This window comes from Salinispira sp. (assembly GCF_059431795.1).
This window is the reverse complement of the sequence record NZ_JBXWXS010000003.1, coordinates 173,015-259,166: the sequence shown is the minus strand read 5'-3', so window position 1 is coordinate 259,166 and position 86,152 is coordinate 173,015. Positions and strand designations below refer to the sequence as shown.

The following is an 86,152-nucleotide window of genomic DNA, read 5'->3' as shown; positions in this document are numbered from 1 at the left end:
GGCTGAATTCTGCCAGCAGTTTAGTGATGTATGGTTGTAGTGTGTTCATAAATCATATACCGGAAAAGAATTACTGCTGCTTGAACTTGCGAATTTTTTTACAAGCTTTGGTGCACTCTAAATTCATTACATCAGTGCATGGCTTTTCCTGAGATTCTCAGATATACTGGAGTGAAGAACTATGGCTGATCAACACTCTGACACAGAAAACATTTTTGCAGGATTGGTGGAGAGCGAGGAAGCAACTATCACCTTCGGTGATGATGAAGATTCTCATCTTCTAGCTAAAACATCTTCCCCGGAGTCCGGGACAAAAAGCAACGGTTCCGACGCTCCCCCCGATTTTTCCGATCTCTTCGATGAGGAACGTCCGGTTGAAATGGGTACAGTACCCGACTTCAGTTCCGCTCTGGACCAGGTTGAAGATCCCAAGTTTTCCAGGTTTGAGAAACTTCTCACCGATAAGCCCCAACCCATTTTCAAGAATAAAAATTATTATAAAATACTGCTTAACGGGGAGGGCGAAAGTGCCAAACATGTACATAACATGCTGGGAAATTTTCTCCAAGCCAAGGATCCCCAGGACAGAACCATGCATAGAGGTCGTTTAGCCCCTGCATACTGGGATTTCGCCGCTTCAGTAGCATCTAAAATTACCCGCAAACTGCCTGCACCTAAAATTCTGCTTTTACGATTCGGGATTCTTCTTCCCACCGCAATTTCTTCGGAACAGCGAATACTTGTGAGCCGAATTCCCTATACCACCAGCTGCGATGAGCCGGTGTATTACGCAGATGAGTGGCTGAAAGCGGTGGCATTTGGAAGGGTAAGCGCATCTGCCACCGACGAAACTAAAATGCCGTCTAAAAACAAGGGGGCAAAAGTCAGCGCCATGCTGGATAAGACCCGGGGCCGCTACGATGCGCAGATTCAGGTAGTAAAAAACTATGTAAGCGAAATGCAGACCCAGGAACGGATCATGAAGGAACAGCTTGAACTCCTGCTCCGTCACCAGCCTATGAGCCGGTATGACAATCTTCCGGCACCATACGACGATGCCCAGAAAAACGGGCTCAGCGAACTAAATTCAATTATCCGGCGCCTGAATAACCTGAACCGTCAACTCAGCACCGCATACAAAGAACTGGACAGCGTGAGCGACCAGCTGGAAAAATTGCGGCAGGAGGAAAATGAGTATGGCGATGAAGATGCCGCTGATTCTCAATCTGTAGGGGAAGAGATGAACACCGTCCGGCAGATGGCAAAACTCTGTGTAGGCCGGCAGGGCAATCATTTTCCTATGCTCTTAAAGCAGTACTTCATTCCAAACATCCGGGATATCGGCACCAAAGAGAATGTGGTTAACACTCTTGCAGAGGTGGAAGCTCTGGATCCTGATGTGTTTAAGCGGACCTTCAAGCAGCAAACCAACAGAATTGTTCCCAATGTAATTCTGATTCCCTGTTACGGAGATACGGGGATCTGCTGGGAGCCTTTCGAACGGCACAATCGGGCCACCAGCCGCGGCAGACTGGCAATCCCCGTGTTCCCAAAGGACCTACGGGTCGCGGTGATCTCCGCACTGGGAGACCTGCGCTGGCAGGTTGCAAAGGAAAAAGCCCAGCATTACTGGATGGAAGAAGGTCTCACAGGATGGTATTATCAGGATTTTTCCGATAAAAAACGCAAAGGGGATGTGAAAGACGCCTTCATTCAGGACTACATTCTCTGGATTACCAAGGAATCCGAGGGTACGCAAAAAATGGAACGGGATGTCCGCTCAATATTCTGGCGCTATGTTCCCTTCCCCCAGAATGTGAAGGATAAGCTGAAGAATAGGGGCTTCGTTTACAACGAGCTGTATAAGAAGGACCAGAACAGGGCCATATCCGACGGGTACTGATCCTTCAAAACATTTTCCGTCTCTTTCAGGCCCTATCAATACATGCAAGAGCCTGAGATACCAGGCTTTTTTACTCTCTTTCTCTGCTGAGTTTCAGCACCACCCCCGTGTAGCCGGGAAGTTCCATCCGCAGGCGGCCCCGTCGGATACGGACTTTTTCCAGATCCGGAACGCCGGGAGCCAGCGCTTCGCCGTTGGAATCCAGCACCATGCTGTGGGCCCATCGGAAATCTCGTCGCAGCTCTTCCGGCAGCTCGATGGTAAACCGCTCTTCAGCGCCGTTATTCAGAATCGTGAGAAACACATCATCGTCATCATGCCGGGCATACACAAAACGGCTCATACTCCGGTCCACAATGCTGAATTCGCCCCTGCTGAGGGCAGGATGGCGGCTGCGGAGTTCATTCAGAGAGGTCACCAGATCTTTATAGAGGGCGGGCTCCTCCCAGGCCATGAGACTCCGGCCCGAGTGCTCGGATCCGCCGTCCATGGGAACTTCCGTGCCATAATACATTATTGGTATGCCCGTATAGCTGAACAGGAACATGAGTGACTGGGCCAGCTTCTGCTCCTGGTTCCGGTACACCTGGTTCACAAAGCGCCGAACATCATGGTTGTCGATAAATGTGCCCATAAGATCTTCATGGGGATAATTTCGTTTGGAATTGATGATGCTCTGAGCAAAGCGGGTGGCCGGTTCGCCGTTTCTCACCATATCCTGAATGGCAAAATAGGCAGGAAAATCCAGCAATCCGTCTATTCCGGCATTCTGATATTTTCCCAGATTGGCAGGATTACCGTCAAACACCTCTCCTATGAGGTAAAAGTCCGGAAAACGCTTTTTGATAGCGGCGGAATACTCCTTCCAGAATTCCGCGGGCACATGTCTCAGGGCATCCAGACGGTAGCCGTCAATACCGGTCTGTTCGATCCACCAGATAGACATATCGATCAGATACTCGCGCACCTCGGGATTTTCATGATTTAAATCCGGAAGATTCTGAAGCCAGTGGTTCTCCACCTGATACTGATCCGAATAATCGTCAATATCCCGCCGGGGATGGAACCAGTCGTCGTATTCCGGCTCCCCGAAGAAATCGTGCTGAATCCCGGTATGATTTATGGCCAGATCTAGTATTACCTTGATACCCAGCTCATGAGCCCGGTCAACCATGGTTTTCAGACTCTCCATGTCACCGAAATGCTCTTCCACCGCATAATAATCCTGGGCCCAATAGCCGTGGTAGCCGCCGGCCTGATTATCCACAACCGAGGAGATCCAGATTGCACTGAACCCCATGTCGGCTATATACGGAAGCTTCTCCGTCAATCCGGCAAAATCTCCACCATGGTAACCCTTCAGGTTCCTGATGTTTACCGTATAATTATTGCTTCCATCTCCGTCATAAAAGCGGTCGGTAAAGAGGAAATACACGGAATCCTCAGGTCCGAATTCTGCACTTACACGAAAAAGCGCGGCAGATACAAGGAATAGAACAACCATTCCTCTGCGTACGCTGCTCCAGGATATGGGAAAAATCATCGCTTGCGGGCTCCTATTCTGAAAATGGGATCAAAGTATTTATCCATGTCCACTCTCTTTGACAACCATTTGATAAACAGATGGTAGAACAGATAGGACGATGCAACAGAAAGAAAGAATATGATAATCAGAGCCACCTGTGCTCCGCCCTGGCCGAAGACACCAGAGAGAAATCGGGCATACAGGGTTGCAAGCAGCAGGAGCATGGCAATCATGATGCCCACGTTCACCACAGTTGCGCCCAGAATAAACAGCACCGAATTGAGTTTCTTGTTCATTTTTTTTCCCGATTGTTCCCGGGCACCCTGGATGGATCCGTTTTCCGCGGTTCCGTCTCCGTTTCCATCATGTTCATTATCTGTCATGTTCAACCTCCCGGTTTTCTGTATTCCTTCTGCCGGCATTCTGCATACCGGTATCCGAGTCGCTGCTTTGTTCTCCGGTAAAAATCAGCGTGATCATCAATAGTATGCCGCTGATCACCGTGGACATATCCGCAACATTGAAGGTGGGCCATCGATCCAGTCCAAACAATCCGTAGAATTTAAAATCCAGAAAATCTACGACGCCGAGGGGGCGGAATATCCGGTCAAAGAACACATTGCCTATGCCGCCCCCGGCTATCCCCGCCAGAAGCCAACGCTGAAATTTGCTGATCTCGTCGGATTTTATCAGAAAAATAAGAACACCGATGATCACAATGGATGGAATGATGATCATCAGAATTATCCGCACTACAGGAGCGGCGGAATCTCCGAGACTGAATGCAGCACCAAGATTCCGTACATGGATAATCCGGAAGAATCCATCCAGATGAGATGAACCGATGGTATTCAACGGAATGGTCCGTACGATAATCAATTTGGTTATTTGATCCAGGAATACGATAACTGCTGTAAGGATCAGCGGCTTAAGATGATATGTTTGTTCTTTCATGTGTTATCCCGTTTACAGACCCGTAGGTACATCTATGAATTCCGCTTCAATTCCCGCTTCTTTGCCGGGTCCTTTCAGCAGGTGCTCCATGAGCAGCTTCACACCCCAGACCTCTGTTAAATAGTGTCCGGCGAATATAACATTAATTCCCGCTTCCAGACAACGATGATAAATCGTATGGGAGGCATCGCCGGTGATAAACAAATCGTACCCCTTTTCTATTGCCTCATCCACATCGAAGGCCGCTCCCCCGGAAACAATGGCCACCGAACGGATTTCATCGGGCCCGAACGGCAGGGTTGCAATAACATTACCATCGAAGCCGAATAGCTTCTCCTGAATTGCAAAAAGCTCCAGGGGCTTCTCAAGGGTTCCTGCCATGCCGATGGGTACTCCCTTGTGAAGACCAAAGGGGTGTATATCCTTGAGCCCCAGACTGGAGGCAATTCCCGCATTATTTCCAAGTTCGGGATGGGCGTCCAAGGGAAGATGAATGGCATAGAGGGCAATATCGTGTTCCATGAGAAAACGGATCCGCTCGTAATGATACCCGGTGAGCAGTTCTTCCCGCCCCCAGAATAACCCATGATGAACCATCAAAATATCCGCCCCGATATCCGCACAGCGCCGGAATGTCTCCAGGCTTGCATCCACGGCGAAGGCAACCCTGGATATCTGGTTATTCCTGCGGCCTACCTGGAGGCCGTTTTTGCTATTATCGATTCGGGAGAACTGATCCAGTTTCAGTTCTGCCTGCAGCCAGCTGTCTAGTTGGGAAATATTCATAGTATACTTCTCCTCATATTAGTAGGTTATCATGTAGCCTCCAGAGTTGGACAGAGAATTGTCCCGCCTCTATACTGATTATACAACCGGCAGTTTTCAAGCTGCCATTGGACGGATACGTACATGAATACTTCCCATGCATCCCAACGATGCCGCCTTGAAGCCTCGAGGGTGCTCTTTTCAATTCCCGAAGAAGAATTGAATGTGGAACCCAGGGATCAGGCAAGCTTTGGCATAATCGGACAGGAACGGGCCATCCAGGCTCTTCAAATGGCAATTTCCATTTCCTCAAAGGGATACAATATATTCGCCAGCGGAGCTGCGGGTACCGGAAAACGGACGGCGGTAAACCACATCCTTGCCGCTCAAAAGCTCAAACCGGAACTGCTTCGGGATATTCTGTATGTTCATAATATGATTCAGCAGGACAGTCCCAGGGTGCTTTATCTGCCCGCCGGACAGGGCAAGCGTTTCAAGAAGCTTCTGCGCCGATTTGTCCTCTCGATCAGGGAGCTGGCACTGACCATCAAGAGCCGCAGCGGATTCAAGGAAGCCAGAGATCAGATCATGCTCAGGACCGAATCCGAGGAGAATCAGATGCTCTTCGATTTTGAAGACCGTGTAGAACAGGAGGGCTTCAAAATTGTCCAGATTGAGGAGGATGACCAGGAGCGGGCGGATCTTGCCCCCATGATTGATGACGAACCCTCCGACTTTGATGAACTGCAAAAAAGAGTGAGCAGAGGCGTTCTCAGCAGAAAAGATTATAAAGAATTACGGGAAAAGTACTTTCAGTACATGGATGAACTCAAACAGGTTTTGAGCCGGATCCGGAATTCCCGGGTGAAGATCACCAGCGAAATGGATGCCCTTCACATGGAAACCATGTCTCCCGATGTAAAAGAGGGGGTGAAGCAACTGAAAACGGAATTTTGCTCTCCGGGCGCGCCTCTCACCCCTGAGGAGCGGAAACGAATTGCCGACTATTTAGAAAGCATGGGCAGCGACTTGTTACAGAGAATTTCCGTGCTAATTCATGAGAGCAATGATGAAGCCTTCGAGGGCGAACCTGAACTCTCCACCCAGCCCCTTCCCGAGCCCCTGACCCGCTACGACGCCAACATTCTCATTGATCACAGTAATACCGATGCACCTCCGGTGATCGAGGAGACCGCACCGGACTACGCCCGACTGTTTGGCAGCATCGACATTCCCTCGGATTCGGGGAGCGGAGGTGAACCAACCTACGGTTTTCTTCACCTGCGGCCCGGCTCAATTCTCAGGGCCAGCGGCGGATACCTGGTACTGAAAGCCGAGGACATTCTCATTGAGGATGAGGCGTATCTGCACCTCAAACGAGTTCTGCAGAACGGATCAACGGAGATCCGTAATCCAAGCACTCCGGGAACCTCATCCCACGGCTATATCAAGCCCGACCCGGTGAAGGTGAACCTGAAGGTGGTAGTGATGGGCAAGGAAAGCCTCTACGACGCCCTCTATCTTCAGGATGAAGACTTTCAGAAACTGTTCAAGGTTCCTGCGGAATTTGATTACGTGATGCCCAGGAACCACCGGACCACCGGTGAGTATATCAATTTTATCAGGCTCATAACCCGGGATGAAAATCTCCGTAATGCGTCCAGAAGTGGCATTGCAGCGGTTCTTGAGTACGGGGTCCGGCTTGCGGAATTCAGGGATCAGCTTTCAACCCAATTCAGTCTTGTGGCAGATATTCTCAGAGAGGCGGATTACTGGGCGGGAGTGGAAGGCAAGCAGGAAATTGACCGGGAGGCTATTGAGCGGGCGCTGAAGGAGCGGGCTTTTCTGCTTAATCTTCCAGAAGAAAAGATCGACGAGCAAATCCGCAGCGGCGAACTGCTCATCCGGATTCAGGGAAGTGAAGTAGGCCGGGTGAACGGACTTGCGGTGCTGGACCGGGGATATTACAGCTTCGGCAGGCCTACGGTGATCAGTGCCCAGGCGGTTCCGGGGAATGACGGTCTGATAAATGTTGAACGGGAAGCCGGGCTTAGCGGAGAGATCCACGACAAGGGTTCATATATTGTGGAATCCTATGTACACGCCCGCTACGCAAGGAACTTTCCTCTCTCCATAACCGCACGGATTGCCTTCGAGCAGAGCTACGTAGAGGTTGAGGGAGACAGTGCGAGCTCCAGCGAGATATTCGCCCTTCTATCCGCTATAGGAGATATTCCCCTTCGCCAAGATGTTGCTGTCACCGGATCAGTAAATCAGATGGGTGAGATTCAGCCCGTAGGAGGTGTTATTGAGAAAATCGAAGGTTTCTTCGAAGTATGCCGGCAAATTGGACTCAGCGGTAAACAAGGGGTAATTATCCCAATACAGAACACTGAGAGTCTGGTCCTCAACCGGGATGTGAGCCGGGCAATAGAACAGGGAATGTTTCATATCTGGGCCACAAGCACCATAGATGAGGGAATGGAAATTCTCAGCGGGATGACAGCCGGGGAACGCGCAGAAAACGGCAGGTTTCCGGAAAGCAGCCTCAACTTCCGGGTTGAGCAACGGCTCAAGGAAATGGCGGAGATTATGAAGGACCATGGGGAAAACTCCGACGATACTGATGACGAGGAACGGGAAAAACCGCGCAATGGGTAATCTACAGCCTCCGGATATACTGTTGACCCCGGGTATACTGAAGAAATCAGCAAGATTCCCCCCTTTGTGTATAAATTATAAATATTGAATATAAATAGAGAATTGCATATGATAAGATAGGAATTATAATAGTAGATATACACCTGCCCTTACATGAGGGTTTGGTAAGTTTCATGAAGCCGTATCCTGGATTATCATCACGGATACGATACATAAAAGTTTGAATTACGGGACATATACTATGAAGATCGATGCTGAAAAAGTCCGGAAAGCGGCCCGCAGCTCCGTACCCCTTACCGTTAAGACGTTTACCCTTCCCAACGAAACCGAGCTGCAGCTTGAGGAAATTCTTGAAGTATTTCTTTTGGAAATGGGACAGGAGTCACTGAAGGACTCCCTGTTCTATTGTCTGCGGGAACTGGCGGTGAATGCCAAAAAGGCCAATACCAAACGGGTCTATTTTCAGGAACTCGAACTTGATATTAGCAGCGAAGATGACTATGTGAGCGGGATGGAGAACTTCAAACAAACCACCCTGGACAATATTCAGCATTACTTAAAGCTTCAGAAAGACCGGGGTTTGTATGTCAAGATTATTTTCCATTCGAAAGCAGACAAGCTCCACATTTATGTGATCAACAATACCGAAATGACCCGGAAAGAACAAATGCGTGTATACGACAGAATTGCCCGAAGCCGGGCGTTCAACAGTATGGAAGAAGCCCTTGCCACAGTGCTGGATGACAGCGAGGGAGCGGGATTGGGAATTGTCATTCTGGTGCTCATGCTGAAAAAGCTGGGTCTGGATGAGGATGCATTTGACATCGATACAGAAGACGGGGAGACCATCGCCCGGATCACCATTCCAATGAGCGAGCTGAGACTTGAACAGATCAGCGAGGTATCTGCAAAGCTGATTGAGCATATCGACAGCCTGCCCAAGTTCCCCGAGAACATCGCAGCCCTTCAGGCGGAAATTAATGACCCCGACGTGGAGCTCAGCGATATTGCCAGGAAAATCGCCACCGACCCTTCACTTACCGCAGACCTTCTCAAACTGGTGAACTCCGCCGCTTTCATGCTGCCCAAGCGGGTGGACAACATCAGCGAAGCGGTTAAGCTTGTGGGGCTTCGCCGGCTCCGGAATCTCCTGTACTCATACGGTGCCCAGAAAACCCTGGGAGAGGGAAATGAGGAAACCAAGGGTCTCTGGATGCATTCATACAGAACTGCCTTTTATGCCTATACCATCGCCAGAAGTATATTAAAAAAGAAGGAAATCCTTGATGACGTATACGTCGGGGGTATTCTTCACGATATGGGAAAAATTGTTTTCAGTTCGGTACATCCAGATCTGATTTCAAACATTGCCAACTTCACCAAGCAAAAAGGAATTCCCGCCCATCTCTTTGAAGATTTCTCAGCCGGACTGAATCATGCTGAAATAGGTGCAATGATTGCCGAAAAGTGGAACTTCCCGGAAATTCTTGTAGACGCCATCCGCTTTCATCACGACCCGCACAGTGCGGACAAGAATTACCGGATGATTGTTGATACCGTGTACCTGGCCAATTCACTTGCGAATATCGATGAAAAAACCAACGGGTACGAACAAATAGATCCGACAGTGATCGGTCGGTTCAACATTCCTACAATGGACCATCTCATGCGCATCCATGCAAAGCTCTCCCAGAAATTTGAGGAAGAACGAAGCATGTAAGCTCCTGCCGCCGTTCGGGCGAGTCTGCAGGTGATGCAGGTTCCCGAATATGCAGGAAAACATTTGACAGAGCACCACTCAATATATTATTTTCCTTATATTCAAACATAAGCATTTAGATATAAGGAGTATATGATGGCAGTTTCCATTTACACAACTCCCAGTTGCAGTTTCTGCGTAAAAGCCAAACAGTGGATGCGGGAGAACAGAATTACCTTCAAAGAATTTGATGTATCCAGGGATCAACGAAAAGCCGATGAAATGGTACGGAAATCCGGACAGATGGGAGTACCGGTTGTAGACGTTCACGGAAAGGTGATTGTGGGATTTGACCGGGATAAAATTGAACGGGCGCTGAAACGCTGATCAGCTCCCAACAGACTTTGCAGCAGCAGGAACCTGCTTTCGCAGGATAGGCAGCGTTAGCCCAAAAATAGGAGGAAACAGTATGGCAAAGAGCACGGCAAGCTGGAAAGGCGGCATGGCATTTGACCTGGATCTTCAAGGGAGAACCATTCCCGTGGATGCAGTTGAAAAAGTGGGGGGAAAGGACTACGGACCTCAGCCCAAGGGTCTCATGCTTTCAGCCCTGGCGGGATGCACCGGCATGGATGTGACCTCCATTCTGGGCAAGATGAAGGTTCCGTTCGAGAAATTCAATATAGCTATTGATGGGGAGACATCCGACTCCCACCCCAAAGTTTTCACCAATATCCACATCACCTATGCATTTACTGGTGATAAAAATTCCCTGGATCAGAAGAAAATCCTCCGGGCAATAGATCTGTCGCTGAATGACTACTGTGGTGTTTCAGCAACGTTGAAACATACGGCGGATATCAGTTTTGAGCTCCAGTTAAACGGAAGCAAGACGGCTGAGGGTAAGCAGGGAGAAGAGATGTAATTCTCTTATCTGTGCGGCTGCGGCCAATAATGTTGGAAATTGAAGCTGTTGGCAGGAGGTTATCCCTCCGGGTTGCACCAGAACGCGGCGGCAATGCCGAAGGCCACCGATACATTCAACGACGCCTTTTTTCCAGAGCCGGGTATGCTGATCACCCGGCTTTGGGGTATTTCCTTCGGGCTGTCGCTCCCCGAGCCCCGGGAAAGCTCTCTGCTCATTTCAAGAAGGTCAGGATGCAATCCCAGCTCCTCATTTCCGAGAATAAGCCAACTTCCGGACTGCATATTAGCAGCACCAATGGGTTCTCCTCCGGTCTCCAGAAGATACAGGAAAGGAGAGACAGCTGCTCCCGCCCCCCCTACGACGGAGGCTGGAAAGGATGTAATGAAATCTTCCCGAGGCAGTACCCCCCACTGGGTCTGAAACGACATTCCCATGGAAGTCTTATCCAGCCTGGGAGTACCGGGTTTGGGGGTATCCGGAGATAAAATAACGGGTGAAATACCGAAAAACGCTGCGCTGCGGAATACAGCACCCACATTGAATGGTGAGCGCAGGTCATCCAAATAAATCCCCCTTCCACCCGGCGGCAAGGGCGGAAGGCAGGGAGGATCACCCAGATCGAGTCTCATCTCTTCCGGATCCCGGTATTCCGTTCCCGGCGCGAACCTTTTCCCGGAACGCAAATACTGATCCCCGGGGCCCGCAGCGGGTGAAAGGCTGGAGTATTCATCCCAGTCCGCAGCCACCGCGCCGATCTCATCCATCAGCAGATGACGCAGGCGGTTGGCCGCAAAACCGGCGTGAATGCTGCCGGCAGCCCTGACGAATTTATGCCATTCCACCGGATCCACCAGGCCCGGGGGCAGTTCCCGCTCAAGATCCTCGAAAAACCGGATAAACGACGTCCTATTTCCCTGGAGTTTCCCCGCAAGAAACTGCTCATAGTCTCCGATTATCCTCACCAGCTTTCGTTTCTGCGTACCGGGTTTGAGTTGGAGAAATTTTCTCAGCGTAATCATAGGCTCAAAATGCCCGCTTAATCAGACTGCACACTTCCTGGGAACTGAGCTCAAGTCCGCATACTTCATTCAAATAAAATCCTGCGGATGCTTCGCAGACAGTATAGAGTTCATCAAGGCTGAGATTGAAATCGCGCAACCGGGTGGGCAGTTCCAGGCGGGCGAGAAAGCGCCGCGCTGCGGCCGCAGCCATTGGGGCAGCCTTTTCACTGGGGAGATCGCTTACGTCCTCCCCTAACGCATCGGCAATTCTGGCAAGCCGTTCAGGTTGCCGCTCCACGTACATGTCCAGGATATGGGGAAGCATAACCATGGCAATCCAGCTCTTGGGGACCTTGAAAGCCGCATTGATCATGTATGCCAGAGTACCTCCGATTCCCTGGCTGGATGTGGCCAGCCCCATACCGGAGAGTAGTCCGCCCTGACTTGCCAAAACCCGCACCTGAATATCATCAGGACGGCGCATGGTCTGGAAAAGGGAACGGTGGAGCCGCTGCATGGCTTCCAGAAGCTGAATATCAGATAAAAAGTTCCGTCTTTTTGAGAGATACCCTTCGATGGAGGCCAGCAATGTATCCAAAATGGCCACAAGCTGATATTTCATGCTGAGCCCCAGAGTCAACTGAGGGTCGATAATCAACGCCTTTGTAAGACCCGCAGGCAAACGGATCCGCCTTGCCCGTTCGCTCACAGAATCGCTAACCACCACATCGGATTTCATCATGAAGTGATTCCGGCATGAATTGGGAATTTCCACATAGCTGCAGCGAACGGAGTCAGGATAATGGTCCCGAAGCATATCATTCAGGCTCATATCGCTGCCGATGAGCACCGTGGCCGCCCGGGCCAGAGAGAGAACCCTCATACCACCGAAACCGATAACCACCTGGACCTGTCCGGCAGCACCGATATCTGCAATGGTCTGGATTACCGAGGTTTTAATACCCGGCCGGATATCATCAAATACCACCGGATCAATGCCGCCGGCCCGCAAAAAACCCTGAAGTCGGTTCACATTATCCTGATCCCCGCCGCTTCGCTCGGTTACAAGAAGAACACGATTTCCCAGGGGTTTGACCGTATCGATAATGTGCTGTATGGAATCCACACCGAAACGCAGGTGTTCTATTCCATGGAGTTCTAATTCACCCATTGCAATCCTGGAATCAACAACATGTTGTCGAACTGTGTACTCATTTTCTTCTAAAAGCATAGAGGATGGCGACTGAATATTCAACTTGATATCTCCATGGGAAAATTCTCGTTCGTACGGGTCTTTCAAACAGAAATCTTGAAATTGCCTACCATTTCAGTAACCCCTGGTTCAGGCATGGGGTTACAAAAAAACCGGAATCGCTGTGGAACAGCAACTCCGGTTTGGCCGGGGTGAACCGGCAGATCAGACCCGGGGGTCTGGATATATTAGAGGCCGAATAAATCCATGAGCTTATCGGCTACATTATTAAGTACCGCATCGTTTATATAGGAAGGATCTTTCAGTTTCTCTCTCACTTCGGCAATACGCTCTTCCCGCACATCCGAAGAAGATTGAACTTCTTCATTGAGTTTCAGCATTTCCGCTTTGGTCTTCGCTTCATTCGATACTGAGATGGAATCCCGAGCGGGCTTGGACTCGACCTTATTAGCTTTCTGATTTTTATTATAGGTCGATATAGGATCTAATGGACCAAGTCGTTCGATACTCATAATAATCCTTCCTTTCATTAACAGTATCGGTCATTTTACCTTAAATGTTAAGGCCTTTTTGCCTTTGCAGCCACAAGTACTGCGAATTCCCCCTTGACAGAAGGCCGGTTTTCCAGGTCGAAGCGGATTTCCCCCGGTTTTCCTTCCAAAATCTCCTCGTGAGCCTTGGTCAATTCCCTGCCGCAGAGTATGGGGCGGTCATCTTCCATTTCAGTGCAAAGATCTTCCAGATCCTGCAGCATCTTCACAATTCGAAAGGGTGATTCGTAGATAATAAAAGCATCGCCGGTTTCCATTAAATTCTTAAGCTGATTTTTTCTTCTTCCACCCTTTGGACTGAGAAACCCCTCAAAAATCACCCGTTTGCCCGGAAACGCCGCAACGCTCATAATGGCCGTCATGGCAGAAGCGCCGGGAATGGGTACAGTCGCATGCCCGGCATCCCGTACCGCCCTTACCAGTTGGGAACCCGGATCGCTGATTCCCGGCGTACCGGCGTCGCTGATGTAGGCCACATCCTTTCCATCGTTCAGGAGCGCCACTATGCCCGGGGCGGATTTGGCTTCGTTGCGGGCATGGCAGGGGATAAGACGCTTGCGGATGCCGTGGGCGTTTAAAAGCCGCATGCTATGACGGGTATCTTCACAGGCTATCACCTCAACTTCATTCAAAGTTTCCAGAGCCCTAAGGGTAATATCCTTCAAATTTCCTATTGGCGTACCCACAACATATAACACCGCCATTCGTTCCTCCCGGGCGAAGCGGCAGTCTCTGCTGCATTCGCGTTCTGTTTTGCTTGGAATTCTTCCCGTTGCTGCCGACCATTGTATCAGACCCAATCATGATCTGTGGAGAGTAGCGTGCTGAGTTCCTATCTGGTGATGTCCATTCTGGGCATAATTATCATCCTGCTGATTATCAGCCTCATAAAATTAAGCAAAGGGGATTTTCAGCAGCTGGCCCTGAAAATGGCCGGTGAAGACCGCAATCGTCTTGAGGTATTGAAACCCTGTCCGGTATGCGGAAGCATGCTGAAAAAGGGCCAAACCGTCCACAGCGTGTACTACCGGAGCGCCGGCAGGCATGAGAACCTGAAGGTGGAGGAAATTTTCACCAATATTTACGGCTGCCCCCACTGCTGGCCGGATAACTCCCAGCATCCCAGAACATGCCCGGTATGCGGCAAAACCCTGAGCAAAGACGGCTATCTTGTTGCCAGAACATACAGAAAGGCAGGCAGAAAAGATCACGTCCATGTGGTGGGCTGCACCGAATGTAAACGGGTACGTTAAAGAAGAGCCCCGAGCCGAGCGGACACACTAAACGGCCAACCCGAGCAGTCTGTCAGCCTATCCACCCGTGGCCGTAAACCGGCAAATTTGCCGGAACTGCCGAATAATACTACACTTGAGGTATGAGCGAATATGTTCTTATTCCAATCGTGCTGCTGATCGTTGCATCCGCCGGCGATATTCTTCTTATTAGCAGCGACCGGAGCAGATTCAGAGTATTCACCAAACCCGTTCTCATGCCCCTGTTGGTGTTTATCTATTTATCCCTTGCCATTACACCCAGGTGGTTCATTTTAGGCGGGCTCATCGCCGGCTGGGCCGGGGATGTGATTCTTCTCAGCAGAAAGAAATCCGCCTTTTTTCTGGGCCTTAGCAGTTTTCTCATCGGACATATTTTTTACATTCTCACATTTATTCTGGATATCTCCCAGCCGGCAATGACTCCCCTGGTGCTCACCGCCATCCTGGGTTTCGCCGCACTGGCCTGGTTCATTCTCAGCACCATTTGGCCTGCGGAGCGGGACTATCAGTTTGGGCTAGTTCTGTATTCCTCCGCTTTGGCCGCTTTGGGCATCGCCGCCTTTGCAAGACTTGAGTTTGTGGGAGGAATAAGCGGAATTCTGGTTGCAGCGGGATCTCTTCTGTTTATCTTCAGCGATACCATGCTGGGTTACAGCTACTTCAAAAAGCGCTTCAGGGGAGATCAACTGCTAATTATGATCAGTTATATCCTTGCCCAGGCGGGAATCGTAAGCGGAATTATCTTGAACGCATAATCGGTATAATGCTACTCTCTTGTTCATGGAACAATACAAAAGAAGTCACAGCTGCGGAGAGCTCACCGCCGCTCAGGCAGGCGAACGTGTAACCCTCAATGGATGGGTTCATAGAAACCGTAATCACGGCGGTGTTCATTTTATTAATCTTCGGGACCGCTACGGTATCACCCAGGTTGTGATAGATGAAGATGCATCTGACGATCTCCGGAATACTGCAGAATCTCTGAAATACGAATACTGTATAGCGGTGGAGGGAATCGTTCGTCGAAGACCTGACTCCATGGTAAATAGCGATATGACCACCGGTGAGGTGGAAATTCAGGCCGACACCATTGTGGTTCTCACCAGATGTGAGACCCTTCCATTCATGATCGATGAGCGCAGTGATACCAATGAGGACCTCAGACTCAAATACCGCTATCTTGACCTTCGTTCGTTTTCCATGCAGCGAAAGATCAAACTCAGAGCCGATGTCAGCTACAGGGTACGGGAATATCTGGGCAGAGAGGGCTTTCTGGAAATAGAAACTCCCACAATGATGCGGTCCACCCCCGAAGGCGCCCGGGTCTTCCTTATTCCGTGCCGTCTGAACCCCGGCAGCTTCTATGCCATGCCCCAGAGCCCCCAGCTTTTTAAGCAGATTCTCATGGTTTCCGGGTTTGATAAATACTTTCAGCTTGCCCACTGTTTCCGTGACGAAGACCTGCGGGGCGACCGCCAACCTGAGCACACCCAGGTGGATATTGAAATGAGTTTTGTGGACCAGGATGATATCTTCCGGCTCATTGAAGGAATGATGACGCATATCTTCAAGAGCACTCTGAATATTAATCTTCAAACGCCCTTTCCCCGCATCAGTTACGATGAGGCCATGAACCTCTACGGGTCGGATAAACCGGATCTCCGCTTCGACATGCAAATGCAGGATTTCAATTCACATGTGCCCGGCAGCGGTTTCGGTGTATTCGAATCTGTTGTTGAAAACGGCGGCACGGTGAAAGTTCTGGTTGTCCCCGGTGCCGCAGGCTACAGCAGGAAACAGATCACCGATCTTGAAGACACGGCAAAAACCTACGGTGCCAAAGGCCTTGCCTGGACCAAGGTAACTGAAGAAGGACAGCTTGAAGGGGGTATCGGGAAGTTTTTTGCCGATTCCAGTGACAGCATTCTCAAGCAGCTCTCCGCATCAGCAGGGGACCTTCTGTTATTTGTGGCCGATAGCTGGAAGGTAAGCTGTACCGCCCTGGGTGCGGTGCGCAAACGTCTGGGCAGCGACCTTGAATTGGTAGAGAAGGGCGGCACTACACCTTCAAACTTTGCATTTGCGTGGGTGGTGGACTTCCCCCTCTTTGAGTACGACGAGGAAGGTAAAAAATGGGAGGCTGCCCACCACATGTTCACCATGCCCCAGGCGAAGTACCTGGACTCCATGGAGAACGATCCCGGTGCGGTAAAAGGCGCCCTGTACGACTTGGTATGCAACGGCATCGAGCTGGCCTCGGGCTCCATCCGTATTCACGATCCCGAACTGCAACAGCGGATATTCGACATAGTGGGTTTTGACAAAGATGAAGCGGAACAGAGATTCGGATTTCTTATGAACGCATTCCGCTACGGAGCCCCCCCCCACGGAGGTATCGCTCCTGGACTGGACAGACTAATAATGCTCATGTCCGGAGAATCCACAATCCGCGAAGTTATAGCGTTCCCCAAAAACACCCAGGGGATCAACCCCATGGACGACTCTCCTTCGCCGGTAGATCCGGATCAGTTGAAGGAACTTGGACTTGAACTCAAACTCCCTGATCGGGAATAAACTCCCGGGAAGGATCTGTCGCTGCGTGCCAGGTTAAATCCAACCCCTCAATCCGGCAACCATTATCTCCCGCGATAATCGGCAGACATAGGAGGCAACATGTTCACCATACAGACGCTCAACAAGATATCGGAAACGGGTCTTGGTCTTCTCGACCCCGAACGATTCACCGTCAAGGATGATGCGGCTCAGCCCGAAGGCATCATTCTCCGGTCTCACAAGATGCATGACATGACTCTCCCGGAGAGTCTGCTTGCGGTTGCACGGGCAGGAGCCGGGGTCAACAACATCCCCTTAGAATCCTGCACAGACAAGGGAATCGTGGTCTTCAATACCCCCGGTGCCAACGCCAACTCGGTGAAGGAACTGGTAATCAGCGGTATGCTCCTTTCCAGCAGAAAAATCGTGGAAGGCGTAAGCTGGGCACGGGAACTGAAAGGCGAGTCGGATGTTGAAAAGACCGTGGAAAAAGGCAAGAAAGACTATGCCGGACCGGAAATAATGGGCAAAACCCTGGGGGTTATCGGCCTTGGTGCCATTGGAGTAATGGTAGCCAACGCCGCCGCCGACCTGGGAATGAATGTTCTGGGCTTTGACCCCTACATTTCCGTGGACAGTGCCTGGGGCCTCAGCGCCGGAGTGCGAAGAGCGAAAAGCCTGGAAGCGGCAGTGGCGGAGTGCGATTTTATTTCCATTCACGTACCCCTTCTGGAAAGCACCACAGGGATGGTGGACAGCAAACTGATTTCCCGGATGAAAGACGGGGTACGCATTCTGAATTTCGCCCGGGGACCCCTGGTAAACGATGGGGATATCATTGCTGCGCTGGAAAGCGGCAAGGTTGCAAAGTATATTACAGACTTCCCCAACGCTGAACTTCTCAACCAGGAAAATGTCCTGCCAATTCCCCACCTGGGTGCCTCCACACCTGAGGCTGAAGAAAATTGTGCGGTAATGGCCAGCCGACAGCTCGCAGACTATCTCAGTTCGGGCAACATCAAAAACTCCGTGAACTTCCCCTCGGTTGAGATGGAGTTTTCCACCGATATCCGTCTGGTCATTCTCAACCGTAACGTACCCTCCATGGTGGGACAGATCACCAGCGTGCTGGCGGATGAAAAAATCAATATTTCAGACATGATTAATAAACATCGGGATGAAGTGGCGGTAACCATCATCGATGTGGACGGCGACATCTCGGACAATGGCGTAAAACGCCTGGAATCAATCGAAGGGGTGATTAAGGCACGGGTGATCCGGAAATAACCGGTTCGCCCAGGGTCAAGCGATTACGGGAAGGAGCATTCGTCTCCTTCCCTTTTTTTCATGCGGGGAATATGGTAGAATTGCACCCGCTTACAAGGAGCAGGAATATCTATGCAAAAATATACAGCCACGGTCATTTCGGCGATGATCTTGCTTTTCGCCGCCCCTGGCAGCGTATCTGCACAGTCATCAGAATCAGGAGTATTCAATATGGACAATCATTCTGACGGGCTTTACGCCCAAATGGACACATCGAAGGGTTCAATTCTTCTTGAACTTGAATATAAGAAAGTACCTTTGACAGTGATCAATTTCGTCGGCCTTGCTGAGGGAACCATCAAACATTCCGAGGGAGAGGGAGAGCGGTTTTACGACGGACTGATCTTTCACCGGGTAATTGACGATTTTATGGTTCAGGGAGGCGATCCTGAGGGTAAGGGTACCGGGGGTCCGGGCTACCGTTTTCCCGATGAGTTCCACATGGATCTGGTACATGATGAACCGGGGGTTCTCTCCATGGCAAATGCCGGCCCCAACACCAACGGAAGCCAGTTTTTCATAACCCACAAGGAAACCCCATGGCTTGATTACAAACATGCGGTGTTCGGCAGAGTTGTTGAAGGAATGGATGTGGTGAACAGCATCGAACAGGGCGACAGCATAGAAAAGCTGAGTATCATCCGTAAAGGCAGCGATGCAGAAAATTTTTCTGCCGATCAGGATGCATTCGACGCCGCCCTGGAGGGAATCGAAGAGCATCAGGAACAGTTCGAAAAGAACAAACAGCAGGCTGACGAGCAGCGGGCTGAATCCATTATCCCCGATGCGGAAAAAACCGACAGCGGTATTTTTTACAAGATTACCCAGCAGGGTACGGGAAAAAGTCCTGAAGCAGGAGATACCGTGGTAATAAACTACACCGGTGCCTTTCTTAACGGACAGGTCTTCGACAGCTCTCAGGGCCGGGGCCCGCTGGAAGTGGAAATCGGTGTGGGCCGCCTCATTCCCGGCTGGGATGAAATTGTCCTCCTTATGAAGGAAGGGGAACAGCGGAGCGTGGTTCTTCCACCGAATTTGGCCTACGGCGAACAGGGTGCCGGCGGAGGGGTTATTCCACCCAATGCATACCTTTACTTTGAAATTGAGCTGATTGAAGTGAAATAACAAAACGCGGACCGCAAAGGCTGAAATCCTTCGCGGTCCCTTACGTATATGCTGCAGCGCCTTGTGGGGCGCTGCTTTTTTTTGGTCCCGCCTGCCCTCGGACACCTGCACTCAGACGCCTGCCCCGGACGCCAACATTCGACACATAGGAATCTCGGTAAAAACAAATGTTTTTCAAAATACACTTGATTTTTCCAAATTTTACGATAAATTACGGTATTATTGGAAGGAGGAATGGATGTTGCGTATAAATTCGGTTTTTGTACGATTGATATTAATTTTTACAGCCGTTTGGTTACCCATCGCAGTATTAGAAGCTCAAAACCTACACCAGGGTTTACAACTGGGCTATTACGGCGATGCGGGGATGAATATGACCCTGGACTTTGAAAATCTAAATCCCCAATTGGGAGTGAGCTTTGGCTTTCATGGGGGCTATAGTTACCAGTTTGATTCGGGAAACGCCGAGGACGCCCGGCGAATCTTCATCAATGACGCCACCGGAGGAACTATTGAAAAGCACGGGCAGGCCGTTCGTATCGGTGCCGACATCAGAATACAGCTATTGCAGCAGAATGATATTGAACTACGACTCTACGGAGGCCCCCGGGGCAGTTTCTACAAGGGGCATTATGCGTTTATCGGCGATAATGAAGAATTCGATATCAGTTCCAATCAGGCCGGTCTGGAGCTGGGTTTTCAGGGTGTCCTCCCGGTACACGAAAGACTGGATTTGACTTTATCTGCAGGGCTCAGTTACTTCTTTCCTGCAACACTGCAGGGTCACGGAAAATACCTGTACTCTCCTGACGGTGTTGATGACAACCCGAGAAACGACTTTGCCTGGGAAGATGCCGACGGGGCAGTTGATCAACCAAGCTTAGAAATCCCAGTTCTTCTGGGCATCCGCTGGAAGCTTCGCTGATTACCGTATAAGGGAATATCCATTCTGCTTATGAAGGGCGCTACAGCTCTCTGGGGTTAATCTCCGCAACCGAGGGAAAAATATGGTCCGGCCTATAGGGAAAGGCATCAACATCCGCTTCTGCGGTAACCCCTGAGAGCACCAGACAGGTGGTCATCCCCGCCTCCAGGCCGCCCACGATGTCTGTGTCCATCCTGTCGCCGATTACCGCAGTGTCATCGGGGTGAACCCCCAGCTTCCTGGTGGCGATGGTCATCATGAGGCTGTTGGGCTTACCGATAATATAGGGTTTCTTCCCACTGGCCGCCTCAATGGAAGCCAGTATGCTGCCGCAGGCCGGCTCAAAGCCCTCTTCTGTGGGATCGATAATATCCGGATTGGTGCCGATGAAGCGTGCGCCGTTTCGGATGAAGCGTGCGGCTTTGCGCATCTGGTCAAAGCTGAAATCGGCGGTTTTTCCCACCACCACATAGTCCGGACGGTTTTCGCTGATTACAAAGCCCGCATCATAGAGTTCCCGGGTCAGACCGCTGCCGCCGATGGCGTACACCCGGGCCTGTGGACGCTGGCTTTTTAGGAAGAGGGCGGTTGCCATGGCGGCAGTAATGAAATCCTCTTCATTCAGCCCGTGAACACCTTTCTGCTCCAACTTATCTTTCAGGTCACCGGGCGCATCCCCTGAATTATTAGTGAGAAATAGAAACTGAATGCCCTCGCTTCGAAGGCGCTGAATAAACTCATTGGCTCCGGGAATGAGGGATTTTCCCCGGTATATCACCCCGTCCATGTCGGAAATTATACTTTTCATATATCAGGATTATAGTAAGACTCAGCTTTTTGTTACAGAGACAGCCCCGGCAAAGAGCGTAACCTTTTTTCACAGCAAGGTGCAGATGTAACATATTGTAACAGCTTCAACCATTGCAGTTTGTTTCACTGGAGCCCCTGTAGACATGACCTGGGAAACACAGCCGCCTATATCCTCCCGAGATCCTTTTATTCAATATTTGTGGGTAGAAACAGGTTTCTTGGCACAGAAACTGCTCTCTTTTCCATATGAAATGGAAACATGGAAAAACCACTTGTATGGAATATCTTCGGAACAGAAAGATTGCAGTGACAGGGTTTCTGTCGATGCTATTCCTATTCTCCGCCCCAATACATTCTGAAAGCGTGTATCAGGAATATTTGGAAGCCTGGCTTCAACAGGATACCGAATTGTCGCTATCCCGGCAGGCCTATGAGCTTGAAATTCTGAAAGAACAATTCCACAACCAGGAGATCGATTCAGTTTTCCGCACAGGTTTAGGCCAGGGGGCCGGATCTTCAGGCTTCAGTATCATGCTGGGAGAAAACGGCGAACCTTCACAGGTGAGCTTTACGCCGTATATGGGCTACAGTTTCGGTGAAAATAACTCATCTACTATCCAGCTTGACCTTCAGGGAACACTGGTAAATGGTGACAGTGCAGATAACTCGGATGAAACGGTTAATGTGGACGGAAGACAGGAGGAGACAGGCTCAAGCATCGCAGCCTCCCTCTCGTTCCAACACCTCCTTGAGGACATTCTCTCCCATGATACCACGGACCCCGAATCTTTTCGGATAGCTATATCTCTTGAACAGGCATTAAAGAATTTCCAGGACGAAATTTTGAACTCCGAGATACGCTTTCTGGATGAGATTGATGGAATATACAGCCTCTACAGCCAAATGGATGATCTGCTCCATACGATGGAAAACAGGGAAGAGTCCAGAAGAAACCTAATCCAGGTCCAGGGCTACCGGGAAGATAGTTCTGAGGTGGCAAAAATCGACCTGAATATAGAGCAAATTCAGGGCGAAATTTCCGCCGTTCAAGGAAAACTCGAACATGCAGCACAATTCCTGGAAGACATCCTGAAAAAAACGATAGACAGAACAGTTCTCAATGCAATTTTTCAGGAGTTCGGACAAATCGATTCATCAATAATTACCCTGCCTGAACTGGAGGATCTTGCTGCAATCCGTTTCCAGTCATTGAACGAACGTGCTGCACAACTTGAGCTTCAAAACAGCCGTGAAAAAGATCCGGCAAACATCAATCTCAGCGCAGCAGTATCACCAAGGATCAATACGCAGGATGGTTCGGTTTCCACCGGAGCCAGTGCGGGAGTTCAGATGGATATTTCCGGGGAACTAAGCAGCGGTCTGGATTTCACCTATGATGGTCAAAACAATTCAAGCACCCTATCTTTCAGCCTCTCCTACAGTTCTGATCCTCAAAGAACCCGAAATCAATTAGAGGTTCAACAACTTGAAAACCAGCTGCGCCGTGAAGAGCTAATTAGTCAAAGAACAATTGTTCAGCAAAGGCAGAATCTACACGGTCTGGAAGCGGAAATTCTCCAACTTAAAAATGAATTACAAAACGGGATCCGGGAACTCAGTGTAAAGAATCAGGAGATCCGGGAGAGCGAACAGGGTGTTGAGAAAGGAATTAACGATTCAGATGAGCTGCAAGACCTCAAACACCAGGCCATACAACTTGAGTCATCGATTCTATCCACACGAATATCAATTTACCAAAAAGCTCTGGAAATCAGAGCCATGAAATCGGGAGCAGCACAATGAATAAAAAGAGACTCATTACGGGAAGTATCCTTACTGGAGCCCTTATAATTGGAGGGGTGGCAATGCTGTTGCTATTCACACAGCAGGGAGAAGCGGGAGATGGCGGCATATCCGGCGAACAATTTGAAGTAAGCTATGCGTCGAAAGCGGAAAGCATAGAAACCAGCGGAAACATTTCTGCAGTAGAGGCCCAGGACGCCACGTTTCCGGTGAGCGGCAGGATTCGGGAAATTCATGTATCAAGGGGTGAATCGGTGGTTGAAAACCAGCTCCTTGCCGAACTTGACACCGACTCTCTTGAATACGACCTGGCGAAGTTGGAGTATGAAATTGATCAGGAACAGAACAACGGCAGTCAGAGAACGTTGGAACTATTGAGAATACAGAAAGATCTCCTGGAGGCAGATCTGCGGGATACTCAGCTTCGAGCCGGAATAGACGGCAGGGTAAGTGCCGTTCATCTGGATGAGGGTGATTCCGCAGGCCCGGAACAAAGCGTTTTACGGATTATCGATACCAGGAACATGAAGGCAAGCATTCCCATAGACGAAATTGATGTCCCCAAACTCAGAGAAGGCCAAAGCGTGGAATTCTATTTTGATGCCTATCCGGATGAGATCTATACAGGCCTGGTTTCATCCATTCCCATGGAGGGGAGAATTAATAACAACGGCATTGCAGTCCTGGATGTGGAGGTAATCCTTACTGATCCAGATGAAAAAATTAAGCCTTCCTTTACATTTACCGCCAGGATAATAGTAAGTGAGGTCCGGGATATTTTAATCCTGCCTAAGGAAGCGGTGCTCAGTCAAAATGAGGGTAACGGAATGGGGCTGCGGATCACAGCTGACAATGAGGATCCACAGCCTGTACGCCTTGGGATCCAGGAATTCGATGAGAACAATTACCGAATTCTTTCCGGGGCGGAAGCGGGAGATAAATTCGTATCTCCTTCACAGCTTATGGGCAGCAATGAGGGTACTTCAGGCGGTGCCATGATCAGAGTTCCCGGAGCAGGGGGGCGACCTGCCGGACCGGGACGCGGGGGGTCATGATGGCTGTTATCCGGACAGTTGAGCTCCATCGTCACTATTCGATGGGTGACAATACCGTAAGGGCGCTCGACGGTGTGAATATAGAAATTCTCAAAGCTGAAATGGTTGCGGTAATGGGTCCCTCGGGGTCGGGAAAAACCACTCTCATGCATCTGGTGGGATGTTTGGATAGTCCCAGCTCAGGGAATGTGTACATAGACGAGGAAGATATCAGCAATATGACGCAAAACCAGCTTGCGGATATCCGAAACAAAAAAATCGGATTTGTCTTCCAGCAATTCAACTTGCTGGCCAGGACAAGCATCCTGGATAATGTAGCCACACCTTTAATGTACGCAAAGGTTTCTGCATCGGAGCGTCACGCCTATGCTGCACACGCCCTGGAGCGGGTCGGACTCAAAGAGAGGATGTATCATAAACCCAATGAGCTTTCCGGAGGTCAACGTCAGCGGGCCGCCATTGCCAGGGCTCTTGTAACAGAACCCAGCCTCATCCTTGCAGACGAACCCACGGGAGCACTGGACAGTAAAACCGGAAATCAAATCATCGATCTTTTCCACAGGCTGCATGATGAGGGAAATACGTTCATGGTGGTGACCCACGATCCTGAAGTAAGCGCTGAATGTGCCAGAAGCATTCGCCTTCGGGACGGCAGAATCGAGGAGAAAGACTAGTGTTTTTTGAGAATCTCAGGCTTGCATTTCAAAGCTTTTCCACCAACAAAATGCGTACCCTGCTTTCCATGCTGGGTATCGTTATCGGCGTGGCATCGGTAATCGCCATTACCACCCTGGGCAACTCCGCCAGCGAGAGTATACGGAGAGACATCGCTGCAACGGGCTTGGAATCCATTACCGTGCGCAGCAGAGGCAGCAGTAGGGAAATTGCCAATAACTTCACCACTGGTCTGGCTGAGGTAATCGCGGAGAAAATTCCCGGAATAGAATTCGCCCTTCCGGTTAATACATCCCAGGCATGGATGCGCTCTGGATCAAATGAGTACACTGCCACCATTACCGCCACCCCTCCGGAATACGCGGAGGTGTTCGACTATGAAGCCGCGGAGGGGGAATACCTGAATAGCGAACAGAACGCGAACAGCGAAATGGTAATGGTGCTGGGGCAGGATGCTGCAGAAGAGCTGTTTCCCGACGGAGGGGCGCTCGGCAGCTATGTACGGGTATTCATTGGCAGCAGCAGCCGAAGCTTTCGAATTACCGGAGTTATGACCAGCCGATCAGACAGTTTCGGACAAAGCTTCGATACTTCTGTCTACATTCCGTTTAACACCTACGTTCAGCGTTTTAGCTCCAGCGAGGTGGTGGACTCCTATGCCATAGCAACCCGGGAGGGTGAGGATGTTCTTGAAATTGCCGAACGACTTGAAAACTTTCTGAACCTGCGGCTGGGAGAGGGAAATTTCTTCATTATGAGTCCTGCAACCATTGCTGAAGCCGCAAGTTCGATTACAGCTACACTGAATGTGGTGCTTTCCGGAATAGCGGCCATATCGTTATTGGTGGGGGGTATCGGAATCATGAATATCATGCTTGTGGCTGTTGCAGAACGAACCCGTGAAATCGGCGTACGCAAAGCCCTGGGTGCCCGTCCCGCGTACATCCGCAGTCAGTTTCTGGTTGAATCTTCGGCTCTGACAATGGTAGGAGGGATAATCGGTTTACTACTTGGGCTGGGAATATCCCTGTTTGCTGTCCGTATTTTCGACTGGCAGTTTATACCCAGTGTGGGATCGGTTATCACCGCCATACTGTTTTCCGTAGGAATTGGAGTGTTCTTCGGGTACTACCCCGCACACAGAGCCAGTACACTGGATCCGATAGTTGCGTTAAACTATGAATAATATGGCAAGAATCCGTCGGAAGATACAGGAAAACGGAGAGAAACTCCGGTCAGGGGAAATCGCTCAGTCAATCTGGTTGGCAGCGGTATTCGTACTGGGAACAGTTCTGCTCTTTCTATTGTTCACGGGAATAGTCCAGCGAAACACTCTATTAAATCAATTGGAACTGGAAAAAGAATTTGCGGAACTTATGGCATTCTCCCGAATGGCACCCATCTTCTCCGATGATTTTGATTTAACAGATCTGGCGAAGGAGGATTCACTGGCAATCACCGGTATCGAGATTTTCAGTGACTCCGGTACCGCATTAATCTCCAAAGGAGATGTTCCCCATCAACTGATTCTCAGCCAGGTGTTTCCAGATACTCATCCGCCGGACAATGATGTTATCAGCATGGAAGCGGGAGGGGACCGCATTATATACATACGGTCCATAAAGCCGCCTATGAGACTCCGTAACATCCCTCCTCCACCGGGTTCTGGGGAGAGCACTGGTGCTTTTCCTGCGACAGAACCGGATGAACCTGAAAGAGCTTCGGGTTTTTCGGGGAATCCAGCTCTTCTCTACATTTCTGCCCGGCTTACAGAGCGTTGGATCCAAGCAACGGATATCTGGTTGATCTATGCAGGGATCGAACTTGGCTTTGCAGCCCTCCTCATGATAACTGCCCGAAGTTTACGGAAAAGCCGAAATTACCGTGAACAACTAGAGAGCCAAGAACGTCTGGTGACCCTGGGCAACGCCGCACGTACCCTCACCCATGAAATACGCAATCCCCTGAGCGCAATCGCTCTGCGTCTGAGCATCCTGGAGAAAACTTCGGGAGAAGTATCTGGAGAAGATATCAATGTAATCAAGGATGAAGTCAAACGCTTGAAAGAACTCAGTAACCGGGTCCGTGTTTTTCTGCAAAATCCCCGGGGAGTGGAAATGGTAATTGATGCCGAAGAGTTTATCGACTCACTCATCTCCAGGCTGCCCCAAAACGTGAAATTTCATCCGCCCGAATCAGAGGGTGCTCCTACGCTGCGCATTTGGATGGATCCAGAACACTTGCGGTCGGTACTGGAGAATCTTATCGTGAACGCCCATCAGGCAAGTGACGGTCAGCAGATCGATGTGGTATTGAGCCGGGAAAAAACCCAGTGTCGTATAGAAGTGAAAGACAGAGGCACGGGCATACCCGATAAAATCAGAACAAAGGTGTATGATCCTTTCTTCACCACCAAGACCCAGGGTACGGGTATAGGATTGAGCATTGCCCAGAACTTTATCCGTGCCGCCGGAGGAACACTGGAATATGGCTATTCTCAGAGCCGGGGATCGATTTTCACCATATCGCTCCCCCTCATCTCTCAGTCCGAAGAGGAGCAGATATGAGTTTGCTGATAGTTGACGATGAAATGAACATCCGTGGTTCCCTTAAACGGCTGCTTGAACTTGAAAACTATGGTGCCGAATGCGCAGGAGATGCCAGGGAAGCTATTGAGCTTCTGATGGTGAATGAATATGAACTGCTGATTATTGACGTAAAAATGCCGGGAATGGACGGTCTTCAACTTCTGCAGTGGATCAAGGAACGGGGGATCAGGACGCCGGCAATAATGATCTCCGCTCACGGGGAAATTGAGGATGCCGTGGAAGCCCTTAAGCAAGGCGCGGTAGATTATCTTACAAAACCCTTTAACAACGATGAACTTTTACTGCGCATAGGCAGAGTCATTGCATCCTACACCACCCAGCGGCACATGGAGTCCGGGATGCTTAAGCTGCAGAACAGTGACGATATGTACATTTCCGGCCATGGCAGTTTTCGCCCTGCACTGGAACTGATGAGAAAAGCAGCGCCCACCCAGTCGACGGTATTGATAACCGGTGAAAGCGGAACCGGGAAAGAGGTTGCAGCACGCTTTATCCACAACCTGTCTCCCCGAAGGGATATGCCCTTCGTACCGGTGAATGTGGCAGGTATTTCCCACCATCTGCTGGAAAGCGAACTTTTCGGTTATGAAAAAGGGGCTTTCACCGGTGCAGACGAAAGAACACCGGGCATTTTTGAGGCGGCATCCGGAGGAACCGTGTTTCTGGATGAAATCGGCGAACTGAGCCCGACGTTACAAGCCAAGCTTCTGCGGGTTGTACAGGAAAAGAAAATTCGCCGGGTGGGAAGTCCCCATGAGCTGCCGGTAAACATCCGAATTCTTGCAGCCACCAACCGAAACCTTGAAACGATGGTTGCCCAGGGAGGTTTTCGGGAAGATCTGTTTTTCCGCCTGAATGTGCTGCCCGTCCATCTTCCGCCTCTGAGGCAGCGGAAAGAGGATATTCCTGAGTTGACCGGTTTCCTGCTTCGAAAAGTATGCCGACGGCTTGGAAGCGAGCAGATAGGCATCTCTCCCGAAGCGCTGGATACCCTTAACACATATAGTTTCCCGGGTAATATCCGGGAACTGGAAAACATTCTTGAACGGGCGGTAATTTTATCTGAACAGGATCAGATTCAGAAAGCACAGCTCCCTGATCTAAAAACGAAGCCCCGACACCCGGATAATGCAGCACCAAACGCCCCGGTAAGCCCGGCGGGAACCAGAAGCGAACGGTCACCATGGACTCTAAAAGATGCGGAAAAATGGGCGATTCAACGCTCCCTGGAGCAGACTGGCGGGAACAGAACCCGCTCTGCCGATCAGCTGGGAATCAGCAGGAAGACATTGATTCAAAAAATCAGGGACTACGGACTGAATAATCTATAACAGCTCCCGCACCCCGGCTTCAATTTTCTGCACGGTCTGATCATAACTGAGACCGGTTACAGAATGAATAATACCCTGTACCGAGCCGCTTTTATTCAGATAGACCTCTTCCTGTTCCCCGAAGGCATCCTGAATCCGTCTAAGGTATTCTTCCGCTTCGCTCCGGCTGGAGCCGGGCAGAACACAGAGGAAGCATGAAAAATTGATCCGTCCGATAAAATCGTACATTCGGCTGTTGCTTCTGATAATATGGGAGGAACGTTTGAGAAAAACTTCAGTGGAATGGTGCCCCAGGTCTTTACTGATTCGCGGCAAGCCGCCTATACCCAGCACCACAATTGACAGGGCCCTGTTTTCCCTGGAGCTGCGCAGTAATTCAGTTTTCAGAATTTCCAACGTCCGCTTACGGTTCAATAAGCCGGTGAGCTCATCCAAAGTCTTTGTCAGCTCCAGTTCATGGGAAAGACGTTCAATTCTCTGATACAGATAGCGAAGGAACACGCTGACAATAATACCCGCAAATACAAGATTAAAGACCAGATCGAAGCGCCGCTCATATACACTGCTGTACTCGCGTCCAATAGAAGCTCCCCCGGGCTCCATGAGCATGAGAGCCATGGTTACCCCGGTAAAACTTAACACTGACAGCACCATCAAATCTGTTCTCCGTATCAACAGGACGGATATCACCAGGAAAACGAGAAAATACATGGGCAGCGGTCCGTAAATACCATGACCGGCAAACCAAAGCGCAGGGAAAAGCAAAAAATTATAGAGAACAACCGTAAGGGCGCGTATCCAGTTTTCATTACGGATATGCCGGTGAATAAAGAGGAAAATGACCGAAAGAACCGCCCAGATGAGCGGTATGATCACCATTATAATGATATCTCCCTGCAGCAATTTCAGAAGCGCGATAACCACCCCTCCGAAGGCTCCGAAGGCGAGTACCAGTTGCAATATAAACGTTTTATTTTTTGGTTCCATGATGGGATTCCCGGAAGTTGCCATGCTCATAGCATACAACAGAGATAAAAAAAAACCATGCTCCGGAGGGCCCGGAGCATGGTCATTGAAGTCTTTTTTCGAATCAGTTCATCATCGAGGAATGAATTATTCGACTACAATCAACGCGGGAGTCAGTGCGTCCAGTGTAACGCTGTCGCCGTTAATCTCAACTCCCTGAACATTGCTGATTCCTTCACTTTGAGCAGCAACCCGGTCCACGAGAACCTGTCCACCGCTGATATCCCCATCAAGAACGAACTCCTGTGCCTGCTCTGCGGCATTAACCAGAAGATAGTAGTCACGGGTTCCATCGCTGAGCTTGTAGGCCAGCTTGAATTCTCCCGACTGGGGAAGGAACTGTGCTGCTTCGTTCACCTGCTCCATGGTTTCCAGACGGAACACAGGGTTTGCCCGGCGGATATCCACCAGACCGAAGGTGAACTGACGCAGTTCTTCGTACTCGGCGGGAAGTTCCCAGACAAACTGGTTAATGTTGTCCGCTGAATCATAGCTGTTCCGTACAAACCGGCCGATGGTCTCACTCCGTGAGTTATTCACATTGGGTTTAGTTCGTCCGCTCTCCTGTCCAGCATGGATAAAGGGGATTCCCTGACCGGTGAGAATCATGAAGTTTCCAAGCTTGGCCCGCTGGGCGATCTCTGCGCGGCCTTCTGCACTTCTGTTACTCAGACCCACATTGTGGGCGATGCTGTCCGCAAGGGTCAGTCCGTCGTGGGCGGCAATGTAGAGCATGCTGTCACCGGGGTCGTCCGCAGTATAATTGCCCTGGGGCTGACCGATCAGGTTCCTGAAAATGGGTTCTGCGGCCTTATTACCTGTGGTAATAAATGCCTGAGCCTCTTCGTTAAAGCCTCCGCCCTTCAGCATGTCCCGGATCTCGTCGTTGAATACGCTGATATTATCGGTGCTGGTCATGTAGTCCTGATCGGTACCTATGGTACCCCCGGGTCCGTTGTACATCTTCCAGCCTTCACCTTCGAACAGGACATCCGTCTTGATTTCTGCCGCTTCGGCATATGCCTGCTCCATTGTTTCGGTGTCGGTGAGACCCATAAGGTCGAAACGGAAACCGTCAATCTTGTATTCATCCACAAGATAGCGTACTGAGTCCACAATGAGCTTCCGGGCCATTTTCCGGGTTGAGGCAAAGTCATTGCCCACACCGGATGAAGAAGTGAATCCACCGTTGGCATTCATGCGGAAAAAGTAACCGGGAAGGATGTGCTCCAGAAAGTTGGTGCTGCCCATATGGTTGTACACAACGTCCAGAAGGACCCGAAGACCATTCTCGTGGGCTGCCTTAACCAGATTTTTCAGCTCTACCATTCGTGCGTACGGATCCGCAGGATCCGATGAATGCCATCCTTCCGGAGTGAAATAGCTGTGGGGATCGTAGCCCCAGTTATAGTTGCTGTTGGTGGTGCTGCCCGAACCGTCGTAGGACTTGTCTGTCTCGTCTGTGTAGTAGAAGTTCAGCGTAGGCATAAGCTGAATATGAGTTACCCCCATATCCACAAGATAGGGAATCTTCTCAATAAACGCTTCGTAGGTTCCGGGTTCGGCATTCACGTTCGCATCGGGGCTGATGGTAAAGTCCCGAACACTCACTTCATAAATCACCGCATCTTCACGGCTCTGGTAATAGCCGCCGTCCTGGGCGGATTCCAGGCCTTCCCAACCGCCGTCGGGTCCTGCTTGAGCAAGGTCAACGATTGCTGCCCGACCGTTTCCGCCTTCATTCATGTATGCATCCATGCTCTTGGCATAGGGATCCAGCACATCACGTACCAGACCGTTGCCATGTTCCACACGGTACACATAGAAAAATCCGTCAGGGTCCTGTTCATCATATACGGCAGTCCACACGCCGGTGTCAGCATTTTGGGTCATGGGAAGTTCAGCAACAGGTGCTGCCGAAGCATCTTCCGCAATGCTTACATTGTAGAGCAGCGCAGTTACATTCTTCGCCAGAGGAGCCCACAGACGGAATTCCACACTTGAAGCCGCTGCGTTGTAGAGAGCTCCCAATTCATAGTCTTCTGCGGGTGTGTTTTCATCAATTTTCGCCAGAACCATTTCGGAAATATCAACGGGTTCAGGAGCGATGTATTCGGGATGCTCTATGGTGTATGACGTATCCGGAGTCAGCTCTTCGCCGAGGCGGATGTAAATACTTGATGTGTAGTTTTTGCTGCGGTCATTGATTGCACGCATGTTCACCACATCGGTGATAGGAACCACATTGCCCTCATTATCTTTGACCACAAAACCATTGTCCGATGGTTCGGGAGTGAGAGCATGCCTTCCTGAAAGGGCTGCTTTCAGCAGGTCAGCCTCTTCTGCAACCACGACTTTAAACTCGGGAACGTAATCGCCGAGAGTTGTGGGTTCAAGCGTATCTTCAAAAAGCACCACCTCGTTGCCCTTGGTATCTACCGGCCAGACAAAGTCACGGGTTTGTCCGTCCCAGCCCGAATCGGGGCGGCGGATAAAACCGAGCTCTCCCAATGCATTCACCGGAGACTGGCCGATATCAGAACCGTCGGCTTTGAATTTAAGATACCCCACACCGTTGGTTACCTGAATATTCTGTGTATAATCGAAATTTACACTTCCGTCACCGTCACCGGGAGCCCAGACCCAAAAGGCCCATGGTTCGTAGTTTTCATCTGCCCGGTAATAGTAGATTACGATTTCATCATCTGCGGGATCGACTTCATCAGCCGCCGCAGCCACTTTGGGCATTGCGGGATGCCCTTTTACTTCAATTGTTCCTGGCTCAGCCTGCAGTCCCCCGGAAACGTTTCCAGTGGCACAGGATGCAAGTACCAGCAACAGGCTCATGAGTCCGCTAAGGACGATAGCCCATTTACGCATATATTACCCCCATAATATAATTTCAGTTTGTTATCATAGAACCATTATTTTCAGAGGTCAAATGGAAAATACAGAATTCAAGGAAATCGGAACGGAAAACCGCGCATCCCTGCTCCGGGGGCTGGCCTGGGCAGCGGACTGGAGGTCTTCAAATCCCATTGAGGAACCGCCTGGGGATCTGCTTTACATCGTAGACGACTGGATGGACCGGGCGGGAGACTATGGAATGATGGCCGTGAACAGAGCGGAAGGTACGCTCATGGGGCTTTTCTGGCTTCGCTACTGGCGGGAAGAGTTTCATTCTTACGGGTATATTTCACCGTATATCCCGGAACTGGGCATAGCCGTGGCACCGGGTTACCGGGGTCTGGGGCTGGGGCGCATGCTCTTAAGGATGGCGCAGCAGCATATGATTGAACTTGCCCTGGCGGGGAACCTGGTATCCTCAGAGGAGGCAGCAGAAGGCGGGAGCGGGAGCAGGAAAGATTTCGGACCTGCTGCGTCAATCAGCCTGAGCGTTGAAGCGGAAAATCATGTTGCCCGTTCGCTGTATGAATCTGCAGGGTTCCGGATTCATGAAAAGCGCAGTGGCGATCTGATTATGCAGTGGAAGCCGGACTGGAGCCTCCACACCATGAAGCCCGCGGATATTCCCGAAGTAGTTCGCCTGTGGAAACGCTGTGAAGGGATCGTTCTCTATGAAGATGGAGAGGACAGCCGTGAAGAACTGACCTATTTTCTGGAGCGTAATCCGGGGTTGTGTCTCACGGCCCGCCTCGACGGGGCTGCGGATGCAGGCGAAGATGCCGTGATTGCAGCGGCAATCACCGGATGGGACGGACGGCGCTTCTACGTGCATCATCTGGGGGTTCACCCGGGATTCAGGAGATTGGGAACAGCCAGGGCAATTCTTCAGCGCATTCTCCGGCTTGGTGCCGAACGGTCGGTACGCAAGACCCATCTTTTTGTTTTGGACAGCAACATTGACGCCCGGAATTTTTACCGCCACATCGGCTGGCAGCAGCGTGATGATGTACTGCTGTTTTCAGCCGAATGCGGCGATCCGCCGGTATGAGCCGGGACTAGACCCCCGCCTTTTTCCGCAGAGCCCTGGCGACTGCCATCAGCATGACAATGCACACAAGGGTGGGAATAAACGCCAGTGACATACGGTAATCGCCGATAAAACCCATCACCGGGAGAATTCCGGTGGTGATCAGACTGGTGGCCGCATAGGATATACCGTTGAACAGGCCCTTCTGCCGGGCCGGAAGATGATTGTTCACGTACTTCTGAATGATGGGAAATACCGGACCATAGAGAGCACCCAGCAGGATGAAAATATAGGGCGAGGCACCCAGCACCCATGCCAGAACCACCAGTCCGGCCAGGGCGGTGAGGGCCGAGACCACATGAATTGGACCGAATTTTCTGGCAGCCCGGTCGGCAAAAAGCCGAACCAGTGTGAACATCAGCCAGAATCCGCTGAGAATGAAGCTTGCATCCGCCGGGTCCAGTCCGTATCCGTCTATGGACATATTGCTGCTCCAGGTTGTGCTGCCGATTTCAACCGCAGCATACAGCCCCAGGGCGGAAGCTCCCAGAAGCACCACAGGAGTCCGGAACACCTGCCCCACATCCGCCAGCTTAAAATCTCGAAACTTGGTATTCTGCATGCTTTTCGAGAGTAGACTCATGAAAAGCAGAAGAGCATAGAGGCCGGCATAGAATACAAACAGGAACTCATACGACCATTCCAGCCGTATCCAGGTTCCCAGGAGTAGGGGGGCAACCATTCCCCCCAGCCCGAAAAACGCATGGTACAGGCCGAAATTCTGCATCTTTTCCGGAAGCCCTGCGTACATGGTGGTAAGGCTGGTAAATGCCGAACCGGTGGCCAGACCTATCATGGCAAAAGCAAGAATAATCAAAGGAAAACTGGATGCTGTAGAAACAAGGAGTGCTCCAGCGATGCCCAGGGCAACCGCCGTAACAAACACCGTTTTTTGCCCCAGGCGCGCGATTAACACCCCGACAATAAGGTTTGCCACCAATACCATCATGGTGATGGTGGCGGGAATAAAGCTGCTTTGTCCTATACTGATGCCCAGATTTCGCTGGAGCACTGGAAGCATTGGCTGATGGGTATTCACAACAAGAGCAAAAAGAAAATGCCCGAAGAGAATCCGGAATTTGAGAATTGCATGAGACATGGGGACTCCTACTAATAGGATGAAATTGTGAGCGGAAATATTCTGACCCTGAGGCATGCAGAGCACTGAAAGGGTCAAAAGAACGAAGATCAACTATAGCTCAAAAACCCGGCTTCGCATATAGTTTCCATATGTGGAATCGAAATGTTGTGCTTCTCTGGCAGGGACAGCTGGTCTCGGCAGTTGGAGATATGGTGTATCAGGTGGCTCTGGGATTCTGGGTTCTGGGCTACACCGGATCCACCGCAGTAATGGGAATTGTAATGGCTGCGGGTTTTATTCCCCGGAGTCTCATTTCTCCCTTTGCCGGTGTCCTTGTGGATCGTATGAACCGAAAATGGCTGCTGGTAATGATGGATTTTATCCGGGGAATTGCCGTGGTGGTGGTAACCGTAGCCGCGTTCGGAGGCTGGCTGACCATACCGGTGATTATTACCGCTGCAATTGTAATTGGCCTATGTGCGGCCTTTTTTCACCCCACGGTCAGCAGCACCATCCCCAGCATCAGCTCCAAAGAACATCTGGTGCAGGTGAACTCCCTGTTCGCCGTGAATCAGACAGGAGCGGGCATAGTGGGGAATGCCTTGGGGGGAGTTCTTTTCGCAGCCCTGGGCGCACCTCTTCTTTTCCTGTTCAATGGCGTCAGTTATCTGATATCAGCCTTCAGCGAACTCTTTATATCTGTTCCCCCGGTAGAGCAGGAGCCCGGCGAATTTCACTTCTTCACCGATATGAAGGAGGGTTTTACTTTCATCCGGGACCACCGGGGGATGGTGGTTTTGCTCATCTCGGTGTTCAGTCTCAACTTCCTCCTCTCTCTCAGCGGAGTGCTATTCCTGCCGTATTTTGAGCAGAGAACCGACCTGGGACCTGAGACCTTCGGTCTGGCCATGTCCATTTTATCGGCTTCTTCGCTGATCGGGTTTCTTCTTCTGATGAGCTGGAAACTTCCCAAAGGGATGCATTTCGCATGGTTTGCAGTTCATACCCTGCTGTTCGTAATCGGCCGGACATCTTTATTCAGTTTCGATTCTCTGTTGATTATCTGTGTTCAGTTTGCAGTGTTCGGGTTTGCGGTGAGTCAGTTGAACAGCCTGATCGCCGCAGCCGGTCAACTGATGGTGCCGAATCATCTCAGAGGCAAGGTGTTCGGATTTCTGGGAGCCATGTCCGGAGGCCTCACTCCCTTGGGAATGGCACTGGGTGGAATTCTTGCAGAGTACATTTCCATTCCCGTCATTCAACTGGTAAGCGGGCTGCTGGTGGGGCTGGGTTTTATTCCCGCACTTCTGGATCCGGAATTCCGGAGAATGATCAATCAGGAATATTCTCTCAAGGAGTAATTCTGCCATACCGTCCCATATCCACACTGATCTCTTCACCGTTTCGCGATACCTTCAGCTCAATACCTTCCCCGGACAGCAGGGCGGCCTGATCCTCCAGACCGCCTCCCGGGGGAAGGCGAATTTTCCCGTCCTTGCCAAGTATCCGGTGCCAGGGCAGATTGCGGGATGCCGAATAGCTGTGCAGCACCCGGACAACTTGCCGTGCCCCCCGGGGACTGCCGGCCCGCCTGGCTATTTCCCCGTAGGAGGCAACCCTTCCCGGGGGAACCGCCCGTATTTCTTCAATAATCCGTCCTGTCAGTTCAGTCATGGTTCTCGTTCTCCCATACAGTCCGGCCCGTTAAACTCCAGCCCCTTTTCAGCCTGATGCCATATCAGCCTGATCCAGTCTCAGTCCGGCGCAATATGGTTCCTGCCAGTCGCATTGCAGTCGCAATTATCGGCGCATCACAGTCTGGCGCCCACCTTTTATCAGCGCATTACAGTCTGGCACCCACTTTATTTCCCGATTCATATTTCCGGACTCCCAGATGAAACACCGCCGCAGCGGTAGCAATGAACAATCCGTCACCAGCAAGCAGAGGCGGAATCAAATCCCAGTTCAACCCTTCCCCGTTCCCAAGTCCCGATGCCAGCTCTGCCGGAATCCATGCCGCCCAGGCCACAGGCAGGAAACTGTGGAGGATCCAGCGCAGGGGTCCCTTGAAGATGGATCCCGGATATATGCTGAAACTCAAAAAACCCTCAAACGCCAGTCCTGCACTCTCCTGACCGTTCCCGATGAAAAACGTCAGAGAATGATACAGAACGCTCACAGCTGTAAACATCAGCATGCTGAGAACCGCTGAAACTGCAAATAGCGCCCAATCGGCCAATCCTGCGGATTGGGTAAAGGCGAACAACAGGATTCCGTAGATCACATCTCCGATACCCGAAACATTCATCCTGCTTGCAAGAATATTGGGCAGCAGGGGAGCCGGCTGGAGAAGGTACACATCTAGCTCGCCATTGGCAATCAGCTGACTCAAGCGGGAAGCATTTCCGAAAAATGTAACCGATAAACCAAAGCCAAGGGAGGTGAGAGACCACAAATACATGACATCTCTGAATGCATAGCCGTTCAGGTCACCTCCAATACGCTGGAGAAGGAAATACCAGAAAAAAATAAAAGCGGAATTGTTCAGAACCATTCCGAATACCTGGACCAGAAATGCGCTTCGATATTCCATGGCAGCCCGCATGTTGGTTTTTATGTACTCGAATATCAGCATATCAACCTCCGTTGGATTCCAGCCTCTTCATCCCGCTGCGGAAGAGAAAAGAAGCAGCGGCAAAAAACAACAGCCCGTACATCAGCTGCCCTCCCAAAACTTTGAACCAGATCTGAAAATCAAAATCAACTATCACCCGGGCCGGCCAGTAGGTGATATACGCAAAGGGCAACGCTTTGCTGATCCCAGCCAGCCAGGGAGGAAAAAAATCGATGGGGAAAAACAGCCCCCCAAGAATGAACACCGCCTTCTGAATAATCCAGTACACAGGGGTGGACTCCTCCATCCAGAACGCTAAAAGCCCGATAATGATCTGAAGGAGCAAATTCAGCATCAGCCCTCCTGCAATCAACACTAACCCGGGCAGTATTGCGCTGAAGTACCCGGGGAGCAGACCCACCATAAGGGTGGAAACACCAAACCCGATTATCAGCATGGGAAGAGCATTGACCAGGCTCTCCCCCAGCCCCCTGGATAGATAAAAAAGCACATAGTTATAGGGCCTTATCAATGTATAGGCTATGCTGCCGCTTTTAATCTCTTCCTGAATCGGGGTCATCATTCTACTTTTCCCCATTTCCGGGATTTCGGTGAAACTCAGATACCAGAGAGTCTGCACCATGGTAAATCCCGCAATTATCGCCTGGTTTGCAAACACAACCCGCCATATGGATGCGAAAATAAACAGCACTATCACCAGAAAAATATTCTTAAAGATGATATTTCCCATGTACTGAAACTGATGGCGGACGGCAATCCCTCCCACCAAGGCATAGCTCATGGCACGCATGTTCCCTCCTGTGTCATTCTTCCGGCATAAATCTCCGCTATTACCTCTTCCATAGGAATGGAACTCACCCCCACATCTTGAACTTCTGTGCGCTCCATCACGTATAAAAGTACATCCTTGACAGCTATTGTCCCCAACTGAACTTCAAGTTTCAGGGCACCGTTACGCCGTTTCAGCACCTGGACGCCGGGCAGATCAATATCCACATCTTCCCCGCATTTCAGGCTCATCACCCTTTTATCCATGAGCTTGTACTTCAAATCTGTGGTTTTCCCGTCCCAGACCAGGGTTCCCTCATTAATGATGACCACCCGTCGGCATATTTTTTCAATATCACCCACATCATGGCTGGTGAGAAAGATGGTCACATTCTGCTCCCTGTTGATTTTCCTGATAAACTGCCGCAGCCGCTGCTTGGCCACCAGATCCAGGCCGATGCTGGGCTCATCCAGAAAGAGGATTTCCGGGGAATGAATTAGACTCCCGGCAATTTCACAGCGGATCCTTTGCCCCAGACTCAGCTTTCGCACCGGCTGTTGGAGAAATTCACCAATATCCAGAACCTGACTCAGCTCCTCGATCCGATCATCAACCACCTGACGCTTCATCCCGTAAATGGCCCCCAATAGCCGAAGACTGTCCAGGGGCGGCAGATGATACCAGAGCTGGCTTTTCTGTCCGAACACAGTGCCAATCCGGCCAGCCAGATCCCTGCGCTGCCGGTGGGGATCCATTCCAAGCACCGATATATCTCCCCTGTCGGGGTACAGAATACCGGTGATCAGTTTGATGGTTGTGGACTTTCCTGCTCCGTTGGGCCCGATAAATGCGAGAAGCTCCCCGTCGTCAATGTTCAGACTGAGATTCCGTACCGCCCGCAGCTCCTGGGTTCCGGGAGAGAAGTACCCTCTCACCCCCCGCCCGCGCCGACGCATTCTGAATGTCTTCTCAAGATTTCGCACTTCCACTGCCATGTAAGCCTCCCTGGCACCCTCTTTTCCACACCATTCCCGATGCATACCGGATGCATAGATATAAAAAAAGCCCGCAGCATAGAAGCCGCGGGCTTTCGTAGACATGGTAAAGCTATGCTACAGTCCACCCCCGACAATGGTGACAGCGACGTTCACCGGCTGAGAGGAGATATACTGGATGTAGCTGTTTGCATGTGTATTCATACTATTAGAGATATAATTGTCAATTCACAAAAAGTTTGCAATACCTTCTCCGGAAGATTTTAAAGAATTTCTGCCGGTTCGCCGGGAGGCTATTCAATAAGTGTCCGATATTCAGAAAGCACCGCTTCCACCTCAGCCACTATCTGTTCCTGTCCAGGAGCATCTGCAGCCTGTGCATTTGACAGCACATGCTTTTCAGACCGCGCTCCGGCTATCACCGACCCCACCGCATCAACATTCAGAGTCCATACCAGAGCAAGCTGTGCCAGGCTCAGATTGTGATCTCCGGCCACTGGCTTCAGTTTGTCCAGAATTTCCAGATACTTACCCCGGTTTTCCGCTGAAAGCTTTCCATTGTGAGCCCGCACATCGCCTTTGGCAAACGATGTATCCCGGCTGATACCGCCAGCCAGCATTCCCTGCATTAGCGGGCTGTAGGGAAGCAGAGCCATCCCTTCTCTCCGAAGAATTGGAAGGATTTCTTTTTTTACCCGGTAGTCAAGATCTATGCCGTGATATTTTTCCCCATTCTGCTCAAACATATTGAAGAGCCCCTGGTACGAGTCTATGCCCACCATCTTGTGTGCCCGTTCCAAATCGGCGGCGGAAAAATTGCTCAACCCCAGAAAACGAACCTTGCCACTGTCCCTGATTTCAGCCAACGTTTTAAAAGCTGCATCATGGTCGGAATTTTCATCGGGCCAGTGTATTTGCCAGAGATCAAGATGATCGGTTCTCAGTCTTTGCAGTGATTCATCTATCTCTCTTCTTAGACTGGCAGGAGTTAGATCTTTTCGAACCCTCTTTTTCTTGTTCCACACCAGACCGCATTTACTGGCGATGAATAGCTTATCCCGCCGTCCCTCTATGGCCTTACCGAGAATTTCCTCCGAGACGCCCATTCCGTAAATGGGAGCGGTATCGAAAAAAGTAATTCCATTATCCACGGCGGCATGTACGGTGCGGATGTACGCTTGCTCATCCATTTCCCCCCAGGCACCGCTGATCCCCCATGAACCGAAACCAATTGCGCTGACTTCCTCATCGAAACGTCCGGGTTTCTTCATTTTCATATCTGCCTCCTTAATTTTCCAGCTCTATAATTCACAGGGAATACAAACCCCATCTATTGAATAGTAGTACATAATGTACTACTATTCAATGACAGCGAGGAACCATGACCCAGCTCTATGAACAGCTTGAAATACTCGGGTTGAGCCGGCCCGAGGCGCAGGTGTATCTCAGTCTGCTCAGAGGCGGCCAGATGACCGGCTACCAGATCGCCAAGGATCTGGGAATCAGCCGCTCGGGCGTCTATAATGTCCTGCAGTCACTGTATAAACAGGGTGCGGTATACCTGATCCCCGGTGATAGCCGGGAGTACACGGCAAAAAGCCCCAAGGAGTTCATCGGCGAACTGAAAGACCGGTACACCGGAACCGCTGACAGACTGAGCAGGGAACTTGAATCTCTCACCGGAGATGCAGACAGGGAACAATTCTTCAATATCCGGGGAACCCGGCAGGTGCTCAGCAAGGCACGCTCCATCATTTCCCGAACCAGGAAAGAAATTCTCATTAATACGGATATTCCTGTAGCGGAGTTCAATCCTGAACTGAGGGATGCCTGCGGCAGAGGCGTGCAGGTCACCATGTTCTCCTTTTTTCCTCAGAACCCGGGAGACCTTCCCATCCGCTTCTTCAACGCAGCACGGAATCCCGAGCCCGGTCACAGCTACTGTGAGGGAAGCTCCCGTCTTATGCTCACATCAGATATGGTGCACTGCCTTCTGGGAGGACGATCCCAGGGGGAATTTACTGCAACCTTCAGTGAGAACCCCCTGCTCACCTCTGTAATCGCCGAACACATCCACCTGGATATTTACCTGTTGGGTCTTCGGCAATCCCACGGGCTGGACAGTATACCTGAAAAATTACTGGTGAACTCCATAATGGAGTCACAATCCGAAAACACAAATCAAAATATCAGGAGCTACTCAGATGAGCACTGAACATGTTTCACCCAAAGTCATTTTCGATACCCACCGGGGTTTCGTATCGCCATTGTATCCGGCCAGACATGAGGAGTTTGAAATCACCGCCTTTGCCGCAGAGGGTGTGAGTGAGTTCAAACTTCAGATGATGATCCAGGGCAGTATGCGAAATATTGATATGATTCCCCGGGGGAATCCATCCCGGGGCTGGCAGCGCTACAGTTGCAGCATCAACTATCCCGAGCTGCATATGCGATTCCACTTTGCCTTCCGGCTGGGAGACCAAGACCTGTATTTTGCGGCGGACGGGCAACGCCTCTCTCCACCGGACGACCGCAAAAGCTTCCAGCTCTTCATGGATTACCAACCCGCAGAATGGGTGGGGGAATCGGTATTTTATCAGATATTCCCTGACAGATTTAAAAACGGCAATCCTGATGTGGGTGTCCGGAACGGGGAGTACAGTTTTGACGGCGGAACCAGTCAGGAAGTTGCCTGGGATTCGGTTCCCCTTGAATGGGATGAAGGCCGCTGCGTGGACTTTTATAACGGCGATCTGGAAGGGATCAGACAGTCCATTCCCTATTTTCAGGAACTGGGGATAACGGCGCTTTATCTGAACCCCATATTTCACTCCCGCACCCATCACAAGTATGATGCAGTTGACTTCTTCCATGTGGACCCACATTTGGGAGGAGACAAGGCTCTGGAGGATCTGAGCAGGGACCTTCATGAAGCTGGGATCCGGCTGGTCCTCGATATCTCCATCAATCACACCGGCAGCGGTCATCCTTGGTTCACCGAGGCACAAAAAGCGTTGGAATCAGGTGTATCCGGAGAAGAACTCCCCGAATCGGCCGAATACTACTATTTTAATGATGACGGTTCCTACCTTGCATGGTATGACGTTCCCACACTTCCCCAGCTGAATTATTCAAGCGAAAAACTCCGAAATCAGATCTGGGCAGGGAAAGACTCGGTTCTGAGAAAATTTCTCCGCCCCCCATACTCCATCGATGGTTGGCGCTTCGATGTGGCGGCCCAGACAGGCAAAAACCGCTATCACGATTTTGCCGATGAAATCTGGCGGGAAACCCGCAAGGCCATCAAAGAGGAAAATCCCCAGGCGTATATTCTGGCGGAGCACTGGGATGATCCGTCCCCATGGCTGCAGGGAGATCAGTGGGACGGCAGCATGAACTACTTCGGCGTATCCCGGCCGGTGAGAGCATGGCTTGGCGAACGGGACCGGTATTTGAGCAAAGAGGAATATCCCCCCGAACGCAGCACACCCACGGACAACCGCCAGCTTGCCCGCATCCTCAGCGAAGCACATAGAGCGGTACCCGGTCAGTTCCGTGAAAGCCAGTTCAACCTCTTGGACAGTCACGATATCAGCCGGCTGCACACCAATGAAAACCATAACAGCCAGGCGAATATCCGTGCCGCAGTAACCATCCAATTCATGCTCCCCGGCGCACCGGTAGTCTACTACGGCGATGAAATCGGGCTGCCGGGTCATGTGAACTCCCATGAAGGGGCAAGGTATCCCATGAACTGGGACCGTGAAAGCTGGGATTCACAAACCCTCTCTTTTTACCGCAAACTGATTCAGCTGCGCCGTTCCAATGATGCTCTGAAGCATGGAATTTTCAAAATTCTCCACTCAGATATACACATCCTGGTTATTGCGCGTTATACTGTGGACACGTGTGCGCTGGGGCTTATTAATAGAAGCTCTGAAAAGCAGGATATATCCATCCCCATAGATTCCCTGCCCCCAGGGGTACGGGAGTCGGATATGTTTACCACTTCGCTTGAGGGGCTGGAAAGCCGGATAATCCCCAATTTGAAGGCTTGATTGGTATGCTGCACGACCGTTGGTCTGCACCCGGTGTGCACACCCCTTGATGTTGGCAGTTCGTTTCATGCATCCCCAAAATGCATGGTTCGGGCTGCCTTTTTTTGTTTTTTTGGATTGTGCACATTGTTCGCATATGGATGCTGCCTTGCCGTTGCCGGGCTAACTGCCTTGCCATTGGCGGGCAAACTGCACCCCCGGATGGGCAATCCGAAGGTACAGGCCGGGGGCAGCCAAGGCAGTTTCCACACTCTTTGGGGCATTATCTAACACGTTCAATTTACCGGATTTTCCAGCAGGAAGGCGATTCCGCCGGTGTATATTGTATGGATGCCGGGCTGGAATTTTCTATTCTCATTCTTCTCCTCGTTGTATGCGCTGCCGGGGATGTTAAACGGCGTATGATCTCGGACGCATGTACGCTCCTGTTCATTTTTCCCGGATTAATGTATGCTTTTCAGCGTACACCCATGGATATGCTCACAGGGATTATCCTGGCTGCAGGAATTCTATGGTTCACATATGCCTGTGCGCGTATCTGTCCCGGTAGATTCGGCTGGGGTGACGGGAAACTGCTGGCGGTACTGGCTCTCTGCGTGCCAGCTCTTATGTGGTATTGCAGCCTGTTGGGATGCACGGGGGTGTTTATTATCCATGCATCCGTTCAATATGCAGGTCAGGTGCGACGCAACAAAGCCGATGGGTTCAGAGAGTTTGCAGCGCCTCTGGGGCCGTATCTTCTCGCCGGATTTCTGATTCTTCCCCTCTGGAGCGGAAACCTCCCGGTGATTTATGGTATTGTTTTTCGGAATATTGTGTAATATAATGGTGGAAACGTTTCCACCCTGAGGAAAAACATGAGCACAATGAAGGACATTGCCAAACACGCAGGAGTCGGTCTGGGTACCGTATCCAGGGTGGTCAACGGTACCGGACCGGTGAGCGACGAAACCAGGGACCGGGTGCACGCGGCAATTAAGGAACTGGATTACCGACCAAACAGAATTGCCCGAAAGCTGGTTTCAGGAAGCAGAGGCGCCGGATTCTTCGGTGTACTGATGCCGCTTTTTATCCATCCATTTTATTTTTACATTCTCCGGGGGATTTACCGCTTTGTGGAAGAGATGGATATGAACCTCATCCTCTTCAACCGCGGCAAACATCCCGAGCAGGCAATGAGTCATATTCTTCAGGAAGATATTATCGGTCTTTTCGTGATGAGCCACGATCTCAGCAGGGATGAGGAGCAGATGCTCAACCACGAAAAACTCCGCTACTGCTTTCTCGATTACCATAAACCTCACAGACCATCGGTGTATGTTGATAATCGTTACGGCGGAATGCTGGCCGCAGACCATATTATATCCCGGGGTTTGAAATATCCCGCCTTTGTGGGGGATGTGGGCAACCCCCAGCAGCAAATTGACCGCTTCAACGGGTTTCAACACCGCCTTCGTAATGCGGATATTTCCGTCATCGGAAAAAAGCTGGTTCCCAACCAGTTTGAGAGTGATACCGCGGTGGAAGAATTGCTGAAAGAGCATCCTGAAATCGACAGCCTGTTCTTTTTTTCAGACAGCCATGCACTGGAATCCCTCCCTGCAGTTGCCAAATGGGAGAAACAACTTGAGATTATCGGTTACGACGATCTGGATTTTACCGGCTTTCTGGGTCTCACAACCATTCACCAGCCCAAAGATGAAATCGGATATGAAGGCGCCCGGCTGCTTCACAGTATTATTAAGGGGTCCGAACGTCAGGGCGACCAGGAAATTATTCTGAAACCGGGGATTTCCGTACGGGGGCCCCTCGCTCTGGAACATTTAAAAAACCGAAACATCCCATGATTACTGTAATTACCACCGCAATTACGCATACACCCGCATACCGCGGAATATAATCAAGGAGATTGCAATGCAACGCACTGCCAACATCAGGATTTGGGGAATAGTATTACTGGCTGCGGTTTTCGTGACCGCTTGTTCAAGCCCGCCTCCGCCGCCTCCGGCGCCCCGGGTTGAACGTTTTGAACGGGAGTATCCGGTGGACGAAGAGTTCCAGATTTATACAGACAAGGTTGTTCAGGGTGATAAGACTGCCAGGGTTATCAGCACCGAAAAAATCGAATCCACCTACGGGACCCGGACGAAAACATGGCTGCTGCAGGAAGACATTTCCCGATTACCGGTGTTCAGCAGTCCCCAGGCTCCCATATATGAAGCACTCTACAATATGGCTCTGGAGGAAAGTCTCCAGGATATCCGTTCCGACGGAAGCTTCATGGCGGGAAAAAAATGGAACGGTGTATGGACACGGGATATTTCATATGCGATCCAGCTTTCCCTTGCTTACCTGCTTCCTGAAAACAGCAAAAGCAGTCTGATGGACAAGGTGAATGAATGGGGTGAGATTATCCAGGATACCGGTACCGGCGGATCATGGCCGATATCCACCGATAGAATCGTCTGGGCGATTGCAGCATGGGAGCTGTACCTTGCTACAGGAGACTCCGAATGGAGAGGTACAGCTCGGAACATTCTCGAGCGCAGCATCCAGCGGGATATGCTTAACGCCCTGGACAGTGAAACAGGGCTGCTGTTCGGAGAAACATCCTTTTTAGACTGGCGGGAACAGACTTACCCCGAATGGATGGAACCCAAGGATATTTATGAAAGCAAGGCCATGAGCACCAATCTGCTCTTTGCCAGGGCTCTGGAGATTCTGTCGTATATGTACGGGGAATCAGGGGAAGCATCCAGAAGCGCCGAATATCTCCAGATGGCCGAGAAACAATACGATCTGATTGAGCAGGCATTCGGGCTGGAAAACGGGCTGTACAGCCTCTATCTCTACCCCCCGGTGCAGGGGAGCCGGCCTGTGGATAAAACCGGCACCCTGAGCAATTCCCTTGCAGCAATTCTCAGTACGGAAGAATCATCTCCTGCGGCGGTGCTGGCCGGCGCTACGCCCCTCACTTCGGCCATTCCGGCGGTCCATTTCGGTATTCCCACCATAGAGCCCCAGCAGCCGGGAATCCCCCCGTATCACAACAAAGGCATCTGGCCCTTTGTGGAAGCGTACTACGGTATTGCAGGGGTTCGGGAAGGCAACATGGAGGCGTTTGAACACAGCCTTGAGGCAATGACCCGTTCCGCAGCCCTCTTTCTCAGTCACATGGAGAATATGGTGTACGACAATGGTCATTACAGCGGAACCCAGATTAATTCCGAGCGGCAGCTTTGGTCGGTTGCGGGATATTTGGGCATGGTCTACAGAGGGTTGTTCGGCATTCATGTACAGCAGAAGGGTGTAACATTCTCACCAATGCTCCCGGAAATTTTCGCCGGCGGACCGGTGCGCCTTGATGGCTTTTCTCTCAGGGGAATGGAACTGAACATGACTGTGAGCGGAACCGGGTCCCGGATACAATCGATTCTTATCGACGGCACATCTGTCGAGCCGGAAGTTCTTCTGGAATGGAGAGAGGGTCCCGTCCAGGTGGATATTATTCTGGAACCCTCTGAGAACCCCGGAAGCATCAACCTCATACCCAGTGATATCGAAGCCCCCAAAGATCCGATCATCCAGGGCTCCGGCAAAGATTTCAGCTACCGCAGCCTTCAATCAGATGCCGAAACTTTCCTGTGGGACGGGAATGAACGTATCTCCACAGATGAAACCGGCCCCGGAGCTCAAGGGAGAGGGGATATCTGGAGTGTACTTTCCACCAGAGAAGGGGAAGGCCGCACCCTTACCTCCAATCTGAGCCGCTGGACATATGACCCCGAATCTGCTGTGAAAATTTCTGCAGGCAACCAGGCCGTTGAAGTCCTTCCGGATACCGATCAGATCCTGGAATTTGATGCCGATGTTGAGGAAGGCGGTCGCTACTACATTGTGTTTGAGTACGCAAACGGCTCAGGCCCAATTAACACCAATAATAAAACCGCAATCCGCACGCTGTTTGCCGACGATGAGCGCCAGGGAGCGATCGTCCTCCCCCAGCGAGGTGAACGAAACTGGGATGAGTTCGGCCTGTCATCCGGGCTCTTCATGAATCTTGGCAGCGGCAATCATCGCTTCCAGCTCCGGTATCTGCCGGAAAACCGGAACATGGACGGCCAGGTTAACCGCGCCCTCATCCGTTCGCTGGTCCTTATTCCCGTGAACTGATTCATCACCACGGCGAATCCCCGGGGGATGGCAGCCTTCATGCTGCCATCCCCCGTTTGGTTTAAACACCCTCCCCACCGGCAGTTGGCCTGGTAAACATTCGAATGCGGGGATACATTTATACACATCTATACAGATAGCGGATTAATATCCGTGGGAGGAAACCGATGAAACCATCCTGTGCAAAGATTTTACTGTTCCTGGGAAGCTTTATATTATTGCATTCTCAACAGGCATTTGCTGAAGAAACATCTATTGAAGAAGAGCAGCAAAGGGTAATTGCAGAGATTTTCGATGAAGCTCTTGGTTTTTCTGCAGGCCCCATGACAGGTACAGGCTTAACATATCATCGAACCGTCGGAAACAGAGGCTGGCAGATTGTGGCAGGGGCCCTGTACGCACCGGAGCTGCAGTTTTATGGAAACCTTTTGGATTACAGCATAGGGTTTTCCCACAACTGGCGGGTCTTCAGCAGTCAGTGGAGGGATATCCTGGGGGGAAATCTGTATATTTTCACCTCTGCCATGCACCGGGGTTATATTCCCTGGGTGGATGACTCCTATTATGATGAGGAAAGCGAAACTTATGTTGAAGTGACTCCCTATGCGGGATCCTACACCCCCGGGTTCACAATAGGCTTCGGAATCGGTATGGAACTGATAGGGTTCAGCCATTTATCCATACCCATTGAGGTAGGATACGGTTTGACCTGGTCGCCCACCCCCCCCAGTGTGGTGAATCAAATTGCCGTGGATCTGTATCCGCAGATAAGTTTCAGATACCGCTACTGATCCTGGTACTGCCCCGGTTCTCCCGCTAGCGCACTCCCGCTAACCCACAAAAAAAAGGCTGTCCGATTCAAGAACCGGACAGCCTTTGATATTGAATTATTGCTTCAGCAGAGTTATTCCGCTTCCACGGGAAAGGTCAATTCAATGGTATTTGTTTTCTCATCATAGAACTGACTGCTGTCTCCGATCCGAACCGCGGGATCTGAGCTCACATCACCGTAGGGATCAGCGGCCGCCCATTCCTGCTTGAGAATAAATGCCATGTCACTTTCGAAGGCAGACAAATTCCGGGTTTCGTCATCGCCGTCTTCGAATGCGAAGAGCATTACACCGGGTTTAAAACTGTCCTGGTTTTCCGGTGTGAAAACAGTTTCGGAAATCCAGGTATTTGTTTCAGGCATATTCCACATGATAGTTTTGGAGCCTGTGTCCCATCCTGCGCTTTTGGCGCCAAAGCTTTCACCGGATTTCACCCACTGACCTTTCAGGTAGAGGGGCTCCATCCACTCGGGTGCAAAATCAAGTCCGAAGTCCCCATAATTTGCATCGGCAAATTCCTGTACCGCAGCTGCGTCCACAGTCCATCGGACAGTAAGGCTTCCCTCGGGTGCAAGATACAGAAAATCTTCTGCGATTGATGTTCCCACCTGAACCTCTATCTGATCTGCAGGCTCTTCGGGAACCCTGAACCAGATGGTGCTGTCATCCCAACCGAAGAATTCATTCACCGGCTGACCATTCAGATAAATGAGACCGGGCACATCACCGAAACCCTCACCCTTAATGGAAACCATAGTTCCGGGGAGAACATTCAAGGGATACATTCCGTATACTTCTGCGGCGGAAAGGTCCGCTTCGGGAGTTCCCTTAATAACATACTTGCTCATACCGCTGCAGCCGCTGAAAAGCAGAACCATGAGAATGAGCCCAAGACCAAGAAAACGAAGAACGTTTTTATTCATACTACCTCCATATGTACGATCTGGAAACGTTTCCAGATAATTCACCTGATTATAAAACTTGAATTTTCAGCTGTCAAATAGATACGGCCCATTACTCGGGAATTACCCGGAAGATATAGCTGGCCCGGGGTTCCAGACTTCCGATAACGCGAAAATCTTCAAAGCCGCCCTGTTCATCCACCTCCGGCTGGGAGATTTTTTCCGCCAAATAATCACGGGCATCCTCCCCGGTGTAGATATTTTCCGCCAATCCGGCATAGACGGGTTCAAGAGTGAAGCCTTCCGTCCATGGAGATTGCTCCAGGAACAGCCCGTAATCCTCCTGGAGAGTCCCGAGGTTATTCACCACCAGCAGACTCTCTTCCGGAGTATAGCGGAAATATGCGTATACCCGGCGGGTTGAACTGGGCACATGCTCCAGAGTCCCACGCCGGATAGCCGGTGAATCATTTCTCAGTTGAAGGAGACTTCGGTACCGGTTGAGCAGAGAGCCGGGGTCGTTTTCCATAGATTCCACATTCCGAGTCTCCAGCTTGGCGGCGTAGTCCTGCCAGGGATCCCCGTCTGTAAATCCGCCCCTGGGCGTCCAATGCATGGGCCGGCGCAGGTGCTCGTCGGGCTTGCTTCCTTCAACCCCCACTTCCTCTCCATAGTAGATGAAGGGTATTCCCGGGCCTGTAAGAAGAAGGGAAGCGGCAATCTTCTGTTTCTCAAGATCTCCCGAGAGAACCGTCGCACTGCGGGTCTGGTCATGGTTTGCAAGAAAACGTCCGTACTGACCTTCAGGGTACATATCATTTACTTTTTCCTGTTGTCCAGTAATATCCGCATTCTGACCGCCCCGTACGGAATTGAGCATGGCGGTTGCCAGATCAAATTCAAACGCGGTATCGACTTCATCTCCGATATACTTTACGACCTCTTCAGTGTTGGTCCAGACCTCACCTATTGTAAACGCGTCGGGATTAATTCCTTTATAAAAGTCGTGAAATTGCTGAAACCATTCGTGGTTGCTGAACGTGTTCATGAGAAGGTTACCCTCCTCTTTCAAATACATAATTGCATCCAGTCTGAATCCGTGCACCCCGATATCTTCCAACCAGAACCGGATAATTTCATTAATCTCACGGTTCACGTCCTGATTGTAAAAATTAAGATCAGGCATACCGCCCCAGAACACGCCGTAGTAATATTCACCGTTTCCACCGTTATGCCACACCTGCTGGCCCCATGGACCTTCAATTCCCGGATCAATGTCGGACCAGACATAGTAATCTTTATACTGTGGATCCCCCCGCTTGCTCGCAATAAACCAGGGGTGCTGACTGCTTGAATGGTTGAGGACCAGGTCCATAATAATTTTGATACCCCGGGCTTCAGCTTCTTCCAGAAGGAGTTCAAAATCCTCCAGGGTTCCATAATCCGATTCTATGGAATAATAATCCACAACATCGTAGCCATGGTAGCTGGGACTTTCATTAATGGGCATGAGCCAAATTCCGGTTATTCCCAGATCGTCGTCGGTTTCAGGATCTCCATCGTTCAGATAGTCAAGTTTGTCAATAATTCCCTGAATGTCACCGATACCATCTCCGTCGGAATCGTTAAAGGAACGTACAAATATCTGGTAATAACTTCGATCGTTCCAGTCCTGAAATATTTCAGCATCGTATTCCCCGGTGAACGAAGCCACTTCATCCATGGGCGGAGTTCTGTCCACCTGAGGCGGGGGAGGCAGAGCTTCCTGGCTTGCACAGGCTGCCATCATCATAATTACAAAGATCCCCATTAACGCGGGACCCCAGATCCGTCGTATTCGCTTTCCCCAATTTTGCATACAAACCCCTTTGAATCGGCGGGATAAATCCGTTACAACAGCACGGAACCTCACCCCCCGATGTATTTTACCTTTGCAAACAGTATAGCCCCAAATGTTATTGGAGGTAAGGGGAGATTAAAAACATAGAGAAAAGTCTCGAAAAGTGGAAACGTTCCCAGTATAATGATCCAACCATAAAGGAGAGCATAATGTTACATCAAACCGGATCCATTCAGGTTCCACCGATTTTTTCCAGGCTGATATTGTTCATGATCCCGATTCTGCTGATCGCAGCCGCGGCTTCATGTACCACCACCGCGAAAGAGGAGCCGGAACCGGTGAGAATTGCCTCTCTCACATTTCAAAAAGGAGACAGAATAATGGATTACCCTTCTGTCAATTTTCCATCAAGCGATATTCCCCACACCGGTCTTCCCGCCGGGGCAACCATGGAGGATGTTGAACACTTCCTTCGGAGGGCAGCCATTGATATTCCCGCGGGAGAACGGAGACAGTTTGTATTCGGAGATAATATATCCGGGTACCTGGAGCTGTTTACCCATTCATACCGACGGGGCAACGGGTATCAGATCGCAGAGAGCACCGTTATCGCCGATGTGGCAGCCGCATGGAACGGTACGCTGCTGAACCGCCGCATAGACGCAGACAAGGCCGTACTCTATCCGGGATTTATCCGCCATGAATATGAGCAGGCCCATGAAACGCTCTCGCTGTTCGCAAATAGCCACAGCATGGCTCTGAACCTGACATCACCGAAGGGCGAAGCGGCAATTATCAGCTTTTTCCCGGCTTTCAAGACCAGCCTGAGCCGTTATGATGTTGAAGTGGTGGATGATGTGTTTTTGCTGGTTCCCCACCGTCTGAGCAGCGACCACCCATCGGTAATCGCAATTTCATCGGATGTAGCCGTGACAGCAGGGGAAAATTTCCGGGCATCTCTGGGAAGGGAACCGGAGGAAACCGCCGTGTACATCCAGGGCAGCGATCCGGCGAATAGTTCCGGGTCAATTCCGGTGCGGCTCCAGCAGCTGGGATCTGAACAAATCGGACAAAGCGACAGGGATGTGAGAAATGCTCTGAAGGTTTCCGATCACTCTCCTCTTCTGAGCTTCTCCACCGTTGAAAAGGTCGAATCCGCCGGTTTGTACATCAGCTTCGGAATGGACAGGAGCAGCGCACTTGAAGCGGCCCGCCATGCCCGGTCCCGGGGGATTGAGGATCATTTTACGGAAGTGTTGGATATTACCCTCTCCTCCAATATCCGTTCCTCAAATTCCCTGCTGGATGCCTCCCTCTATTGGAGTCTTTATTCCGGTTACAGCATGGTAACCCGACAGTACGGCACGGGAATCTGGGCCGGCCTTCCATGGTTCCGCCAGAACTGGGGCCGGGATACATTTATCGCCCTACCGGGTATTTTGCTTGTAAACGGCAGGTTTGAGGATGCCAAGGCGGTGTTACATAATTTTACCCGCTTTCAAAACCTGGATGAAGAGGATGTGAATTACGGTCGGGTTCCCAACAGGGTAAATAACCCCGATGATATTATTTATAACACCACAGACGGTACGCCCTGGCTTCTGAGGGAAGCGTTGGAGTACATTCAATACAGCGGGGATACTGATTTTGCTCCGGAAATTCTGGAAACCGCCCGTCACTACATTCGGGGCGCCAGAGCAAACTATCTGGGCGAGGACGGACTGCTTCATCATGATGATGCGGACACCTGGATGGATGCCCGCATAGCCGGCAACCAGCCCTGGTCAGCCAGGGGCAGCAAGGCGGTGGAAATTCAGGCCCTTTGGTACACCGCCCTGAAATCTTCGGCGGAAATTGCCCGTCTCAGCGGTGAATTGGAATTGGCAAACGAATGGGGGGCCATGGCCGCCCGTGCTCAACAGTCGTTCATAGATCAGTTTTGGGACGGCGATTCCCTGGCGGACAGAATCCGACCCGATGGAACTGCCGATACCAAGCTAAGACCCAACCAACTCATGGCAATTTCAGTACCCTTTTTAGGAGAAATGAACGATCAGTCATTTCTGTCGCCGGCACAGGAAGCGGCGGTGGTACAAAACGCGGTAAACGGACTTCTCTACCCCTATGGGATCGCAAGCCTTGATCCGGCACATCCCTATTTTCACCCCCATCACGATCAGACAGGCAAATTCCATAAGGACGCGGCGTATCATAACGGTACGGTATGGGGCTGGAACGCAGGACCGGCTCTCACCGCACTGTTGAAAATCGGGGATGGAGAGATCAGTTCCCGGCTGATTCTGAACCTGGCGGATCAGATTATTACCATGGGAACCGCGGGCAGTATGAGCGAACTTCTGGATGCCCTCCCCGATGAAGACGGCCATCCCATCCCGTCGGGTACATTTTCCCAGGCCTGGAGCGTCAGCGAGTACTCCCGGGTTCTCCTACAGGACCTTCTGGGGTTCCGGCCACGACTGCTGGAAAACACTCTCCACCTGGCTCCCCGAATCGGCGAAGATATTCTTCCCCCGGGGGAAGAGCTTTCTGCCCGTCTGGCCTTCGGACGGGAAGAATATCTCAATCTCCGTGTACGAAGAGAAGGTAACGGGGAAACCGTCTACACCATTCAAAACGGATCGGACAGGGATTATACCCTGGAGATGAGCATCTATAGCGGAGAGCGGGGCTGGCTGGGAAAGTCCCAGATAATCGCCGGCGGAAGCCAAATCTCTATTCGGGAAAACGATACGGCGAATTGGAATGTGGTATACCCTGCATTTCCCTCGGTTCTGGAATCTCTCCAGTTCAGGGATCCTGAGGAGGACCGCAAGCAGGAATTTCCGGCCATGAAGGAGCAGAACTATCTTCAGAAGATAATTCAGGCTGGAGAGTTTCGCTGAGGGTTTGATTTTTCCCTGAAGATGGGGCCATACTGGGAGCATGGATGAAGGCACTGGATTTTTAACCCTGGCCCGGGAAAGCTTCGAGAGCATGCAAATGTTCTTCACCCACCACATGCTGATGAGCGTAGGTCTGCTGTTGCTCAGCGGATATTTCCTGGCCCGGCTCGCCTCCAGAGTAAAACTCCCGGAGGTGACCGGGTTTATTATTGCCGGGCTGATCATGGGCGAAAGCATTCTTGGGTTTGTGCCCCATCATGTCAGTTCGGACATGTCTTTGGTAACCGAGGTCGCCCTGGGGCTTATCGCCCTCACCATCGGCGGAGAATTTTACTGGGTCAAGCTGAAAAGCATGGGCCCCGGTGTAGTAATCATCACCCTCATTCAAATATTTGCCGCATTCATCAGTACCACAGTGGGACTCTACATTTTCAACATGGAGCTCCCGTACGCCATGATTTTAGGAGCCATCTCCACCGCCACCGCACCTGCCGCGACGGTAGCCATCGTTCAAAGCTTGAATGCAACGGGAAAATTTGTGGACTACCTCTACGGGGTTGTGGCCCTGGATGATGCGGGAGCGGTAATTGTGTTTGCCGTGGTCTTTGCCTTGGTTGGAGGAATTATCGATCCCGAGACCGCTCAGGCGGCACAGGGAGCGGCTCAGTCCGCAGCGAATGCCTCCCATGGCGGAGGAGCGGGGTCGGTGGTTTTCCATGCCCTGCTTGAGGTGGTGCTCAGCATTGCCGCCGGCGCTCTCTCCGGATACATTCTCCATCTGCTTGTCAGGAAGAAACGGAAGCCTAATGAAATAATGATCATTGCCCTGGGAGTGGTATTTTTCACAATTGGACTTGCTGTGGCGTTTAATTTATCCCCTCTGCTCACAAATATGGCTGCAGGAGCGGTAATCATCAACCTGGGGGCCAGGAATCACCGGATATTTCATATTCTTGAACCGCTGACCCCTCCGATCTACGCACTGTTTTTCGTACTGGCGGGGATCGAACTGGACCTTTCCATTCTCGGCGACCCCAGGGTGGTTGTTTTGGGAGCTGCATATATACTCTTCCGGGCAATGGGCAAATACGGAGGAGTTTGGCTGGGTGCAAAAATCGCCCGGTCGCCCCGGGGAATCAGCAGTTATCTGGGACTCTGTATGCTTCCCCAGGCAGGTGTGGCAATCGGTCTCACCCTCATGGTTCAAGCTTCGCCTCTGGGACAACATCTAATGACAGAAAACCCTGCCATACTCAGCGATATGATCAATATTGTTCTCATCTCCGTTTTTATAAACGAATTGTTCGGCCCGCCGCTGTCAAAATTCGCCCTGGAACGGGGACTGGAACTGGAGGGATAAGATATGGAACTCTACTCTTTTCTGGAAAAACAATGCTGTAGAATCGGACTCCGGGGAAAGAACAAACAGGAAATTATTCAGGAACTTGCAACCCTCGCCTGCAGAAGCAGGCATTTGGATGAAAACAAAATAGAAGAGATCGCCGCAGCCATTGAAAAACGTGAGTCCCAGGGATCCACCGGTTTCGGCGGCGGCATTGCCATCCCCCACGCCCGTTTCGAACATATGGATGACTTTGTTCTTGCAATCGGTGTTCATCCGGAGGGTGTGGATTTTGATGCCCTGGACCGTAAGCGTGTACGCCTCTTTTTTATTATTCTCGGCCCGGAAGAACGGGTAAACGATCACCTGAAACTACTTGCAGCTGTATCCCGGGCGCTGACCCGTACAAACGCGAAAAAGGAAATACTGGCCGCCCAGGGAAACGAGGCGGTATACGAAGCCTTCCTTCGAAATGCAGAAGGTCTGGTTGAGGGGAAAAAGGAAAAACCGAAAAGCAGATTGCTTGTGCTGATTCTGTTTCTGGAAGAATACGTGTACGATATCCTTGAACTCTATCTACAGCGGGGCATTGAGGGTGCGACGGTTATCGACAGTATGGGAATGGGAGAATACATCAGCAATGTACCCATTTTTGCCACGTTCATCGGTTTCATGCAGGAAAAAAAGAACCATTCCAAAACTATCCTGGCCATGGTACCCGAAGATATGGAGGCTGAACTGATTCAAAGCATTGAAGACCTTCTGGGGGATCTGGATAAAACCCAGGGAGCAATGCTATTTTCCCTGGATGTCCCCATGTACAAGGGCAGCATGAAAATGCTTTGAACGGGATAGTCCGCAACCCTGTTAATTCCGCCCTTTTCCCACCACTTTCAAGCAGCAGGAAAATTTCTCCGGTATAGCTTACGGAGATTTCTATGGATGCAAAAACTGATTTTTTCCTGCTCCGGGTCATGTTGTGCACACTGCTTTTGATGTTTGCAGGCACTCAGAATCCGGCAAGCGGACAGGAACTCCCGCCCAATGACACAATCATCAGGGAAATGGAGTTTATTAACAGACCTCTGGGTGAAATCCTTCTGGCCCTTGCCCGCTTTGGTCAAATTCCTCTCCTGCCCGATCCCGGACTGGAGGAACGACGAAGCTATTATTTCCGGGATATCCGTCTGGACCAGGTTATCTCGGAAATAATCAGCACCAACCAGCTCTATCTTCATCAAAAGGGTTCTCTCTGGATAGCCTCGCGCATGCGGGTGGAGGTTTCAGATGACCGGAAGACGTTCAGCATCCATGCGGTGGATGTTCCCATGGAAAGTCTGCTGAACCGCCTGAGCGAACTCAGCGCTGTGGCCATCCGCAGCAGCTCCCTCCCTGCAGAGCTCCAGACCATTCACTGTGAACATCAGAGCCTTGCTGATGCCCTCACTGCGCTCATGCTTCCCTATCCGGAATACCGCCTGGAACGCCGGGGAGAAGCCTATGTAATCAGGGACGGGCTGAGAAATTCCCGCGACCCGGGAGATCTCTCCCGGCTCAACGTGGAGATAATGCAGAACGCCCCCAGAAGCTACAGGATTGAGGGAAATGGGGGCTCGGGTGCAACCGCCCTTGAACAACTCTTTCGCCTTCATGAAGTTGAATATCAGTTTTTTACCAACGCCTCCCATCCCGTTTCTTCCATGAGCATCAGGGATAGCGGTTTTCAGGAAGCGCTTCAGGCTATCTGCATCCAAAGCGGACTGCGCTGCATCGAGCATGAAGGTGTGTACTCGGTATTCCCGGAAAAGTTCAGGGGTGGGCACCCCGTTATTGAACAGGAAGCGCTCAGCATCAGTTCATTCATTCCCCGCATGCACAGCGCTGAGTATCTGAAAAGCTGCGTCCCCGATTCACTTGCCGAACGCTGCAGCATAAGGCTCAGCGCAAACGCTGCGGGTATTATCATCCGGGGAAACAGGGAGGAAAGCAGACGCATTACCCGCTTTCTCTCCCGGCTTGATGCTTCCTACGGCATTGTTCCCCGACGTATTTCACTGGATTTTATTACCCTGGATGAATTAACTCACCTGCTTCCCCCGGCCCTCGGAGCCGGGCTGTTGAGAAGCGGAACTGGAGGAGATTCTGTCTATGCCCTTCTGGATGCAAAAGGACAGCAGCAACTCTCAGAATATCTGAAAAAAATTGATCTTCCGCCCAGTTACCACTCCATTTATCTGAGGCATCAGAACGCTGAACAGATAATTGAACACATACCCGATGAGTTTGCATCTGGAAGTATCTCCGCCGGGAACAGCCTTTCAAGCATTGAGTTCCGCGGATCCTCCCGCTTCGCACAGGAGCTGGAGAAGTGGGTTCGCCGGCACGACCAACCCAAGCCAGGATTAGAATATCATATACTCGCCCTTCAGGTACAAAAAGGCAGACGGAACGCCTACGGTGCGTCGCTGGGGGCAAAAACCCTTACTGAAAATAGCAGACCTACGCTCTCCGCTTCCCTTGGCAGGGTGATCGGTCTCAACTTCGATGTGCTCAGCACCTTTGGGTACAGCTTTGCACTGAACCTGGAGACCGATCTCAGCCGCTCCAGCGCCCGTATTATGGCAGACAGTATGATCTCCGGGGTGCCGCACCAGGAAGCCCGGCTGGAGAACACATCCACCTACCGCTACCGGGACAGCACAGGTGAAACCGCAGTCACCCGTGAAATAACCAGCGGATTGACAATCAGTATCACCGGGGAAATCAGCGGGTCCGGGTCCATGAATGCAGTAAATCCGGTCCCCGCTGCTGTGGATATGAGTATCGACGTGGAGTTGAGCAGGCGCGGAGTGGACGGCGGTTCAGGCAATCCGCCGCCCACGAATCAGCGCAGAATTCAAACCCGGGCAACCTGCTCATCCGGAGACGTGATCCGGGTTGCCGGCAGCATTATCACTGAAGAGGGCCGCTCCTTAACAGGAGTGCTTCCCCTGGGTTCGTTGGAGGCCAGGAGAGAGTTAAATGAATTTGTGCTCTATATCAGACCGGTGGTCCGCAACCGGTCGTCTGGGGGTGAATTTGAGCTGCCGGAAATTCAGGACCTGCATGCCCGGTTTTTCCAGGAGCCCCGGAGATGAAGACCCGGCATGAACGCTACCCGCAGGACCTCAACGGTAGGGGTATAAAAGCTGAACCCCACGGGGTGGTATCAACAGATGCTTCGGGAGCCGGAATCTCCGATTTTTACCCTCTTCCCGGCGGGGACGATCAGTACACTCCTGAGTTTATCAGAACACAAAGAGCTTTATATCTGGGAGAAACCCGCCAGGATACTGAGATCATTTCCTGGGTCGCAGTGAGCAGGAATTGTACAGAGGAAACACAAGCCTTTCTTACCCAATACCACCAATGGAGGGACGGGTCCAGGGTTATGTTTCTCACCTGCTCCGATATTGATATGGAAATTACCTTTTCCCGGCTAAACAGGCTGGAGAGCACCGGGGAAAGCTTCGAGCAAGAGAGAACATCTTCTTCCAATTTTCAGGGTCCCGGACAGCGGATGCTCAGATCTATTCTTCTGGAAGCGGTTAAACAAAAAGCGAGCGATTTGCATTTCGAGCCCATGGAAGAACGGGATCCATCGGGAAATAGGTCCTCGGGGTCGGCCAGAGTTCGAGTTCTCGTAAACGGGCAGCTTCGGGAGATGCGGAGAATCAGCCGGAAAATGTGTTCTATTCTGGTTAACGGACTTCGGGTATTAGCGTCCCTGGAAATCTTATCTCACAGCGGCCCGCAGGACGGCTCATTCAGTCTCACTATCGGCAGGGAAGAGGTGCGGATGCGGGTATCCATACTCTCCTCCATGCAGGGTCTTTCTGCAAGTATCCGTATCTTGAATCCAGGAAAGGAGTTTCCGTCACCTGCAGAACTGGGGTTCAAAGAACATACTCTCCGATTTTTCCAATCCATTCTGTGCTCCGCTCAGGGATTAATTCTGTTTTCCGGTCCTACCGGCTGTGGAAAAACCACCAGCATGTATGGATTGGCCGGTGCGGCGGTACACCATGGAAAGAGAGTGATCAGCATTGAAGAGCCGGTAGAAATTATTCTTCCGGGAGTGGAGCAAATAGAAGCAAACAGCCTTACGGGAATGGACTACGGCACATTTCTCCCCTCTGTTCTGAGGAGAAAACCTGATGTGCTCATTATTGGGGAAATCCGCAACCAAAGAACTGCGGAACTCGCACTGGATGCAGGTCTTAGCGGACATCTGGTTCTGAGCACCATTCACGCACCCTCTGCTGGGAAAGCGGAGGATAGATTAAAAAGCCTTGGAATCAAGGACCCCTTCAGACTGGGAGTTCTCAAAGCGGTGGTGGGCCAGCGACTGATTCATCTACCCGGGGGCGGGGTTCAGCTGGATGAGAACCTTTTCATCCCCGGCCACTGCAGTCCAATAGAGCGGCAACAGGGAGATACGGTATGCACAATCCATTAACAGTTGTTCCGGGTAAAAAGGAATGCCGAGATTTTGCAGGAAGTCTTCGCATGTATCTGGAGCACGGATACAGTGCCAGGGAGAGTCTGACCCGGATCTATCATGAAAACCGGGGCAAGAAGATTCGGAAACTATTGTCGGGTATCATGGAAAGTCTCGATGACGGAGCGGGTTGGCAGGAAACGTTCCAGCTTCACTGTTACGGCAATTCATCCCTCCAGCTACTCTCCCGGGCGTCCTCCGCTGCAACCCTCTGCCGGGTATGTTCTGTCCTGGAAAAACAGTTGGCACAGGAACTGGAGCTGGATCAACGGGTCACTTCGGCCCTGGTGTATCCGGTATGGGTGCTTATTCTCACCCTCTGCTTTTCACTGGCGTATTGCCTGGGCCCCTTGGGAGAAATGGGCGGTTTGAACGGCAGTGCCGGAGAGCCTGCAAATATTATCGTTCCCCTGTTCATTACACTTTCTTTGCTGTTCTGGGCTGCCGGGCTACGGTTTGCTTGCATCCCGGTAAAACCCGGTTGGCTCAGAACTGTCCTGGACAGGATACCGTTCCTTTCCCATCTGCAGCGGCTCAGCAGATGGCTGCGCATCTGCTCACATCTTTCCATTGGAACGATGGCGGGAGCCCCCCTCCAGGATCAACTGGCTGAGTTAAGCGATCGTTACCGGGGGAGTCCCGAAGCGGGAGTTTTGTATTCCTGTGCCGAAGCCCGTTTTATCGGTGACTGGCAGGCCTTCGCAAATTCGGAGAACCGAAGCTGCGGGCTGCAAGGATTTCAAGAACTGCGGAGCATGTTCCGCTCCATCATTTCCGGTGAAGACTCCCTGGATATTATGCGCAGCAGCAGCGACCTGCTCAGCCTCAGACTACAGAAAACCCTGATCCGTGCCTGCGCCATTCTTCAACCACTTGCCGTTTCCCTTGCGGGAGTATCGGTTCTCATTTTAAGCAGCAGGATCATTTCCAACTATCACGGGCGAATCCTGGAGATCATGGGGGGGCTATAGATGGCCACTATTCTTTACAGCATCCAGCGGGGCGTAGAATTCTCCCTACCCGGACAAACGATAAGCCACATATGCGGTGAAGGGAAAAGATCATCAGTCTTTCCCCGGCCTCAGGAAAAGGGTACATCCTGGGGAGTACAGATGGGAGAAAATGAACTGTGGCATTACCGAAGGGGAACCGGGAACCCTTACCCGGCCGGAAAACAGCGCATCCTTCCGGGGATTGTTCTCATAATGTTCGCTGCCGGATTCCAGGACGGCCGATATAGTGTATACGGCTCTCAAGCCTGGGAATCGGCTCGTATTGAATCCGGTGCATTCACAGCTCATGCGTTCCACAGCGGGAGTACAGAAACTCCCCTGGCTCCGGGCTGCCACAACATCGCACATCATATTCTCTTGGAATCCAACCGCCCCCGGCGGTCTCCCTCAAGCGAGGATGTTCAGATGAAGAATATCAGCCGGAGTATGGCAGCAAGAGCATACACGGCCTGGAAGACAGTGGAGCTTTCCACAGCAAGCACCATGCATTCCACCAAAGGCCCCCATCCCGCTCTGCCGGGAAATATGCTGCTTCAGACATACCGGGGCAGTAAAATCCTGGGAAAACTGAAATTCCTGACCAAAAAATCTCGGTCGCTATTCAAAGCCACCCCCCCGGCGGTCATACTGTTCTGTGCTGCGGTTTTCACCGCCTTCCCCCTTCCCTTTCTGATTCGTGAATCCGGCGAATCCCATTTACAGGGAATAGACCCCACCCCCTCAGGAGATCAATCTCCGAAAGAAACCTTCAGGCCGATAAGAATCAGTGGTTTTCCCGGGCACAGCGCTTTGAATTTTGCTATTGAGGACCTGCGTTCCTCCTTCCATAAATTTAATCTGAAAAAGCTGACAATTGAAAATGAAACAGTCCAGACGGAATTATCATTCTCACCATCACCTGCCGGGCTCAATACGACTGGAGAAACCGGATGGAGCGGGGAGTACATTCCCCGGGAGAGCGGCCGGCTCTTTCTTCAGGCTGCAACTCAAGGGTATGGGGGCAACGGGAGCCCAGAACTATTGAGTATAGCAAAATCCCTGCCTCCGAATCTCATAGTTCCGGGATGCTCACCATGGACGAATAGCCGCGGCAGCCAGAAGAGGATTTTCCCGGGACTGGTATTCCGCTGGCTGCGGAACTTCCACAGGGCCGGTGTTTTCAGTTTTGATCCGTCACAGCATAGCATTCGGATCAGCTGCATCGTCAGCCGAAATGCCCGTGCACTGCCCCTTCTCAGCAAATTGGAAGGCAACCGTATTCCCCTCTCAACCCTGACAATTCAGCAGATGTCAGCCGCTTCTCCGACCCCCGGATTGGAGATGATCATGGAAATTCGCTTGGAGGATGCGGTAAACGCATATCTGGGGCTTTTAAAAAGCAGCACTGCTTACATCCGTCCCGGCTCCTCCCCACATTTCAACGCCGGAAACTCAGGCCCCGGTTTCCCATCCGGCACGACAGATCTCCATGATGCTCTGATAACCTGCTTCCTCCCCGGGCCTATAGACTACGGTTCCCCGGAAAATGGCGAGGGGGAGCAAAGCGATTTCGGGGAAGCAGCGCCATCCGAATTCCTGCTGCCCGACTATCTGGAATTTAGCGGACTGATCAGCGATTCCCGGGGAAACTTCATGGTGCTGGAGGATTTGAGAACCGGCAGTCAAATAATACTCGGATCGGGTGAACGCTATAAAAACTGGATATGCCCGGGAATCACCCCGGATACCATTGCAGATATCCGCCCCCAGCTCCTCTGGGAGCAGCTGGGAAATTATTAATTGCAGGAGCAAACAATGAAGAAAAACAGCAAACAACAGGCGGAGAACCGAGGCTCATCCCCTCCCATTCGTGAACGGCCGCTCTTTTATCCACGTGCACTACCAAAGTCTTCTACCCCGTATATCTGCTGTATCCTGATATTTTGGATGTTACTAAGTACGATGGGTTGTGAATCTATGGGGAATAGATTATCCACAACTGTTTGCATCCGGGTGACCGATGAACGGCAAAACCCGGTAAACGGCGCAGAATTTCGACTGTCACGTAATGGCGGAGACAACCTTCTTAGCCGCAGCGACTGTTATGGACGGGGCCTGCTTCGGGAACCATCAGAAGGAACCAAAGAAGAGATCCTGATTCGCCACCCTCTCTTTGTTGACCAGGCGGTGATTATAGAAAGCGCAAAGGGTTCTCACTGTCAGGTTATATTCATTACCCTTGAAAGAATTGATGCCCGGATACGGTCGCTGTTTATGCAGGCTGAAAAGGCAGGAGATTTGCTGGAAGATGAGGAAACCAGGCGGAACTTTGCGATCCCTGATCACTCCCCCCACTACCGGCTATCCGGACGGCAGAGATATTTCCTGGCTCTGCTTCAATTACGAATGAAAAACTACCCCCAGGCACAACTGTGGGCCTCATCAATGGAAACAGATCTGGATGAACAACGGGAACTGGAGAGGATTCTTCGAAACATGTTGTCGCAACATTGACCCCCGGTCCCCCAGAACTTTCGTAAGGGTTGCGCTGATCAAGTGAAAAGGAGATTTTGGTATGAAACACAGGATAACGGGAATACACTCCGGCTATCAGGACGGATTCAGCTACATCGAGTTGATAATTGTTCTGGCAATTATGCTGATACTGGGAGGCGGCATCAGTATCAGCTCCAAAGGATTCATCCATTCCGCACGGAGGGTGAGCGCCAGAAATCAAATTGAAACATACCGGCTGGCCTTAAGTAAGTATCATTTCGACTGCGGGTCATACCCAAGCAAAGAGCAGGGGCTGAATGCTTTATGGGAGAAGCCATATCTTTACCCCATCCCGGCAGCATGGTCAGGTCCGTATCTTGAAAGAATGCCGGGAAAGGATCCCTGGGGTAACCAATTCATCTACCGTAGGGACAACTTCCATAATCTTCCCTTCGTCATTATCTGCACCGGGGCTGACGGAAAAGAGGGAGGCGATGGGGAAGATAAGGACATTGTGTCATGGGAATAAGGCCAGGGTCATACAATGCAGGTTATGTACTTCTGGAAGCCCTTATTCTGCTTTTTATTTTCACCCTGATTCTGGGGACTGTTGCTGATCTGATGCTTCAGCTCGTGAAGGCGGAGCAGAGATTACGGCAGCAGCAGAGGGAGGAAGAGGCCCAAGTCAGCCATTCAGCTCTTCTTCCTTTTCTTCCAGCATGCGGTATTCCCGTTCAAGATCGCTTAGATAGTGGTTGATTTCCCCGGTTTGGCTCCGCAGTGCGTCAACAGGGGGCAATTCCTGGAGATCAGGGGTTCGTCTCATGCGAACCAGGTCCAACTGGAGCTGACGAAGGGAATTAATTGCACTGCTGAGCTTAGCTTTTAGAAATTGCTGCTGCTTTTCCAATTCGTAATAGGAATTCTGCTGCTTCTTCAACGATTCTATGGATTTCTCCAGCTCCACCTTCAGATCGGGATTGCCTGTATCCGAATGCTGCTTTTGCAGGTCTAGAAGCTCCCGCTCAAGATTAGTCATGGGAATGGATTCCAGGGTTTTATTAATTTCCTGATCTTTCCTGCTGAGCTCAACAACCTGCTTTACATACCCTTCAAGGACCTGTTCAAAATCCTCCCCCAGATTGCTTCGATCTTTCATGCCGGAAATTTGGGCCAGAACGGCGGCTTTCAGGTTTTCGGCCTCAGCCTCCATAGGGCTCTGAAACCGTGTTGCAATCTGGCTTTCGTGGCTGAGTTTCAACTGCTTTGCATTCTTTAGCTGGGAAACCGGTACGTTGAGGGCAGCCAGTTCCTCAAGAAATTCCTTCTCCCGGTGTTTCGCCGCTGGTAGGTGGCTGAAAACACCGATTGACATGGCGGCTATGGGTATAAGTGACCATGGAACAAAGGGAGTCGTTATAATATTGATACCGGCGAGAAAGAGGGAAGTGGCAATGGTGGACATGAGATGCCCGCCAAACTTATTGCGATTGCGATGGAGTTTTCTTAGCTTTTTCAACTGCTGCTTATTCAGCGCCGGAAGAGCCTGAAGTTCCCTGGCCTCCAGACGCTTTCTTCGGAGACCGGCCCAATGGGTAAACAAACCAATCCCCCAACCTCCGGCAGGGAAGAAAAACCAAGGAAACGCAGCGCCGGTGAACGCCCATATCGCTACCAGACCTCCGTTCACCGAAAGGTAGGAACCAAGATGCCCCCGGAAATCGGATTCCATTTTTTTCAGACTTTTATTGGTCTGCGCCCGGTATTCCTGGATCAGCTGCTGGTCCTGCCAGCTGTCATACGGAGTGTCCAGTACCCTGTCCCACGCCTGCTCCAGTTCCCTGTCCCGTTTTTCATCTTCGCTTGAGCCCCTACCTTCTGGGATTACCACTCCCTGACGGCGCCCGAAGGAGGCATCGGGATATCCCTGCTGCATACGGTCCTGTCGGCTTCTTCCCCGTCCACGTTCAAATTCTCTGCCCAGTTCATGAGCTATTTCCTTGCCCACCCTGCCAAATTCCCCGGCGGCCCTTCGAATATTATAGGGAAATTCACTGGGGTCGGGAGAATCGTTATTCAGCCCTCGGTTTCCGGAACCGCTCCCCTGGGAAGATCGGGACTGAGCGTGCTGCGTACCCGAAGATTTCGCAATAAAACCTTTGCGTACCATGGAATCCAGAATTGCGTCGACCTTTTCGCCGCTATAACCCAGACTTGAGCGAACCTCATCAACCGAGAGCCTTCGCCCGGCCTGCTTAATCTGGGCCATTACCAGCTCTTTAACCTCTTTTTCCCCGATAGAAGGGGTGGCAGGGGAATCCGTTCCGTTGCCTGCGCCTTGTGTATCGCCCTGAGACTGGTTATCGCCCTGATGCTCCATGGCAGATGGGTCGGCCAAGTTTCCGGAAGCCTTGGAGCCTTCTACATTCCCTGATTTCCGCTCGTGGCGCACATCACCGTTGGTTGCAATTTCATAGGCACGGATTTCCCTGCTGATATTCTTCAGTTTCACCGCACCAAGTTCTTTAATGGGGATATCATCAATTTTGTTATTTGCAAGATTATACACATCCTGGGAGATACAGATCCGTCCCGGGTTACAGATGCTCTGCAGGCGGCTGGCAATATTGATGCCTTCACCCAGGGCGTCATTTTCATAGAAGTAGATATCCCCCAGATGGACACCGATTCTGAGTATGATGGTAAACTCGGGGTTTTCCCGGTTACGATGTTCAAGATCCTTCTGAATCCGGATGGCACAGTTCACTGCGTTCACTGTATTGGGGAAATCAATCAGGAATGCATCGCCGATGGTCTTAATTATGGAACCTCGGAGATCTTCTGTATGTTTTCGGACAATCTCATTATGATACTCAAGGAGTTCGAGAGTTGCTTTTTCGTTTTCCTCCATCATTCGACTGAATCCGACTATGTCGGTAAACATGATGGCTGCGAGACGGTACTCTTTCGGGTTCATACCAAAGATGGTAAGTATTGATCCAGGCTTAGTCAACCAAAGGCGGCACATATGGCAAAAAAGGCAGTCAAATATTTTGAATGCAGCAGCTGCGGACATCGGGAACCAAAATGGAGCGGACGCTGCACGTCCTGCGGTGAATGGAACAGTTTTGTGGAGAAGCATCCGGCCCCGAGCCGCACATCCAGCGGGGGAACCATAGGGGGCGATACAGCGAATGCCGCCGCTCCGGTTAAGCTTTCGGACGTGGAAAGCGGGGAAGGCAGGCGGATCTCTTCGGGAATGGTGGAACTGGATCGGGTACTTGGCGGCGGTGTTATGGGCGGCTCCTCGGTGCTGTTGGGAGGTGAACCGGGAATCGGAAAATCGACCCTCATGCTCCAGGCTGCAGACGCGTATTCCCGGAGCGGGCCGGTCCTCTACATATCGGGTGAGGAAGCCCAGTCTCAGATCAAAATGCGCGCCTCCAGGCTGGGTATTCAAGGGGACCGTATCAGCCTTCTCTCCCAGTCATCAGCGGAATTATGCAGCCGGTCTATTCAATCACACAGACCGGGAGTAATCATTGTAGATTCCATCCAGACACTGGGCACCGAAGAATCCTCTTCCTCTCCGGGCAGCCCGAATCAGGTAAAGCATTCGGTTCAGATTATCAGCGAGGCAGCCCGGGAAGTAAATGCCTGCGTATTTTTTATCGCCCATGTAACCAAGGAAGGAGCAATTGCAGGCCCCAAACTGGTGGAGCATCTGGTGGATGCGGTTCTGTATTTTGATCATTCCCAGGCAGAACTCAGATTTCTGAGAGCCAACAAGAACCGGTTTGGATCCAGTGATGAGATAGGGATCTTCACCATGGGGTCCGACGGGCTTACAGAAGTGGGAGATCCGGGCAGGCTATTTCTCAGCGAGGAGGAAGAGCTTCCTGCAGGTACATCCATTGTTCCGGTCTATGAGGGCAGCAGAATTCTGATGGTTGAGATTCAGGCTCTGACGGTTCCCGGTAAGGGCGGTTTCGGCAGAGTCTATTCGGACATGATAGATCAGAGGAGGGTAAACAGGGTTGCCGCCGTCCTGGAAAAACATGCAAACCTGAGATTTTCCGATCAGGATCTATATGTGAATGTTGCAGGAGGAATTCGGATTCAGGATGTGGGCACCGAACTTGGACTGGCCATGGCGCTCTATTCTGCACGGACGGGTATGCCCCTCCCTGCGGCTACGGCCTTCTGCGGTGAAATCAGTCTATCCGGCCAAGTGCGCAGCATCAGTCATCTGCGAAGAAGAATTCAACAGGCCGGTGAACTGGGATACAAGCGGATTCTGGCCCCTCCCCCGGGGGGCCTTCAGAAGAATTCTCAAGAGTCCCCGGCAGAAAGCCGGGGAGCTCCGGTTCTGCGGGTTCGATCCATCTCTGAAACCGTGACCGCCCTCTGGGGAAAGGGTTGAACGCACATTTCCCTCAATTCCCTCAATGTTCCTTAAAGTACATGCCCCAAAGACGTATGAGGGAAAGATCGGAAAATTTGACCTCATTTACCGTCGCATCCAGATAGATCCTGCGGGTTATGGAAACAGAAGGGGCAGGGCTATGAACGTTCCGATTGAAGAGCCCAGAGATGAAAAGAAAAACACCAGAAGAATCCGGGTAATCCGGTTTCGGAAAAATCCCCGGATTGTGGTGATATCATCGCCGAGTTTTTCAAAGTCCTGAACCCTGGGTTTTCTCAGAAGAGCTTCCAGCATGCCGGTGACAAATCCCACACCAATGGTGGGGTTCATACTGGTGACCGGAGCAGCGAGAAAAGAGGAGATTACAGTGACCGGATGTCCCAGGGCCACGGCGGCTCCCAGGGCTGAGAGCGTCCCGTTCACAAGTATCCAGCGTAGAAGACTCTGCAGCCCCCCCTCCCAGCCTTTGGTAATAAAGCCGGAAATGATCAACCCGGCAATGGCAGCCACCAGGAGCCAGGGAAGGCTCTTGCTGATAATTCCCCGGGGAGGAACCCGGGATATCTGCTTCAATTCCGACTCGGCGTGCTCCTCCGACGAATTGTTGTGTGGTGTTTCCTGATCGTCCAATTCCAGAATCTTGCGCACCATGCCGGGAACATGTCCGGCTCCAACAATGGAGAGAACCTTTTCCCGGCCGGCCATTTTTTTCCAGCTATTGATGGCAAGGTAATGATCCCGTTCATCTATGAGCACCTGCTTCACCGATGGGAGGAACTCCGCCATTTCTTTCATCATGTCATCCAGCGCACTTCGCTGTTTCAGACTTTCAATGGCTTCTTCATCCAACTTCTCACGGGAGAAGGCCGAACCGATCAGTACTGCAAGAATTTTATTTTTTCCCCAGAATCCGGTTTTTCGCCAAGCCCGGGACAACGTCATCTGGATATCTCTATCTATCATGAACTTGGTAATTCCCAGCTCATCGGCTGCAGCAACCGCTGCCCGCATCTCATCGCCGGGCTTGGTTCCCAGATTGAGTCCCAGACGTTTCTGGTACGCAGAAAGCACCAGATTGCTCAGCAGGAGAAATGTCTTCTTCTGCTTGATAATCTGAAAGATATCCAGGTTTTTCCAGCTGTTTTCCTGATTCAGGGATTTGAAACGGTTTTGATCAAGCTCAATACACACAGCTTCCGGCTGTTCATCCCGGATTGTCTGATCAACTTCCCGGGCACTGTCTTCAGAAACATGTGCGGTGCCCAAAATCACCAGTTCTCCCCGGCTGGTGGAGATCCGGGTAACTGTATCACCGTCCTGAGTGACCCTGGAGTCTCCCTTCACAGCTTCCTCCCCGGGGGAGTGATGTGAATCCTGTGCCGTATCCGCTTCCTGTACCTGTTCGTTAGATTTCTTTGCTGTTTTCATCTATGTTCTGCTTTTGTCTGGTTTTTTTTGCTTTTACCGGCTTTTCCGGCAGGGATTTGTAGCATATCAATTGGGAAAAGTATACTCATGTCCCTGTCATTCATTCTTTACCGGGAATCCCTGCTGCTATCTGCTGTCCCATGGCCTCAATAAATCTGTTCCGAAGTGTTTTCTGCCCAGGAAAAAGGTCCCTGGGAATATTCCCGCCTCCCATGTGAACATGGCCGCCACCATAACCCACACCCCGAAGTGCTTTTCTGATGATAAGATCGGAGGGACGCAGAAGGTCTTCGCTGCGAACGGAAATGCGGTATTCGTCCCGGTCCGGAACCAGCACCACCACAAAACGGATCTCCTGCAGGCCCAGGAAAAAATCCGCGGTTATGGCCATAACTTCCGGACTGCATTCTTTCTCCACCGGGACAAAGGCAAAGTCATCCGCCACCTCGCAGGAATTAATGGCCTCCCGGAATACCTGCAAGTCCTGGAGGCTCAGGCTGTTTCTCAACAACCTGCTGCCGGTCTCCCAATCTCCGAGAAAAAAAAGCTCGGAAAACGCCTTCATATCCGGGCGTGTAACACCCCGGGTCATAAATGCCGTATCCATCATCAGGCCCATGAGCAATGCCGTGGCCACATTTCGCTCAAACGTCAATCCCGATTCATGGTAATAATCATAAATGATGGTGGAGCAGGACCCTATCTCTTCACGGATATCGAAAAAGGGCGTAGTGGGCTTTTCCGGAGGGCTGTGATGATCAATCAAGCCGATAATTTCCCCGGGCAACTCACTAACATTGCGGTTCCCAACAAATCCATCCACAATTATCAACTGGTCGTCATCTGAGATCCCGATTTCACTACTGGGCGCCAAGGGGATTTCCAGCTGCTCCACTGCAGATGAGAGGGAATTGCTTTCAATTCTTCCGGTATAGCAGAGTTCAACATGAAAATCCCTGGGCGCAAGGAGACGCATGAGTCCGAATCCGCTGGCTACCGCATCATGATCGGGAAAATCATGAACCTGAATAACCACCCGCCTGGAGGGATCCAGACTTGATGTCAATTTATTGAGATAATTCATCGATTAACCATGTACGGACCACACCTTCCGGTGTTCCTTCCAGCCGTTCCTGTTCCTGGGAATTGAGAAGCGCAAGAGCGGTACTGTTCTGCTCCCGTTGAGCGTATCGGAGTGCGGTAAAGAACTGGGCAAGAGCCTTGGTCTGCATATCTTCCTCCTGCTGGATCTGACGGAGCAGCCGGCTATCCACCCCATCGATGAAAAACCTTCCAACGAAGTAGAATAGTTCATCTCTGGGGAACTCGCTGAGTCTCCGTTCAAGGTAGTTTCTCCCGGCGCTCTGGGACTGGGCAAATCGGGCGGCTGCGGAAAACAGGATGAGAGATTTCCTGTTCTCCTCTTCATTCCAGGCATCATCCAGAAGCTTCCCTGAATTCTGATGGTTTCCAAGAATATATTCAAGAGCTCCCAGGTAGCTGTAGGCGGGATAATAATCAGGGCGTATTTCCAGAGAGCGCTCATAATCCGCGGCGGCAGGTTCGTAATCTCCCAAAAAGGCCCGGACCTGACCCCGATAGGCGTAGTTCAAAAAAATTCCCGGGATGCGCTCTATTGCTGCACTGAAATCCCGGTCTGCAGCTTCAAAATTTCCGCTCCGGGCATTCATCCTGCCCCGATCCAGATAGTTCCAGCCATTTGCTTCATCAAGCTCAATAGCCTGGGTCATGTCTGCTATGGCCCTCTGGTAATATCCCTGCTCAACATATGCCCGGGAGCGGTCCACATAACTGTAACTATAGTCAGGATCCACATTAATTGCCCGACTGAATGCAGATATTGCATCCTGACTCTTTCCGTTCCTCAGGTAGCTGTTTCCCAGCCCCTGCAGGGCCACAAAATTTTCATCTTCCGTTTCCAGCGCCTTTTGGAAACGCTTTTCAGCCCGGTCGTATTGTTTCTTCTCCAGCAGGATTTCCCCGATTCCGGTGTTGGCCTGAACATTGCCTTCATCCGCCTGCAGGGCCCGTACAAGAAGATCCTCTTCGGCTTCCCGTTTGCCCCTGGCCCTCTCGATGAGAGACAAACTCACAAAGGCATCCGCCCTATCTTCAGCACTGAGTTCTTCGGTTGTGGATATTTCATCAGAACCGGGATCATCGGAATTCCCGCCTCCGGGGTTTAAGAGATCTTTGAGAACGGCCTCGGCGGCATCCAGTTCACCTGCGGCAATCTGCAGACGGGCAAGGAGAATACGGCTGGCGGGATCATCAGGGTCATCCAGCCGTGCCTGTTCGTATGCTTGGATGGCTTCTTGAGGATCCCCCAGAAGAATGGCTGCGCTCATCCGGTCATACACTTCTATTTCACTTTCAAAAGCATTCTGTTCTTCGGCGGCATTTTGCATATCCGCAGGGCTTTCCGGCGTACTTGCACAGGAAATGATAAACAGACTGACAAGGAGGATTGTCCCTCCGCGAAACACTGGTTGAAATTTCATCTGTGGTATCATACTGCCCATGTCCTGTTTAGGCAAGATTTCTTGATTTAGGGGGGGCAGGCTGATACACTCCCCTACTATGAAGAGACAATTGCATATGGGTGCATTTTTCGCACCTGTGCTTTACCTGGGCATTATCGCCGGTCTGATATTTCTCCAATTCTCCGGCGGAAGCATTTTTACCGAGAATTTCGGCAGAATTATGCTCAGCGGAACCCTGAACCTGGATAATGATGCGGAAAACGGTGAGTTAGCGTCCGTTGTCGTTGAGTTTGAAGGTATTCAATTTACATTTGACAGCGATAACCCCCTCATTCTGGAAACACGACAGAACACCAGGGAGGAAACGCTGGTCTCGGGTTACCGAAATCGGGAAGAAGGACTCACGGTTTTTTTTGATAACGGCACAGAACTCATATTCCAGCATGATGAAGAAGGAGATCAGCTGAGCATCAATACTTCAATTCCTTCCCGTTACAGCAGTCTCATGAGTCTGCGCATTCCTTTCATGCTGCGCACCGGGGCGTCTGCCAGCGCAACGGAAAATTTTCCCGGCCTGGATGTGAATAACGGCGGCGAACGCTACATTCTTGCATTACCGCCACGCTCCTACATCAATCAGGAGCAGAACCTGCTCAATATTCCGGGAGACGGTCTCAACCGCAATATCCGCTACACCCGTCGGGCGGCAGGAAATGAGAATATTTTCGAGCTGTGGTTTGAAAACCAAATGGAAAATATTCCCGAAGATCTTTATGAGACTGAAATCGGGGACTATATCGATCGGGTGTATCTTGCCTGGAAGAGCAACCGTTACAACTCCACCCAGGGAACCTGGGATATGCGCGAAGGAAGCCCCCGATTTTCCGAAGAAATTCTGGTAAATGTTCTCTCAGAAGCCTGGGCCCGGGAGGAGTATACCAGGGTATACAATGAAATGCGCAGTGCGGCGGATATTTTCCCCTTGGAACTCAGCTATCGCTCGTCGGTATTTTTAGGGAACCTGAGAAAAGTCACCAATGATTTGGAAGCAGCGGACAGACAGGAAAGCATCCGTATTAGAAACATGATCAATCAGGGAAATGCCATGGTATTCCTCACCAGAAATCTGTTCCGCTATGCAACGGACAGGGGTTCGGAAAACCTGCTGCCTAATCTTGTAGCCTTTACCGAAAGTCTTGCTCCAGCAAGCCTTTCGCCTCTGGAAGCATTGGGGCTGGCCATGAACTATTATCTGGGAGAATTTCCCGACCAGGAGATTCGCCAGATACTCAGCCGCTTCGAGGGAATTCTGGAAGAAAACATTCTACCGGAGATCGTGAAAGTTGATGAAGGCTTTTTCTTTGCTACCGAACCTGGAATAGCCAACAGCTACTACACCATTCTTGCAGGTCAGACCCTCATTGCCGCAGGAGAAGAAACCGGCAATGAACAGTTCATCAGCCTGGGTAAAAACATGGTATTATCCATACTCAGACTGGGTGATCAGATGGGATTTCTGCCCTCCCAGATTGAGCTTACCGCCGGGGCTATTTCTGCAACCCAAGGTACCACCAATCCGGAGGAAATCTATCCGCTTATCTCCGACAACCCATATTACCCCAGACATATCAGTCTGGCGCCATATTTTGGAAACGGAGCCTGGGCCTACACTATTATGAACAATTATGAAATCATTAGTCGTCCCGGCGAGTTCACCATCAACTTCGATAATTCGCCAAACCGTACCCATTTCATGTTCTTCCGGGGTATTCCCGGTATCGATCCCCTGAATGGTATGGAGTTGTTCGGGATAATTTGGCGAAATGCACCGGATTTTGAAATTTACAGCAAGGGTCGATACTACAACGCGGACAGCAACACATTGATGATTAAGTTTTTCGATGACGACCCGAATCAAACTATCAGACTCTTTTACGAATAGTCTTTAGAGCATCTTTCAAAATTAATTTTTTGAAAATGTCTCTTTTTAACCAATAAGAAATTCTCCGTTCGTTCTTTGAATCGCGGGGAAAGAGCCTGAACCCCAAAAGCATCGCACAGGAGAATCTGCATGCACAGAAATCCCATACCATTTGAAACATTGAAGCAAAAGGCTCATTTTTATTTTCTCCGCCATGGAGAAAGCGAAGGCAACCGCAAACGAATGATTCAGGGACACGTGGACTTGCCACTTACCGCCCTGGGGAGGGACCATGCCCGCTCTGCGGCCCATTACTTTAGAGAACAGGGGTTGGATGCAATTCTCTCCAGCCCCCTGTCCCGGGCCTTGGAAACCGCACAGATAGTAGCGGCTCAAAATACGGTTGCCCCCAATGATATTATTCGGCGGGATGAACTGAAAGAATTGGACACGGGGATTTTTTCCGGCCTCACATTTCAGGAGATTCAGTCACAGTATCCAGATGAATGGAACGCTTTTCAGCATCACAGCTGGGAGGCAGTCCCTTCCGCAGAGCGGCTGCATCAGTTGATGGAACGGGGATTTTCAGTGTGGAACGAAATGATCGACCTGGCGAATCAGGGAAAAAAACGAATCCTCAGCGTCTCTCATGGAGGTCTGATCCAGTGGATATATAAATTGAGTTTCTCAGATCGGTGGGAGAATTGGCTTCCGGTTATCAGAACCGGAAATTGCGGCATCTATCACCTTGCTGTAACCCCGGTTCCCGGTGATGAAAGTACCCAGGGGCCGGGGTTTTATTCAGAGTGGGTGCAGATAAACCACATCCCCTACTGAACCACCCATGTCTTGGGCAATTCAGGCGGGGCGGCGGGCTGTCAGTTGCTATTAAGCATCTCCAAAAGGTTCTGGGAGCTCAGCCCCAGAGACTGTGCGGCTTTTCCTCCAGGAGCACTTGTACCGAATCCGTCCAACGCCAGTATGCGCTTTCTGCTTCCGGTAAGTCCTTCCCATCCCATGGAAACTCCGGCTTCAACGGCAAACACCCTTGCAGCCTCGGGAATTATCTTATCTCTGTATTCTTCATCCTGGGCATAAAAACGCTCACGACAGGGCATGGACACAACACGTACCTGTGATCCCTGTTCGCTGTATGCTTTGGCTGCATCCAGAGCAAGGTTCACTTCAGAACCCGTGGCGACGATCACTGCTGGAGCAGGATGTCCGTCTGCCGCTTTTTCCAAAGCTCCGGCAAAACCGGAAGTTTCAAAGGCTGCATAGGCACCCCGCTTGAAATCCAGTTCCCAATTTCCGGGTTTCGGAAAGACAGTCAGACCCTGCCGGGTAAGAGATAGAGCCGTAGGTCCGTCCTGACGCAGAAGGGCTTCCTTCCACGAGGCAATGGTTTCCTGTGCATCGGCGGGACGGTACAGGTTAAGATTCGGAATTGTGCGAAGGGCGGTAGCCTGTTCCACAGGCTGATGGGTCGGACCGTCTTCTCCCACAAAAATTGAATCGTGGGTAAAAACATATATAACCGGCAGATTCATGAGTGCAGCAAGACGAATGGCCGGTCGCATATAATCGCTGAACACCAGGAATGTTGCAGCGTACACCCTCAAACCGCCGTAAAGTGCCATTCCATTGGCCACAGCACCCATTGCATGTTCCCGGACGCCGAAATGAAGATTCCGCCCGCGAAAAGCTTGGGGGCCGAAGTCGCCTTCTTCTTTAATCAGGGTATTATTGGAAGGGGCAAGGTCTGCAGAACCGCCGATAAGGTTGGTGAACCGGGCAGCAAGGCTTTGGATGGCGGAACCGCTGGACTTTCGGCTGGCCTCCCCGTCGCCGGTCTTGTACTGGGCGAAGTTAATATCTTTAAGATCATCTTCCTGAATTCCCCGGTGCCACTGCTCCCATTCACCGGCCAATTCTGGATTTGCAGAAGACCACTGGGCAAACAGCTCATTCCAATCGGCTTCAGCCTTCTGCCAGCTCTTTCGCTTTTCGGTAAAATACTCCTCAACACCGGGGACTATGTGGAAATCTTCCTCGGGCAGCCCCAGATTTTTCCGGAATGCCGATCTTTCATCCGAGCCAAGGGCGGCACCATGTACTCCGGCGGTACCGGCCTTATTAGGCGCACCTTTTCCGATTGTTGAATTCAGTATAATAAGACTGGGTCGTTTCCCCTCTTTCTGAGCCGCATCCAGAGCCGAATCCATGGCGTCGAAATCATATGCATCAATTTCCTGTACATGCCACCCCAAAGCAGAGAATTTACCAGCGCTGTCTTCCGAGTAGGCTAGCTCGGTGGATCCTTCAATTGATATTTTATTGCTGTCGTAAAAGGCAATAAGACGCCCAAGCCCCAGATGACCGGCCAGACTGGCCGCCTCGGTGGAGATTCCTTCCATCATGCATCCGTCTCCCATAAGGGTGTACACATAATGGTCGATAATCCGATGCTCAGAGGTGTTGAATTTCTCCATGCTGTAGGCTTGGGCCATTGCCATTCCTACAGCGTTCGCAAAGCCCTGTCCCAAAGGACCGGTGGTTGTTTCAATACCGTCGGTGTGTCCGTATTCCGGATGCCCGGGGGTCAGGGAATTCAGCTGTCGAAAGTTTTTCAGTTCTTCCAGCGGTAATTTATACCCGCTGAGATGGAGCAGAGAATATAAGAACATAGAGCCGTGACCGGCGGAGAGCACGAAGCGGTCTCTGTTCATCCAGCTGGAATTTCCCGGGTTATGGTTCATTCGTTCGCCGAACAGCCAGGCTCCGAACTCCGCCATTCCAAGGGGCAATCCCGGGTGTCCGCTCTTGGCTTTTTCCACCGCATCTGCAGAAAGTGCTCTGACGGTCTTTGCAATATTTTCAAGACTCTGTATATTCATGCATATCCTCCGAAAAAAAATACTTTTATGGTGAGGCGATTTCTGAATTCGAAAAGTTCAGAAACTACCGTGACCTTTAGAAATCCTAATTACCTACTATAATTGTTAATTATAGTTTTGACATTGTTGTAAGGTTCTTTTCAAACTGGAGTTTAATAAGAGCCTCAGAATACCGTATCATTCAGCAGGTTGTTAACAGAAAACGGATTTTTTTCCTTTGGAAAATACACTATCTGTTTATTTCTGACCTGTAGAGGAGAATAAATGAATCAGGAAATGAGTACAATGCGAATTGCCGTTCTGCCCGGAGACGGGATTGGCCCTGAAGTGATGACCGAGGCGGAAAAGATTCTTTCGAAAATCATGCAGGATGAGGGTCAAATATATGAACTCACCCATGGGGATGTGGGGGGGATAGCAATTGATAATCACGGGACGGCCCTCCCCGATTCTACTCTGAATCTTTGCAGGAATTCTCAAGCCATCCTTTTTGGCAGCGTGGGAGGACCCCAGTGGGAACACCTTCCTCCCGAACAGCAGCCGGAACGGGCCGCACTGCTTCCCCTGCGCAAGACCTTCGGCCTCTATGCCAATCTTCGTCCTGCGGTGATTTTCCCCCAGCTCCAGGATGCTTCTCCACTGAAAAACGAGGTGATTGGAAATAATTTTGATCTTCTGGTGGTGCGGGAACTAACTGGCGGAATCTACTTCGGAGAACCGAAGGGCCGGGAAAACGACAGAGCCTACGATACCCTGGTTTACACCAAGGATGAAATACGGCGTATCGCAAAGGTAGGCTTTGAAACCGCCATGAAACGAAACCGGAAACTCTGTTCAATAGATAAAGCCAATGTACTCACATCCATGGTTATGTGGAGAGAAGTGGTGAATGAAATATCCTCAGATTATCCTGATGTCTCCGTATCTCACATGTATGTGGACAACGCCGCAATGCAGCTGGTGAAAAATCCCGGTCAGTTTGACGTAATTCTATGCGGAAATATGTTTGGTGATATTATCAGCGATGAAGCAAGCATGATCACCGGTTCTCTGGGGATGCTCCCCAGTGCAAGTCTGGCCGATGGAAGCTTTGGTCTCTATGAACCCTCCGGCGGAAGTGCTCCGGATATTGCAGGCCAGGGAATTGCAAACCCCATTGCCCAGATACTCAGCATGGGTATGATGCTGAAATACAGCTTCGGGATGAATGAGGCGTACAGCCGCATCTTTTCCGCTATCAGTACTGTTCTGGATCAGGGCTTTCGAACCGGTGATATTATGAGCAAAGGCTGCACCCAAATCGGTACCGCCGAAATGGGAGACAAAATCCTGGCCGCGTTGTAGGCCCGGCCGTGTTGTAGGTCCGGCCGTTTTGTAGGTCCGGCCGTGTTGTAGGTCCGGCCGTTTTGTAGGTGACGCCCCTTGGCGTTCGGCGGGGCCGAATATACAGCCGGCCTGCACAGGTCAGCTGTGGCGGCTTCGGAGCACATCCACAGCATCCCCGAATTTCATTTCCCGCTGCACAAAGAGCACCATCAGATGGTAGATCAGGTCAGCGGCCTCAGAAGCCAGCTCCTGGTTATCCCGGGCCAAAAGCAGCTCTACCGCTTCTTCTCCGGTTTTTTTGCGGATTTTTTCTTCGCCCTTCTCAAACAGATGGGTGGTATACGATCCAGCGGGCATCTCTTTTTTCCGCTGACGGATGGTATCTTCAAGGTGATGGAGGAACGCCCCGATGTCATTCCCATCTGACTTCTCTGAGTCTGCCGGGGGGAGTCCGTTCATTCGGGAGACTCTATTCTTCCCCGCCGCTTCGGCATCAGTGGAAGCTCCGCCTGCCTCTCCAGACTGTGAAGAACCGTCTGATGCTGGGGATGGGTTCACCTCATTGCTTGAGTTGAACCCCCGGGAAATAATCTCGTAGTAGCCCTCACGATGCTGTATTTCCTGAAATCCATCGATGCGCCGTGAAGGAAGCAAGCGTCCGGTGTTTCCGTCGAGCAACCAGGCCTCCTGACGTTCTATGCTTTTGCGGAAACCTTTTTCATTGCTGATCCCTGTGCCCAATAGTTCACCTTCACTGTTCCGTATGAGAACCGGCAGCACTTCGCCGTCCTGTGGGCTAAACATCTTCCCCCCTGTTCTGATACAGCATCACCGCCTCTTCCAGGGAAAGGCTGCCTTCATAGAGCGCTTTTCCGATAATCACCCCATCAATCATGGGATTGTTTTCCGCACCGGGGTTCGCAGCCGCAGCCTCTGCAACATCCCGACAATCATCCATACTCCCCATTCCGCCGGATACGGTGACCGGCAGTCCAGATGCCTCGGCAATGTGGAGGGCACGTTGGATGTCCGGTCCCCTCAGCGTACCGTCCAGGCTGATGTTCGTGTAAATAATCCCCTTCACCCCAAGATCTGCCATGGAGGAGGCAAGCACATCATCCTTTACGCTGGATCCGTCCTCCCAGCCGGAAATTTTCACCTCACCGTCTCTGGCATCTATGCCTGCTATAAAGTCCGCATCGTAGCGTTCAATCCATCTGCGTACCATTCCGGGATTTTTAACAAGCAAGGTACCAATTACCAGACGCCGTAGGCCTGCATCCATCAGTTCCCGGATATCGTCATCGGTTCTGATTCCCCCTCCCACTTCCAGATTCATCTCCGTGGCTTCGGCTATGCGCCGTATCTGCTCACGATTGTGGGTTCTTTCTGAGGGATTGCCTCCCTTCCAGCGGGCAGCGTCGAGATCCACCACATGAAGCCGGGTTGCCCCTTCGGCCTGGAACTTCAGAGCTGTTTCAACCGGATCCCTGGAATAGGATTTCACCTGGTCATAGGACCCCTGATACAATCTGACGGCTTCACCGTTCAGCAGGTCAATTGCGGGAATAATTTTCATTGCACTCTCCATTGTAGTTCGCTGTTCGCTAAAAACGGCACCACTCCGTGGTATTCCCCCGGAACCTTCCAGGAGGATTTTTTCAGAATAATCTCGCTTTGGTTCCTGGGAAGATGGTAAAAATCCGCTCCATGGCCTGAAGTGAATTCCTGAAACAGACGGGTATTCCCTGTCTCAATAGCTCCCTGTTCGAGAAAAAATTGGAACAAGGCCGGAATTGCCACCGGTGCGGTATAGGTTCCTGCGCATCCGCAATCACATTCCTTGTCTCCTCGCTGGTGAGGTGCGCTGTCGGTTCCAAGAAAAAAGCGCGGATTCCCGGAAAACGCCGCATCCACAAGGGCTTTTTGATCGCCGGGGGTCTTTAACACCGGTTTGCAGAAAAGGTGAGGGTTCAACATTCCGCCTAAAAGATGATCCAGATTGCGCATAAGGTGATGCACCGTCAGGGTTCCGGCGGTGTTTTCACCCAAATCATTCACCGCCTGAATTCCTGCGGCAGTACTGATGTGCTCAAGGACAACTCTCAAACCGGGGAAATTCTTGCGAATATCCCGGAGGACGGGCAGAAAATCTTTTTCCCGATCCAGGACAAAGGAATCGGGGTTTTCCCCGTGGATACACAATACCAGATCCCTGGACTGCATTTCTTCAAGGATGGGAAAAATACTTCTGTGATCTGCCACGCCGTCTTCTGCATTGGTAGTGGCTCCCATAGGATAATACTTCCCGGCAATTACCCCCAGGCGGTTCATCTCCTCCAGCTCTTCAGGGGAAATGGCGCTGGAAATTTTAAAGGTGTACAAAGGCTCAAAATCCTTCAGGCCCCCGCTTGCCCTATGAATCTCCTGCTGGTATTCTCTCAGCCGCCCCGGGTTGTTTACCGGCGGAAGAGTATTGGGCATAATGAGAACACGGGCAAAACTCTCTGCGGCATCTGCAAGATAGCCGGGAAGTCGGGCCCCCTGACGCAAATGAATATGAAAATCGTCTGGTTTTCGAATGGGAATCATGGCACTATATTATTAGAAACGGAGGCTTTATGAATAGAGAAAACTCAATGACTTTCAGCTCCTCGGCAGTTATGACCAGGAATCTGATGCGAAACGTATATATTTGGATGACTTTGGGCCTGGCAATTACCGGTGTGGTCGCCTGGGGCACCGCACAGAATACCCAACTGGTAAGAACCCTGGCCCAGAACAACGGATTTCTCATCCTCATGCTGGTTGAAGTGGGGCTGGTGTTTTTCCTCGCCGCACGGATCATGAAAATGTCACCAGCAACTGCTACGATTGCGTTCGCAGCGTACTCGGCTCTCAACGGTGTCACCATGTCGTTCATCTTTCTGGCGTACACCAGTCAATCCATTGCAACCACGTTTTTCATTACAGCGGGAATGTTCGGTGCCATGAGCATATTTGCATTTGTTACACGCAAAGACTTATCCAGCTGGGGATCCTATCTCTTCATGGCCCTCATCGGCGTCATTATCGCATCTCTGGTGAATTTTTTCCTGAGAAGCGAAGCCCTCAGTTATCTTATTAGCTATGTGGGTGTACTGCTCTTTATGGGTCTCACCGCATACGACACCCAGCGGATCAAACGGATGAGCGATGCCATGGGTGAAAACATGAGTGAACCCAATTACATCAGACTGAGCATCATGGGAGCATTGAAGCTCTACCTTGACTTCATCAACATGTTTCTTTTCCTGCTGAGAATTTTCGGCGGCAGAAGATAGTGCGGGATACCCCTCTTTGAAACATTTCGAAACTCTTCTGGAGAATATCAATTACTCCCACTTCACATACCGGGTGGAGAAGCTGAAGGCCGTCCCCGAATCCGAAAGTCCCGTTCTCAAAGGGCGGTCACTGCGGGCCCTCTCTGGGAGCGAGATTCACACTCTTGAAAAGCAGGGCAATATCTGCGGGGACTGGTCACGGCTCAAAGTCGTGGATGATTTCTCCCCTGAATTCATCACCCAGAATTTATTTATAGGTGATGTGGTTCTGGGGAAGTTTGACGGCCGAATGATTTGCACCCATGAAAGCTCCGGATCACTCCCATCGGGCATTCACCGCAGCAGCATAGAAAACAGTCATATCGCAAGCGGAAGTGCTGTGCATAATTGCCCCAGAATATTTGCCACCCTGGTGGTACGGGACAGCCTGTTGAGCAACTCCAGTACCGGCTTCACTGGCGATTCCCGGGGAACACTGTACGGTAACGGGGTGAATATTCCCATTGGCATTGAAACCGGTGGAAGGGAAATCGGCCTCTACTCCGATTTAAGTCTGGAACTGGCGGAATATGTGCTGATGCATCCCGGCTCACCCGCTGTAAAGGATGCATACCAGACCCATCTCTCAGACTACCTGGAGCGTATACGGTTTACCTGGACCATCATCGATAAACATTCAAGAATTCTGGATTGCCGGTCCATTATCAATTCCTATATCGGGCCTTACAGCCGGATTCTCGGCGCAGATGAAATATCCAATAGCAGCATATTTTCCACCAGCAGCGATCCAAGCATTGTTACCAACAGCAGCATAATCAGGAACTCCATCCTCCAGGACGGTGTTGAAGTGAGCGATGCATCGATTATACAAAATTCCATGCTATTCGAGCACAGCCATGCGGAACATCACGGTAAAATTGTGGATTCCATCATCGGCCCCAATTCCGGGGTCAGCAAAGGTGAGATCACCAGCTGCTTCCTCGGCCCCTTCATTGGATTTCATCATCAGAGCCTGCTGATTGCAGCATTCTGGCCCGGAGGCAGGGGCAATGTAGGCTACGGCGCAAATGTGGGAAGCAACCATACATCCCGAATGCCTGACCAGGAATGCTGGCCCGGAGAGGGAATGTTTTTCGGTCTCAGCTGCGCCATTAAATATCCGGCAAATTTCCGTGAAGCGCCGTACAGCATTGTAGCCGCCGGTGTGACCACCCTGCCCCAGAAACTTCAATATCCGTTCAGTCTGATAAACGAACCGGTGGGATATTATCTTGAGGTTCCGCCGGGTTTCAATAATCTTATTCCAGCCTGGGGCCTTTCTGCCAACCTCTACGCATTGAAACGGAACGAAGCCAAATACTATAAACGGAACAAAGCCAAACGAAACCGCTTTGACTTACAGGTTTTTCGACCCGAAATACTGGAATATATGCGCAATGCGGTTGAAATGCTTGAGAATGTCCGTGAGAGGAAAACAATGTATCTTCCGGGAGATATACCCGGAATCGGGAAAAACATGCTTACCGATGAAAACCGCCTGAAAGCCATTGAAGCCTACCGGTTTTTTCTGGACCTGGTTTCTTTCAGGGAGGAACGGGAGCTAATTCTCAGAGAAAATACCCAACACCTGGGACGGACTCCTGCGAAAGACTGGGAGGGAATGATGCTTCGAATGCAGCGGCTGAGAGATATGCTGCCGGATATTCTCACACGCACTGAGACATCCCGCTCCAGGGATATCAGCAGGGGATCGGACATTATCCCCGATTACCAGGACACCCATCCGTCGGTGGACAATGAAAGTTTTGTCCTTCAAGTCCGCAGAGAGATTGAAGAGGAACAGGAGCGTACTGAAAAGGCAATCCGGCGTATCGGCGGCCAGGAAATCAATCTCTGAATTGAATCAATATGCTTTGAATATACGCCGTTTTTGGCTACTTTAGCTGTATGAGCAGCACCCAGATCAGCTCCACGAATGAAATTTCTTCAATTCTCGACACGTGCAATATTTCCTGGAGCTGGGTTGCCTTCAGCGCCCTGGACAGATACTACCGGGGCAGAAACCGTGCAACATCCTACCTGCGGGTACCACGCAGCATTCCTCACGAAACCATTTTGGTACATGCAGATCTCCCGGAGCTGGCGAAAACCGGAATCCAGTTGGATTTTCCGGGAATAGATGGAGTGGATGCAGCTGCCAACCAGGAGGGAGAAGGGCGAATTTGGTTTATTTTCACCGAGGAGCGTGGGAATTCTCTGCATTTGCCCGGAGATGCATCAGACGCGCTTGGTCGTCTCTTCATAATGTCTCCAGAAGATACGGAAATCCTAAATGCTCTGCATCGTATGCATCATTTTCATTTCCCCGGCAATTACCACAGAATCAGACAGCGGTCGTTTATAGAGGAGATTCGGAACCGGCTTCCCAAACTTCACCGATCCCTCCACCACAATCCACCGGGAATCCGGGAATTGTTCACTTCTGCCATCCTGCTATCCAGATATGGAGCAGGCGGTCCCCGCTTCTCTTCCACCAGACCCCTGGCCGATTCACTGTCATGCCCTGATCTATCGGAATACGGCGATTCCCAGGAATACCTTGAGGGCTTGCAGACTGAAGCAGACAGAATTTCCGGCGAATACATCAGAGTATGTATGGATCTAATTCTCAGCGGGCCGGCTGCGGACCTGGGACTTGATTTGCTCAACTGCACGGGCGCTTTCTCAGTGCTGTTTCCCGTTCTCTCAGAGATGAATGCCACAGAGCATGCCAAGGATCATCATCCCGAAGGCAATGTGTGGCGTCACAGCCTGGAAAGCATGAAGTACCGGAAAACAGCAGATCTTCGCCTGGCATATGCCCTTTTGCTTCATGATTCCGGAAAGCCCGCAGCTAGACCTGAAAACGGCAAACGTTTTCACAACCACGCTCAGATCGGTGCAGAGATTGCAGCATCGCTGCTCCGGGAACTTGGAGCCGATCATCAAATCATTGAAGATACCGTCTGGCTGATCGAACATCATATGTACCCGCCGGCCCTGGCAAAGCTGCCCGACCGGAGGCGGGATCCTGTAATGGGAGATTCGCGCTTTCCCCTTCTGCTGGAGTTATTCCGCTGCGATATCAGCGCAAGCTTTTCTGGTCCTCAGAGATATTATCAGGCATGTGATATCTATAACCGTTACCGGAAAGATCGGGGCATGGGGAGATTCCGGGGTGAAAAGCTCTCAGAGGAGTTTTGAGCGGAGATAATCTCCAAGTTCCTCAAGAGTGTTCCCCAGGAAGTCGGCCTTTTTCTCCTTGTTCAAAGACTCTGCCAGCCGTCGGGGCATTGGAGGATCTTCACCACATGCTTTTCTGCTGATTTCGGAGAACTTTGCCGGATGTGCCGTTCCCAGACTGATAACATGACCCGGAGCAGTACCCCCTTCATTCAGAAAACGCTCTGAAGTCAAAATCCCCGTTGCGCTGTGGGGGCAGAGAAATATACCTTGTGTATCAAAATAGCGCTTCATGGTAGCAAGAATTTCTCCGTCATTCACCGACAGACCGCGGATCATGCGATCCATATCATCATGACTCCCGTTGAAAAGGGTCAGGAGTCTTTCGAAATTGCTGGGATTACCAACATCCATGGCATTGGCATATGTATGAACCGACGCTCTGGGCCGAAAGGCCCCGGTCTGCAGATATTCCGGAACCACATCATTCAGATTTGTGGCAGCTATAAAGCGATCCACCGGCAGCCCCCAGCGCCAGGCAAGAGCTCCTGCGGTGAGATTTCCGAAATTCCCGCTGGGCACGGTGAAATACATTTTGCCCCTGAGCTGTTCTTTCATCCGGGCATAGGCATACACATAGTAAAAACTTTGGGGAATCAGCCGCCCCAGATTAATGCTATTGGCACTGGTTAGGGGAAGTTCCTTCTGAAGAACGGGATCGGTAAAAGCTTCCTTTACCATCCGCTGACAATCGTCAAAACTGCCGTCAATTTCCAGGGAGTGAATATTCCCCCCAAGGGTAGTCAACTGTTTTTCCTGACTGGGACTCACTCTTCCGCTTGGATACAGGATCACCACATCTATATGCTCCCGCCCATAAAACGCCTGAGCCACAGCCGACCCGGTATCTCCGCTTGTTGCGGTGAGTATCACCGCCCGGCGGCTTCCCCCTTTCAGAAAATACTCCATCACCGTGGCAAGATAGGATGCACCGAAATCCTTAAATGCACAGCTGGGTCCATGATACAGCTCAAGAAGGGAAATTGAGTCCTCGATATCCTTTAATGCAGGTGAAAAGGGAAATGCGGACTCCGCAATTTTCCTGGCATCTTCCGGGGGAATCTCCCCGGGAAATACGGCAGAGGTCAGCTGGGCGGCGATCTCGGTAAACGGTGTTGATGAATCGAATCCTTTGAACAATTCTCGAAGATCGGCCTGTTCCACCGGGTGGTAAAGACCGCCGTCGGGTGCGAGTCCCTGAAACACCGCCTGTTCAAAGTTTACCTCAGTGTTCCGGTCTCGTGTGGATGCAAATTTCATACGCTACTCCTCAGAAGCGGGAAAAAACGCCGAGTGAATGCAGTTCAGACAGCTCGAATGATCCTTGGCTTCAATAACAAAGGAAATATTCATTTCGGAAGATCCCTGGGCGATGGCAAGCACGTTGATATTTTCCCGGCCCAGGGCATGAAATAGCTGCCCTGATACACCGGGCGTCCCCCTCATATTGCCTCCGATCACGGCCACAACCTCCAGACCGTCTATCTCCTGAATCTCCTGAATAATCCTGTGCCGAATTTCATACGCCAGTTCTTCCCGAAGATAGCTGACCGCCCGTGCAGCCTCGGCACTTCGAACCACCACACAAATACTATGTTCGCTGGAAGCCTGACTGATCATAATCGCATTTGCTCCAGCCCGGGCAAATGCTGAAAAGACCTTCATCGCAGTACCCTTGCTACCCACCATTCCCCCGCCGATTACATTAATCAGACTCACCCCGGGAATGCTGGCGATTCCGGTTATCAGGCCGGGTCCAGGGGCCGTATTGCGGGCTATGCGG

70 protein-coding genes (1 of these 70 only partly in view) are annotated in these 86,152 nt (G+C 51.1%); 41 read left to right on the top strand and 29 right to left on the bottom strand.

Annotated features, from left to right (window positions below):
• Window positions 1–181 precede the first annotated feature (181 nt).
• On the top strand, window positions 182–1,903 hold the full coding sequence (locus AC52PS_RS02280) for a DUF8510 domain-containing protein (protein ID WP_495561407.1): 1,722 nt from the start codon (window positions 182–184) through the stop codon (window positions 1,901–1,903).
• A gap of 70 nt (window positions 1,904–1,973) precedes the next feature.
• Here AC52PS_RS02280 and AC52PS_RS02275 read toward each other — a convergent pair whose 3' ends face one another.
• The 4 genes from AC52PS_RS02275 to AC52PS_RS02260 are packed head-to-tail and all read right to left on the bottom strand — an operon-like array spanning window position 1,974 to window position 5,168.
• Entirely contained in the window at window positions 1,974–3,446 is a 1,473-nt protein-coding gene (locus AC52PS_RS02275; protein WP_495561406.1) for an alpha-amylase family glycosyl hydrolase, read from the bottom strand.
• Window positions 3,443–3,811 carry a leader peptide processing enzyme gene (locus AC52PS_RS02270; protein WP_495561405.1) on the bottom strand — a complete coding sequence of 123 codons (369 nt, stop codon included), beginning with the start codon at window positions 3,809–3,811 and terminating at the stop codon, window positions 3,443–3,445. The genes AC52PS_RS02275 and AC52PS_RS02270 overlap by 4 nt, the downstream gene beginning before the upstream one ends.
• Complete coding sequence (gene lspA / locus AC52PS_RS02265; protein WP_495561404.1) at window positions 3,801–4,382, bottom strand: signal peptidase II; 582 nt, start codon at window positions 4,380–4,382, stop codon at window positions 3,801–3,803. The genes AC52PS_RS02270 and lspA overlap by 11 nt, the downstream gene beginning before the upstream one ends.
• A gap of 12 nt (window positions 4,383–4,394) precedes the next feature.
• A complete protein-coding gene (locus tag AC52PS_RS02260; RefSeq protein WP_495561403.1) occupies window positions 4,395–5,168 on the bottom strand; it encodes a Nif3-like dinuclear metal center hexameric protein in 774 nt (257 codons plus the stop codon).
• A 123-nt stretch (window positions 5,169–5,291) separates the two neighbouring features.
• Here AC52PS_RS02260 and AC52PS_RS02255 point away from each other — a divergent pair, with 123 nt between their 5' ends.
• The 4 genes from AC52PS_RS02255 (at window position 5,292) to AC52PS_RS02240 (ending at window position 10,432) form a co-directional block, all read left to right on the top strand.
• Complete coding sequence (locus tag AC52PS_RS02255) at window positions 5,292–7,808, top strand: Lon protease family protein (protein ID WP_495561402.1); 2,517 nt, start codon at window positions 5,292–5,294, stop codon at window positions 7,806–7,808.
• Between the two features lie 241 nt (window positions 7,809–8,049).
• Window positions 8,050–9,528, top strand: coding sequence for an HDOD domain-containing protein (locus AC52PS_RS02250; RefSeq protein WP_495561401.1), 1,479 nt, complete (start codon window positions 8,050–8,052; stop codon window positions 9,526–9,528).
• Between the two features lie 135 nt (window positions 9,529–9,663).
• Complete coding sequence (locus tag AC52PS_RS02245) at window positions 9,664–9,894, top strand: glutaredoxin family protein (protein WP_495561400.1); 231 nt, start codon at window positions 9,664–9,666, stop codon at window positions 9,892–9,894.
• A gap of 82 nt (window positions 9,895–9,976) precedes the next feature.
• Window positions 9,977–10,432, top strand: coding sequence for an OsmC family protein (locus tag AC52PS_RS02240; RefSeq protein ID WP_495561399.1), 456 nt, complete (start codon window positions 9,977–9,979; stop codon window positions 10,430–10,432).
• 59 nt (window positions 10,433–10,491) lie between these two features.
• On the opposite strand, the gene AC52PS_RS02235 is transcribed toward AC52PS_RS02240, so the two are convergent.
• The 4 genes from AC52PS_RS02235 to rsmI all read right to left on the bottom strand — a co-directional run bounded on the left by AC52PS_RS02235 (window position 10,492) and on the right by rsmI (window position 13,904).
• The gene (locus AC52PS_RS02235; RefSeq protein ID WP_495561398.1) at window positions 10,492–11,454 is read right to left on the bottom strand and encodes a TrmH family RNA methyltransferase; all 963 of its coding nucleotides are present in this window, start codon (window positions 11,452–11,454) and stop codon (window positions 10,492–10,494) included.
• A 4-nt stretch (window positions 11,455–11,458) separates the two neighbouring features.
• The gene (locus AC52PS_RS02230; protein WP_495561397.1) at window positions 11,459–12,607 is read right to left on the bottom strand and encodes an iron-containing alcohol dehydrogenase; all 1,149 of its coding nucleotides are present in this window, start codon (window positions 12,605–12,607) and stop codon (window positions 11,459–11,461) included.
• A 269-nt stretch (window positions 12,608–12,876) separates the two neighbouring features.
• Window positions 12,877–13,161 carry a flagellar biosynthesis anti-sigma factor FlgM gene (locus AC52PS_RS02225; RefSeq protein ID WP_495561396.1) on the bottom strand — a complete coding sequence of 95 codons (285 nt, stop codon included), beginning with the start codon at window positions 13,159–13,161 and terminating at the stop codon, window positions 12,877–12,879.
• A gap of 47 nt (window positions 13,162–13,208) precedes the next feature.
• Window positions 13,209–13,904, bottom strand: a complete 696-nt coding sequence (gene rsmI, locus AC52PS_RS02220) for a 16S rRNA (cytidine(1402)-2'-O)-methyltransferase (RefSeq protein WP_495561395.1) — start codon at window positions 13,902–13,904, stop codon at window positions 13,209–13,211.
• 117 nt (window positions 13,905–14,021) lie between these two features.
• Here rsmI and AC52PS_RS02215 point away from each other — a divergent pair, with 117 nt between their 5' ends.
• From AC52PS_RS02215 to AC52PS_RS02190, 6 genes are all read left to right on the top strand, one after another.
• The gene (locus tag AC52PS_RS02215) at window positions 14,022–14,453 is read left to right on the top strand and encodes a hypothetical protein (RefSeq protein WP_495561394.1); all 432 of its coding nucleotides are present in this window, start codon (window positions 14,022–14,024) and stop codon (window positions 14,451–14,453) included.
• Between the two features lie 122 nt (window positions 14,454–14,575).
• Entirely contained in the window at window positions 14,576–15,229 is a 654-nt protein-coding gene (locus tag AC52PS_RS02210) for a lysoplasmalogenase (protein ID WP_495561393.1), read from the top strand.
• A gap of 25 nt (window positions 15,230–15,254) precedes the next feature.
• Window positions 15,255–17,048, top strand: a complete 1,794-nt coding sequence (gene aspS, locus AC52PS_RS02205; protein ID WP_495561392.1) for an aspartate--tRNA ligase — start codon at window positions 15,255–15,257, stop codon at window positions 17,046–17,048.
• 99 nt (window positions 17,049–17,147) lie between these two features.
• On the top strand, window positions 17,148–18,314 hold the full coding sequence (locus tag AC52PS_RS02200; RefSeq protein WP_495561391.1) for a phosphoglycerate dehydrogenase: 1,167 nt from the start codon (window positions 17,148–17,150) through the stop codon (window positions 18,312–18,314).
• 210 nt (window positions 18,315–18,524) lie between these two features.
• Entirely contained in the window at window positions 18,525–19,478 is a 954-nt protein-coding gene (locus AC52PS_RS02195; RefSeq protein WP_495561390.1) for a peptidylprolyl isomerase, read from the top strand.
• A gap of 238 nt (window positions 19,479–19,716) precedes the next feature.
• A complete protein-coding gene (locus AC52PS_RS02190) occupies window positions 19,717–20,403 on the top strand; it encodes a hypothetical protein (RefSeq protein WP_495561389.1) in 687 nt (228 codons plus the stop codon).
• Between the two features lie 40 nt (window positions 20,404–20,443).
• Here the strand turns inward: AC52PS_RS02190 and AC52PS_RS02185 are convergent, their stop codons facing one another.
• Entirely contained in the window at window positions 20,444–21,211 is a 768-nt protein-coding gene (locus AC52PS_RS02185; protein ID WP_495561388.1) for an HAD-IIA family hydrolase, read from the bottom strand.
• Between the two features lie 365 nt (window positions 21,212–21,576).
• Between AC52PS_RS02185 and AC52PS_RS02180 the strand changes: the two genes are divergently transcribed.
• The 6 genes from AC52PS_RS02180 to AC52PS_RS02155 are packed head-to-tail and all read left to right on the top strand — an operon-like array spanning window position 21,577 to window position 28,686.
• Entirely contained in the window at window positions 21,577–23,016 is a 1,440-nt protein-coding gene (locus AC52PS_RS02180) for a hypothetical protein (protein ID WP_495561387.1), read from the top strand.
• Window positions 23,013–24,071 (top strand): efflux RND transporter periplasmic adaptor subunit, encoded by a 1,059-nt coding sequence (locus AC52PS_RS02175; protein WP_495561386.1) that lies wholly within the window; start codon window positions 23,013–23,015, stop codon window positions 24,069–24,071. Before AC52PS_RS02180 ends, AC52PS_RS02175 begins: the two co-directional genes overlap by 4 nt.
• The gene (locus AC52PS_RS02170; protein ID WP_495561385.1) at window positions 24,071–24,745 is read left to right on the top strand and encodes an ABC transporter ATP-binding protein; all 675 of its coding nucleotides are present in this window, start codon (window positions 24,071–24,073) and stop codon (window positions 24,743–24,745) included. The genes AC52PS_RS02175 and AC52PS_RS02170 overlap by 1 nt, the downstream gene beginning before the upstream one ends.
• A complete protein-coding gene (locus AC52PS_RS02165) occupies window positions 24,745–25,932 on the top strand; it encodes an ABC transporter permease (RefSeq protein WP_495561384.1) in 1,188 nt (395 codons plus the stop codon). Before AC52PS_RS02170 ends, AC52PS_RS02165 begins: the two co-directional genes overlap by 1 nt.
• 1 nt (window position 25,933) lies before the next feature.
• The gene (locus tag AC52PS_RS02160) at window positions 25,934–27,313 is read left to right on the top strand and encodes an ATP-binding protein (RefSeq protein ID WP_495561383.1); all 1,380 of its coding nucleotides are present in this window, start codon (window positions 25,934–25,936) and stop codon (window positions 27,311–27,313) included.
• A complete protein-coding gene (locus AC52PS_RS02155) occupies window positions 27,310–28,686 on the top strand; it encodes a sigma-54-dependent transcriptional regulator (protein WP_495561382.1) in 1,377 nt (458 codons plus the stop codon). Before AC52PS_RS02160 ends, AC52PS_RS02155 begins: the two co-directional genes overlap by 4 nt.
• Here the strand turns inward: AC52PS_RS02155 and AC52PS_RS02150 are convergent.
• Both AC52PS_RS02150 and AC52PS_RS02145 read right to left on the bottom strand, forming a co-directional pair.
• Window positions 28,681–29,673 carry a GGDEF domain-containing protein gene (locus tag AC52PS_RS02150; RefSeq protein ID WP_495561381.1) on the bottom strand — a complete coding sequence of 331 codons (993 nt, stop codon included), beginning with the start codon at window positions 29,671–29,673 and terminating at the stop codon, window positions 28,681–28,683. The two genes, AC52PS_RS02155 and AC52PS_RS02150, sit on opposite strands and share 6 nt — an antisense overlap.
• Before the next feature lie 126 nt (window positions 29,674–29,799).
• The gene (locus tag AC52PS_RS02145) at window positions 29,800–32,592 is read right to left on the bottom strand and encodes an alpha-amylase family glycosyl hydrolase (protein ID WP_495561380.1); all 2,793 of its coding nucleotides are present in this window, start codon (window positions 32,590–32,592) and stop codon (window positions 29,800–29,802) included.
• Between the two features lie 61 nt (window positions 32,593–32,653).
• Here AC52PS_RS02145 and AC52PS_RS02140 point away from each other — a divergent pair, with 61 nt between their 5' ends.
• Window positions 32,654–33,667 (top strand): GNAT family N-acetyltransferase, encoded by a 1,014-nt coding sequence (locus AC52PS_RS02140; protein WP_495561379.1) that lies wholly within the window; start codon window positions 32,654–32,656, stop codon window positions 33,665–33,667.
• A 7-nt stretch (window positions 33,668–33,674) separates the two neighbouring features.
• On the opposite strand, the gene AC52PS_RS02135 is transcribed toward AC52PS_RS02140, so the two are convergent.
• Window positions 33,675–34,805, bottom strand: a complete 1,131-nt coding sequence (locus AC52PS_RS02135) for an MFS transporter (RefSeq protein WP_495561378.1) — start codon at window positions 34,803–34,805, stop codon at window positions 33,675–33,677.
• A 131-nt stretch (window positions 34,806–34,936) separates the two neighbouring features.
• On the opposite strand from AC52PS_RS02135, the gene AC52PS_RS02130 reads away from it, so the two are divergent.
• Window positions 34,937–36,148: an MFS transporter gene (locus AC52PS_RS02130; protein WP_495561377.1), complete on the top strand. Its 1,212-nt coding sequence runs from the start codon at window positions 34,937–34,939 to the stop codon at window positions 36,146–36,148.
• Here the strand turns inward: AC52PS_RS02130 and AC52PS_RS02125 are convergent.
• The 5 genes from AC52PS_RS02125 to AC52PS_RS02105 all read right to left on the bottom strand — a co-directional run bounded on the left by AC52PS_RS02125 (window position 36,138) and on the right by AC52PS_RS02105 (window position 40,463).
• The gene (locus tag AC52PS_RS02125; RefSeq protein ID WP_495561376.1) at window positions 36,138–36,461 is read right to left on the bottom strand and encodes an MGMT family protein; all 324 of its coding nucleotides are present in this window, start codon (window positions 36,459–36,461) and stop codon (window positions 36,138–36,140) included. The two genes, AC52PS_RS02130 and AC52PS_RS02125, sit on opposite strands and share 11 nt — an antisense overlap.
• A gap of 169 nt (window positions 36,462–36,630) precedes the next feature.
• Window positions 36,631–37,422 (bottom strand): ABC transporter permease, encoded by a 792-nt coding sequence (locus AC52PS_RS02120; protein WP_495561375.1) that lies wholly within the window; start codon window positions 37,420–37,422, stop codon window positions 36,631–36,633.
• A 1-nt stretch (window position 37,423) separates the two neighbouring features.
• On the bottom strand, window positions 37,424–38,212 hold the full coding sequence (locus AC52PS_RS02115) for an ABC transporter permease (RefSeq protein ID WP_495561374.1): 789 nt from the start codon (window positions 38,210–38,212) through the stop codon (window positions 37,424–37,426).
• Window positions 38,200–39,186: an ABC transporter ATP-binding protein gene (locus AC52PS_RS02110; RefSeq protein WP_495561373.1), complete on the bottom strand. Its 987-nt coding sequence runs from the start codon at window positions 39,184–39,186 to the stop codon at window positions 38,200–38,202. The genes AC52PS_RS02115 and AC52PS_RS02110 overlap by 13 nt, the downstream gene beginning before the upstream one ends.
• A 293-nt stretch (window positions 39,187–39,479) precedes the next feature.
• Entirely contained in the window at window positions 39,480–40,463 is a 984-nt protein-coding gene (locus AC52PS_RS02105; protein ID WP_495561372.1) for an aldo/keto reductase, read from the bottom strand.
• A 104-nt stretch (window positions 40,464–40,567) separates the two neighbouring features.
• On the opposite strand from AC52PS_RS02105, the gene AC52PS_RS02100 reads away from it, so the two are divergent.
• From AC52PS_RS02100 to AC52PS_RS02075, 6 genes are all read left to right on the top strand, one after another.
• Window positions 40,568–41,401: a TrmB family transcriptional regulator gene (locus AC52PS_RS02100; protein ID WP_495561371.1), complete on the top strand. Its 834-nt coding sequence runs from the start codon at window positions 40,568–40,570 to the stop codon at window positions 41,399–41,401.
• Window positions 41,391–43,244, top strand: a complete 1,854-nt coding sequence (locus AC52PS_RS02095; RefSeq protein ID WP_495561370.1) for an alpha-amylase family glycosyl hydrolase — start codon at window positions 41,391–41,393, stop codon at window positions 43,242–43,244. The genes AC52PS_RS02100 and AC52PS_RS02095 overlap by 11 nt, the downstream gene beginning before the upstream one ends.
• Window positions 43,245–43,324: 80 nt before the next feature.
• Window positions 43,325–44,065: a prepilin peptidase gene (locus AC52PS_RS02090; protein WP_495561369.1), complete on the top strand. Its 741-nt coding sequence runs from the start codon at window positions 43,325–43,327 to the stop codon at window positions 44,063–44,065.
• A gap of 36 nt (window positions 44,066–44,101) precedes the next feature.
• Window positions 44,102–45,091, top strand: a complete 990-nt coding sequence (locus AC52PS_RS02085) for a LacI family DNA-binding transcriptional regulator (RefSeq protein WP_495561368.1) — start codon at window positions 44,102–44,104, stop codon at window positions 45,089–45,091.
• Window positions 45,092–45,158: 67 nt separating this feature from the next.
• Window positions 45,159–47,417, top strand: coding sequence for a hypothetical protein (locus tag AC52PS_RS02080; protein ID WP_495561367.1), 2,259 nt, complete (start codon window positions 45,159–45,161; stop codon window positions 47,415–47,417).
• 167 nt (window positions 47,418–47,584) lie between these two features.
• On the top strand, window positions 47,585–48,208 hold the full coding sequence (locus AC52PS_RS02075; RefSeq protein WP_495561366.1) for a hypothetical protein: 624 nt from the start codon (window positions 47,585–47,587) through the stop codon (window positions 48,206–48,208).
• Window positions 48,209–48,321: 113 nt separating this feature from the next.
• Here AC52PS_RS02075 and AC52PS_RS02070 read toward each other — a convergent pair whose 3' ends face one another.
• Window positions 48,322–49,170: a hypothetical protein gene (locus AC52PS_RS02070; protein ID WP_495561365.1), complete on the bottom strand. Its 849-nt coding sequence runs from the start codon at window positions 49,168–49,170 to the stop codon at window positions 48,322–48,324.
• Between the two features lie 91 nt (window positions 49,171–49,261).
• Window positions 49,262–51,007 (bottom strand): alpha-amylase family glycosyl hydrolase, encoded by a 1,746-nt coding sequence (locus AC52PS_RS02065; protein WP_495561364.1) that lies wholly within the window; start codon window positions 51,005–51,007, stop codon window positions 49,262–49,264.
• A 191-nt stretch (window positions 51,008–51,198) separates the two neighbouring features.
• On the opposite strand from AC52PS_RS02065, the gene AC52PS_RS02060 reads away from it, so the two are divergent.
• The 9 genes from AC52PS_RS02060 to gspG all read left to right on the top strand — a co-directional run bounded on the left by AC52PS_RS02060 (window position 51,199) and on the right by gspG (window position 63,791).
• Complete coding sequence (locus AC52PS_RS02060) at window positions 51,199–53,892, top strand: amylo-alpha-1,6-glucosidase (RefSeq protein WP_495561363.1); 2,694 nt, start codon at window positions 51,199–51,201, stop codon at window positions 53,890–53,892.
• A gap of 40 nt (window positions 53,893–53,932) precedes the next feature.
• A complete protein-coding gene (locus AC52PS_RS02055) occupies window positions 53,933–55,252 on the top strand; it encodes a cation:proton antiporter (protein WP_495561362.1) in 1,320 nt (439 codons plus the stop codon).
• 3 nt (window positions 55,253–55,255) lie between these two features.
• Entirely contained in the window at window positions 55,256–56,080 is an 825-nt protein-coding gene (locus AC52PS_RS02050; protein ID WP_495561361.1) for a PTS sugar transporter subunit IIA, read from the top strand.
• Window positions 56,081–56,172: 92 nt separating this feature from the next.
• Window positions 56,173–58,371, top strand: coding sequence for a hypothetical protein (locus AC52PS_RS02045; protein WP_495561360.1), 2,199 nt, complete (start codon window positions 56,173–56,175; stop codon window positions 58,369–58,371).
• Entirely contained in the window at window positions 58,368–59,732 is a 1,365-nt protein-coding gene (locus AC52PS_RS02040) for a GspE/PulE family protein (RefSeq protein ID WP_495561359.1), read from the top strand. The genes AC52PS_RS02045 and AC52PS_RS02040 overlap by 4 nt, the downstream gene beginning before the upstream one ends.
• Entirely contained in the window at window positions 59,717–60,745 is a 1,029-nt protein-coding gene (locus AC52PS_RS02035; protein ID WP_495561358.1) for a type II secretion system F family protein, read from the top strand. Before AC52PS_RS02040 ends, AC52PS_RS02035 begins: the two co-directional genes overlap by 16 nt.
• Window positions 60,746–62,566, top strand: a complete 1,821-nt coding sequence (locus AC52PS_RS02030) for a hypothetical protein (protein ID WP_495561357.1) — start codon at window positions 60,746–60,748, stop codon at window positions 62,564–62,566.
• A gap of 177 nt (window positions 62,567–62,743) precedes the next feature.
• Complete coding sequence (locus tag AC52PS_RS02025; RefSeq protein WP_495561356.1) at window positions 62,744–63,280, top strand: hypothetical protein; 537 nt, start codon at window positions 62,744–62,746, stop codon at window positions 63,278–63,280.
• A 61-nt stretch (window positions 63,281–63,341) separates the two neighbouring features.
• Window positions 63,342–63,791 (top strand): type II secretion system major pseudopilin GspG, encoded by a 450-nt coding sequence (gene gspG / locus AC52PS_RS02020; RefSeq protein WP_495561355.1) that lies wholly within the window; start codon window positions 63,342–63,344, stop codon window positions 63,789–63,791.
• Window positions 63,792–63,947: 156 nt separating this feature from the next.
• Here gspG and AC52PS_RS02015 read toward each other — a convergent pair whose 3' ends face one another.
• Entirely contained in the window at window positions 63,948–66,239 is a 2,292-nt protein-coding gene (locus AC52PS_RS02015) for an adenylate/guanylate cyclase domain-containing protein (RefSeq protein ID WP_495561354.1), read from the bottom strand.
• Window positions 66,240–66,290: 51 nt separating this feature from the next.
• Between AC52PS_RS02015 and radA the strand changes: the two genes are divergently transcribed.
• The gene (gene radA / locus AC52PS_RS02010) at window positions 66,291–67,685 is read left to right on the top strand and encodes a DNA repair protein RadA (RefSeq protein WP_495561353.1); all 1,395 of its coding nucleotides are present in this window, start codon (window positions 66,291–66,293) and stop codon (window positions 67,683–67,685) included.
• 117 nt (window positions 67,686–67,802) lie between these two features.
• Here radA and AC52PS_RS02005 read toward each other — a convergent pair whose 3' ends face one another.
• The 3 genes from AC52PS_RS02005 to AC52PS_RS01995 form a co-directional block, all read right to left on the bottom strand.
• Complete coding sequence (locus tag AC52PS_RS02005; protein ID WP_495561352.1) at window positions 67,803–69,116, bottom strand: TraB/GumN family protein; 1,314 nt, start codon at window positions 69,114–69,116, stop codon at window positions 67,803–67,805.
• A gap of 100 nt (window positions 69,117–69,216) precedes the next feature.
• Window positions 69,217–70,200, bottom strand: a complete 984-nt coding sequence (locus AC52PS_RS02000; RefSeq protein WP_495561351.1) for a DHH family phosphoesterase — start codon at window positions 70,198–70,200, stop codon at window positions 69,217–69,219.
• On the bottom strand, window positions 70,184–71,638 hold the full coding sequence (locus tag AC52PS_RS01995; protein WP_495561350.1) for a tetratricopeptide repeat protein: 1,455 nt from the start codon (window positions 71,636–71,638) through the stop codon (window positions 70,184–70,186). The genes AC52PS_RS02000 and AC52PS_RS01995 overlap by 17 nt, the downstream gene beginning before the upstream one ends.
• A 79-nt stretch (window positions 71,639–71,717) precedes the next feature.
• On the opposite strand from AC52PS_RS01995, the gene AC52PS_RS01990 reads away from it, so the two are divergent.
• Complete coding sequence (locus AC52PS_RS01990) at window positions 71,718–73,562, top strand: hypothetical protein (RefSeq protein ID WP_495561349.1); 1,845 nt, start codon at window positions 71,718–71,720, stop codon at window positions 73,560–73,562.
• Between the two features lie 129 nt (window positions 73,563–73,691).
• A complete protein-coding gene (locus tag AC52PS_RS01985; RefSeq protein WP_495561348.1) occupies window positions 73,692–74,378 on the top strand; it encodes a histidine phosphatase family protein in 687 nt (228 codons plus the stop codon).
• A gap of 41 nt (window positions 74,379–74,419) precedes the next feature.
• Here AC52PS_RS01985 and tkt read toward each other — a convergent pair whose 3' ends face one another.
• The gene (tkt, locus tag AC52PS_RS01980; RefSeq protein ID WP_495561347.1) at window positions 74,420–76,438 is read right to left on the bottom strand and encodes a transketolase; all 2,019 of its coding nucleotides are present in this window, start codon (window positions 76,436–76,438) and stop codon (window positions 74,420–74,422) included.
• 264 nt (window positions 76,439–76,702) lie between these two features.
• On the opposite strand from tkt, the gene leuB reads away from it, so the two are divergent.
• Complete coding sequence (gene leuB, locus AC52PS_RS01975; RefSeq protein WP_495561346.1) at window positions 76,703–77,782, top strand: 3-isopropylmalate dehydrogenase; 1,080 nt, start codon at window positions 76,703–76,705, stop codon at window positions 77,780–77,782.
• 120 nt (window positions 77,783–77,902) lie between these two features.
• Here leuB and hisE read toward each other — a convergent pair whose 3' ends face one another.
• Genes hisE through pyrC form a run of 3 tightly spaced genes read right to left on the bottom strand, consistent with a single transcriptional unit; the run spans window position 77,903 to window position 80,356 of the window.
• On the bottom strand, window positions 77,903–78,568 hold the full coding sequence (gene hisE / locus AC52PS_RS01970; protein WP_495561345.1) for a phosphoribosyl-ATP diphosphatase: 666 nt from the start codon (window positions 78,566–78,568) through the stop codon (window positions 77,903–77,905).
• Window positions 78,561–79,343, bottom strand: a complete 783-nt coding sequence (hisA, locus tag AC52PS_RS01965) for a 1-(5-phosphoribosyl)-5-[(5-phosphoribosylamino)methylideneamino]imidazole-4-carboxamide isomerase (RefSeq protein ID WP_495561344.1) — start codon at window positions 79,341–79,343, stop codon at window positions 78,561–78,563. Before hisA ends, hisE begins: the two co-directional genes overlap by 8 nt.
• Entirely contained in the window at window positions 79,340–80,356 is a 1,017-nt protein-coding gene (gene pyrC / locus AC52PS_RS01960) for a dihydroorotase (RefSeq protein ID WP_495561343.1), read from the bottom strand. The genes hisA and pyrC overlap by 4 nt, the downstream gene beginning before the upstream one ends.
• A 29-nt stretch (window positions 80,357–80,385) precedes the next feature.
• Between pyrC and AC52PS_RS01955 the strand changes: the two genes are divergently transcribed.
• From AC52PS_RS01955 to AC52PS_RS01945, 3 genes are read left to right on the top strand one after another with little or no spacing between them, the layout of a single operon-like run.
• Window positions 80,386–81,087 carry a Bax inhibitor-1/YccA family protein gene (locus tag AC52PS_RS01955; protein WP_495561342.1) on the top strand — a complete coding sequence of 234 codons (702 nt, stop codon included), beginning with the start codon at window positions 80,386–80,388 and terminating at the stop codon, window positions 81,085–81,087.
• A gap of 16 nt (window positions 81,088–81,103) precedes the next feature.
• A complete protein-coding gene (locus tag AC52PS_RS01950; protein WP_495561341.1) occupies window positions 81,104–82,984 on the top strand; it encodes a DUF4954 family protein in 1,881 nt (626 codons plus the stop codon).
• Window positions 82,985–83,034: 50 nt separating this feature from the next.
• Complete coding sequence (locus AC52PS_RS01945; protein ID WP_495561340.1) at window positions 83,035–84,330, top strand: HD domain-containing protein; 1,296 nt, start codon at window positions 83,035–83,037, stop codon at window positions 84,328–84,330.
• Here AC52PS_RS01945 and thrC read toward each other — a convergent pair.
• Window positions 84,316–85,629 (bottom strand): threonine synthase, encoded by a 1,314-nt coding sequence (gene thrC, locus AC52PS_RS01940; RefSeq protein ID WP_495561339.1) that lies wholly within the window; start codon window positions 85,627–85,629, stop codon window positions 84,316–84,318. The two genes, AC52PS_RS01945 and thrC, sit on opposite strands and share 15 nt — an antisense overlap.
• A gap of 3 nt (window positions 85,630–85,632) precedes the next feature.
• Window positions 85,633–86,152: the end of an aspartate kinase gene (locus tag AC52PS_RS01935; RefSeq protein WP_495561338.1), read on the bottom strand. Its footprint extends 869 nt past the window's final position; the window shows 520 of its 1,389 coding nt (coding positions 870–1,389); the start codon falls outside the window, past its right edge; the stop codon is at window positions 85,633–85,635.

What these genes read in the sequence shown, in the direction of transcription:
- AC52PS_RS02000 (WP_495561351.1), bottom strand. Translation starts at nt 70,200, where the DNA reads ATGAATTATCTCAATAAATTGACATCAAGTCTGGATCCCTCCAGGCGG.
- AC52PS_RS02175 (WP_495561386.1), top strand. Translation starts at nt 23,013, where the DNA reads ATGAATAAAAAGAGACTCATTACGGGAAGTATCCTTACTGGAGCCCTT.
- hisA (WP_495561344.1), bottom strand. Translation starts at nt 79,343, where the DNA reads ATGAAAATTATTCCCGCAATTGACCTGCTGAACGGTGAAGCCGTCAGA.
- AC52PS_RS02095 (WP_495561370.1), top strand. Translation starts at nt 41,391, where the DNA reads ATGAGCACTGAACATGTTTCACCCAAAGTCATTTTCGATACCCACCGG.
- AC52PS_RS02075 (WP_495561366.1), top strand. Translation starts at nt 47,585, where the DNA reads ATGAAACCATCCTGTGCAAAGATTTTACTGTTCCTGGGAAGCTTTATA.
- AC52PS_RS02200 (WP_495561391.1), top strand. Translation starts at nt 17,148, where the DNA reads ATGTTCACCATACAGACGCTCAACAAGATATCGGAAACGGGTCTTGGT.
- aspS (WP_495561392.1), top strand. Translation starts at nt 15,255, where the DNA reads ATGGAACAATACAAAAGAAGTCACAGCTGCGGAGAGCTCACCGCCGCT.
- AC52PS_RS02080 (WP_495561367.1), top strand. Translation starts at nt 45,159, where the DNA reads ATGCAACGCACTGCCAACATCAGGATTTGGGGAATAGTATTACTGGCT.
- AC52PS_RS02085 (WP_495561368.1), top strand. Translation starts at nt 44,102, where the DNA reads ATGAGCACAATGAAGGACATTGCCAAACACGCAGGAGTCGGTCTGGGT.
- AC52PS_RS02240 (WP_495561399.1), top strand. Translation starts at nt 9,977, where the DNA reads ATGGCAAAGAGCACGGCAAGCTGGAAAGGCGGCATGGCATTTGACCTG.
- AC52PS_RS02115 (WP_495561374.1), bottom strand. Translation starts at nt 38,212, where the DNA reads ATGCGTGCCATGAGCTATGCCTTGGTGGGAGGGATTGCCGTCCGCCAT.
- AC52PS_RS02050 (WP_495561361.1), top strand. Translation starts at nt 55,256, where the DNA reads ATGGAACTCTACTCTTTTCTGGAAAAACAATGCTGTAGAATCGGACTC.
- AC52PS_RS01995 (WP_495561350.1), bottom strand. Translation starts at nt 71,638, where the DNA reads ATGAAATTTCAACCAGTGTTTCGCGGAGGGACAATCCTCCTTGTCAGT.
- AC52PS_RS02255 (WP_495561402.1), top strand. Translation starts at nt 5,292, where the DNA reads ATGAATACTTCCCATGCATCCCAACGATGCCGCCTTGAAGCCTCGAGG.
- AC52PS_RS02160 (WP_495561383.1), top strand. Translation starts at nt 25,934, where the DNA reads ATGGCAAGAATCCGTCGGAAGATACAGGAAAACGGAGAGAAACTCCGG.
- AC52PS_RS02170 (WP_495561385.1), top strand. Translation starts at nt 24,071, where the DNA reads ATGGCTGTTATCCGGACAGTTGAGCTCCATCGTCACTATTCGATGGGT.
- AC52PS_RS02130 (WP_495561377.1), top strand. Translation starts at nt 34,937, where the DNA reads ATGTGGAATCGAAATGTTGTGCTTCTCTGGCAGGGACAGCTGGTCTCG.
- AC52PS_RS02005 (WP_495561352.1), bottom strand. Translation starts at nt 69,116, where the DNA reads ATGAAAACAGCAAAGAAATCTAACGAACAGGTACAGGAAGCGGATACG.
- thrC (WP_495561339.1), bottom strand. Translation starts at nt 85,629, where the DNA reads ATGAAATTTGCATCCACACGAGACCGGAACACTGAGGTAAACTTTGAA.
- AC52PS_RS02100 (WP_495561371.1), top strand. Translation starts at nt 40,568, where the DNA reads ATGACCCAGCTCTATGAACAGCTTGAAATACTCGGGTTGAGCCGGCCC.
- AC52PS_RS02060 (WP_495561363.1), top strand. Translation starts at nt 51,199, where the DNA reads ATGTTACATCAAACCGGATCCATTCAGGTTCCACCGATTTTTTCCAGG.
- lspA (WP_495561404.1), bottom strand. Translation starts at nt 4,382, where the DNA reads ATGAAAGAACAAACATATCATCTTAAGCCGCTGATCCTTACAGCAGTT.
- AC52PS_RS02090 (WP_495561369.1), top strand. Translation starts at nt 43,325, where the DNA reads ATGCATGGTTCGGGCTGCCTTTTTTTGTTTTTTTGGATTGTGCACATT.
- tkt (WP_495561347.1), bottom strand. Translation starts at nt 76,438, where the DNA reads ATGAATATACAGAGTCTTGAAAATATTGCAAAGACCGTCAGAGCACTT.
- gspG (WP_495561355.1), top strand. Translation starts at nt 63,342, where the DNA reads ATGAAACACAGGATAACGGGAATACACTCCGGCTATCAGGACGGATTC.
- AC52PS_RS02155 (WP_495561382.1), top strand. Translation starts at nt 27,310, where the DNA reads ATGAGTTTGCTGATAGTTGACGATGAAATGAACATCCGTGGTTCCCTT.
- AC52PS_RS02275 (WP_495561406.1), bottom strand. Translation starts at nt 3,446, where the DNA reads ATGATTTTTCCCATATCCTGGAGCAGCGTACGCAGAGGAATGGTTGTT.
- AC52PS_RS02245 (WP_495561400.1), top strand. Translation starts at nt 9,664, where the DNA reads ATGGCAGTTTCCATTTACACAACTCCCAGTTGCAGTTTCTGCGTAAAA.
- AC52PS_RS02150 (WP_495561381.1), bottom strand. Translation starts at nt 29,673, where the DNA reads ATGGAACCAAAAAATAAAACGTTTATATTGCAACTGGTACTCGCCTTC.
- hisE (WP_495561345.1), bottom strand. Translation starts at nt 78,568, where the DNA reads ATGTTTAGCCCACAGGACGGCGAAGTGCTGCCGGTTCTCATACGGAAC.
- AC52PS_RS02185 (WP_495561388.1), bottom strand. Translation starts at nt 21,211, where the DNA reads ATGAAAAGTATAATTTCCGACATGGACGGGGTGATATACCGGGGAAAA.
- AC52PS_RS02210 (WP_495561393.1), top strand. Translation starts at nt 14,576, where the DNA reads ATGAGCGAATATGTTCTTATTCCAATCGTGCTGCTGATCGTTGCATCC.
- AC52PS_RS02135 (WP_495561378.1), bottom strand. Translation starts at nt 34,805, where the DNA reads ATGTCTCATGCAATTCTCAAATTCCGGATTCTCTTCGGGCATTTTCTT.
- AC52PS_RS02040 (WP_495561359.1), top strand. Translation starts at nt 58,368, where the DNA reads ATGAAGACCCGGCATGAACGCTACCCGCAGGACCTCAACGGTAGGGGT.
- AC52PS_RS02025 (WP_495561356.1), top strand. Translation starts at nt 62,744, where the DNA reads ATGGGGAATAGATTATCCACAACTGTTTGCATCCGGGTGACCGATGAA.
- AC52PS_RS02125 (WP_495561376.1), bottom strand. Translation starts at nt 36,461, where the DNA reads ATGACTGAACTGACAGGACGGATTATTGAAGAAATACGGGCGGTTCCC.
- AC52PS_RS01955 (WP_495561342.1), top strand. Translation starts at nt 80,386, where the DNA reads ATGAATAGAGAAAACTCAATGACTTTCAGCTCCTCGGCAGTTATGACC.
- AC52PS_RS02055 (WP_495561362.1), top strand. Translation starts at nt 53,933, where the DNA reads ATGGATGAAGGCACTGGATTTTTAACCCTGGCCCGGGAAAGCTTCGAG.
- AC52PS_RS02145 (WP_495561380.1), bottom strand. Translation starts at nt 32,592, where the DNA reads ATGCGTAAATGGGCTATCGTCCTTAGCGGACTCATGAGCCTGTTGCTG.
- AC52PS_RS02260 (WP_495561403.1), bottom strand. Translation starts at nt 5,168, where the DNA reads ATGAATATTTCCCAACTAGACAGCTGGCTGCAGGCAGAACTGAAACTG.
- AC52PS_RS02235 (WP_495561398.1), bottom strand. Translation starts at nt 11,454, where the DNA reads ATGATTACGCTGAGAAAATTTCTCCAACTCAAACCCGGTACGCAGAAA.
- AC52PS_RS02105 (WP_495561372.1), bottom strand. Translation starts at nt 40,463, where the DNA reads ATGAAAATGAAGAAACCCGGACGTTTCGATGAGGAAGTCAGCGCAATT.
- AC52PS_RS02280 (WP_495561407.1), top strand. Translation starts at nt 182, where the DNA reads ATGGCTGATCAACACTCTGACACAGAAAACATTTTTGCAGGATTGGTG.
- AC52PS_RS02195 (WP_495561390.1), top strand. Translation starts at nt 18,525, where the DNA reads ATGGACAATCATTCTGACGGGCTTTACGCCCAAATGGACACATCGAAG.
- AC52PS_RS02120 (WP_495561375.1), bottom strand. Translation starts at nt 37,422, where the DNA reads ATGCTGATATTCGAGTACATAAAAACCAACATGCGGGCTGCCATGGAA.
- AC52PS_RS01985 (WP_495561348.1), top strand. Translation starts at nt 73,692, where the DNA reads ATGCACAGAAATCCCATACCATTTGAAACATTGAAGCAAAAGGCTCAT.
- AC52PS_RS02250 (WP_495561401.1), top strand. Translation starts at nt 8,050, where the DNA reads ATGAAGATCGATGCTGAAAAAGTCCGGAAAGCGGCCCGCAGCTCCGTA.
- AC52PS_RS02015 (WP_495561354.1), bottom strand. Translation starts at nt 66,239, where the DNA reads ATGAACCCGAAAGAGTACCGTCTCGCAGCCATCATGTTTACCGACATA.
- AC52PS_RS02045 (WP_495561360.1), top strand. Translation starts at nt 56,173, where the DNA reads ATGGATGCAAAAACTGATTTTTTCCTGCTCCGGGTCATGTTGTGCACA.
- pyrC (WP_495561343.1), bottom strand. Translation starts at nt 80,356, where the DNA reads ATGATTCCCATTCGAAAACCAGACGATTTTCATATTCATTTGCGTCAG.
- AC52PS_RS01990 (WP_495561349.1), top strand. Translation starts at nt 71,718, where the DNA reads ATGAAGAGACAATTGCATATGGGTGCATTTTTCGCACCTGTGCTTTAC.
- AC52PS_RS02140 (WP_495561379.1), top strand. Translation starts at nt 32,654, where the DNA reads ATGGAAAATACAGAATTCAAGGAAATCGGAACGGAAAACCGCGCATCC.
- AC52PS_RS01945 (WP_495561340.1), top strand. Translation starts at nt 83,035, where the DNA reads ATGAGCAGCACCCAGATCAGCTCCACGAATGAAATTTCTTCAATTCTC.
- rsmI (WP_495561395.1), bottom strand. Translation starts at nt 13,904, where the DNA reads ATGGCGGTGTTATATGTTGTGGGTACGCCAATAGGAAATTTGAAGGAT.
- leuB (WP_495561346.1), top strand. Translation starts at nt 76,703, where the DNA reads ATGAATCAGGAAATGAGTACAATGCGAATTGCCGTTCTGCCCGGAGAC.
- AC52PS_RS02070 (WP_495561365.1), bottom strand. Translation starts at nt 49,170, where the DNA reads ATGAATAAAAACGTTCTTCGTTTTCTTGGTCTTGGGCTCATTCTCATG.
- AC52PS_RS02035 (WP_495561358.1), top strand. Translation starts at nt 59,717, where the DNA reads ATGCACAATCCATTAACAGTTGTTCCGGGTAAAAAGGAATGCCGAGAT.
- AC52PS_RS02065 (WP_495561364.1), bottom strand. Translation starts at nt 51,007, where the DNA reads ATGCAAAATTGGGGAAAGCGAATACGACGGATCTGGGGTCCCGCGTTA.
- AC52PS_RS02230 (WP_495561397.1), bottom strand. Translation starts at nt 12,607, where the DNA reads ATGGGTGAATTAGAACTCCATGGAATAGAACACCTGCGTTTCGGTGTG.
- AC52PS_RS02030 (WP_495561357.1), top strand. Translation starts at nt 60,746, where the DNA reads ATGGCCACTATTCTTTACAGCATCCAGCGGGGCGTAGAATTCTCCCTA.
- AC52PS_RS02225 (WP_495561396.1), bottom strand. Translation starts at nt 13,161, where the DNA reads ATGAGTATCGAACGACTTGGTCCATTAGATCCTATATCGACCTATAAT.
- AC52PS_RS02190 (WP_495561389.1), top strand. Translation starts at nt 19,717, where the DNA reads ATGTTGCGTATAAATTCGGTTTTTGTACGATTGATATTAATTTTTACA.
- AC52PS_RS02270 (WP_495561405.1), bottom strand. Translation starts at nt 3,811, where the DNA reads ATGACAGATAATGAACATGATGGAAACGGAGACGGAACCGCGGAAAAC.
- radA (WP_495561353.1), top strand. Translation starts at nt 66,291, where the DNA reads ATGGCAAAAAAGGCAGTCAAATATTTTGAATGCAGCAGCTGCGGACAT.
- AC52PS_RS02110 (WP_495561373.1), bottom strand. Translation starts at nt 39,186, where the DNA reads ATGGCAGTGGAAGTGCGAAATCTTGAGAAGACATTCAGAATGCGTCGG.